Source organism: Pseudarthrobacter sp. MDT1-40-2, from assembly GCF_059383595.1.
In genome coordinates this window covers 913,472-1,028,814 of the sequence record NZ_JBWZCL010000001.1, presented here as the reverse complement: position 1 = coordinate 1,028,814, position 115,343 = coordinate 913,472, and the positions used below count along the sequence as shown (strand labels likewise).

The 115,343-nt window shown below is 62.3% G+C and carries 108 protein-coding genes and 2 pseudogenes (2 of these 110 running past the window's edge); 68 read left to right on the top strand and 42 right to left on the bottom strand.

Annotation, left to right across the window (positions count from 1 at the left end; genetic code table 11):
* Positions 1-1,728, top strand: the 3' portion of a protein-coding gene (locus AC50X5_RS04835; protein WP_494974950.1) for a dynamin family protein. 144 nt of this gene lie to the left of the window's left edge; 1,728 of the gene's 1,872 nt are visible here — the last part of the coding sequence; the start codon falls outside the window, past its left edge; the stop codon is at positions 1,726-1,728.
* Positions 1,725-3,206 carry a dynamin family protein gene (locus tag AC50X5_RS04830; protein WP_494974949.1) on the top strand — a complete coding sequence of 494 codons (1,482 nt, stop codon included), beginning with the start codon at positions 1,725-1,727 and terminating at the stop codon, positions 3,204-3,206. Before AC50X5_RS04835 ends, AC50X5_RS04830 begins: the two co-directional genes overlap by 4 nt.
* Here the strand turns inward: AC50X5_RS04830 and AC50X5_RS04825 are convergent.
* Both AC50X5_RS04825 and AC50X5_RS04820 read right to left on the bottom strand, forming a co-directional pair.
* Entirely contained in the window at positions 3,199-3,729 is a 531-nt protein-coding gene (locus AC50X5_RS04825) for a hypothetical protein (protein WP_494974948.1), read from the bottom strand. The genes AC50X5_RS04830 and AC50X5_RS04825 overlap by 8 nt on opposite strands.
* 5 nt (positions 3,730-3,734) lie before the next feature.
* Positions 3,735-4,136 carry a PLD nuclease N-terminal domain-containing protein gene (locus tag AC50X5_RS04820; RefSeq protein ID WP_494974947.1) on the bottom strand — a complete coding sequence of 134 codons (402 nt, stop codon included), beginning with the start codon at positions 4,134-4,136 and terminating at the stop codon, positions 3,735-3,737.
* Positions 4,137-4,196: 60 nt separating this feature from the next.
* On the opposite strand from AC50X5_RS04820, the gene AC50X5_RS04815 reads away from it, so the two are divergent.
* Positions 4,197-4,484 carry a DUF4229 domain-containing protein gene (locus AC50X5_RS04815; protein WP_494974946.1) on the top strand — a complete coding sequence of 96 codons (288 nt, stop codon included), beginning with the start codon at positions 4,197-4,199 and terminating at the stop codon, positions 4,482-4,484.
* Between the two features lie 3 nt (positions 4,485-4,487).
* On the opposite strand, the gene AC50X5_RS04810 is transcribed toward AC50X5_RS04815, so the two are convergent.
* Genes AC50X5_RS04810 through AC50X5_RS04800 form a run of 3 tightly spaced genes read right to left on the bottom strand, consistent with a single transcriptional unit; the run spans position 4,488 to position 7,525 of the window.
* Positions 4,488-5,369 carry a 1,4-dihydroxy-2-naphthoate polyprenyltransferase gene (locus AC50X5_RS04810; protein ID WP_494974945.1) on the bottom strand — a complete coding sequence of 294 codons (882 nt, stop codon included), beginning with the start codon at positions 5,367-5,369 and terminating at the stop codon, positions 4,488-4,490.
* 55 nt (positions 5,370-5,424) lie between these two features.
* On the bottom strand, positions 5,425-6,561 hold the full coding sequence (locus AC50X5_RS04805; RefSeq protein ID WP_494974944.1) for an AMP-binding protein: 1,137 nt from the start codon (positions 6,559-6,561) through the stop codon (positions 5,425-5,427).
* Positions 6,562-6,571: 10 nt separating this feature from the next.
* On the bottom strand, positions 6,572-7,525 hold the full coding sequence (locus AC50X5_RS04800) for a 1,4-dihydroxy-2-naphthoyl-CoA synthase (RefSeq protein WP_494974943.1): 954 nt from the start codon (positions 7,523-7,525) through the stop codon (positions 6,572-6,574).
* Positions 7,526-7,726: 201 nt separating this feature from the next.
* On the opposite strand from AC50X5_RS04800, the gene AC50X5_RS04795 reads away from it, so the two are divergent.
* Genes AC50X5_RS04795 through AC50X5_RS04780 form a run of 4 tightly spaced genes read left to right on the top strand, consistent with a single transcriptional unit; the run spans position 7,727 to position 12,677 of the window.
* Positions 7,727-8,998 (top strand): ABC transporter substrate-binding protein, encoded by a 1,272-nt coding sequence (locus AC50X5_RS04795; RefSeq protein WP_494974942.1) that lies wholly within the window; start codon positions 7,727-7,729, stop codon positions 8,996-8,998.
* 18 nt (positions 8,999-9,016) lie between these two features.
* Entirely contained in the window at positions 9,017-9,946 is a 930-nt protein-coding gene (locus AC50X5_RS04790; RefSeq protein WP_494974941.1) for a carbohydrate ABC transporter permease, read from the top strand.
* A gap of 3 nt (positions 9,947-9,949) precedes the next feature.
* Complete coding sequence (locus AC50X5_RS04785; protein WP_494974940.1) at positions 9,950-10,876, top strand: carbohydrate ABC transporter permease; 927 nt, start codon at positions 9,950-9,952, stop codon at positions 10,874-10,876.
* A 28-nt stretch (positions 10,877-10,904) separates the two neighbouring features.
* Complete coding sequence (locus AC50X5_RS04780) at positions 10,905-12,677, top strand: hypothetical protein (RefSeq protein WP_494974939.1); 1,773 nt, start codon at positions 10,905-10,907, stop codon at positions 12,675-12,677.
* Between the two features lie 22 nt (positions 12,678-12,699).
* Here the strand turns inward: AC50X5_RS04780 and AC50X5_RS04775 are convergent, their stop codons facing one another.
* On the bottom strand, positions 12,700-13,458 hold the full coding sequence (locus AC50X5_RS04775; RefSeq protein ID WP_494974938.1) for a CPBP family intramembrane glutamic endopeptidase: 759 nt from the start codon (positions 13,456-13,458) through the stop codon (positions 12,700-12,702).
* A gap of 215 nt (positions 13,459-13,673) precedes the next feature.
* On the opposite strand from AC50X5_RS04775, the gene AC50X5_RS04770 reads away from it, so the two are divergent.
* The 14 genes and pseudogenes from AC50X5_RS04770 to AC50X5_RS04705 all read left to right on the top strand — a co-directional run bounded on the left by AC50X5_RS04770 (position 13,674) and on the right by AC50X5_RS04705 (position 28,053).
* Positions 13,674-14,612: a metal ABC transporter substrate-binding protein gene (locus AC50X5_RS04770; protein WP_494974937.1), complete on the top strand. Its 939-nt coding sequence runs from the start codon at positions 13,674-13,676 to the stop codon at positions 14,610-14,612.
* A complete protein-coding gene (locus AC50X5_RS04765) occupies positions 14,609-15,355 on the top strand; it encodes a metal ABC transporter ATP-binding protein (protein WP_494974936.1) in 747 nt (248 codons plus the stop codon). Before AC50X5_RS04770 ends, AC50X5_RS04765 begins: the two co-directional genes overlap by 4 nt.
* A gap of 3 nt (positions 15,356-15,358) precedes the next feature.
* Positions 15,359-16,231 carry a metal ABC transporter permease gene (locus AC50X5_RS04760; RefSeq protein WP_494974935.1) on the top strand — a complete coding sequence of 291 codons (873 nt, stop codon included), beginning with the start codon at positions 15,359-15,361 and terminating at the stop codon, positions 16,229-16,231.
* A gap of 436 nt (positions 16,232-16,667) precedes the next feature.
* Positions 16,668-17,723 carry an ABC transporter substrate-binding protein gene (locus AC50X5_RS04755; protein WP_494974934.1) on the top strand — a complete coding sequence of 352 codons (1,056 nt, stop codon included), beginning with the start codon at positions 16,668-16,670 and terminating at the stop codon, positions 17,721-17,723.
* Positions 17,720-18,628 carry an ABC transporter ATP-binding protein gene (locus tag AC50X5_RS04750; RefSeq protein WP_494974933.1) on the top strand — a complete coding sequence of 303 codons (909 nt, stop codon included), beginning with the start codon at positions 17,720-17,722 and terminating at the stop codon, positions 18,626-18,628. Before AC50X5_RS04755 ends, AC50X5_RS04750 begins: the two co-directional genes overlap by 4 nt.
* Positions 18,628-19,539, top strand: a complete 912-nt coding sequence (locus AC50X5_RS04745) for an ABC transporter permease (protein WP_494974932.1) — start codon at positions 18,628-18,630, stop codon at positions 19,537-19,539. Before AC50X5_RS04750 ends, AC50X5_RS04745 begins: the two co-directional genes overlap by 1 nt.
* Positions 19,540-19,569: 30 nt before the next feature.
* Positions 19,570-20,519: pseudogene (locus tag AC50X5_RS04740) on the top strand (TauD/TfdA dioxygenase family protein).
* The gene (locus AC50X5_RS04735) at positions 20,516-21,904 is read left to right on the top strand and encodes an LLM class flavin-dependent oxidoreductase (RefSeq protein ID WP_494974931.1); all 1,389 of its coding nucleotides are present in this window, start codon (positions 20,516-20,518) and stop codon (positions 21,902-21,904) included. Before AC50X5_RS04740 ends, AC50X5_RS04735 begins: the two are co-directional and overlap by 4 nt.
* Before the next feature lie 16 nt (positions 21,905-21,920).
* A complete protein-coding gene (locus tag AC50X5_RS04730) occupies positions 21,921-22,394 on the top strand; it encodes a flavin reductase family protein (RefSeq protein WP_494974930.1) in 474 nt (157 codons plus the stop codon).
* The gene (locus AC50X5_RS04725) at positions 22,372-23,055 is read left to right on the top strand and encodes an NAD(P)H-dependent flavin oxidoreductase (RefSeq protein ID WP_494974929.1); all 684 of its coding nucleotides are present in this window, start codon (positions 22,372-22,374) and stop codon (positions 23,053-23,055) included. Before AC50X5_RS04730 ends, AC50X5_RS04725 begins: the two co-directional genes overlap by 23 nt.
* Before the next feature lie 113 nt (positions 23,056-23,168).
* Positions 23,169-23,516: a molybdopterin oxidoreductase gene (locus AC50X5_RS04720; RefSeq protein WP_494974928.1), complete on the top strand. Its 348-nt coding sequence runs from the start codon at positions 23,169-23,171 to the stop codon at positions 23,514-23,516.
* Complete coding sequence (gene nirB, locus AC50X5_RS04715) at positions 23,516-26,032, top strand: nitrite reductase large subunit NirB (protein ID WP_494974927.1); 2,517 nt, start codon at positions 23,516-23,518, stop codon at positions 26,030-26,032. The genes AC50X5_RS04720 and nirB overlap by 1 nt, the downstream gene beginning before the upstream one ends.
* Before the next feature lie 2 nt (positions 26,033-26,034).
* Positions 26,035-26,415 (top strand): Rieske (2Fe-2S) protein, encoded by a 381-nt coding sequence (locus AC50X5_RS04710; RefSeq protein WP_494975228.1) that lies wholly within the window; start codon positions 26,035-26,037, stop codon positions 26,413-26,415.
* Positions 26,416-26,589: 174 nt separating this feature from the next.
* Complete coding sequence (locus AC50X5_RS04705; RefSeq protein WP_494974926.1) at positions 26,590-28,053, top strand: amino acid permease; 1,464 nt, start codon at positions 26,590-26,592, stop codon at positions 28,051-28,053.
* Positions 28,054-28,161: 108 nt separating this feature from the next.
* Here the strand turns inward: AC50X5_RS04705 and AC50X5_RS04700 are convergent, their stop codons facing one another.
* The gene (locus AC50X5_RS04700) at positions 28,162-28,341 is read right to left on the bottom strand and encodes a CsbD family protein (protein WP_463934834.1); all 180 of its coding nucleotides are present in this window, start codon (positions 28,339-28,341) and stop codon (positions 28,162-28,164) included.
* Between the two features lie 150 nt (positions 28,342-28,491).
* Between AC50X5_RS04700 and AC50X5_RS04695 the strand changes: the two genes are divergently transcribed.
* The 5 genes from AC50X5_RS04695 (at position 28,492) to AC50X5_RS04675 (ending at position 32,658) form a co-directional block, all read left to right on the top strand.
* A complete protein-coding gene (locus AC50X5_RS04695) occupies positions 28,492-28,950 on the top strand; it encodes an SRPBCC family protein (protein WP_494974925.1) in 459 nt (152 codons plus the stop codon).
* The gene (locus AC50X5_RS04690; RefSeq protein ID WP_494974924.1) at positions 28,950-29,609 is read left to right on the top strand and encodes a pentapeptide repeat-containing protein; all 660 of its coding nucleotides are present in this window, start codon (positions 28,950-28,952) and stop codon (positions 29,607-29,609) included. Before AC50X5_RS04695 ends, AC50X5_RS04690 begins: the two co-directional genes overlap by 1 nt.
* A gap of 132 nt (positions 29,610-29,741) precedes the next feature.
* Positions 29,742-30,971, top strand: a complete 1,230-nt coding sequence (locus AC50X5_RS04685; RefSeq protein ID WP_494974923.1) for a thiolase family protein — start codon at positions 29,742-29,744, stop codon at positions 30,969-30,971.
* Positions 30,972-30,973: 2 nt separating this feature from the next.
* On the top strand, positions 30,974-31,789 hold the full coding sequence (locus AC50X5_RS04680) for an enoyl-CoA hydratase/isomerase family protein (protein WP_494974922.1): 816 nt from the start codon (positions 30,974-30,976) through the stop codon (positions 31,787-31,789).
* The gene (locus tag AC50X5_RS04675; protein ID WP_494974921.1) at positions 31,786-32,658 is read left to right on the top strand and encodes a 3-hydroxyacyl-CoA dehydrogenase family protein; all 873 of its coding nucleotides are present in this window, start codon (positions 31,786-31,788) and stop codon (positions 32,656-32,658) included. Before AC50X5_RS04680 ends, AC50X5_RS04675 begins: the two co-directional genes overlap by 4 nt.
* A 31-nt stretch (positions 32,659-32,689) precedes the next feature.
* Here the strand turns inward: AC50X5_RS04675 and AC50X5_RS04670 are convergent, their stop codons facing one another.
* Positions 32,690-32,923, bottom strand: a complete 234-nt coding sequence (locus AC50X5_RS04670) for a DUF6480 family protein (protein WP_494974920.1) — start codon at positions 32,921-32,923, stop codon at positions 32,690-32,692.
* 75 nt (positions 32,924-32,998) lie between these two features.
* Between AC50X5_RS04670 and AC50X5_RS04665 the strand changes: the two genes are divergently transcribed.
* Both AC50X5_RS04665 and AC50X5_RS04660 read left to right on the top strand, forming a co-directional pair.
* Positions 32,999-33,607, top strand: a complete 609-nt coding sequence (locus AC50X5_RS04665; protein WP_494974919.1) for a GNAT family N-acetyltransferase — start codon at positions 32,999-33,001, stop codon at positions 33,605-33,607.
* A gap of 64 nt (positions 33,608-33,671) precedes the next feature.
* Positions 33,672-33,905, top strand: a complete 234-nt coding sequence (locus AC50X5_RS04660) for a hypothetical protein (RefSeq protein WP_494974918.1) — start codon at positions 33,672-33,674, stop codon at positions 33,903-33,905.
* Positions 33,906-34,097: 192 nt separating this feature from the next.
* Here the strand turns inward: AC50X5_RS04660 and AC50X5_RS04655 are convergent, their stop codons facing one another.
* The 5 genes from AC50X5_RS04655 to AC50X5_RS04635 all read right to left on the bottom strand — a co-directional run bounded on the left by AC50X5_RS04655 (position 34,098) and on the right by AC50X5_RS04635 (position 38,978).
* The gene (locus AC50X5_RS04655; RefSeq protein ID WP_494974917.1) at positions 34,098-34,934 is read right to left on the bottom strand and encodes a hypothetical protein; all 837 of its coding nucleotides are present in this window, start codon (positions 34,932-34,934) and stop codon (positions 34,098-34,100) included.
* Between the two features lie 163 nt (positions 34,935-35,097).
* A complete protein-coding gene (locus AC50X5_RS04650; protein ID WP_494974916.1) occupies positions 35,098-35,721 on the bottom strand; it encodes a DUF305 domain-containing protein in 624 nt (207 codons plus the stop codon).
* A 122-nt stretch (positions 35,722-35,843) separates the two neighbouring features.
* Positions 35,844-36,317 carry a hypothetical protein gene (locus AC50X5_RS04645; protein ID WP_494974915.1) on the bottom strand — a complete coding sequence of 158 codons (474 nt, stop codon included), beginning with the start codon at positions 36,315-36,317 and terminating at the stop codon, positions 35,844-35,846.
* A gap of 73 nt (positions 36,318-36,390) precedes the next feature.
* On the bottom strand, positions 36,391-38,607 hold the full coding sequence (locus AC50X5_RS04640) for a copper-translocating P-type ATPase (RefSeq protein ID WP_494974914.1): 2,217 nt from the start codon (positions 38,605-38,607) through the stop codon (positions 36,391-36,393).
* A 65-nt stretch (positions 38,608-38,672) separates the two neighbouring features.
* Complete coding sequence (locus AC50X5_RS04635) at positions 38,673-38,978, bottom strand: heavy-metal-associated domain-containing protein (protein ID WP_494974913.1); 306 nt, start codon at positions 38,976-38,978, stop codon at positions 38,673-38,675.
* 288 nt (positions 38,979-39,266) lie between these two features.
* Between AC50X5_RS04635 and paaZ the strand changes: the two genes are divergently transcribed.
* Positions 39,267-41,375: a phenylacetic acid degradation bifunctional protein PaaZ gene (gene paaZ, locus AC50X5_RS04630; RefSeq protein ID WP_494974912.1), complete on the top strand. Its 2,109-nt coding sequence runs from the start codon at positions 39,267-39,269 to the stop codon at positions 41,373-41,375.
* An 80-nt stretch (positions 41,376-41,455) separates the two neighbouring features.
* Here the strand turns inward: paaZ and AC50X5_RS04625 are convergent, their stop codons facing one another.
* Entirely contained in the window at positions 41,456-41,806 is a 351-nt protein-coding gene (locus AC50X5_RS04625) for an ArsR/SmtB family transcription factor (RefSeq protein ID WP_494974911.1), read from the bottom strand.
* Between the two features lie 88 nt (positions 41,807-41,894).
* On the opposite strand from AC50X5_RS04625, the gene arsB reads away from it, so the two are divergent.
* The 4 genes from arsB to AC50X5_RS04605 all read left to right on the top strand — a co-directional run bounded on the left by arsB (position 41,895) and on the right by AC50X5_RS04605 (position 46,138).
* On the top strand, positions 41,895-43,019 hold the full coding sequence (gene arsB / locus AC50X5_RS04620; RefSeq protein WP_494974910.1) for an ACR3 family arsenite efflux transporter: 1,125 nt from the start codon (positions 41,895-41,897) through the stop codon (positions 43,017-43,019).
* Between the two features lie 67 nt (positions 43,020-43,086).
* Positions 43,087-43,521: an arsenate reductase ArsC gene (locus AC50X5_RS04615; RefSeq protein ID WP_494974909.1), complete on the top strand. Its 435-nt coding sequence runs from the start codon at positions 43,087-43,089 to the stop codon at positions 43,519-43,521.
* Positions 43,522-43,568: 47 nt separating this feature from the next.
* Positions 43,569-44,561 (top strand): thioredoxin-disulfide reductase, encoded by a 993-nt coding sequence (trxB, locus tag AC50X5_RS04610; protein ID WP_494974908.1) that lies wholly within the window; start codon positions 43,569-43,571, stop codon positions 44,559-44,561.
* Between the two features lie 101 nt (positions 44,562-44,662).
* Positions 44,663-46,138 carry an FAD-dependent oxidoreductase gene (locus AC50X5_RS04605; protein ID WP_494974907.1) on the top strand — a complete coding sequence of 492 codons (1,476 nt, stop codon included), beginning with the start codon at positions 44,663-44,665 and terminating at the stop codon, positions 46,136-46,138.
* A gap of 78 nt (positions 46,139-46,216) precedes the next feature.
* Here the strand turns inward: AC50X5_RS04605 and AC50X5_RS04600 are convergent, their stop codons facing one another.
* The 5 genes from AC50X5_RS04600 to AC50X5_RS04580 all read right to left on the bottom strand — a co-directional run bounded on the left by AC50X5_RS04600 (position 46,217) and on the right by AC50X5_RS04580 (position 50,332).
* Positions 46,217-46,510, bottom strand: a complete 294-nt coding sequence (locus AC50X5_RS04600) for a hypothetical protein (RefSeq protein ID WP_494974906.1) — start codon at positions 46,508-46,510, stop codon at positions 46,217-46,219.
* A gap of 64 nt (positions 46,511-46,574) precedes the next feature.
* Positions 46,575-47,684 carry a S1C family serine protease gene (locus AC50X5_RS04595; RefSeq protein WP_494974905.1) on the bottom strand — a complete coding sequence of 370 codons (1,110 nt, stop codon included), beginning with the start codon at positions 47,682-47,684 and terminating at the stop codon, positions 46,575-46,577.
* 139 nt (positions 47,685-47,823) lie between these two features.
* Positions 47,824-48,420, bottom strand: coding sequence for a TetR/AcrR family transcriptional regulator (locus AC50X5_RS04590; RefSeq protein WP_493984136.1), 597 nt, complete (start codon positions 48,418-48,420; stop codon positions 47,824-47,826).
* A 52-nt stretch (positions 48,421-48,472) separates the two neighbouring features.
* Complete coding sequence (locus tag AC50X5_RS04585; protein WP_494974904.1) at positions 48,473-49,840, bottom strand: phenylacetate--CoA ligase family protein; 1,368 nt, start codon at positions 49,838-49,840, stop codon at positions 48,473-48,475.
* A gap of 6 nt (positions 49,841-49,846) precedes the next feature.
* Positions 49,847-50,332: a hotdog fold thioesterase gene (locus AC50X5_RS04580; RefSeq protein ID WP_494974903.1), complete on the bottom strand. Its 486-nt coding sequence runs from the start codon at positions 50,330-50,332 to the stop codon at positions 49,847-49,849.
* Positions 50,333-50,623: 291 nt separating this feature from the next.
* Here AC50X5_RS04580 and pta point away from each other — a divergent pair, with 291 nt between their 5' ends.
* Positions 50,624-52,699, top strand: coding sequence for a phosphate acetyltransferase (gene pta / locus AC50X5_RS04575; RefSeq protein WP_494974902.1), 2,076 nt, complete (start codon positions 50,624-50,626; stop codon positions 52,697-52,699).
* A gap of 38 nt (positions 52,700-52,737) precedes the next feature.
* Here the strand turns inward: pta and AC50X5_RS04570 are convergent, their stop codons facing one another.
* Positions 52,738-52,971, bottom strand: coding sequence for a hypothetical protein (locus AC50X5_RS04570; RefSeq protein WP_494974901.1), 234 nt, complete (start codon positions 52,969-52,971; stop codon positions 52,738-52,740).
* Between the two features lie 136 nt (positions 52,972-53,107).
* Between AC50X5_RS04570 and AC50X5_RS04565 the strand changes: the two genes are divergently transcribed.
* Complete coding sequence (locus AC50X5_RS04565; protein WP_494974900.1) at positions 53,108-54,265, top strand: acetate kinase; 1,158 nt, start codon at positions 53,108-53,110, stop codon at positions 54,263-54,265.
* A 10-nt stretch (positions 54,266-54,275) separates the two neighbouring features.
* On the opposite strand, the gene AC50X5_RS04560 is transcribed toward AC50X5_RS04565, so the two are convergent.
* The 9 genes from AC50X5_RS04560 to AC50X5_RS04520 all read right to left on the bottom strand — a co-directional run bounded on the left by AC50X5_RS04560 (position 54,276) and on the right by AC50X5_RS04520 (position 62,979).
* Entirely contained in the window at positions 54,276-55,472 is a 1,197-nt protein-coding gene (locus tag AC50X5_RS04560; RefSeq protein ID WP_494975227.1) for an NAD(P)/FAD-dependent oxidoreductase, read from the bottom strand.
* 4 nt (positions 55,473-55,476) lie between these two features.
* Positions 55,477-55,686, bottom strand: a complete 210-nt coding sequence (locus tag AC50X5_RS04555) for a hypervirulence associated TUDOR domain-containing protein (protein WP_494974899.1) — start codon at positions 55,684-55,686, stop codon at positions 55,477-55,479.
* 124 nt (positions 55,687-55,810) lie between these two features.
* Positions 55,811-58,051, bottom strand: coding sequence for a S9 family peptidase (locus tag AC50X5_RS04550; protein ID WP_494974898.1), 2,241 nt, complete (start codon positions 58,049-58,051; stop codon positions 55,811-55,813).
* Positions 58,052-58,537: 486 nt separating this feature from the next.
* Entirely contained in the window at positions 58,538-58,996 is a 459-nt protein-coding gene (locus tag AC50X5_RS04545; RefSeq protein WP_494974897.1) for a DUF4383 domain-containing protein, read from the bottom strand.
* A gap of 29 nt (positions 58,997-59,025) precedes the next feature.
* Positions 59,026-59,373 carry a LuxR family transcriptional regulator gene (locus AC50X5_RS04540; RefSeq protein ID WP_494974896.1) on the bottom strand — a complete coding sequence of 116 codons (348 nt, stop codon included), beginning with the start codon at positions 59,371-59,373 and terminating at the stop codon, positions 59,026-59,028.
* 95 nt (positions 59,374-59,468) lie between these two features.
* Complete coding sequence (locus AC50X5_RS04535; RefSeq protein ID WP_494974895.1) at positions 59,469-60,389, bottom strand: ADP-dependent NAD(P)H-hydrate dehydratase; 921 nt, start codon at positions 60,387-60,389, stop codon at positions 59,469-59,471.
* On the bottom strand, positions 60,373-61,131 hold the full coding sequence (locus tag AC50X5_RS04530; protein ID WP_494974894.1) for a histidine phosphatase family protein: 759 nt from the start codon (positions 61,129-61,131) through the stop codon (positions 60,373-60,375). The genes AC50X5_RS04535 and AC50X5_RS04530 overlap by 17 nt, the downstream gene beginning before the upstream one ends.
* Positions 61,132-61,219: 88 nt before the next feature.
* Complete coding sequence (locus tag AC50X5_RS04525; RefSeq protein ID WP_494974893.1) at positions 61,220-61,840, bottom strand: arsenate reductase/protein-tyrosine-phosphatase family protein; 621 nt, start codon at positions 61,838-61,840, stop codon at positions 61,220-61,222.
* A 68-nt stretch (positions 61,841-61,908) separates the two neighbouring features.
* Complete coding sequence (locus AC50X5_RS04520) at positions 61,909-62,979, bottom strand: LCP family protein (protein ID WP_494974892.1); 1,071 nt, start codon at positions 62,977-62,979, stop codon at positions 61,909-61,911.
* Between the two features lie 14 nt (positions 62,980-62,993).
* Between AC50X5_RS04520 and AC50X5_RS04515 the strand changes: the two genes are divergently transcribed.
* The 3 genes from AC50X5_RS04515 (at position 62,994) to AC50X5_RS04505 (ending at position 66,196) form a co-directional block, all read left to right on the top strand.
* Complete coding sequence (locus AC50X5_RS04515) at positions 62,994-63,383, top strand: PqqD family protein (protein ID WP_494974891.1); 390 nt, start codon at positions 62,994-62,996, stop codon at positions 63,381-63,383.
* On the top strand, positions 63,380-64,531 hold the full coding sequence (locus AC50X5_RS04510; RefSeq protein WP_494974890.1) for a hypothetical protein: 1,152 nt from the start codon (positions 63,380-63,382) through the stop codon (positions 64,529-64,531). The genes AC50X5_RS04515 and AC50X5_RS04510 overlap by 4 nt, the downstream gene beginning before the upstream one ends.
* 99 nt (positions 64,532-64,630) lie before the next feature.
* Positions 64,631-66,196 carry a tyrosine-protein kinase domain-containing protein gene (locus AC50X5_RS04505; protein WP_494974889.1) on the top strand — a complete coding sequence of 522 codons (1,566 nt, stop codon included), beginning with the start codon at positions 64,631-64,633 and terminating at the stop codon, positions 66,194-66,196.
* 967 nt (positions 66,197-67,163) lie between these two features.
* Here AC50X5_RS04505 and lepB read toward each other — a convergent pair.
* Positions 67,164-67,880, bottom strand: coding sequence for a signal peptidase I (lepB, locus tag AC50X5_RS04500; RefSeq protein WP_494974888.1), 717 nt, complete (start codon positions 67,878-67,880; stop codon positions 67,164-67,166).
* A gap of 370 nt (positions 67,881-68,250) precedes the next feature.
* Between lepB and AC50X5_RS04495 the strand changes: the two genes are divergently transcribed.
* From AC50X5_RS04495 to galE, 10 genes are all read left to right on the top strand, one after another.
* Positions 68,251-70,044: a polysaccharide biosynthesis protein gene (locus AC50X5_RS04495; protein WP_494974887.1), complete on the top strand. Its 1,794-nt coding sequence runs from the start codon at positions 68,251-68,253 to the stop codon at positions 70,042-70,044.
* Positions 70,041-71,189 (top strand): DegT/DnrJ/EryC1/StrS family aminotransferase, encoded by a 1,149-nt coding sequence (locus AC50X5_RS04490; RefSeq protein WP_494974886.1) that lies wholly within the window; start codon positions 70,041-70,043, stop codon positions 71,187-71,189. Before AC50X5_RS04495 ends, AC50X5_RS04490 begins: the two co-directional genes overlap by 4 nt.
* Positions 71,186-71,845, top strand: coding sequence for a sugar transferase (locus AC50X5_RS04485; protein ID WP_494974885.1), 660 nt, complete (start codon positions 71,186-71,188; stop codon positions 71,843-71,845). The genes AC50X5_RS04490 and AC50X5_RS04485 overlap by 4 nt, the downstream gene beginning before the upstream one ends.
* Positions 71,842-74,187: a glycosyltransferase gene (locus tag AC50X5_RS04480; RefSeq protein WP_494974884.1), complete on the top strand. Its 2,346-nt coding sequence runs from the start codon at positions 71,842-71,844 to the stop codon at positions 74,185-74,187. Before AC50X5_RS04485 ends, AC50X5_RS04480 begins: the two co-directional genes overlap by 4 nt.
* Before the next feature lie 241 nt (positions 74,188-74,428).
* Entirely contained in the window at positions 74,429-74,782 is a 354-nt protein-coding gene (locus AC50X5_RS04475; RefSeq protein ID WP_494974883.1) for an acyltransferase, read from the top strand.
* Positions 74,779-75,858, top strand: coding sequence for a glycosyltransferase family 4 protein (locus tag AC50X5_RS04470; protein ID WP_494974882.1), 1,080 nt, complete (start codon positions 74,779-74,781; stop codon positions 75,856-75,858). The genes AC50X5_RS04475 and AC50X5_RS04470 overlap by 4 nt, the downstream gene beginning before the upstream one ends.
* A gap of 110 nt (positions 75,859-75,968) precedes the next feature.
* Positions 75,969-77,234 carry an O-antigen polysaccharide polymerase Wzy gene (wzy, locus tag AC50X5_RS04465; protein WP_494974881.1) on the top strand — a complete coding sequence of 422 codons (1,266 nt, stop codon included), beginning with the start codon at positions 75,969-75,971 and terminating at the stop codon, positions 77,232-77,234.
* Positions 77,235-77,691: 457 nt separating this feature from the next.
* Positions 77,692-78,495 carry a polysaccharide biosynthesis protein gene (locus AC50X5_RS04460; RefSeq protein WP_494974880.1) on the top strand — a complete coding sequence of 268 codons (804 nt, stop codon included), beginning with the start codon at positions 77,692-77,694 and terminating at the stop codon, positions 78,493-78,495.
* A 48-nt stretch (positions 78,496-78,543) separates the two neighbouring features.
* Positions 78,544-79,191: a NeuD/PglB/VioB family sugar acetyltransferase gene (locus AC50X5_RS04455; protein WP_494974879.1), complete on the top strand. Its 648-nt coding sequence runs from the start codon at positions 78,544-78,546 to the stop codon at positions 79,189-79,191.
* A gap of 55 nt (positions 79,192-79,246) precedes the next feature.
* The gene (gene galE / locus AC50X5_RS04450; protein ID WP_494974878.1) at positions 79,247-80,275 is read left to right on the top strand and encodes a UDP-glucose 4-epimerase GalE; all 1,029 of its coding nucleotides are present in this window, start codon (positions 79,247-79,249) and stop codon (positions 80,273-80,275) included.
* A 99-nt stretch (positions 80,276-80,374) separates the two neighbouring features.
* Here galE and AC50X5_RS04445 read toward each other — a convergent pair whose 3' ends face one another.
* Entirely contained in the window at positions 80,375-81,433 is a 1,059-nt protein-coding gene (locus tag AC50X5_RS04445) for an LCP family protein (protein WP_494975226.1), read from the bottom strand.
* A gap of 123 nt (positions 81,434-81,556) precedes the next feature.
* Positions 81,557-81,880 (bottom strand): annotated as a pseudogene (locus AC50X5_RS04440) (VanZ family protein); the annotation flags it as partial.
* A gap of 313 nt (positions 81,881-82,193) precedes the next feature.
* Here AC50X5_RS04440 and AC50X5_RS04435 point away from each other — a divergent pair.
* Genes AC50X5_RS04435 through AC50X5_RS04390 form a run of 10 tightly spaced genes read left to right on the top strand, consistent with a single transcriptional unit; the run spans position 82,194 to position 92,613 of the window.
* Positions 82,194-83,174 (top strand): GDP-mannose 4,6-dehydratase, encoded by a 981-nt coding sequence (locus tag AC50X5_RS04435; protein ID WP_494974877.1) that lies wholly within the window; start codon positions 82,194-82,196, stop codon positions 83,172-83,174.
* A gap of 3 nt (positions 83,175-83,177) precedes the next feature.
* The gene (locus AC50X5_RS04430) at positions 83,178-84,188 is read left to right on the top strand and encodes a GDP-mannose 4,6-dehydratase (protein WP_494974876.1); all 1,011 of its coding nucleotides are present in this window, start codon (positions 83,178-83,180) and stop codon (positions 84,186-84,188) included.
* Positions 84,185-85,342: a glycosyltransferase gene (locus tag AC50X5_RS04425; RefSeq protein WP_494974875.1), complete on the top strand. Its 1,158-nt coding sequence runs from the start codon at positions 84,185-84,187 to the stop codon at positions 85,340-85,342. Before AC50X5_RS04430 ends, AC50X5_RS04425 begins: the two co-directional genes overlap by 4 nt.
* The gene (locus tag AC50X5_RS04420) at positions 85,339-85,875 is read left to right on the top strand and encodes an acyltransferase (RefSeq protein WP_494974874.1); all 537 of its coding nucleotides are present in this window, start codon (positions 85,339-85,341) and stop codon (positions 85,873-85,875) included. Before AC50X5_RS04425 ends, AC50X5_RS04420 begins: the two co-directional genes overlap by 4 nt.
* A 45-nt stretch (positions 85,876-85,920) precedes the next feature.
* A complete protein-coding gene (locus AC50X5_RS04415; protein WP_494974873.1) occupies positions 85,921-86,454 on the top strand; it encodes an acyltransferase in 534 nt (177 codons plus the stop codon).
* A 10-nt stretch (positions 86,455-86,464) separates the two neighbouring features.
* Positions 86,465-87,646 carry a glycosyltransferase family protein gene (locus tag AC50X5_RS04410; RefSeq protein ID WP_494974872.1) on the top strand — a complete coding sequence of 394 codons (1,182 nt, stop codon included), beginning with the start codon at positions 86,465-86,467 and terminating at the stop codon, positions 87,644-87,646.
* Positions 87,643-88,836, top strand: coding sequence for a hypothetical protein (locus AC50X5_RS04405; protein ID WP_494974871.1), 1,194 nt, complete (start codon positions 87,643-87,645; stop codon positions 88,834-88,836). Before AC50X5_RS04410 ends, AC50X5_RS04405 begins: the two co-directional genes overlap by 4 nt.
* Complete coding sequence (locus AC50X5_RS04400; RefSeq protein WP_494974870.1) at positions 88,833-89,939, top strand: glycosyltransferase; 1,107 nt, start codon at positions 88,833-88,835, stop codon at positions 89,937-89,939. The genes AC50X5_RS04405 and AC50X5_RS04400 overlap by 4 nt, the downstream gene beginning before the upstream one ends.
* Complete coding sequence (locus AC50X5_RS04395; protein WP_494974869.1) at positions 89,924-91,330, top strand: hypothetical protein; 1,407 nt, start codon at positions 89,924-89,926, stop codon at positions 91,328-91,330. Before AC50X5_RS04400 ends, AC50X5_RS04395 begins: the two co-directional genes overlap by 16 nt.
* Positions 91,327-92,613 (top strand): acyltransferase family protein, encoded by a 1,287-nt coding sequence (locus AC50X5_RS04390; protein WP_494974868.1) that lies wholly within the window; start codon positions 91,327-91,329, stop codon positions 92,611-92,613. The genes AC50X5_RS04395 and AC50X5_RS04390 overlap by 4 nt, the downstream gene beginning before the upstream one ends.
* 380 nt (positions 92,614-92,993) lie before the next feature.
* Here AC50X5_RS04390 and AC50X5_RS04385 read toward each other — a convergent pair whose 3' ends face one another.
* The 5 genes from AC50X5_RS04385 to AC50X5_RS04365 all read right to left on the bottom strand — a co-directional run bounded on the left by AC50X5_RS04385 (position 92,994) and on the right by AC50X5_RS04365 (position 99,809).
* Positions 92,994-94,460: a tyrosine-protein kinase domain-containing protein gene (locus AC50X5_RS04385; RefSeq protein ID WP_494974867.1), complete on the bottom strand. Its 1,467-nt coding sequence runs from the start codon at positions 94,458-94,460 to the stop codon at positions 92,994-92,996.
* A 191-nt stretch (positions 94,461-94,651) separates the two neighbouring features.
* Positions 94,652-96,103: a sugar transferase gene (locus AC50X5_RS04380; protein WP_494974866.1), complete on the bottom strand. Its 1,452-nt coding sequence runs from the start codon at positions 96,101-96,103 to the stop codon at positions 94,652-94,654.
* Positions 96,104-96,430: 327 nt separating this feature from the next.
* Positions 96,431-96,904: an LPXTG cell wall anchor domain-containing protein gene (locus AC50X5_RS04375; protein ID WP_494974865.1), complete on the bottom strand. Its 474-nt coding sequence runs from the start codon at positions 96,902-96,904 to the stop codon at positions 96,431-96,433.
* Between the two features lie 297 nt (positions 96,905-97,201).
* The gene (locus AC50X5_RS04370; RefSeq protein WP_494974864.1) at positions 97,202-98,908 is read right to left on the bottom strand and encodes a DUF4012 domain-containing protein; all 1,707 of its coding nucleotides are present in this window, start codon (positions 98,906-98,908) and stop codon (positions 97,202-97,204) included.
* 436 nt (positions 98,909-99,344) lie between these two features.
* On the bottom strand, positions 99,345-99,809 hold the full coding sequence (locus tag AC50X5_RS04365; protein WP_493984184.1) for an Lrp/AsnC family transcriptional regulator: 465 nt from the start codon (positions 99,807-99,809) through the stop codon (positions 99,345-99,347).
* 159 nt (positions 99,810-99,968) lie between these two features.
* Here AC50X5_RS04365 and pdhA point away from each other — a divergent pair, with 159 nt between their 5' ends.
* The 3 genes from pdhA to AC50X5_RS04350 are packed head-to-tail and all read left to right on the top strand — an operon-like array spanning position 99,969 to position 103,626.
* Positions 99,969-101,135 (top strand): pyruvate dehydrogenase (acetyl-transferring) E1 component subunit alpha, encoded by a 1,167-nt coding sequence (pdhA, locus tag AC50X5_RS04360; protein WP_494974863.1) that lies wholly within the window; start codon positions 99,969-99,971, stop codon positions 101,133-101,135.
* Positions 101,132-102,241 carry an alpha-ketoacid dehydrogenase subunit beta gene (locus AC50X5_RS04355; protein ID WP_494974862.1) on the top strand — a complete coding sequence of 370 codons (1,110 nt, stop codon included), beginning with the start codon at positions 101,132-101,134 and terminating at the stop codon, positions 102,239-102,241. Before pdhA ends, AC50X5_RS04355 begins: the two co-directional genes overlap by 4 nt.
* 2 nt (positions 102,242-102,243) lie before the next feature.
* A complete protein-coding gene (locus tag AC50X5_RS04350) occupies positions 102,244-103,626 on the top strand; it encodes a dihydrolipoamide acetyltransferase family protein (protein WP_494974861.1) in 1,383 nt (460 codons plus the stop codon).
* 98 nt (positions 103,627-103,724) lie between these two features.
* Here the strand turns inward: AC50X5_RS04350 and AC50X5_RS04345 are convergent, their stop codons facing one another.
* Both AC50X5_RS04345 and AC50X5_RS04340 read right to left on the bottom strand, forming a co-directional pair.
* A complete protein-coding gene (locus tag AC50X5_RS04345; protein ID WP_494974860.1) occupies positions 103,725-104,288 on the bottom strand; it encodes a hypothetical protein in 564 nt (187 codons plus the stop codon).
* 142 nt (positions 104,289-104,430) lie between these two features.
* On the bottom strand, positions 104,431-105,420 hold the full coding sequence (locus AC50X5_RS04340) for a helix-turn-helix domain-containing protein (RefSeq protein WP_494974859.1): 990 nt from the start codon (positions 105,418-105,420) through the stop codon (positions 104,431-104,433).
* Between the two features lie 160 nt (positions 105,421-105,580).
* Here AC50X5_RS04340 and AC50X5_RS04335 point away from each other — a divergent pair, with 160 nt between their 5' ends.
* Entirely contained in the window at positions 105,581-106,390 is an 810-nt protein-coding gene (locus AC50X5_RS04335) for an MBL fold metallo-hydrolase (RefSeq protein WP_494974858.1), read from the top strand.
* 19 nt (positions 106,391-106,409) lie between these two features.
* Here AC50X5_RS04335 and AC50X5_RS04330 read toward each other — a convergent pair whose 3' ends face one another.
* Complete coding sequence (locus tag AC50X5_RS04330; RefSeq protein ID WP_494974857.1) at positions 106,410-106,877, bottom strand: YdcF family protein; 468 nt, start codon at positions 106,875-106,877, stop codon at positions 106,410-106,412.
* Positions 106,878-107,122: 245 nt separating this feature from the next.
* Between AC50X5_RS04330 and AC50X5_RS04325 the strand changes: the two genes are divergently transcribed.
* Complete coding sequence (locus AC50X5_RS04325; protein ID WP_494974856.1) at positions 107,123-108,337, top strand: MFS transporter; 1,215 nt, start codon at positions 107,123-107,125, stop codon at positions 108,335-108,337.
* Here the strand turns inward: AC50X5_RS04325 and AC50X5_RS04320 are convergent.
* Together AC50X5_RS04320 and AC50X5_RS04315 are read right to left on the bottom strand one after the other, a co-directional pair.
* Positions 108,276-108,926: a carboxymuconolactone decarboxylase family protein gene (locus tag AC50X5_RS04320; RefSeq protein ID WP_494974855.1), complete on the bottom strand. Its 651-nt coding sequence runs from the start codon at positions 108,924-108,926 to the stop codon at positions 108,276-108,278. The two genes, AC50X5_RS04325 and AC50X5_RS04320, sit on opposite strands and share 62 nt — an antisense overlap.
* Before the next feature lie 148 nt (positions 108,927-109,074).
* Positions 109,075-109,980: a phosphatase PAP2 family protein gene (locus AC50X5_RS04315; protein WP_494974854.1), complete on the bottom strand. Its 906-nt coding sequence runs from the start codon at positions 109,978-109,980 to the stop codon at positions 109,075-109,077.
* A gap of 87 nt (positions 109,981-110,067) precedes the next feature.
* Here AC50X5_RS04315 and AC50X5_RS04310 point away from each other — a divergent pair, with 87 nt between their 5' ends.
* The 5 genes from AC50X5_RS04310 to AC50X5_RS04290 form a co-directional block, all read left to right on the top strand.
* Complete coding sequence (locus tag AC50X5_RS04310) at positions 110,068-111,111, top strand: o-succinylbenzoate synthase (RefSeq protein WP_494974853.1); 1,044 nt, start codon at positions 110,068-110,070, stop codon at positions 111,109-111,111.
* Positions 111,112-111,188: 77 nt separating this feature from the next.
* The gene (locus tag AC50X5_RS04305; RefSeq protein ID WP_494974852.1) at positions 111,189-111,986 is read left to right on the top strand and encodes a carbon-nitrogen hydrolase family protein; all 798 of its coding nucleotides are present in this window, start codon (positions 111,189-111,191) and stop codon (positions 111,984-111,986) included.
* Between the two features lie 85 nt (positions 111,987-112,071).
* Complete coding sequence (locus AC50X5_RS04300; RefSeq protein ID WP_494974851.1) at positions 112,072-112,887, top strand: gamma-glutamyl-gamma-aminobutyrate hydrolase family protein; 816 nt, start codon at positions 112,072-112,074, stop codon at positions 112,885-112,887.
* A gap of 239 nt (positions 112,888-113,126) precedes the next feature.
* Complete coding sequence (locus AC50X5_RS04295) at positions 113,127-114,905, top strand: N-acetylglutaminylglutamine amidotransferase (protein WP_494974850.1); 1,779 nt, start codon at positions 113,127-113,129, stop codon at positions 114,903-114,905.
* Between the two features lie 125 nt (positions 114,906-115,030).
* Positions 115,031-115,343, top strand: partial view of a PhoX family protein gene (locus tag AC50X5_RS04290; protein ID WP_494974849.1) — the beginning only. 1,766 nt of this gene lie beyond the right edge of the window; only the first 313 of its 2,079 coding nucleotides appear in the window; its start codon is at positions 115,031-115,033; its stop codon lies beyond the right edge, outside the window.

The window sequence follows — 115,343 nt, the reverse complement described above, 5'->3', positions numbered from 1 at the left end:
GGCGAATTCAAGCAAGGCAAAAGCAAGCTGGTCAACGCTCTGGTCAACGCCCCTGTTTGCCCGTTCGACGACGACATCGCCACCTCCGTGCCAACTGTAGTCAGGCATGGGGCCAGCCCCAAAGCCGAGCTGTTGGTGCCCCGGGAGTCCGTATCCGGCGAAGACCCGCCCCAGCGCCAAAAAATCGAGATTGCCGAGCTCGCATCCTATGTATCGGAACGCGGCAACCCGGGAAACAGAAAAAAACTCCTGGCTGCCGAGGTGTTCCTGCCACGCAAGATTCTTGCCGACGGGTTGACGCTGGTCGATTCCCCAGGCGTAGGCGGCTTCAATTCGTCGCATACTTTGACTACCCTGACTGCCCTGCCGACGGCAGATGCCATGCTGCTGGTCTCGGATGCGTCCCAGGAATACACGGAACCGGAAGTACGCTTCCTGCGGCAGGCAATGAGAATAACGCCTACGGTGATGGGCGTCCTGTCCAAGATCGATCTCTATCCGGACTGGCGCAAAGTTGCCCAATTGGACCAGGCCCACCTTGCCCGCGTATCTGCAGACATTCCGTTATTCCCGGTTTCAGCTGACCTTAGGCTGGAGGCTGCGCGGCTGAAGGACGGTGAATTAAACAGCGAGTCCGGCTTCCCGGAATTGGTGGGCTACCTGCGGAAGAACGTTGTGGGGAGGGCGGAACGGATCCAACGGCGGGCCGTAAGCCAGACCCTGTTGTCCGTCACGGAAAACCTCCGGCTGGCTCTCCAATCAGAACTCGCTGCCCTGGAGAACCCTGAAGGCACCGCGGAAATGCTTGCCAAACTTGGAGAAGCCAAGGCAGAGGCTGATGATCTGCGCAAACGCTCCGCGCGGTGGCAGGTGACCCTCAATGACGGTATCGGAGATTTGATCGCGGATATGGAATACGACCTCCGGGATCGGGTGCGACGTATTCAGCGCGAAGCTGAGGAAGCCATCGACAAAGGCGACCCGGGCCCCAGTTGGTTGGACTTCGTAGTCTGGCTGGAGGAGTCGACCGCGGCGGCCGTTTCGGACACTTTCGTATGGACCAGTGAGCGGGCCCTCTGGCTTGCCGGACAGGTAGCTGAGCACTTCTCCGAAAACGAGGTGCCCTTGCCCGTCCTCGAGGTTTCCGAAATCGGCGATGCCCTGGACCCTGTAGATGACTTGCCCATACTGGACGACGGCCACATCAGCCCGATGCAAAAGGTACTCATCGGGATGAAGGGCTCCTATGGCGGGGTGCTGATGTTCGGCCTGATTACCGGCATCTTCGGAATGGCACTGATTAATCCGCTGTCAGTCGGAGCCGGCCTGTTGCTGGGACGAAAAGCCTACAAGGAAGACAAAGAAGCAAGGCTGAAGCGCAGGCAAGGAGAAGCAAAGGCGTTGGTCAGGCGTCAATTGGACGACGTGGTTTTTCAGGTGGGCAAGCAGCTGAGGGACCGGTTGCGCCTGGTCCAACGGACCACGCGGGACCATTTCACCGATATTGCGGATGAACATCACAGGTCCTTGACTGACTCTGTGGCCGCCGCGCAGAAGGCTGCTACCACTTTCACCGCGCAAAAAGACCAGCGCATCCGTGACATCAAAGCAGAGCTGGAGCGAGTGAACGCGGTGCACAATGCGGCGGGCAGATTGGTGGTCGCGCGGCCTGTTACCACCCGGACAGGGAAGCACGAGGCCGGCGGGCAGGCGTCGGTGCCCGCATGAGCGAATCGATCATTGCAGAGTTGAAAGACGTCATTCTCGAAGCGTCGGACGTCTACCGGGATGACCCTGCTGCCAGGGCTGAGCTGGAAAGCCTTTCACGCAGGTTGGCTGATCCCCTTCGGATTGCCGTCGCCGGAATGGTGAAGGCAGGGAAATCAACGCTGCTGAACGCCATTATTGGTGAGGAAATCGCCCCCACTGATACCGGCGAGTGTACGCGGATCGTGACGTGGTACCGCTACGGCCGCACCCCGCGCATCACTCTCTATCCGTTGGACAGCGAAGCCAGGAGTCTGCCCGTACAACGCAACGAAGGCAGGCTGGTGTTCCTCTTGGGTGATATACGGGCCGACCAGGTGGAGCGGCTGGAGGTCGAATGGCCAGCGAAGGCGTTGCGTGACGTTACCTTGATCGATACGCCTGGCATGGCTTCACTCAGGCATTCTGTCTCCGTGGCCTCAACAGACTTCCTTACCCCTTTGAACGGGCGTCCCGGGGCCGACGCCATGATCTATCTGATGCGGCATATGCACGCCGCCGATCTTCGTTTCCTCGAATCGTTCAGGGATACTGAGGCCGGCCATACGGGGACTGCCAACACGCTCGCTGTACTGTCCAGGGCCGATGAAGTGGGTGCCGGCAGAATCGATTCGATGCTGTCAGCGGGGACCGTCGCCGAGCGGTACCGGAAGGATGAAAAGTTACGGAAGCTGGCACTGGGGGTTGTCCCTGTGGCCGGGCTATTGGCACAAACTGCCCGTACCATGCGGCAATCGGATTTCGCAGCCCTGATGAAGCTGGCGGAAATGGATCGTCCCGCCCGGGAACGGCTCTTACTCTCCGCTGATCGGTTCCTGCGCGCCGCTGTTCCGGAAGGACTGCCGGAATCGGCCAGGGCCGGGATGTTGAAGAGGCTGGGACTCTTCGGTATCCGGATGGGGGTGGCCTTAATCCGGGGTGGTTACTCCGAACCTACGCCGCTTGCCCACGAATTGGTGCGTCGCAGCGGCCTGGACGATCTGCTAGGGGCCGTGGGACGTTTGTTCCTGGACCGAGCGGAGGCCCTTAAAGTCCGTACAGCCATGCCAGCCCTGGAAAGGGTGCTGCGAGGCTCATCGCGGCAGGGCTCAGAGAAGCTGCTTTCCAAACTGGAGCGGCTGCAGTCCAGTGCCCACGAGATCCGGGAACTGGATTTTCTGGAAAAGCTCCGACTTGGCGACTCTACGCTTAGTGCCCGGCTTGCAGAAGAGGCCGAGCAAATCGTTGGGGGCCGGGGAAATGCCCTTCACCTCCGCTTCGGACTGAACGAAGACACCGCGGCCGGGGAAATTGCCGCAGAGGCCCGAAGACGGTTGAACCGCTGGAGGCTGATAGCTGAGAATCCCCTGACGGACCGCTCGACGGTGGAAACCTGCTGGGTCGTAATGCGCAGTTGTGAAGGTGTAATCGCTCGCTGCAAGGCTGTACAGCCTATTTAAGCCATGTCCGGGCGGGTCGGGTGAAGAGAAGGACCAGTCCGATGAGCGCCAGGAGTAGTTGGAGGCCCCAGAGAGCCAGGACGTAGGTACCGCTGTCGCCATCGGGAACCAGGAATGCGCTAGTTACAGCAACGGCGAGAACATGCCCGGGTGTCAACAGGATCAGCAACCAGCGGGCCCATCCACGCTTCCCTACTACCGCGGCCAAGGCCGCGGCCTCCAGAAGCATCACCAGCACCCAGGCAGCCAGGCTACCCCAAAAGACGATACCGCTTGATGCGGCCAGTGCCTCCGCGTCCCCACCGGGGGAAATTTTTTCAACTACTGCCCGTAGCCGTTCCAGGTGCGAATCGCGCGTAAAGAAACTGCCGATCAGGACAGCGAAGCCTGCTGCGAAACTCAGCGTCCACACCACTTTGGCTGCCCGGATGGCCCGGGGCTCTGGGGCAATGACGCTGATGGGAGCCGGCGTAGACAGTGACGTGTCAGGTCGCGGCGGAGGCGCGGAGGGAGGCAAGGCCATGGTTCCTACTTCAGGTCGTCGGAATCGTGCTTACCTGACTCGCCGCCGCCGCCGCCTCCGCCTTCTTCGTCGTCCTCGTCCTTGCGGGTGTTGAGTTCTTCTTCAAGCTTCTTCAGGCGCGCGGCCTCCGCCTGGTTCCTGCGCTTCATCTCCAGGTTGCGGAGGAAATCGGGATCGTCGTCAGGGGAGCTGGTACGTGGATAAGCCGGGGTGGCTGGCCGCTCCGACGCTGGGCGGCCAAGCAAAAGCCACAGGATGGCTCCGATAACGGGCAGCACGATCATGACCGCAATCCACGCCGGCTTGGAGATTCCCCGCGTACGGCTGCCGTCAGTCCTTATCACGTCCACCAGTCCGTAGACGAAGATGACGAGGACTGCGATGGCCAGAACCACACGGAAGAGCATGAATCTAGTCTATCGTTCACGGGGCAACGGGGGTTCCGGGAAGGCCGCTAAACTTGAATAGTGGCCTTTTTGAGATACTCCCTGATCCGGCTGGCGCTGTTCGCGCCACTCTTCGCTCTTTTTATGTTTCTCGGTCTGGGAGCGCTGTTGTCCGTGGTCTGCGCGGCGCTGATCGCCTTCGCACTGAGCTACCTGTTCTTCCACAAGCAGAGGGACGAGGCCGCGGCCGCCCTGCAGCACCGATTCTCCGGCAATGCCAAGCCGCTCCGCACCGCCGGCGAAGTGGAGGACGCCAGAGCCGAGGATGCACTCCAGGACATCCAGCGGGACAGCCCGAAAGACAAGTAGCCGCTAGAAGCCGCGGGCCAGCACCAAGCCCAGGGCAAAGAGCACGCTGTAGGCCAGGTTGATCAGGCCCGTCTGTCGCAGGACCGGGATGAGGCTCTTGCGTTTCCGGCCGTTGATCATGAGCCAGGCAGGCATAAGGCAGGCCGGGATCACCAGCAGGACCACCAGCATCCACGGCCGGGTGGGAGCCAGGATCAGGACCAGCAAAATGGCTACGGCCAGCATCAACACGTAGCTTTCGCGGGCGTGACGGTCGCCCAGCCGCACTGCCAGGGTCTTTTTACCGGCCTGCGTGTCCGTAGGGATATCCCGGACATTGTTAGCCATCAGCAGGGCGGAAGCGATGAGCCCGGTGCCAACCGCGCCAATCACTGCGGGCAGGCTGATCTGGCCAGCCTGGGTGTAGGTGGTGCCAAGCGTCGCAACCAGGCCGAAGAAGACAAACACAAAGACGTCTCCCAGACCCAGGTAACCGTAGGGATTCTTGCCGCCGGTGTACCCCCAGGCCGCGAACACGCAGCCCAGGCCAACCAGAAGCAGCCACCAGCTCTGGGTGATGACCACCAGCGCCAAACCGCACAGCATGGCCAGCCCGAAGGCCCCGAAGGCGGCAGACTTCACATGCTCCGGATGGGCGGCTCCCGAGCCCACCAGCCGAAGAGGGCCAACCCGGTCATCGTCAGTGCCCCGGATGCCGTCGGAGTAGTCATTGGCGTAGTTGACGCCCACCTGCAGCAGTAGCGCCACCAACGCGGCCAGGACAGCGTTCAGCGGCCTGAAGGAGTCCATCTCATAAGCGGCGGCCGTGCCGATCAGGACGGGCGCGATCGCGGCCGGAAGGGTGCGGAGCCTGGCGCCTTGGATCCACTGGGCGGCTGTTGCCACGTGAGTACCTCGTACTGGTTTGGTGTTGGGCTGGTGTTAGGGGTGCAGGTCTACTTTACTTTCCCCTGTGGGCGTCGTTGAGCCGGGCGGCCATCGCCATGCGGTCCGGCTTGCCGTTGGGCAGCATCAGCAATGAGTCTGCGGCCACCACCGTTTTAGGGGCGGTGAGTCCCATGGCCTGGTGCCAGGTCTCCTTGAGCGCTGCTGCAGTTCCAGGAGAAGCGGTATCGGACACAGCGACGTAAGCCGCAATGGCCTGGCCCCATTCCGCAGACGGTACTCCGGCCACGAAAGCGGCTGTCACGCCGTCGGACTTTTCCAGCTCACCCTGTACCTGCGCGGCGGAAACCTTTACGCCACCGCTAATAATGACGTCGTCGATGCGGCCCAGCACAGTGAGGCGGCCGTCGCTGTCCAGGGTGCCCAGGTCGTTGGTGCGGAACCAGCGCGTGCCGTCCACCTCGAAGAACGCACCGGACTCGCGGTCCGGGGCCTCCAGGTAACCGGCAGCGACGGTGTCCCCACCCAAGAGAATCCGGCCGTCGTCGGCAATCCGGACCCGCACGCCCTCGATCGGAACGCCGTCATACACACAGCCTCCGCACGTTTCCGAGGAGCCGTAGGTGGTGATGACGCGCACCCCTGCCTTCCGGGCGGCTTCCTGCAATGACAACGACGCCGGCGCGCCGCCGAGAAGGATGCCGTTGAAACGCCGTAGTACGGCAAGGGTGTCCGGCGACGAGTCCTCCAGGAGGCGTTGCAGCTGGGTGGGTACCAGTGAGGTGAACCGGACTTTGTCAGTCAGTTCAAGGGCGGCGGCAGTAAACCGTTCGGGTGTGAATCCGTGTGACAGATCCATTGCCCATGGGCGGGTGCCAGCGAACAGCGAACGTACCAGGACCTGTACTCCCGCGACGTACTGAACGGGCACCGCCAGGAGCCACTGGCCCTCGCCGCGCAGGGCAATCGCCGTGGCCATCGAGGACGCCGCCAGCGCTTCCACCGGAAGGACTGTGGACTTGGGCGTGCCTGTGGAACCGGAGGTACGCACCACAACCACCGCGTCGTCATAGCCGGGGGTTTCCACGTGCTCCACTACCAGCGAGCCGTCCGGGGCGGCCGAAAGTTCGACGGCGGGACCCTCGCCATGGAGGGCGGCAGCCAGCGCTGCGAGGGCTGGTTCGATGTTCATCGGGCCTGCCTTAGAAGTAGTAGGGAAAGGCGGACCAGTCCGGGTCGCGTTTTTCCAGGAAAGCTTCTTTGCCCTCCACTGCCTCGTCTGTCATATAGGCCAGCCTGGTGGCCTCGCCGGCGAAAACCTGCTGCCCGGCCAGACCGTCGTCGGCCAGGTTGAACGCAAACTTGAGCATCCGGATGGCCTGCGGGGACTGCCGAGCGATGTCCGCGGCGTACTCAAGCGCCACTTCCTCGAGCCGTTCGTGGTCCACGGCCTCGTTCACGGCGCCCATCCGGACCATGTCCTCCGCAGAGTATTCGCGGGCCAGGAAGAAGATTTCGCGCGCGGCCTTCTGGCCGATCTGGCGGGCCAGCAGCGCGGAGCCGTAACCGGCGTCGAAACTGCCAACGGTGGCGTCTGTCTGCTTGAACTTGCCGTGCTCGCGGGATGCGATGGTCAGGTCGGCAACCACGTGCAGGGAGTGGCCGCCGCCGGCTGCCCAGCCATTAACGACGGCGATCACCACCTTGGGCATGGTACGCATCAGCCGTTGGACTTCCAGGATGTGGAGCCGGCCGGCGCGGGCCGGATCGATGGTTTCCGGGGATTCGCCCTGTGCGTATTTGTAGCCGTCCCGCCCGCGGATCCGCTGGTCTCCGCCGGAGCAGAAGGAATGGCCGCCGTCCTTGGCGGAGGGGCCGTTGCCGGTGAGGAGCACTGTGGCGACATCCGGCGTCATCCGGGCATGGTCCATGGCCCGGTAGAGCTCGTCAACGGTGCCCGGCCGGAAAGCGTTGCGGACCTCACGCCGGTTGAAGGCGATCCGGACAGTGGGCAGGTCCCTGACGATGCCGCCGTCGGAATCCCGTTCCACCTGGCGGTGGTAGGTCATGTCCTGAAAGTCCTCGAATCCGGTCACGGTGCGCCACCGGAAGGGCTCGAAGGTGTCGGATATTTTGGCAGGAAGGTGGTTGCTCACCGTCCAAGTCTAGTAATCAGTGCCCGTGATGAAGAACCGGCCCCATTGACCTATAACGTTGGAAAAGTTCTCTTGACATATTGTCATGACATAGATCACAGTAGTCGGAAAGCCTTTTCCACCCAGATGCGACATGGGGTGGGCAGTTGTCCCGTTCCGGGGCGGCGGTGCGAGACCAACAGTGAGAGACAGGAAAGAGCATTGTCAAAGCAGACAACATCCTTCAACATCACCCGTAGGCAGTTCGGCCTCACAGCCGTCGGACTCTCAGCTCTGGCCACGGGTCTCACGGCTTGCGGAGGCGGTGGTGGATCCTCCGAAGGTGGCTCCAAGACTCTCCAGCTGGTCCTTTCCGGAGACGCCAACCAGGGCGGCGCGTTCGCCGCGGCCGCCAAGAAATACCAGGAGGCCACGGGTATCACCATCGAAGTCGTGGATGTTCCCACGGCGGACATCGCCACCAAGCTGAAGAATGCCGCCACTGCCAATGACCTGCCCGCTTTGGCGCGTGTCACTGGCCTGGACCCGCTGTGGGTCAACCAGCTTCAGGACCTCACGGACATTGCCAAGTCACGGAACATTGACCAGAACTTCCTGCAGCAGGCCCCGGACGGAACCCTTCCGGCCATCCCTTCTGATCTGACGGCAGTGGGCCTCTTCCTCAACAAGTCCCTCTTCGAGAAGGCCGGTGTCACTTTTCCCACCGACATCGAGAAGACGTGGACATGGGATGAGTTCGTGGCGGCCGTCAGCGAGGTCCGCGAGAAGGCCGGTGCCAAGTACGGCGTGGTTATGGACCGCTCGGGACACCGGCTGCGGGCCATGATGTATGAGTTCGGCAGCTCGGCCTTCGCCAAGGACGGCAACAAGTACGTTGGCGATGACGAGGCAGTGCAGGCCCTGGAATACTTCCAGAAGATCAACGACGACGCGGTGATGCCCAAGTCGGTCTGGCTCAGCGGAGAAGACGGAAACGCCATGTTCAAGAGCGGCCAGGTTGCCGCCTACTACTCCGGCAGCTGGCAGGTTGCCGACTTCAACAAGAACATCAAGGACTTTGAGTGGATCTCGGTGCCGCTTCCGAAGCAGCCTGTGAATGCCACCAACCTTGGCGGCGGCTTCATGGTCGCTTTCAAGGACACCGGCCAGGACGAAGAAGCCAGGAAGTTCATCGACTGGTTCTACGAGGATGCCAACTACACCGAGTTTGCCAAGCTTGGCGGCTACCTGCCGGTCAAGGACCTCAAAGTGGAGTACCAGTTCCAGCAGGCGTCCTTCGAGCTGTACCAAAAGCAGATTGCCGGAAACGAGGGCAAGGGCGACAACGCCATCCGGAGGGTGGTCGCCGAGGCCTACGCGGAAACACCGTTCTCCGGCGATCCTCTGCGGGAGGAGACCGTCAAGATGCTGTCCGGCAGCCAGGATGCCAAAACCACTGTGGACAACATCGCGAAGCTCTACAACGGCGCGTAAGCAGTGGCTAATTCAACCGTGACCACTGCCCCGGCGCCGGGCGCTCCACAGGCCGCGGTCGCGCGGAGCAAGTCCCAGCTGAAACGCCGGAACCGCTACGTCATTGCGCCGCTGATACTGATCGGCGTCAACGTGGTGCTGTTCCTGGTGTTCTTCGTCTGGCCTGGGGCTCTGGGGCTGCTGTATTCCTTCACGGACTACCGGGGCGTGGGCAAGCTGAACTTCATAGGCTTGGCCAACTTCCAGAAGCTCTTCGCGGACAGCACGTTCTACGCCGCCCTGAGCCGCACGTTCCTCTATACGGTGCTCTCCGTGCCTCTGGTGTATGTCTGCTCACTGGGCGTTGCGGCGCTGCTGGTCAGCAAGGCCGTGAGGGGCCGGACGGCGGCGAAGATTGTAATTTTCCTGCCCTGGCTGATTTCACCCATCGTGGTGGGCGTCATTTGGAAGTGGATGTTCGGCCAGGACTTCGGCTTCGTGAACTTCGTGATTTCCTCATTGGGCGGGAGCCCTTTGCCATGGTCCAGTGACGGCAATCTGGCTTTGGCAGTGGTTATTTTTGCCACGGCGTGGGGCGGAACGGCGTTCAACATGCTGCTGTTCATCGCGGCGCTGAAGAACATTCCGGAGGCATTGCTTGAGGCGGCGGAACTGGACGGCGCCAATGCCTGGCAGCGCTTCAGCAACGTAACGCTGCCGGGCATTGCGCCCACCTCATTTATGGTGATCCTGCTTTCCACCATCCACGCGATGAAGGAGTTCGCCATGATCCAGGCGCTGACCAATGGTGGCCCGGGGACGGAGAACACCCTCATTGTCCAGTACATCTATAAGACCGGCTTTGAGCAGTCCAAGGTGGGCTACGCCAGCGCCGCTTCCATGGTGCTGATGGTGGTTCTGCTGGCCATCGCGATGATCCAGTTGCGGTTCAACCGGAAGAAGGACTGACACATGGCTACAGCTGCCAATCTCCCTCCCGTCATCGCGGCCGAGGCCGCGCCAGCAACCGGAAAAGCCGAGGGCACCCCACGCCAGCGCAAGAGCAGGAGTAACCGGGAGAGCCGCACCAGACTGTCAGTGCCACTGACAGCACTTATGTGGATTATCGCGGCCGTTTACGCCCTGCCGCTGCTGTGGTTCCTTCTCAGCTCGTTCAAGCCCGGAAGTGAGCTGTTTAGCTATCCGCTGTCCATGATTCCGCGGGAATGGACGTTCCAGGGCTTCGTGGACGCCTGGGAGCGGGTGGACTTTGCCCGCTACTTCCTCAATACCGCAACGGTCGCGATCGTCACCACGGTGCTGACAGTCTTTTTCAGCGCTTGTACCGGCTATGCCCTCGCCAAGTACAACAACTCCGGCACCCGGCTGTTCTTCGTGTGCATCCTGGCTACCACCATGTTGCCAACAGAGGTCATCCTGAACCCGACGTTCTCGGTCATCCGGGACCTTGGCCTGTACAACTCGCTGGCCGGCATCATCGTGCCGTCGGTCATCACGGCCACGGGCGTGTTTATGTTCCGGCAGTTCTTCCTCACTGTTCCCGATGACCTGCTGCATTCGGCGAGGATCGACGGCGCAAGCGAACTGACGATCTTTTTCCGGATCATGCTGCCGCTGTCACGGCCGATCCTGTTCACGCTGGCTATTTTCTCGTTCCAGTGGCGCTGGAACGACTACATCTGGCCGCTGATCGTGCTTAACGATCCCAAGTGGTACACCCTCCAGGTGGCCCTGCGGAGCATCGTTGGCGCGGAGAACATTGACTGGGCTGTGCTGCTGGGTGCCTCGGTGATCTCCATTGTGCCGCTGGTGCTGGTGTTCTCGGTTTTCCAGAAATATGTACTCAATGCCGATGTCAGTGCCGGCCTTAAGGACTAGCCGCGTGTTCAGCTCGAAAGGCACCTCCATGCAAACAACCATGACCGACGCCGCCTTCCTGTCCCGGCTCGTGGACGAATCGGACCAGCACGCGAAGGTACTTCTGGGGGTGGACGACGCCGCCGTGGCGGCTGCCCCGCACCGGGCCGCCATGGCACGGCTGCTGGCCTTGGTCACGGTGTTCTCGGAGCCCGCCTCAGCCCATTACCGACGGGCGGAAACGGCCGCGGCCATGGCGGGCTGCCTTGACCGGCTGGAACTCCTGCAGGGGTCGACAGGACTCTTTGACGGCACCAACCTGTGTTCGCCACCGGACTCTGCATTCACCATCAACGATCTGTGCCTGGCGGTGCGCCTCATCCGGGGTCAGGGCGTTGATGAGCAGTCGGAGCACGGCGCGGCTGGGGCCGCGCTCGCGGAGGTTGAGGCACGGCTCGGTGCCATCGCCTTGCGGGCCGCCGACGCCATGATCAGCGGCGGCGTGCACACCCCCAACCATCGTTGGGAACTGTGCGCCGCCTTGGCCCAGATGAACCAGATCCACCCCCGTGCGGAAATCCCGCCGCGGATCAGCGAGTGGCTGGCCGAGGGGATCGACCAGTTGCCGGACGGCATGTATTCAGAACGCAGTCCGCTTTATGCCACGGCCGTGACCAATCCTTCGCTGATCACCATTGCCGATTGCGGTGACCGTCCCGAACTGTTGGACCACGTGCGGCGGAATCTGACGGCCTTCCTGCCCTGGTTCAGCCCGGATGGCAGCGTGGAATCCGTTTTTTCGCGTCGTCAGGACCAGTGGCAGGTGTTTCATGCCGCTCCCTTCCTCCGGTTGTTCCGGCGTTTCGCCAACCAGGATGACCGTGAGGACTTTGCCGCAGCGGCTCGCTGGCTCGAAACGCTGCCCTTCGATGAACCCGCCAAGTTCCTGGCCCAGACCCGGGTGGACCCCTGGTTGCGCCAGGCACTGCCTGGCCGGCCGCCGTCGTCAACCGCTTTGTTGGACGGCGCGGGATCGCCACAGCTGCCGTCTGCCCTGACTCCGCCCCGGGCTTCCCTGGAAAGCTGTGGGCTGTACCGGTTCCGCAGGGGCGAGTCCGTCACTACCGTGTTCGGTGGGTGCGACGACCTGGCTTCGGGGGTGTCTTCAGGACTGGCGAGCAACCCCACCTTCCTCAGTTTTGGCTACGGGAGCGCCGTGCTGTCAAGCGTCAGGTTGTCACGGAGCTTCTTTGACCTGGGCCCGTTCCGCAGCAGCACGACCGTCCGGAATGAGGACGCCGTCCAGCTGTCCGAGACGGTGAAAGCAAACTTCTACTTGCCGCTTCCTCCCGGAAAGCACCGGACAGACGGGATCTACGCCATGGAGCACGAAGGCAGGTTCAGTGCCGGAATGGACTTCAGCAGCCGGCCCACCGTGGTGCACGGGCTGGAGACCCTGGTGGAGATATTGCCGGGGAAGGACCAAACCGTCATGAACCTGGCCTTCGACGGCGCGGATACCGCCTTCGCCCTGGAACTGACGTTCCGGCCAGGCGGAGCGCTTGCGGGAGTGGAACCATTGGAACCGTCAGGAGCTTTCCAGCTGACGGAAGGGACCGGCCGTTACCGGGTGGGTTCTGACGTCATCGAGTTTGGCCCCGGACAGGCTGCAGATCCCGATGCCCCTCCGCTCTATAACCCCGGCGAAAACTACCGCTACCTTGGCGGGACGAATGCTGCGGATGGAGTAAAGGTCTACATCACGGGCCGGACCCGCGGGACTCACCGGATAACGTTGCGCGGCCTGAGCCTGGAGTCCTGACCGGCTTCCGCGGTGCCAGCCGTCAGGGCTGTACCTGCTGAAGTTGTTCCAGTAGCTCGGGGGAGATCGCGTACAGCATCACGGCGGCCAGCAGGTTCTTGGCGGCGTGGACGAAGTAGGAGAACATCACGTTGCGTCCGGTCCACAGGTAGACCAGGACCAGCGTGGCGCCCATGGCCAGGTAGGGCAGGAGCGCGGGCAACGAGAGGTCCTGCTGGCCTACGATGTGCATCGACGCGAACAGCACCACTGACAGGACGCTGCACAGCCACACGTTGATCCGACGGCTCAGTTTGCCGATCAGCAGGTGCCGGAAAATGTACTCCTCCACAAACGGGCCCACCACCACCAGCAGCGGAATCATCAGCCAGGCGGGGACCTGCTGGACCAGCTCTTGCAGGCCTTCCTGGTTGGCTGAAGTCTGGGCATCGCCGCTGGCTGCGACCACGATTGCCGTCAGGATCATCATGGCGAACACCGCCGCGGGCACCATGATCAGCGTGAACCACGGCCGCGTGGCCAGGACTTTCAGGTCCCTGAGCACCACTTTCCGGGCCGCCAGGAGGGCAGCTGTTCCAACCAGCCCGTAAAAGATGAGGTTGATGGCGTACGTCGCCGCCGCAGGCGTGGGTACCAGCTCGAGGAGCCGGGGGAGGATGAGCGCTCCGGCCACCGCGAAGAACGCTGCCACCGCGATGTACAGGCCGACGGCGGTGTAATCGAGCGCATTGAAGCGGTAGAGCTCCGGCGCAGGGGGTGGCGGGGTTCGGCGGGGAGTCATGGTTTCAGCCTATCGCCCAACCAGACCGCGTCTAACGCAGCCAAAATGGCGGCTGGCGACGTTATATGCGAGCTGCTTGGGTGGACGAGAGGGCGTTGGTGCGTTGCGTGCCGGCTTTTGCCTCGCCTAGAATATTCGGTATGCCTAACTTTTTGTTTCGGCAAGCCAAAGAAGGCAGTGGGACGTCCGGATTTCCGACGCCGACCTGTCGGGTTGTGCTGCCCGCCCGTCCCGGCGCACTGGGCGCAGTCATCGTGGCGCTAGCGATCCTCCTCACCGGCTGTGCTGCCGGTGGCGCCGGTACAGGCCAGGACGACAACAGGAAAACAGTCCTCACCACTTTCACGGTCCTGGCGGACATAGCACGTAATGTTGCCGGTAACCACCTGGCCGTCGAGTCCATCACCAAGCCCGGCGCTGAAATCCACGGCTACGAACCTACCCCTGGAGACATCCGGAAAGCGGCCCAGGCGGATCTCATCCTGGACAACGGGCTCAACCTGGAAGCCGGGTTTGCCCAGTTCGTGGAGGGCGTGGAGGTGCCGCATGCCGTGGTGAGTGACGGCGTCGAAGTCATCAACATCGGCGAGGACTCCTACCAGGGAAAGCCCAACCCGCACGCGTGGATGTCGCCGGCCAACGCCATGATTTATGTGGACAACATGGTGCGGGCCTTCTCGGAGCTGGATCCGGGGCACGCGCCGGATTTCGAGGCCAACGCATCAGCCTATAAGGCAGAGCTGAAGGCTGTGCAGGACGAGTTGGCCACCCGGCTTGCCACTGTTCCTCCACAGCAGCGGGCCCTGGTGACCTGTGAAGGCGCCTTTTCCTACCTGGCCCGCGACGCCGGCCTGGACGAGGTCTACATCTGGGCCGTGAACGCCGAGCAGCAGGCCACCCCGCAGCAGATTACCCGGGCCATCGAGTACGTGAAGGCCAACCAGGTCCCGGCAGTTTTCTGTGAATCCACGGTGTCGGACGCCCCCATGCGGCAAGTGGTGAACGCCAGCGGTGCAGAGTTTGGCGGGGTCCTGTACGTCGACTCGCTGTCCGTGCCGGACGGCCCGGTCCCCACGTACCTGGACCTCATCCGGCACGACGTTGAAATCATCACCACCGCGCTTACCGGTACTCCCACGGCGGCAACATCATGAGCACGCCCGCAATCCAGGTAGAAAACGTCACGGTTCATTACGGCGAGGTCCTGGCCCTGGACGGCGCCTCACTGACCCTCGATCCGGCCCGGATATGTGGCCTGATCGGCATGAACGGATCGGGAAAATCAACGCTCTTCAAGGTCATGATGGGGATGGTGAAGCCCGACGCCGGCACGGTGCTCGTGAGCGGCGCAGCACCTTCCAAGGCACGCAAGCAAAGCGGGATCGGCTATGTTCCGCAGAGCGAGGATGTTGACTGGCAGTTCCCGCTGTCCGTCCGCGACGTGGTGATGATGGGCCGCTATGGCCGTCAGGGCTGGACCCGGCGTGCCTCCAAAATTGATAAGGCCGCCGTCGAAGATGCCTTGGAGCGGGTGGAATTGGGCGACTACGCAGGGCGGCAGATCGGCCAGCTGTCCGGGGGCCAGAAGAAACGTGCCTTCGTAGCCCGCGGCATCGCCCAGGGTGCCAGCATTATGTTGCTGGATGAGCCGTTCGCCGGTGTGGACAAACGGTCCGAGGCCACCATGACCCGGCTGCTCCGGGAACTGGCAGACTCCGGCTGCACCATCCTCATTTCCACGCACGATCTTCATGCCTTGCCGCAGCTGTGCGACGAGGCTGTCCTGCTCAACAAGAAGGTCCTGCTGCACGGCCCGCCCGATCTGGTGCTGCAGCCTGACCACCTGGCCTTGGCGTTTGGCCTTGACGTATTACACCGCGGGAAGGGACAGGGCTGACCCATGGACCTGCTGGAGATTCTTGCTGAACCACTTGGTTACGACTTTTTGGTCCGTGCCATCCTGACCACGGTCCTTGCTGCGGTGGTGTGCGCCCTGCTGAGCTGTTGGCTGGTGCTGATCGGCTGGTCCCTGATGGGCGATGCCGTATCCCACGCGGTGCTGCCCGGCGTTGTCCTCGCGTACATGGTGGGTGCGCCATTCGCCCTGGGAGCCTTGGTGTTTGCCCTGATTGCGGTGACCCTGATCGGCGTCGTTCGAAATACCAGCCGGGTAAAGGAGGACGCCGCGATCGGCATTGTCTTCACGACCCTGTTCGCGCTGGGACTGGTGCTGATTTCCGTGACGCCCAGCCAGACGGACCTGAACCACATCATCTTCGGCAACCTGCTGGGCGTGAGCATCCCGGACCTGATCCAGGTGCTGGTGCTCGGTATGGTGGCGTTTACTGTCCTCATCCTGAAGCGCCGGGACCTCACGCTCTTCGCTTTTGACCCCACGCACGCCCACGCGGTTGGCCTGTCACCGCGGCGGCTCGGCGCGCTCCTGCTGGGCCTTCTGGCCTTGACTTCCGTGGTGGCACTGCAGACCGTTGGCGTGGTGCTGGTGGTGGCCATGCTGATCATTCCCGGTTCCACCGCGTATCTCCTGACGGACAGGTTCTCGCGGATGCTGGTCATAGCTCCCGTGGTTTCCGCTATCTGTTCCATTGCCGGCATCTACCTCAGTTACTACCTGGACACCGCTTCGGGCGCCATGGTGGTGCTGACGCAGGGAGCCGTGTTCGCCGTCGTCTATCTGTTCAGTCCGCGCCAGGGGCTGATCGGCACCCGGCTGGCAAAGGCGCGGCGGAAACGGGCGATCGCCGCCGCGTAGCCGATGAGCCGCGGTCAGGAGACCGGGCCCGACTGGACGCAACCCCCACAACCTGAGTGCCGAAAATCGCTGCTGACCTGAGCCAGACAACGGCGGGTCCTTGGCAGGAATGGCGTAACAATCGGCCCTCTCCCGCGAATTTTTTTCCCTGGGCGCCCCGGTCATTATTGGTCGTCAGACGTCATCCAGACTTCATAATGCACGGCTGGAGGAGGCCGAGCAGCCACCCAGGGTCGGTTTAAGTCGGTCCGGTTACGGCTGGTTACCCGATGTGTCCCTCAACGGCCCAGTTTCAACAAACGACCCAACCAGTGGTGGGTTACGTCCCGTTTCCTCGCATGACCGAGGCCCTTATGGCTTCGATGCCTCTCTGTTCTGATGGTGGACACCAGCCGACCGGCACGGTCAGTCCCATCGAATCGAGAAAAGAAAAGCCATGCAAAACAGACTCACACCCGCAAGACGAACCTCCGCGCTGGGCATTACTGCTGCCCTTGCTGTCTCGCTGATGGTGTCGGGTTGCGGCGGCCCGGCCACGGCAGAACCCGGGGTCGGCGGTGGACCACATGGCTCCGAAGTGAAGGAACTGCGCTACGAGGGTTCGGCCAACAATGTCATTTTGCCTGAACTGGCCGAAGACCTTGGTTTCTTTGGGGACGTGAAGCTGAACTGGGTGGGCAACACCATCAGTGGACCGGCCAGCATTCAGTCCGCAGCCACTGGAGCCACCGACTTTGGGGGCGCTTTTTCGGGTGCGGTGGTGAAGCTCATCGAAGCCGGCGCCCCCGTGACTGCGGTCATCAACTACTACGGCGAGGACGAAAAGACTTTCAACGGCTTCTACGTCAAGGATGACAGCCCCATCAGGGTGCCTAAGGATCTCATTGGCAAGAAGGTGGCCGTTAACACGTTGGGTGCGCACGCTGACGCCGTCATCAACAGCTATCTCAAGAAGAACGGCCTCAGTCAAGAGGAGATCAAGCAGGTTCAGTTAGTCGTCGTTCCGCCCAACGACACCGAGGAGGCGATCCGGCGTGGTCAGGTCGACATCGGTTCCCTGGGCGGGGTGCTACAGGACAACGCGGTGGCACAGGGCGGACTCCGCTCCCTGTTCAACGACTATGAACTTTTCGGCACCTTCGCCGGCGGTCAATACCTGCTTCGTGATGACTTCATTGAAAAGAACCCCAATACCACCAGGGTCTTCACCACCGGGGTAGCCAAAGCGATCGAGTGGGCACGCACCACGCCACGGGAAGAAGTCATAGCCAGGTTCAGGAGCATTATCGACAAGCGTCAGCGCTCGGAAAGCTCCGAGGCATTGCAGTACTGGAAAAGCGTAGGGGTGCCGGCCAAGGGCGCCATCACGGACGAGGACTTCAGCCGCTGGTCCGACTGGCTCACGGACACCGGAATTGTCACGGGGGCCATCACCCCGTCCAAGTACTACACCAACGAATTCAACGACCTGCTGAAGGAAGCAAAACCGTGACTGCCCATACCAGCCCCCTACCGAAAATCAGCCTGCGCAACATCGGCAAGCAATTCACCGTCCGTCCCAGCAAGGACAATCCGGAGGGTTCCATACTGACCGCTTTGGAGGACATCTCCCTTGATGTCGGGGCCGGTGAATTCATCACCCTCGTCGGTCCCAGCGGCTCGGGGAAAACAACCCTGCTGGACTTGCTTGCAGGACTGACCAAACCGGACACCGGCCAGGTTCTCGTCGACGGCCAAGAAGTGGCAGGTCCCGGCCGGGACCGTGCAGTGGTGTTCCAGCAGTACGCCCTCTTTCCTTGGCGAACCGCAGCGTCCAACGTGGCCTTCGGACTGGAAGGCTCCGGAACGGACAGTAAAAGGCTCAGCCGCAGGGAGCGGACCGACAAGGCCCGGGAGTACCTGGACCTGGTCGGCCTGGCCGGCTTTGAAGACCGCTACCCCCACGAACTCTCCGGCGGTATGAAGCAGCGGGTTGCCATAGCCCGCAGCCTCGCCTACGAACCCGACATTCTGCTCATGGACGAGCCCTTCGCCGCCCTGGATGCCCAGACCCGTGAGCAACTGCAGGAGGAACTCCTCAGGATTTGGCGGTCCACAGGTAAAACCATCATCTTCATCACCCACAGCATCGAAGAAGCGGTGTACCTCGGCCAGCGGGTAGCCGTCCTCAGCTCCCGTCCCGGCAGGCTCAAACAGATCGTGAACATTGATCTTGGAGATCGGACGGGAGACGGCGACCTCCGCTCCAATGCGGCATTCGTTGAACACCGGCACACCATCTGGTCGCTGTTGCACGGCGAGGTGCTCAAGGCCCGGCAAGCAGGACACGCCAAAATCCGCCCGGACGGTTCAGCACCGGATGAACTACCCCAGCCAAGCAACGGGAAGGCAGCGTAATGACGGCGCCAACACTCACAAGCACACCAGGCAACGTTGCAGGCTCAACGGCAGCAGTGCCACCCGCCCAAGCCGAGGGAACACGAAACCCGGGGACCACCCACAGCAAGCCGTCCGGGTTCTTCCCGGCGGTGCGCAGTGGAGGCCGCACTATCCGGTCTTCGGGTGCGATTCTGCTGTTCCTGCTCTTGTGGGAGCTTGGCCCAACCTATCTGGCCGCCGAGTCAACCAGGGTGTTCCTGCCCCCGCTTCACGAGGTACTTCAGGCATTGGGAGCCCTCGTTGCCAACGGCCAGTTGCAGAACCACCTGGCCGCCAGTCTGACCCGCTCGGCAAGCGGCTTCGGAATCGCCGTCGTCACCGCCGTCAGCCTGGGGCTTCTGGTCGCCTGGTACCGATCGCTGAACCAGTTCCTTACTCCGCTGCTGGAAGTCTTCCGTAACACCGCTGCGCTGGCGCTTCTGCCGGTATTTACCTTGCTGCTGGGAATCGGTGAGACCTCCAAGATCAGCATTGTGGCCTACGCCGCGTTCTTTCCCGTGCTGCTCAACACCATAGCCGGCGTCCGAACCGTAGACCCGCTGCTGATACGTGCCGCCCGCTCCCTCGGGTTGTCCAACCTGGAACTGTTCCGCAAGGTGATTTTGCCGTCGGCGGTACCCACCATTTTCACGGGCATCAGGATGGCAGGCACATCCTCCATCCTCGTCCTCATTGCAGCCGAAATGGTCGGCGCGAAAGCCGGCCTGGGCTATCTCATCGTGAATGCGCAAATGAGCTTCCTCATCCCTGACATGTACGCCGGGATACTCACCGTCTCCCTGCTCGGCCTGCTGGTCAATTACCTGCTTGTTGCCATCGAACGGCACTTCTCCCGGTGGCGGACCGCCGTCGGATCCCAATCAACCTAGACCCACAGCTATCCACCAAAGGAACACACCATGTCACTTGCTACAGAAACCAAGCTCGACTTCCGCAAATTGAGCGCCCGCATCGGTGCCGAAATCCGCGGCCTGGACCTCAGCGCGGACCTCAGCGACGCAACCATCGCCCAAATCCGGGAAGCTTTGAACGTCCACAAAGCACTTGTCTTCCGCGACGCAAACATTGACGACGACGACGCGCAGGTGGCCTTTGCACGCCGATTCGGACCCCTTACCCAGGCCCATCCCACCGTCGCTTCAGTCGATGGCAAGCCTGCTGTGCTGCCGGTCGACAGCGAGAACGGCAGCGCCAACACCTGGCACACGGACGTGACTTTTGTGGTGAACCCGCCGCAGGCATCCACCCTGCGCAGCGTCACGCTTCCGGCCTACGGCGGTGAGACCCTGATTGCCTCCGCGGCCGCAGCGTACCGGGACCTGCCGGAGGAGCTGCGGAATTTCGCCAACACCTTGTGGGCCGTTCACACCAATGACTACGACTACTCTGTGCCCAAGAACCTGGAACACGCCAACGCCGAAGAACGACGCCAGGAGTTCACCCGCATCCACTTCGAACAGCCCATCCGGTGGTCCGGGTCCACCCGCTCACCGGAGAACGCGGTCTCTTCATCGGCGGATTTGCCCAACGGCTGCGGATCGTGGGCCTGTCCAATACTGAGTCCAGGGATATTCTCCGGCTCCTGCAGGCCTACATCACCCGTCCCGAGAACATCGTCCGTGTCACGTGGGAACCTAACCAGCTGGTGCTTTTCGATAACCGCATCACCCAGCACTATGCCCCCGACAACTACGATGGCCAGCCCCGAAAGCTCAACCGGGTAACCATCGCCGGTGACGTTCCCCAAGGAATCGACGGACGGACCAGTACGGCGATACACGGAGATGCCTCCACCTACTCTGAAATTGTGGTCGTCCCGGAAGCATCCGGCGCAGGGGGCCGGCAATGAGCACGAAACGGCAACTGCACCTCAACGCGTTCCTCATGAGCACGGGGCACCACGAGGCCTCATGGCGCCTGCCGGAAAGCAACAGTTTCGCCGGAACTGACATAGCCCACTATCAGCAACTGGCAAAGACGGCGGAACGCGGAACCTTTGATTCCATCTTCTTCGCTGACTCGCCGGTATTGAATGGCGACGTCGGGCACCGCCCCTACGCCACCTTGGAACCTACCGTGCTGCTCAGTGCGATCGCCGCCGTCACGGGGCGGATCGGGCTGATAGCCACAGCATCAACCACCTACAACGACCCCTACAACCTCGCAAGACGGTTCGCCTCACTCGATCACATCAGCGGCGGACGCGCCGGCTGGAACGTCGTTACCACTGCCGGTGATGCTGCCGCCAGGAACTTCTCGCTCCAGGAACAGCCCAACCACCTGCGGCGCTACGAGCGTGCCGCGGAATTCCTCGAGGTCGCCCGCAAACTGTGGGACAGCTGGGAAGATTATGCCGAGGTGGGGGACAAGGGCAACGGGATCTGGGCGGACAGTTCCCGCGTCCATCAGGTCAATCATGCCAGCCGTTACTTCCGGGTGCAGGGGCCCCTGGATGTTCCCCGCTCCGCACAGGGCCATCCCCTGATCGTGCAAGCCGGCTCCTCCGAAGACGGCAAAGACTTTGCTGCCCGCTACGCAGAGGCTGTGTTCACCGCCCAGCAGACACTGCCTCACGCCCAACAGTTCTATGCCGACCTGAAGCGAAGGACAGCGGCGACGGGTAGGGACCCGGACACTATTAAGGTGCTTCCAGGTATCGTTCCTGTCATCGGATCCACGGAAGCCGAAGCCAGGCAACTGGAACAGGAACTGGACGATCTTATCCACCCTGAACACGCCAGACGGCAACTGGCGGCGATCCTCAAAGTCGCGCCCGAGTTCCTGCCACTGGATGCCCAACTGCCTGAGGATCTCCCGCCAGAAACCGAAATAGAAGGGGCCAAGAGCAGATATACACTCGTCGTCGACCTCGCGCGCCGGGAACGGTTGACAGTACGCCAGCTCATCGGCAGGCTCGGGGGCGGCCGCGGACACCGCACCTTCTCCGGGACACCCGAACAGGTAGCTGACGCCATACAGGAATGGTTTGAATCCGGGGCGGCCGACGGCTTCAACATTATGCCCCCGGTGCTCCCCTCCGGCCTCGACACGTTCGTGGACCATGTCATCCCCATCCTCAGGAACCGGGGACTGTTCCGGTACGAGTACACCGGACGGACGCTGCGCGAACACTACGGGCTGCCCCGACCGGTCAATCATTTCGAGGCAACACCTGCCCTCAGCGATATCGCCAGCTACCAGGTACCGCCAGGGGGACACCTTGTTGCACCATGACCTTAGCCCTGTTGCATTGCGGGAACTCTTTGGACACGTCCCGTCAGGGGTGGCCGCGCTTTGCTCCCTAGTGGACGGGAACCCCGAAGGAATTGTTGCCTCCACCTTCACCGTTGGCGTGTCCATGGACCCACCGCTGGTGATGTTTGCCGCGCAGAAGTCTTCCCGCACCTGGCCGCTCATCCGGCGCCAGGAACGGATCGGCGTTTCCGTCCTGGCCGCCGACCAGGCCGGCACCTGCCGTCAGATTGCGGCCAAAACCGGTGACCGGTTCACCGGAGTCGACGTCACCATCACGCCCAAGGGTGCCGCTTTCCTGGACGAAGCCGGGATCTGGCTGGACTGCTCGGTGGAGACCGAAACGCCCGCAGGGGACCACACTCTGGTCCTTCTGAGAGTTCACGGACACCGCACCCGAAGCAAAAGCCGGGACCCGCTGATCTTCCACAACTCCGACTTCCGTACCCTTGCCGTTCCCACTTACGCCTGACCACCACTGCGGTTTTACCTTCGGGCTTCCTTCCGCGGACGCTGTTCGCCGCTTCCGGAAGGCCGGATCCTTGGCGGTCCAGACGCTGACGAATGCCAGCGAGGCCCAGCAGGCGGAGGCCATTGGCGTCGACGCGCTGGTGGTCCAGTCGCATACCGCGGGCGGGCATTCGGACACGTGGACGCCGGGCGTCCCGGCCGAGCAGATTCCGCTGGCTGAACTTCTGGACCAGGTGCGGTCACAGGTGGGACTGCCGCTGTGGGCCGCTGGCGGCGTGTCTACGCCGGACGGTGCCGGGGAGGCTCTGGACCACGGAGCCGAGGCAGTGGCCGTGGGAACGGTCCTCCTCCGGAACCAGAAATGCGGAGCCTCCAGCACGTACAAGGCGGCGCTGGGAGAGGAGGGCCGGAGCGAAACCGTGGTGACGACGTCGTTCTCAGGGCGCCCTGCCCGCGCCTTGCGGAACGGATTCGTGGACCGTTTCCAGCCGCTGGCCCCCGCCGATTACCCGGCCATCCATCACCTCACCGGTCCCCTTGGCAAGGCCGCGGCCGCGGCTGGAGATCCGGAGAACATCAACATCTGGACGGGCACAGGCTTCCGGAACGTGGTTGCGGACCCGGCGGCGGACATCCTCCGCCGCCTGGCTGGCGTCCGCTGACTGAAAAATTGGTGAGATTTGCGTTAAAGGATCGTTACCGAGGGACCGGCGGGCGGAAACATAAGCGGCGCATCATGGGGCCATAGAGTTCCGCCGGCCGAAAGGATCTGTCCGTGATTGCCAAGAACCTTTTCCTGCAGGGCATTTTCCCGTTCCATGGCGTGGGCATGGAAAAACCCGTCCCCCTCCACAGCGGGCTGATGCATTTCGTTCCGGATGGCGCCGTCAACCAGACGCTCTACTTTCGCGGCGGCAATACCAGCAGCGAACTGGTGGCTGTTGTGCTGATGCGGGACGGCCAGCCCATGCGCTACTTCCCGATTGGAGCCAAAGGCGATGTCCATGTGCCCCTTCGGGTGGTGGAGGACAGTGAAGGCGGCTCGGTGATTGAGTTGTTCCTTGCTGCGCCGGAAGGTACGTCCGGCTCCGTGGTGATTGATCTCGGGATGGTGGAACACTGATGACCGCCGTCCTCAGCAGGCCCCAACCGTCCCGGAAGCAGCAGGACACCAGGCGGAAACTCGTGGTGATCGGAAACGGAATGGCGGGCGCCCGGGTGGTGGAGGAAATTTTGGCCCGTGGCGGAGCGGAGCAGTTCGCCATCACCATGTTCGGCGGCGAGCCGTACGGAAACTACAACCGGATCATGCTCAGCCACGTCCTTTCCGGCGAGGAAAGCGACTCGGACATTTTTCTCAATGCCTTGAGCTGGTACCAGGACAACGGGATCGACCTGCACGCCGGCGTCACGGTGGACAGGATCGACAAATTCACCAGGCACCTTTTTTCCAGTGACGGCCGGGTAACCCCTTATGACATCCTCATCATCGCCACCGGCAGCCGCTCCCACATGCCGCCCATGGACGGCCTCTATATGCTGAGTGGCGCCCTCAAACCCGGAATTTTCGGCTTCCGGACCATCGATGACACCCGCAAAATGGTGGCCCATGCCCAGCATGAGCACCACCGGAAAGCTGTGGTGATCGGCGGAGGGCTGCTGGGACTGGAGGCAGCTTACGGACTCCGCAGCCACGGCATCGAGGTGGAGGTGGTCCATTCCGGCGGACATCTTATGAGTGCGCAAATGGGGCCCGACGGCGGTGCGGTGCTCCGCAGGAGCGTCGAGGCACTGGGAATCGGGGTACGTACGGGCAGCCGCACCACGGCTGTGCTGGGAGCGGACCGGGTTACTGGCGTCAGCCTGCGGGGCAAACCGGACATTGGCTGCGACATGGTGGTGATGGCGGCCGGCATCCGCCCGAATGTGGACCTGGCCGTGGTGAGCTGCCTGCCGGTGGAACGGGCCATTGTGGTGGACGACCAGTTGCGCGTCCAGGACGAGGACGCCATCTACGCTGTTGGCGAGTGCGTCCAGCACCGTGGCGAGGTGTACGGCCTGGTGGCCCCGCTGTGGGAACAGGCCGTGGTGCTGGCCAAGCATGTGACCGGGACGGACACCAGCGCTGCTTACCTGGGCTCACGGACGGCCACCAAACTGAAAGTGGCCGGCGTCGAGGTTGCCTCCATGGGGCTGCACGGGCCGGAACGGGACACTGATGAACACATTGTTTTTTCCGAGCCCAGCCGGGGTGTGTTTAAGTCGATCGTGGTCCGTGACAACAAAATGGTGGGCGCCACGCTGCTGGGCGACAGCCGCAAGGTGGCTTTCCTGACCCAGGCCTACGACCGCGGGCTGCCGCTGCCTGAGGAACGGATCAACCTGCTGTTCGATCTGGGCACCCCGGGGGCGGATGTAGGCGTGGCTGAGTTATCCGACGATGCGCAGGTCTGCAACTGCAACGGGGTCAGCAAAGGAGATCTGGTAGGGGCCGTGAAGGGCGGCTGCAACTCGCTGGCAAGCGCCATGGATGCCACCCGGGCCGGAAAAGGGTGCGGGTCCTGCAAGCTTCTGGTGCGCCAGGTCGTTGAGTGGGCCGCTGATGGAGCGGTGGATGAGGACCCCGCAGCCAGTTACTACGTGCCCGGCATCCCGCTGGAGAAACCGGCGCTGATGGCGGAGATCCGAAAGCGTGGGCTTCGCTCCGTTTCGGCAGTGTTCCAGGCGCTGGCCCCAGGCAGTACAGAGGACGCTAAGTCCAAGATGGGGCTGGCGTCGCTACTGAAGATGATGCTGGCGGACCAGTACATCGATGAGCGTGACGCCCGGTTCATCAACGATCGGGTGCACGCCAACATCCAGCGCGACGGCACCTTTTCCGTGGTGCCGCAAATGAAGGGCGGCGTCACGTCCGTGCAGCAACTGCGGCGCATCGCGGACGTGGCGGAAAAGCACCAGGTGCCGCTGATCAAACTGACCGGCGGGCAGCGCATTGACCTGCTGGGCATCCGCAAGGAAGACCTGCCGCAGGTCTGGGCGGACCTGGACATGCCCTCCGGCTACGCCTACGGAAAAAGTTTCCGCACGGTGAAGACCTGCGTCGGCAAGGATTTTTGCCGTTACGGCACGGGGGACTCCACCCGGCTTGGCATTGAAATCGAGTCACGGTTCCAGGGGATTGAGGCGCCGGCCAAGCTGAAGCTGGCGGTGTCCGGCTGCCCGCGGAACTGCGCTGAATCGCTGGTGAAGGACGTAGGCGTGGTGGCGGTGGAGGGCGGCCGCTGGGAAATCTACGTCGGAGGAGCGGCCGGGGCCCACATCCGCAAGGGAGACCTGCTGGCCACGGTGGATGATCCCGAGGAAGTCAAGGTGCTGACCGGCCGTTTCATGCAGTACTACCGTGAGCAGGCCAACTGGCTGGAACGGACCTACGCTTTTGTGCCGCGGGTGGGGATCGAGCACCTGCGCGCCGTGATCGTGGGGGATTCGGAGGGGATAGCGGCACGGCTGGACGCGGCCATGCAGGCATCGGTGGACAACTACGTGGACCCCTGGAGCGAACGCGACGATCCGCTGACGCCGGGCCAGTTCCGCACTTCCCTGCCGCTGACTGTTCTACCGCAGGTGCCGGTCCAATGAACATGCCATCACAGAGTCCGGGCATCCCGGATGCCGAAGGCGTCAAGCCCGACGGCGGACCGGGAACGGCTGCGGTCCACGTCCTGGGGCCCGTGGACCAGATCCCCGTGGGTGAGGGCCGCGCCTTCGCCGTGGGCGGCGAGCAGGTGGCAGTGTTTCGCCTCAGGGACGGCTCACTGCGGGCGTTGTCCGCTGTTTGCCCGCACCGGGGCGGCCCTATTGCAGACGGCACCATAGACCAGGACGTGGTGATCTGCCCGCTGCACCAGCACGCTTTTGACCTGGCCACCGGCTGCTCCACCACCGGGGGAGGCGAGCTGCGGCGCTATGGGGTGGGCGTGGACGGCGATCGGAATCTGGTACTTCAGACGGGGGCAGTGTAGCGAACGTCACGTGGCACCCTGGCGCGTCTTGTAGGATGGACAAGCCGCGCCAAGCTTCGGTAGCGCGAGTAATTACTGCAACAAACGGCTGCCCCTGGGGTAAACGGCCGAATTTGTGGCTGGGATCACTCGTGTGCCGGACGTGCGCACTCCCAACCCCCACAAGGAATTGTTGTGCCACAAAGTACCCCCACAGAACTCCCGTCCAGTACGGCACTATCCGCCGCCGTCGTAGATCCCACCCTCAGTGCCGAGGGCTACAAGAAGTCCCTGAGCGGCCGCCAGGTCACCATGATCGCCATGGGCGGCGCCATTGGCGTTGGCCTCTTCATGGGAGCCGGCGGCCGTCTGGCCTCCACCGGCCCGGCGCTGATCTTTTCCTACGCCATTGCCGGCGTCATCGCCTACCTGCTGATGCGGGCCCTGGGCGAACTGATCATGTACCGCCAGACGTCTGGCTCGTTTGTCAGCTACGCAGGTGAGATGTTCGGCAAGAAGGGCGCGTACCTGTCCGGCTGGATGTATTTCATCAACTGGGCCATGACCGGCATCGCCGAGCTCATCGCGATCGGACTGTACTTCCAGTTCTTCTTCCCCAATGTGCCTGTTGAATTCTCTGCCATTGCAGCACTGCTGCTGCTGGTGGGCGTCAACCTCCTGAGCGTCAAGGCCTTTGGCGAATTCGAATTCTGGGCCTCGTGCCTCAAGGTGGGTGCCATTGTGATCTTCCTGGTGGTAGGCACCTTCATGGTGGTTACCAATGCCCAGGTGGGCGATGGCCACGCAGCAGTCAGCAACCTCTTCGCAGCCGAAGGCGGTATGTTCCCCAAGGGCGCCCTGGTGATGATCCTGGTCCTGAACGCCGTGATCTTCGCCTATAACGGGATTGAACTCGTCGGCATCACCGCCGGCGAGATGCAGGACCCGGCCAAGGAAGTGCCCAAGGCCATCCGCGCCGTCGTCTTCCGCATTGTGGTGTTCTACGTCGGCTCCGTGACCCTGTTGGCCATGCTCCTGCCTTCGGACCAGTATGTGGCCGGCACCTCGCCGTTCGTTACGGTGTTCGGCCAGATGGGCCTCGGCTGGATGGGCGATGTCATGAACATGATCGTCATCACCGCCGCATTGTCCTCCTGCAATTCGGGCCTGTACTCGATCGGCCGGATTTTCCGCACCATGGCCAACAACAGCCATGCTCCGACCTGGCTGACCAGGATGTCCAAGAACCACGTTCCCTACGCCGCTATCCTGGCCATCGGCGCGGTCTACCTCGTGGGCATCCTGCTCAACATCCTGCTGGGCGGTTCACACGCGTTCGACCTCGCGCTTAACTCCGCATCCATCGGTGTGATCTTCACGTGGGGTGCCATCTTCGCCAGCCAGATCGCGCTGCGCAAGAAGAAGGGCAAAGTCTCGTCCCTGCCCGCCCCGGGAGGAACATGGAGCAGCTGGGCCGGTCTGGTTGCCCTGCTCGCCATCACGGTTTTGATCGGCTTTGACACCATGACCAGCAAGTCCGGTGAGGTCTTCCACCTGGGCCTCTGGACCCTCGCGACCATCCCGTTCTTTGCGCTGCTGCTGTGGCTGGGCTGGCAGAAGGTCAAGACGAACGAGCCGCAGAACGCGCTCTTCAGCTAGTTCATTTCGCTCCAGGTGCCGATTGTCCCGTGACCTCCGCCTGGAAACAATAATGACGCCGGCGGCCACCTTCATGAAGAAGGTGGCCGCCGGCGTCGTTTTATGGCATTAGTCGTTGTGCTTGAACTGGTCCTTGACGTCCTCGCCAACCTTTTTGGCATCTGCCTTCAGCTGGTCGGTCTGGCCTTCGCGTTCGAGGCGCTCGTTATCCGTGACCTTGCCGGCGGCTTCCTTTGCCTTGCCTCCAGCATGTTCCGCGGCATTTCCGATCTTGTCTCCGATACCCATGGCTGGTGCCACCTTTCGTCTACCGACTGATCAAGCACTTGCATTTTCACCCTAACACGAAGCATGCTTAGCATTTTGGCGGCAATAAAGCCTGCCGTCAGGGCGGCCGGAGCTGTAGTGGTTGTCGCGGCCCCCGGCTAGGCTCGAGCCATGGATCACAGCGCCAGCCTCACCCAGCACATCCAGGTTCCACCGGAAAAGGTGTGGTCAGTGATCACAGATATTCCAGGGTCTGTGCAAACACTTTCGGGTATCAAGGCGGTGCAGATGCTTAGTGACAGTCCCTATGGTGAGGGCACTCGCTGGAAGGAAACCCGCACCATCATGGGGCGCTCCGAGACCGTCGAAATGTGGGTGGCGCACGCCGATCCGCCGCGCAGTACTACCGTTAAGGCTGTCCAGGGCGGGGCGGATTACACCACCCGTTTCAGCCTCAATGAGCGCAAGGGCGGCACGGACCTTACGCTCACCTTCGGGGCCGAAGTTATTAATCCCAGCACGCTCAACCGCATCACCATGGCCTTGTTCGGCAAGCTGGGCATGGCCATGACCCGGAAGGCCCTGGCCAAGGACCTGGCGGAGATCGCGGCCAAGGCGGAATCCCTCTAGTGGCCGGTTCTGCGAAAGTCACCGCACCTCGTCTTTCGGCGCTTCGGCTTGAAGGCCTCACCGAGGACCCGGACCCGGACTTCCAGCGTGGGGAAAGGTACGACGGCGGCAGGTACAGCCGTGCGGCCGCTGATGGCCTGGAGCTGAACGGCGCAGTCTTTGCCGAGTGTGAATTCCAGGGCGCCTCCTTCAATGAAACGCAGCTGCGCAGTGCGGCGTTCAGCGATTGCCTGCTCGCGGAACTTTACGCGCCGGTGTTCATGGCCGCACGGACCAGCTGGCGGGACGTGCAGCTCACCAATCCGCGGCTTGGCTCCGCCGAGGTATATGACAGCACGTGGCAGTCGGTCCGGATCGACGGTGGCAAGGTGGACTTCCTGAATCTCCGCGGCGCCAAGCTGAACGACGTCCTGATCAGCGACTGCATCATCAATGAACTGGACCTCGGCTCTGCCACTGCGGCCCGGGTTGCCTTTAAGAACTGCACCATCGGGACACTGGACCTCAACGGTGCAAAACTCAAGGATTTTGATCTGCGCAGGACGGATTTCCGTACTATCAGCGGGCTGGGCAGCTTGTCCGGCGTGGTGGTGGATGACTATCAGCTGAGCCTGCTGGCGCCGCTGCTGGCCAGCCATCTGGGCCTGGTTGTCGCGTAATCCCAGCCGCCTTGTTGACCATGCGGGTGGGGAGTGTAATCTTTAGTGAACGAACGGTCGGTAAATGCCCCGGGATACCTTTGGAACCGATCGGACCCCTGACAGTGCCGTTACTCGCGAAGGATGTTACTCATGGCCTCAGCCGCTTCAGGACCACAGGCTTTCCTGGTGGGTGGGGTACGTACCCCGGTAGGCCGCTATGGCGGAGCCCTTTCCGCCGTTCGGCCGGACGACCTTGCCGCACTGGCGGTCCGGGAAGCTGTGCAACGGGCAGGCCTGGATCCGGATGCCATCGATGAAGTAATCCTGGGCAATGCCAACGGAGCCGGCGAAGAAAACCGGAACGTCGCGCGGATGGCCACCATCCTGGCCGGGCTTCCGCTCCATATTCCCGGCATCACCGTCAACCGGCTGTGCGCTTCCGGACTGAGTGCCATCATCCAGGCGAGCCAGATGATCAAGTCCGGCGCTGCGGACGTCGTTATTGCCGGCGGCGTGGAATCCATGAGCCGGGCTCCGTGGGTCCAGGAAAAGCCAGCCACCGCGTTCGCCAAGCCGGGCGCCATTTTTGACACATCGATCGGCTGGCGCTTCACCAATCCGCTGTTTCAGAAGGGCGGGCTCTCCCGCGACGGCAAGATGACGTATTCCATGCCGGAGACAGCTGAGGAAGTTGCCAGGGTAGATGGCATCACTCGCGAGCAAGCCGATGCCTTCGCCGTCCGCTCCCATGAGAAGTCGCTGGCCGCGATTGCCGCCGGGCGTTTTGCCGCCGAGATCGTCCCCGTCACGGTCAAGGGCCGGAAGTCGGACACCGTAGTCGACACGGATGAAGGCCCGCGCGCCGGTACCACCATGGACGTCCTGGCTGGACTGCGGCCGGTGGTGGCCGGCGGCTCGGTAGTAACAGCCGGCAACTCCTCCACCCTCAACGACGGCGCCTCCGCCATCATCGTCGCGTCGGAAGCAGCCATCGGCAGGCTGGGCCTCACGCCGCGGGCCAGGATCATAGATGGTGCCTCAGCCGGTTGTGAGCCGGAAATCATGGGCATCGGGCCGGTTCCGGCTTCGCAGAAGGTGTTTGCCCGGACCGGAATCACTGCGGGTGAGCTGGGCGCCGTCGAACTCAACGAGGCATTTGCCACACAGTCACTCGCCACCATGCGGCGTCTGGGCCTTGACCCGGACATCGTCAACAACGACGGCGGGGCCATCAGCCTGGGGCACCCGCTGGGTTCCAGCGGCTCCCGGTTGACCATCACCCTCCTGGGCAGGATGGAACGCGAGGACGCCAGGCTGGGGCTGGCCACCATGTGCATCGGCGTGGGTCAGGGAACCGCGATGCTGCTGGAAAGGGTCTGAGCATGGTGGGGGAACAGAGCTTCAGTACGCTGCTGGTGGAGGAGCGCGCTGACCGGGTGGTGGTGCTCCTCAACCGGCCCGAGGTCCGCAACGCCATCGACCAAACCATGGTGGACGAGCTGCACGCTGTCTGCGCCGAGCTGGAACAGCGCCCTAAAGTCCTGATCATTGCCGGGGCCGGCGGGATTTTCGCATCCGGCGCGGATATTGGCCAGCTGCGCGGCCGTCGCCGGGACGATGCCCTGCAGGGGATCAACTCCAGCCTGTTTGTCCGCATTGCCAGGCTGCCCATGCCCGTGATCGCCGCGCTGGATGGGTACTGCCTGGGCGGGGGAGCCGAATTGGCGTACGCCGCGGACTTCCGGATCGGCACGCCTTCGGTACGGATCGGCAACCCGGAGACCGGCCTCGGGATCCTGGCCGCCGCCGGCGCAAGCTGGCGGCTGCGCGAGCTCGTGGGGGAGCCGCTGGCCAAGGAGATCCTGCTGGCCGGGCTGGTGCTGCGCGCCGAGCAGGCACTCGCCGCGAACCTGATCACCGAAATCCATGAGGCCCCGGATTTGATGGACGCCGCCCACAACCTGGCGGACCGGATTGGCCGGCAGGACCCGCTGGCCATTCGGATTACCAAATCCGTCTTTCACGCTCCGGCCGAAGCCCATCCGCTGATCGACCAACTGGCCCAGGGGATCCTGTTTGAGTCGCAGGCGAAGTTTGACCGGATGGAGGACTTTTTGAAGAAGAGAACACCTGCCGCCGGGCCGGCGGAGTCAGCCGGGCCTGGCAAGGCAGCCAGGTCCACCGAGGAGGACGCATGAGCAACTCTGAATCCGGCAACATCCTGCCGGCGGCGGTCGGCGTCCTGGGCGGCGGGCGGATGGGCGCCGGCATCGCCCACGCCTTCCTGCTCAACGGCTGCAACGTCATGGTGGTGGAACGTGACCCGGAAGCAGCGGAGGCTGCCCGCGAAAGGGTGGAGTCCGCCGTCGCCAAGAGCATTGAACGAGGGGTGACCACCCGCAGCGCCGCCGAATTTTCCGGCAGGCTGACCGTCTCCGCCGATTACGACGACTTTGCCGGCCGCGAGCTGGTGATCGAGGCGGTCCCGGAGGACTGGGACCTCAAGATGACATCGCTGCGCGGCATCGAAAGCCGGCTGGGCTCGGACGCGTTCCTCGCCACCAACACGTCCTCGCTTTCCGTGGACGGCCTGGCCGCCGGGCTGGAACGCCCGGAGAACTTCCTGGGCCTGCACTTCTTCAACCCGGTGCCCGCCTCCAGCCTGATCGAGGTGGTGGTGGGAAAGAGAACCACGTCGGAACTCGCCGCTGCCGCGAAGGGCTGGGTCGAGGCGCTCGGCAAGACCCCCGTCGTCGTCAATGATGCGCCGGGCTTCGCGTCTTCGCGGCTGGGCGTGGCGATCGCGCTGGAGGCCATGCGCATGGTGGAGGAAGGAGTGGCAACGGCAGCGGATATCGACACTGCCATGGTGCTTGGCTACAAACACCCCACTGGCCCGCTGCGGACCACGGACATTGTGGGGCTGGACGTCCGTTTGGGCATTGCTGAGTACCTGCACTCCACGCTGGGAGAGAGGTTTGCGCCGCCGCAGATCCTCCGGGACAAGGTGGCGCGCGGCGAGCTGGGCCGCAAGAGCGGGAAGGGCTTCTTCGACTGGCCCAGCTAACGCCTGCCTTGGGGAACGAACCCCGGGGGAGCTAGTCGAAGAAGCCCACAATGTAGCCGATGAAGTACAAGAGCGACAGCGCCACTACGATTCCAATGATGGCGATCCATAGGAACTGGGTGCTCTTGCGGGTCCCGTGCTCATCGTGGCCCTGCGGGCCGCTGGTGGAGGCTTCGCCAGGCGGTGTTTCCCCAGGGGGTACTCCGCCTCCCGGCTCCAGGCCTGTCACCTTGTCATCTTCCGGATCCGGGTTGGTGCCTGACACATTCGCTCCTCTGCTAGCCGCATTGGTCCTCCTCACAGCGTAACGGGATGAGCTGGCTGGGCCTAGGCTGGTCTGGTGACTTTCCTTGAGCCCTTGACCCTTACCGGCAAAAACGTAATCCTCGAGCCGCTCCACCCGGACCACCATGACGGCCTGGTGGAGGCCGCCAAGGACGGCGAGCTGTGGAAGCTCTGGTACACCTCGGTTCCCGCTCCCGAGGGCATGGCGGCAGCGATCAGCAAGCGGCTGGACCTGCAGGCTGCGGGCAGCATGGTGCCGTTCACCACCCGGTTGACCGACCCCGCCACGGGCGGCCCGGGCCGGATCATCGGCATGACCACCTATTGCAACATCGACGCCGCCACGCCACGGGTAGAGATCGGCTACACCTGGAACGCCGCCTCTGCCCACGGCACCGGCACCAACCCTGAATCCAAGCTCTTGCTCCTGCGCCACGCGTTTGAGGTGCTGCACTGCCCGGCGGTGGAATTCCGCACCCACTGGCTCAACCACCAGTCGCGGGAAGCCATTGCCAGGCTCGGAGCAAAACAGGATGGTGTACTGCGCAGTCATCAGCGGAGCATCAACGGCGAACTCCGGGACACGGTGGTGTTCTCCATCCTCCAGCACGAGTGGCCTGCGGTCAGGAACGGGCTGGAGCACCGGCTGAACAGGCGCGGCTGACCCGGGGGAGTAGTCCCGCCGTACACGATGGTGATAATTCCATTGGCGGGTGATGATTACTTAGATGAAGGTGCAGCCAACCGTGGTGGTGGCCGCGGCGGTGTTCGCCTGGCCGCCTGTACCGGGCCTGTTTCACCGCGTCACACCCGGCCCGGAACTTCTTGATGTGGCTACGGGAACGCTGCGGATGCTTGCCGAAGGGCACAGGACTGTCACGGAACTGACCGCAGCTGTTGGTGTTCCCCGTACGGGTGGCGGGTCAACACCTGGCCAAGCTTCGGCTGAGCGGCCTGGTTGATACGCGGAAGGACGGCCGGCACGTGGTCTATTCCCTGCACGACGGTCACCTGGTGCGGCTGATCCGCGAGACCCTGAACCACGCGGACCACCAGATAACGGGCGAACCGTTCCACGAATAGGCATTGATCCATTGGTGTGGCAGTGCCAGCGGCAGGGCATGAGGTACGAGCGAACCCGGCCTTTGCAGGCACTAACTCTCCAGCGCTGCGGGTTGGCTGAGCCCGGCGAACGGCTCCAGGCGTGATTCGAATTCGCCGCGGAGATCCGCAGGCAAAAGACCGTTTGCCCCGTAACTGATTCCAATGGTGTTGCACTGCCATCGCGACGTTTCGTGTTGCTCGAACCGCTTTGCGAACTCGCCAGTGGTGTCCTTCGAAAGATCCTGGAACCTGAAGGACAACCATTGGCCCGCGGGACCCGTAGCCCAACCGGTTACTGCCACTTGTTCCTCAGGCGTCAGCCCGCCCAGATCACGGATGCGGTCCTCATCTGTCCACCGCTCAGGGATGTGGATTTCGTGCGTCCCGAAGCCATACCGGGCTGCCGTCTCGCCAATGATGCTGATGGCCCTCTGCTTGTCTGCCCACGCCTGCGGCACCGACGTGCTCTGGGACTCCGGACCGTTCACCACAGTCAAGAGCGACTGGCCGCCGAAGCCGTTTTGGACCCGTGGATGGAAGGGACGAGGCCCCTCTTGATCGTCAATCGGAGCCCACTCGAGGTTGAACTCCGCAGACAAGGCTTCCCGCATCTCGGCGATCATGGCCTTGCCCGCAGCATAGCCATCCTGAGGTGTGGGGCCGTCAAGCGTTTCCATCCCGTCAACTCCGGCAATGCCTGGATAGTCACGCCAGTGGATTGTTCGCTCAGTGCCGTCGGCGTTGACCGCAACTGTTGTGCGTCCAATAGCATTAGTGGTCATGTAGTGGGCTACTCCGGTCATCGGAATGGCAGCGACGCCCAAAACGGCAACCACAATCCCAAGAATCCCCCACTTGCGGCTGGACCGCGTTCCCGTCCGGTACATGTCAGCCCCCCAAACTGTTGTTCTGAGAACACTACAGCGGGCATCGAAGTGGGCGCATCGGCTACCCGCCGGCAGCTAAAGCGGAAAATCCCCGCCATATGGAGAAATCCCTGGCCCGTACGCCAAGGAAAACTCCACAAGACAGGGATTTTTGCTCAGGTCCTTAGAGCGTTCCCAGGAGGTCGCGCATTTCCTTGACCTCGGATTCCTGGACAGCGACGATCTCCTTGCTGAGCTGCACGGCGCTGGCGTCCTTTCCGTCGGCGGACTCGGTCCGGGCCATGGTCAGGGCGCCTTCGTGGTGGACGATCATCTGTTCCAGGAACAGCCGGGCGGCGTCCGTTCCCTGGGCGGCCTCGAGTTCCTTCATCGTGGCGCCGTCCATCATCCCTTCCATCGAATGCCCGGCGTGCCCCGAAGCCATTTCTACAGGCTCATTCCAGTCCTTGAGCCATCCGGTCATGGTTTGGATTTCGGGATCCTGGGCATCCTTGATCCTGGTGGCCAGGGCGGTCACAGGCGCCGGGATGTCTTGTTTGGCAAGGATCATTCCGGACATCTCCACCGCCTGGGCATGGTGCGGAATCATCATCTGGGCAAACGTCACGTCCGCAGCGTTGTGTTCAGTTGCATTGGGGGCCGTTGAGGACCCGGAAGCGGGCCCGGTGCTGTGGTGGCCGGCGGGCATCGAGGCCGTCCCGGACGTACCAGGCGTGCTGGCGCATCCGGCGAGCGCGAAGGTAGCGGCGATGGCAGCCGTCGAGAGGGTCAGAAGTTTCTTGTTCATCAGATCAGGTCCTTAAGGTAAATGTGGCGCGGAAGCCAAGGGGTGGGGGAGCATCCGGGAAGGATGCTGCAGGCCGCATCGGGTGCGTGACGGAATGGGCCGGCCGCGCACCGGGCCCCCGTTTATGTCCGGCTGATCGACAGCTCGCCCGGCGAAGGGCTGCCGGGGACATGGTTCCAGGCGGCGAATGCGGCGAAGTGAATGGTCCCGGCTGGCTGGACGGACAGTCCCGAACCGCCTGGTTGGGTGGCGGCCAGCGTCCCGGCCTTGGGCAGCGGGGTGCAGTCTGTCCCGTGACCGGCGTCGTGCCCCGCGCAGTCGCCGGAGCAGACACAGGATGCGCCGGTCCAGCCGTCGGCGTCACCCGTGGCATCCGTATGGTGCCGGACCCCGGAGGAATGTGCCCCGTGGTGCGTTTCGGCGGGCAGAACTTGGGCATTGATGCCCGACGGCGGCGCAGCGACGGCCGTGTGGGTGGAGTGGCCGCCGGTCAGCATGTGCATGCCAAGGATTCCCCCCACCATGGCGAGAAGTACGGCAACCAGTCCGCCGCGCAGCAGGAATGCCGTGCGGCGCGGGTACACGATGGCGCTCACGGCGTTCCTCCTTTCTCTCCGGGACTGACCCCGCTCACAATCGGCCACGAAACGGGATCCGGGGCCGCTTTGTTCAACGTACCTCGGACGGGTTCAGTTTCATCCGCCGCAGGAGTTGCGCGTTGAGGGCCACTACGATCGTGGACACGGACATCAGCACCGCACCCGCGGCCGGGGAAAGCACCACACCGGCGAAGGCCAGGACGCCCGCCGCCAGGGGAACTGCCAGCACGTTGTAGCCGGTCGCCCAGACCAGGTTCTGCCACATTTTGGTGTAGCTGGCCCGCGAGAGATCAATTATGGACAGTACGGCCCGGGGATCGTTCCCGGCTAGCACCACGCCGGCGGATTCCATGGCGACGTCGGTGCCGGCGCCGATGGCGATACCCACTTCTGCCCTGGCCAGGGCAGGGGAATCGTTGACGCCGTCGCCCACCATGGCCACTTTCATCCCACGGGCCTGGAGCTCGGCCACCTTCTTGTCCTTGTCTGCGGGGAGCACCTCGGCAAAAACCTCGTCGATCTTCAGGTCCTCTGCCACTGCCTGCGCCACCTGCCGGGCATCACCGGTGACCATGGCCACCTTCACGCCGCGGTTTTGAAGGGCCGCCACCGCCTGGCGGGACTCGGGACGGACGCTGTCCTCAAGGCTGACTGCGCCCAGCACCTGCTTTCCGTCGATGACGTAGAGCACGGCGGCACCCCTGCCCATCCATTGCCGGATTGGTGCAGCGAGCCCCTCAGGTTCAACAGCGTCCAGTTCACGCATGAGTGCAGGTCCGCCCACGTGCACGGTCCGGCCGTCAACGGAGGCGCGGACGCCGCGTCCGGTCAGGGAGCTGAAGCCTGTCGCCCGCGGAATGGCCACCTGGCGCTCCCGGGCGGCACGGACAATGGCCCGGGCCACCGGGTGCTCGCTGTCGGATTCGACGGCGGCAGCCAAGGCAAGCAGGGCGCCCGGCTCGGTGCCGGGTGCCGTGGCAACGTCTTTCAGCTCCGGTTCGCCCACGGTGAGGGTGCCGGTTTTGTCGAACAGGACGACGTCGACGGTACGCATCCGCTCCAACGCCATCCGGTTCTTGATCAGGACGCCGGCGCGCGCCGCCTGTTCGGTTGAGATGGCGATCACCAGCGGAATGGCCAGGCCCAGGGCGTGCGGGCAGGCGATGACCAGGACAGTGACGGTGCGGGTAACGGCGTCCGGGACGCTGCCCAGCAGGGTCCACACAATGAAGGTGATGGCGCCGGCACCCGTGGCGAAGTAGAAGAGGAACGCTGCGGCGCGGTCGGCCAGGGCCTGTGCCTTGGAAGATGAGGCCTGGGCTTCGGCCACGAGCCGCTGGATTCCTGCCAGCGCGGTGGCATTTCCGACGGCGGTGATGCGCACCCGGACGCTGTTGTCCGTTGCGACGGTGCCGGCCACCACGGCGTCCCCGGGTGAGCGGAGCACAGTCCTGGACTCTCCGGTGATCATGGATTCGTCAAACTCTGCTTCGCCGTCGACAATTTCTCCATCAGCCGGCATCCTCGCTCCGGACCGGACCAATACTGTGTCGCCTTCGCGCAGCTCGGAGACCGGGATGGTCTCCGTGCCGGAAGCGGTAATGCGTTCCGCTTCGTCCGGCAGGAGGGCCGCGAGGGCGTCCAAGGCACCCTGCGCGGAGCCGAGCGCACGCATTTCAATCCAATGGCCCAGGAGCATGATGGCCACCAGCAGCGCCAGTTCCCACCAGAAGTCGAGGTCGAACCCGCTGAGGCCCAGGCTGGTGACCCAGGAGGCGGCGAACGCCACGGTGATGGCCATGGCGATCAGCAGCATCATTCCCGGCCGGCGGGTTTTCAGTTCCTGCCATCCGCCCTTGAGGAAAGGCTGGCCTCCGTAAAGGAAGATCACCGTGCCCAGCACCGGCGGAATCCAGGCCGAACCGGGGAACACCGGTGCCATGTAGCCCAGGAGGTGGCCCATCATCGGGCTGAAGTACACCACCGGAACAGTGAGGGCCAGGGTCAGCCAGAAGCGGTTCTTGAACATGGCAGTGCTGTGGCCGGCGTGCTGCCCGTGCGTGTGCACGGCATGCTCATCCTGCTGGCCGTGGCTGACGCGGCTGACGTGGCTGCCGTGGTCCGCTTGAGTGCCGTGCCCCGCGTGCTGATCATGCTGGCCGTGATGGACCTCAGGCGTGGCATGCCCGTGAACTTGCCCGGCTGCAGGCGCGGAACCACTCAGTTCGGCTGGCTGCCCGGCCGGCTGTTCAGCCGGCTGGCCGGCGTGCTTGGTGTGATGTTGCATTGTTTCCTCCTTATGAGGACACCTGGCCTGGGCGGTGGAACCCGCCCGGGCCGGAAAGGTAAGGGTCAGTGGCCGGTTACTGCGTAACCTGCCGAGGCGATGGCCTCGCGGACAGCTGTGGGATCGACGTTTCCGGTGACAATCAGGCGTGAGCGGCCACCGGGCACCAGGTCGACGGAAGCGGCGTCTACGCCATCAAGGGTAATGACGGCATTTTCAACGGTCCGGGCGCAATGACCGCAGGTCAGGCCTTCAAGGTCAAAGCCGGTCCCGGCGGATGTGCCGGCCGGGGAAGGGCCAGGGCTTGTCGAGCAGCAGCCTGCAGTGGAGGCGGCCAAAGGAAGTTGGGTCCGGTTCTCAGTTCCACACATGTCAGTTTCCATTTCTTGACGAAGAAGCGATGGGTGCTGGGGTTGAACGGCTGTGATGGCAGCGCTCCGCGCGGCCGGGACATACCACTTCACTGACAACACTTGAAAGAATACCCCCAGGGGGTATAAGAGTCAAGGGGTGGAAGGGTGGCCCCTGCCCTGCCGCAGCCCGGGGTCTTGGCTCCCTGGGGGCTTCCATGTAGTGTTGGGATATATTACCGAACGGACGGTCAGTAATGCGGATGTACGCAGCTGGCCCGTTTGACCGCCTGGAAGGACCTGTCAAAGATGACCACCACTGCCACGATGCCGGAAACAGCCGGCAGCACCATCGAGACCGTCCCCAGCTTTGTCCAGGATGGCTGGTGGACGCCTGCGCCCGATGCGGCGGACGGCGTTCCGGTACGGGACGCCAGCACCGGCCGGCTTCTTGCGAAGGTGAGCAGCGAAGGGCTGGACCTCTCCGCCGTCGTGGATCACGGCCGCACGGTGGGACAGGCAGGGCTGGGCGGATTCACTTTTCACCAGCGCGCCTTGATGCTGAAGGAGTTGGCCCAGTACCTCAACGCCCGCCGGGAGTATTTCTACGAGCTCTCCGCGCAGACAGGTGCCACCAGGATCGATTCCATGATCGACATCGACGGCGGTATCGGAGTGCTTTTCACCTTCGGGTCCAAGGGCCGGCGTGAGCTGCCCAACGCGCAGGTGGTGGTGGATGGACCCATGGAGGTGCTGGCCAAGGACGGATCGTTTGCCGGCGAACACATTTATACCCGGATTCCGGGCGTCGCCGTCCAGATCAACGCGTTCAACTTCCCGGTCTGGGGCATGCTTGAAAAACTGGCACCGGCGTTCCTTGCGGGTGTGCCCACCATCGTGAAGCCGGCCACGCCCACAGGCTACGTTGCCGCCGCGGTGGTCAAGGCGATCATCGAATCCAACATCGTGCCGGAGGGCTCGCTGCAGCTGGTGTCGGGCTCGGTCCGCGGCCTGCTGGATGTGCTTGATTACCGCGACCTGGTTGCCTTCACCGGCTCTGCGTCCACCGCGCGCTCGCTGAAGTCGCACCCGAATGTGGTGGAGGGCGGCGTGCGCTTCACGTCCGAGACCGATTCACTCAATGCCGCCATCCTCGGCCCGGATGCGGTTCCAGGCACCCCGGAGTTCGACGCCTTCATCAAATCGGTGGTTACCGAAATGACCGTCAAGGCTGGTCAGAAGTGCACATCCATCCGCCGTGCCATCGTGCCGCAGGAGCTGGTGTCCGACGTCGTTGCCGCCGTCGGACGGCGCGTGGACGAGCGCGTGGTGGTGGGCGATCCCCGGGCTGAGGGTGTGACCATGGGCGCCCTCGCGTCGCTGGAGCAGCTCGCCGACGTGCGCGCCGCCGTCCAGGCCATGCTCGACGCCGGAGGTGAGCTCGCGTACGGAACTCTGGATTCGCCGTCGGTCAGGTCTGCGGACGGAACCCAGGCGGTTGTGGAGGACGGCGCCTTCATGGCCCCGGTCCTCCTGAGCTGGGCCGATTCCGATGCCGACAGCGTCCACTCGCTGGAGGCGTTCGGCCCGGTGTCTTCGGTGGTGGGGTATGCAAGCCTCAACGATGCCGTCCGCCTCGCCGCCCGGGGCGGCGGCTCGCTGGTGGCCACTGTTTGCACCAATGATCCGTCGGTGGCCCGTGAACTGGTTACCGGAATTGCCGCGCACCACGGACGTGTCCTGATGCTCAACCGGGAGGACGCGCGGACGTCCACCGGCCATGGTTCACCGGTTCCGCACCTGGTCCACGGCGGTCCTGGCCGCGCCGGTGGCGGTGAGGAACTGGGTGGCATCCGCTCGGTGCTGCACCACATGCAGCGCACGGCTATCCAGGGCTCGCCGAACATGCTGACGGCCGTTACCGGCATTTGGCACACCGGCGCTGACCGGAACTTCACTGTTGAAACCGAGCAGGTCCACCCGTTCCGGAAGGACCTGTCCCGGCTGCGGATCGGCGACGCCGTGCGGTCGGACCTGCGGCAGGTGACGCTGGAGGACATCTCGGCGTTCGCCAACAGCACCGGCGATACCTTCTACGCCCACACCGATAATGCCGCGGCCGAGGCCAACCCGTTCTTCCCGGGAATCGTGGCCCACGGGTACCTGCTGCTCAGCTGGGCGGCCGGACTGTTCGTTGATCCTGCGCCGGGCCCCGTCCTGGCCAACTATGGCCTGGAAAACCTGCGCTTCGTCACGCCGGTAGCTGCCGGGGACTCAATCAGGGCCACGCTGACGGCCAAGAAGATCACGCCGCGCGAAACTGACGAATACGGCGAGGTGGCCTGGGATGCCGTGCTCACCAATCAGGACGACGAAATCGTGGCAACCTACGACGTGCTGACCTTGGTGGCAAAGTAACCCTGCGCGCCTTGCCCAACTAAGTAGCAGTAGTTGCCCATTACAAGGCTGTAAACGGCACCTAATGCTACTTACTTGGGTCAGAGGCCGGTCAGCAACTCCGCCGTGCGCTCGAGGGCGCCGGGTACCACCGAGTAGTAGGCCCAGGTGCCGCGCTTTTCGCGGTGGAGCAGGCCGGCGTCCACCAGGATCTTCAGGTGATGCGACACTGTGGGCTGGCCCAGGTCCAGCGGCTCGGTGAGATCACAAACGCAGGACTCCCCGGACTCGCCGGCTTTGACCATGGAGAGCAGGCGCAATCTGTTGGGATCTGCCAGCGCCTTGAAAACCAGCGCCCTCTGCCGGGCTTCATCGGCGTCCAGCGTGGGGGCTGAAGCAGGTGCGCAGCATGCTTCATCCGTGGCCGGTTCGAGAATTTGCAGGGAGTTCATGTAGTCCATTATGCACTTACATTGACATTCATCAATGTCTTTGAGGATACTTGCATCGACCAGCATCAATCTTTCCGCCAGGAGCCCCGTGAGTATCCAGACATCCCCGCCGCCAGTACGCCCAGGAGAGGCGGCCGTCGTCGGAAAGCTCTCCACCCTGGACCGGTTCCTCCCTGTCTGGATCATCGCCGCCATGATCGGCGGCATCCTGCTGGGCCGTTTTGTCCCCGGGCTGAACACGGCCCTGGACGCCGTGAAGGTGGGGGAGGTTTCGCTGCCCATCGCCATTGGCCTCCTGGTGACGATGTACCCGGTGTTGGCAAAGGTCCGCTACGACCAGGCGCACCGGGTAGTGGCGGACCGAAAACTCCTGGTCACCTCCCTGGTGATTAACTGGCTGGCCGCTCCGGCGCTGATGTTTGCCCTGGCCTGGATCTTCCTGCCGGACCTCCCGGAATACCGCACCGGCCTGATCATCGTGGGCCTGGCCCGCTGTATCGCCATGGTGATGATCTGGAACGACCTCGCCTGCGGGGACCGCGAAGCCGCCGCCGTGCTGGTCTTCATCAACTCCGTCTTCCAGGTGATTGCCTTTGGCGCCCTGGGCTGGTTCTACCTGCAGGTCCTGCCCGCGTGGCTGGGACTGCCCACCACCAGCGCTGATTTCTCGTTCTGGGCCATCACCCTTTCCGTCCTGGTCTTCCTGGGCATCCCGCTGGTGGCCGGCTTCGTCACCAGGACTTTGGGGGAGAAGGCCAAGGGCCGCGACTGGTACGAGGACCACTTCCTGCCCAGGCTCGGCCCGTGGGCGCTGTACGGCCTGCTGTTTACCATCGTGCTGCTCTTCGCGTTGCAGGGCGGCACCATCACGTCCCGGCCCCTGGATGTCGCCCGGATCGCGCTGCCCCTGCTGGTCTACTTTGTGGTGGTGTTCGGCGCCGGCATGGCGATCGGCAAATGGCTGGACCTGGGCTACGCCAAAACCACCACCCTCGCCTTCACTGCCGCGGGCAATAATTTCGAACTTGCCATCGCCGTGGCGATCGGCACTTTCGGCGTGACATCCGGGCAGGCGCTTGCCGGCGTCGTTGGCCCCTTGATTGAAGTGCCGGCTCTTGTTGCACTGGTGTATGCGGCACTGTGGGCGCGGAACCGCTACTTCGCACCCGGCACCACCGCCGTGGAACCGTTACGTGCTGAAGCCCTGCCCTAGTCCCCGAACCGCCACAGCCCCTAACCGTGGCCACAGCCCCACAACCGCTGCCAAGGAGAACCCCCAAATGAGCACCGAAACCGCCAAAAAGCCATCCGTCCTGTTCGTCTGCGTCCACAACGCGGGCCGTTCCCAGATGGCCGCTGCCTTCCTCACCGCCCTGGCCGGAGACGCCATCGAGGTCCGTTCGGCCGGCTCGCAGCCCGCCGACAAGGTGAACCCTGCCGCGGTCGAGGCCATGGCCGAGCTGGGCATCGATATGTCCGCCGAGGTCCCCAAGGTCCTCACCACCGAAGCCGTCAAGGAATCGGATGTCGTGATCACCATGGGTTGCGGCGATGAATGCCCCTACTTCCCCGGCAAGCGCTACGAGGACTGGGTCCTGGAGGACCCCGCGGGCCAGGGCGTCGACGCCGTGCGGCTCATCCGCGACGACATCAAGGGCCGCATCGAAGCCCTCATCGCGGGGCTGCTGCCCGCAGCACACAAGGACGCGCAGTAACCAGCCACCCCTACCCAGCCAGCAGCAAGAACATTAGGAGCCCCGCCATGAGCACCGATAACGCCACCACGGAACAGCTGATCATCATCGGGTCCGGTCCCGCAGGCTACACCGCAGCCATTTACGCCGCCCGCGCAGGCCTTGAACCCCTGGTTCTGGCCGGCTCTGTCACAGCAGGTGGCGCCCTGATGAACACCACCGAGGTGGAGAATTTCCCGGGCTTCCCTGCCGGCATCCAGGGCCCGGAGCTCATGGACAACCTCCAGGGGCAGGCTGAGCGTTTTGGTGCCAAGGTAGTGTTCGACGACGTCACGTCGGTGGATCTCAAAGGCCACCTCAAGACCGTGGTCACCGGAGCCGGAACTGTCCACAGCGCACCTGCGGTCATCCTCGCCACCGGCTCGGCTTATAAGGAACTGGGCCTGCCTGAGGAAAAGCAGTTCAGCGGTCATGGCGTTTCCTGGTGCGCCACCTGCGACGGCTTCTTCTTCCGTGACCAGGACATTATCGTTGTGGGCGGCGGGGACTCCGCGATGGAGGAAGCCACCTTCCTGACCCGCTTCGGCAAGACGGTGACCGTCGTGGTCCGCAAAGGTGAACTACGTGCTTCCCGGATCATGGCCCAGCGGGCCAAGGACAACCCCAAGATCAAGTTCGCCTGGCATTCGGCGGTGTCCAGGATCCACGGCAACGGCAAGGTCACCGGCGTCACGCTCACGGACACCCGCACCGGCGAAACCCGCGAGCAGGCTGCCACCGGCGTCTTCGTCGCCATCGGCCACGTGCCGCGCACCGAGCTGGTGGCCGGCCAGGTGGAGTTGGATGACGAGGGCTACATCAAGGTTGATTCGCCCACCACGGTAACCAACCTAACGGGCGTGTTTGCGTGCGGGGACGCCGTGGACCACCGGTATCGCCAGGCCATCACCGCTGCCGGTACCGGTTGTGCTGCGGCCCTCGACGCCGAACGCTACCTGGCTGCCCTGGAGGACGCGGACAGCATCGCCACGGCGCTGGTGGAGGAACCGTCCCACAGCTGACCCCCTCCCAACCGGGTCGCAGTTGTTGCCCTTTACAGCCCCGTAAACGGCACCTACTGCTACCTGGTTGGGGGACCGCCCACCGAACCTGAGGAACCCCTATGGATCCCAACAAGACCCTCCCCGTTGTTGTGATCGGTGCCGGCCCGATTGGCCTGGCCGCCGCTGCCCACCTGCTGGAGCGCGGATTGGAGCCTCTCGTCCTGGAAGCCGGGCCGTCAGCCGGCGCGGCGATCGAGCAGTGGCGGCACATCCGCCTCTTCTCGCCATGGCGGTTCAACCTCGACGCCGCGGCGGTTCGGCTTCTCGAGGCTGAGGCTCAGCGGGCCTCGACAAGCCCGGTCTCGCTCCCCATCCCTTCCCTAACCTCGCAAGCTCGGCCAGGGAACCCCGGGGCCGTGGCCCCAGGCTCGACCACCGGGGTCTGGGATCAGCCACGGCCAACCGCGCTGCCTTACGGCGGAGAACTGATCGAGCAGTACCTCGCACCGCTGGCCGCGCTACCGGCTATCAGCAGCCGCCTGCACACCAATACCCGGGTCATCGCCGTTACGCGCCAGGGCATGGACAAGACCCACAAGCGCAACCGCGATGCCACACCCTTCACAGTTCGGGTCCAGCACACCGACGGCACGGTCCGGGACATCACCGCTGGAGCAGTCGTGGACGCATCGGGCACCTGGTCCAGGCGTAATTCGCTGGGCACTTCAGGGCTGCCGGCGGTGGGGGAGAGAGAAGCCGAAAGCAGGATCTCCTCGCCGCTGCCGGACGTCCTGGGCAGGGACCGGCACATGTTCGCCGGGCGCCGGGTCCTGGTAGTGGGCGCCGGCCATTCGGCAGCCAACACCCTGATCAACCTGTCCGAACTCGCAAAGGCTGAGCCGGACACCAAAATTATGTGGGCTGTGCGCGGCGCCTCCGCCGGGAAGGTCTATGGCGGCGGTGACGCGGACGGACTGCCGTCCCGCGGCCAGCTCGGCTCGCGCGTCCGCCGGCTTGTGGAGGCCGGGACCATCCAGTTGCACACCCGCTTCGGCATCGGATCCCTGAAGGCACTGGATACCCAGGTGGCAGTCGAGGCGCTGGACGGGCGCACCCTGAGTGCCGACGTCGTGGTGCCCTGCACAGGGTTCCGCCCTGACCTGGGAATCCTCAGCGAGCTCCGGTTGGAGCTGGATCCGGCAGTGGAGGCGCCGCGGGATCTGGGGCCGCTGATCGACCCCGAGTTCCACTCCTGCGGCACGGTTGCCCCGCATGGCGCCAAGGTTCTGGCCCATCCGGAGAAGGACTTCTACATCGTGGGCATGAAGTCCTACGGCCGCGCGCCCACGTTCCTGCTGGCTACAGGGTACGAACAGGTCCGGTCCGTTGCGGCAGCGCTCGCGGGGGATCGGGACGGCGCGGATGCTGTTCAGCTCCAACTCCCGGAAACGGGAGTCTGCTCGTCAGACGCCGGCACCTCCTGCGACGCTCCGGCGCCGGCCCCGGAACAGCAGGGTTCGTGCTGCTCCAGCCCGGAACCTGTCCTGATTGGCTTCCCCACCGGGTTGTCCCACGGCCGCGCCGGAACCCCCTGAACCGTCCGCCCCAATTGAGTAGCGCGAGCACTGATCGCGCTACTCAATTGGCACGGAGGGCTTTACGACGGCGGTACCTTACGCTTCTGCGCCACCGTGCAGGCCGTCGTCGCTGCTGTCGTCCGACGGAGCGGTGCCGGTCTGGTCGGAGATATCCAGGTTGCCGCGGGCCTCGTCCATGGTGGGGCCGCCGCTGGGGACATCGTACTTGTCAGGGCGGATGCCTTTGGCTTGTTCCTGGATCAGTGCCTGTTCTTCACTGAAGCGGATCTCGTTCGCTTCATCGCCGGCGTCGCCCGGGACATCCTCCCTGACGGTGGACGGGTCCGGGACGATGTAGCCCTGGTCGGCTTCTTCCTTCGGGTTGCCCATAATTTACTTCCTCTCTGGTGCCTTTAGGCACTTTCCGGTGGTGCTGGTTTTACCTGTATTGGCCTTATCGGGTGGTGCTGCCGGCTGGACGTTCGGCCAGTTCGGCCTTGATGTCCAGTCCCTCGCCCCCGCGCAGTGCGCGGAGTTCCACGGTATCGCCCGGGTTGCGGTTCCGCAGCTCTGCCAGGAGCTGCTCCGGGGTGCGCAATGCCACACCCTCGATCGATTCCAGGACGTCTCCGGGCCGCAGTCCAGCCTCGTCCGCCGGGCCCCCTTCTTCAACAGCCAGCACCACCGCCCCGGCTTCGGCATCGATGCCCAGCCGGTCAGCGATCTGAGGGGTCAGCGCGCCAGGGGTCAGCCCAAGGTAGGCGTGCTCGGCAGTACCATCTGCCAGGAGCTCCTCGGCCACTTCGACGGCGGTCGCGGCCGGGATCGCGAAGCCAAGGGCCACTGCCCCGGCCTGCGGCGGGATGTAGGCCTCGCTGATGCCCACCACCTCGCCACGCATATTGACAACGGCGCCACCTGAGTTGCCCGGGCTGATGGGCGCGTCAGTCTGGATCAGGTCCACCAGGGACAGGCTTTGCTGGGCGGAATCGGGGATTGCGCGGTGCAGGCCGGAGATGATGCCGGCCGTGACGGTGTTCTCGAAGCCCAGCGGCGAGCCCAGCACAATGACGTCCTCGCCCACTCGCGGGAGCGTGGTCTGGAAAGTGGCTGCCGGGAGCCCGGTGCGGTCTACCTGGATCAGCGCCAGGTCTGTCACGGGGTCAGTGGCGCGGACCTCGCCCTCCACCCGTTGGCCGTCGGCGAATCCGACTTCCACCTGTGAGGATCCGCGGATCACGTGCTCGTTCGTCAGAATCAGGCCGTCAGCTGAGTACACCACCCCGCTGCCCAGTCCGCCCCCGGTAAAGATGGTAACCATGGACGGCGCGAGTTCTTCCACGAGACGGGGAAGATCGCGGGTGGAGGTTCCGCCGTCATTCGTTTCATTTTCCCGGCCGGGGGAGGACGCTGCTTCCGCAGGTGCCGTGACACTGGGAGGGGTGCCCCCAGGATCTCCTCCGGTGCAGCCACCCAGTACCAACGCTGCCATGAGGAGCCCGGCGAGTAGGCCGAATGGACGACGGCGGTGCGGCCGGCTGACTGTCCTTGCTGACGATTCCATGGCAACCCCCTTGATGATGGCTGTCTGTCTTTCCACCGTAACGCGCCGACGGAGCCCAATCCACCCCAAGAGCCCGGTGGTTGAGCTTGTCGAAACCCGGGTGTCGGAACCAGGATCTCGACAGGGTCGATCACCGGGACTACCGGTGGAGACCGTCGAAGGCCATGGTGATGACGTCGTCAGCCAGCTTGGCCGGGGTCAGGGGGCCGCCTGGTTTATACCACTCGACGATCGAGTTGATCATGCCGAACAGGAGCCGGGTCACGGTACCGGGATCGATGTCCTGGCGCAGCGTGCCGTCCTTGCTGGCGGCGGAAATGAGCGCGGCGACTTTGTGGTCGAAGGAGCGGCGGCGTTCCAGCGCGTCGCGTTCAATACCGGTGTTTCCCCGCAATCGAAGCAGCAGGGTGACGAACGGCAGACGATCCACCAGTACGGACACGGTTTGCCGCAGGACGAACTCCAGCCGGGCATCCGCCGGGCCGCTCTGGTATTCCGGCTGCTCCAGGATGTCTTCGAGCCCACCCAGGGCGTGGTCCAGTGCCAGTTTGAGGAGATCGCCCTTGGACGGGACGTGGTGGTAGATCGCGGACTTGGAGATGCCCAGGTTCTCCGCCAGGATCCCCATCGAGGTGGCGTCGTAGCCGTGCCGGTTGAAAACGTCGACGGCGATCCGCAGCACAGACTGCTGGTCGTAACCGGGCCGGCCTCGTTTGGTCGCTTCAGATGTGGACATGGAGCCTAGTTTCTCACGAACGGTCGGTCAGTCAGCGCCACCCAAGAGCGGCCTACCCCTTCGGACGAAGATCGTAAATCCGCTTGAGCTTGCCGTTGGAGCGGGCCAGTGAGCCAGGCTCCACCACTTCCACCGAGCAGGAAGAACCCACGTGGATCTTGATCTGTTCGCGCAAGGTGAGGCCCGCCGTCGTGCTTTGTTCAACGGGAACGGATTCACGGCGCTCGACGCGGACGGTCAGCTGATCCATCCGCTGGCCCTCCGGGCGGGTGATTTCCAGCTGGAAGTGCGGGCTCAGTTCCGGGATGCGAAGGGCAATCTCCTCGATCTGGGAGGGAAAGAGGTTCACCCCGCGAAGGATGATCATGTCATCGCTGCGGCCCGTGATCCGGCCCATCCGGCGGTGTGCGGGGAATGCGGTGCCCGGCATGAGGCGGGTGAGGTCCTTGGTGCGGTACCGGATAATAGGCAGCGCTTCCTTGGTGAGCGAGGTAAATACCAGCTCGCCGTGTTCGCCGTCGCCCAGCACGTTCTCCTTGCCGGCCACAGGGTTAAAGGCGTCGATGATTTCCGGGCGGAAGTGGTCTTCCCAGATGTGGCTGCCGTCCTGCGTCTCGACGGATTCCCCTGCCACGCCGGGGCCCATCACCTCGGAGAGGCCGTAGATGTCGCAGGCCTTGATGTTCAGGGTCATTTCCAGCTCGTGGCGCATTTCCTCGGTCCACGGCTCTGCCCCCAGCACACCAAACTTGAGCGACGTCGACCCCGGATCGATCCCCATGTGCGTCATGGCGTCGGCAATGGTGAGCAGGTAAGTGGGTGTGGCCAGGATGGCGTCCGGCTGGAAGTCCTGGATCAGCTGGATCTGGCGTTCGGTTTGGCCGCCGGACATTGGTATCACGGTGCAGCCCAGCGCTTCGGCACCGGCGTGCGCGCCCAGGCCGCCGGTGAAAAGCCCGTACCCGTAGGCGTTGTGCACCTTCATTCCGGGCCGGATGCCGGAGGCTCGGAAGCAGCGGGCAACGAGCTTGGCCCAGTCGGCCAGGTCCTTTTTGGTGTAGCCGACGACGGTGGGCCGGCCGGTGGTGCCGGAGCTGGCGTGTACGCGGGCTACTTCTTTCTGCGGCACGGCGAACATACCGAACGGGTATTCCGAGCGCAGGTCTTCCTTGGTGGTGAAGGGGAAGTTGCCCAGGTCGCTGAGCTCCCGCAGGTCAGTGGGGTGGATCCCCGCGTCATCGAACTTCCGCTTGTACAGGGCTACGCGGTCATACGCGTAGGCAACGGTGTGCTGGAGGCGGGCCAGTTGCAGTGCTTCCAGGTGGTCCCGGGACATTGTTTCCTCAGGGTCCAGGGCGCCCGGGCCGGTTGCGGGAGTGCTGGTGGCGAGGCTGGCGGCTTCGGCGGCGCTGGTGGTCATGGTGTCCTACTTCTTGGGAATGGTGCGGCTGCGGCCACGGAACTCGGCGATGAGTTCGCCGGGTGCCGGCGGAAGGGTGGGGGAGTCGGCGTCGGCGGCCGGCGAGGGATGGGCGCCAGCGGCAAAAATCTGGATGTCGTACAGCCCGCTGCGGCCCGATTGTGAGCGGCGGTCAGCCACTGCGGTAAGCACCTGGCCTTCATAGGCGGGCTTCAGGAAGTTGATGTCGACGCCGGCAGCTACGGTGATGTTCTCCGGCTCGCCGTGTTGCGGGGATGCCGGGTTGCAGGCCAGTGCGAAGGCCGTATCCGCCACGGCGAAGATCATTCCGCCATGGGCAATCCCGAAACCGTTAAGCATTTCCTGCCGGAGGGTCATCCGGACGGTGGCGTGCCCGTCGCCCAGCCGCAGGACTTCGATGCCAAGCCATTCGGAGGCATAGTCCTTCTCCAGGATGGGGTGCGCTTCCCCGGACAGCGTTGTCTCGGCCATGCGTCATTGCCTCCAGCTTTAGTTACCGAATGTTCATTAGGTAATCCCATGGAAGGTGAGGATGTCAAGGGTGGGGCACAAATGCGCCGACCCGCTGCAGGCACTTTTGCACCACTCTGCCCGGGGTTCGGGAGGCCATTTCACGGATTTGCGGCACTGTGTTCAGACCCGGCCAGCCAAAGTGGTGCAAAAGTGCGGGCGAGTCGGCTGAAGGACCCCCAGGCAGCAGCCAGCCAACTGCATGAGGTGACAGGATGGGAGGACCTGCAACAGCACAGCAAAGGGCGGACCATGGCCAAAGGGATATATGTCAGCGCAACCACTCCGGGCTCGGGCAAGTCGCTTGTGGCGCTCGGACTGGCGGATACGCTGTACAGGCACGCAGACCGCATCGGCTTCTTCAAGCCGGTGGTCCATGGCCCCAGCGCGGCGCAGGATCCCATGGTTGCCCTCATGAAGGTGCGTTTTGAGCTGGATGACGAGCGCTGCCGCGGCGGTCTCACCCAGGAGGAAGTACGGTCGCTGCTGGCCGAAGGGAAACGCGCGGACATTGATGCCCGCTGCGTGGAGATCTTTGCCGAGATAGCGCACCACTGCGACGTGGTGATCGTGGAGGGCACGGACCTCACCGGGCAGGATGCCGCCGTCGAATTCGACCTCAACGCCCGCCTTGCCAACAATCTGGCCGCACCTGTGGTGGCTGTGGTTGGCGCGAAGGGGCGCACCGTTGCGGAGGCTGCTGCCGCCGTCGAGGTCGCCCGAAAGGAACTGGCAGCGGAAAAGTGCGCCCTCCTGGCCATCATGGTGAACCGTGCGGACCCTGACGACGTCGATGCTATCGCCGCCGCTGTGAAGCCCGGCGCCTCCGGACGTCCTGTGTACGTCCTGCCTGAGTTGGAGGAGATCGCGCGCCCCACGACCGGGGAAGTTGCCGCGGCCTTGGGTGTGCGGCAGATCGCGGGCCGGCCGGACATGGAACGCGATGTGCGGGATATCAAGGTGGCGGCCATGAACGTGGGCAACTTCCTGAATGTGCTGGACGAGGGCGCGCTGGTGATTGTGCCGGGGGACCGGGCGGATGTGATGGTAGCCTGCCTGGCGTCGTCCTTCTCGCCGGAATTCCCGGTGCCGTCCACCCTGATCCTTACCGGAGGCCTTGCCCCGGACGCCAACATCTATCCGCTCCTGGCTCAGGCGCCGTTCCCCGTGTTCGCCTCCGAGGAGGACACCTACACCACGGCGCGCCGCGTCTCAGAGGTCCGCAGCGAGATCTGGTCCGGCCACCGACGCAAGGTGGCCTCTGCGCTGGGCCTGTGGTCCCGGCGCGTGGATGAGGCTGAGCTGGTGGAACGGCTGCACCTGCCGCGCGTCGAACGGATGACCCCGCTGCGCTTCCTGCACGATCTCATCGAACGAGCCCGCATACAGCGCAAGCACGTGGTGCTGCCCGAAGGCACGGACGTGCGCATCCTCAGGGCGGCGGAAATCCTGCACCGCCGGGACGTCTGCGACCTCACGGTGCTGGGACCGGAGAGCACTGTCCGCGAGCTGGCAGCGGCGAACGGGATCGACCTTACCGGGATTAACATCGTGGACCCCGCCAGTTCCGAGCTCCGGCAGAAGTTTGCCGGAAAGTACGCCGAACTGCGCGCGCATAAGGGCGTGGACCTGGCCACGGCCCTGGAAATCATGCAGGACGTCAGTTACTTCGGCACCATGATGGTTCAGCTGGGCGTGGTGGACGGGATGGTGTCCGGGGCTGCCCACACCACGGCGCACACCATCCGGCCGGCGCTGGAGTTCGTGAAGACCCGCGAGGGCGTGAAGATTGTGTCCTCGGTGTTCCTGATGCTGATGCCGGACCGCGTGCTGGTGTACGGCGACTGTGCGGTGAATCCGGACCCCAATGTGGAGCAGCTTGCAGACATTGCTCTGGCTTCGGCCGAGACAGCCGTCCAGTTTGGCGTGGAACCCCGTGTGGCCATGCTGTCTTACTCCACGGGTGGTTCCGGCTCGGGGGAAGCCGTGGACGAAGTGCGGCAGGCCACCGAACTGGTGCGCGAGCGCCGCCCGGATCTGGCCGTTGATGGTCCCCTCCAGTACGATGCCGCCGTTGACGCCTCCATCGGGGAGTCCAAAATGCCCGGTTCCACCGTGGCCGGACAGGCCACAGTGTTCATCTTCCCGGACCTCAACACCGGCAACAACACCTACAAGGCCGTGCAGCAGAGTTCAGGCGCCGTAGCCGTTGGGCCCGTTCTTCAGGGACTGCGGAAGCCGGTCAATGATCTTTCGCGCGGCTGCACGGTGGAGGACATCGTGAATACTGTGGCCATCACCGCGATCCAGGCACAGGCCGGTGGTTAAGCCTGGCGGAACCCGGCAGGCTTAACCACCGGTTCCCGTCAGCTGTTGTCCGGTTTGGCCAGGCTGTCCGGGTCCTCCTGCTTGGCGGGCTCATCGGACAAGCCCTGCGGCGTGAGGTTAAGGTCCTCGACGTCCTTGGAGCCATCGCTGTTCTTCGGCTCGGACGCCGCTGCCTCCGTCTCATCGCCGGCCCCTGGTTCAAGGGGAGCCGTGCTGCTGGACCCCGTGTTGGTGGGATCGTCGTCTTCGCTCCGGGTGGGTTCGTCGGTCATGGAGGTGTCCTCTCGGGCTGTGGCAGCTGGTCCGCTGACTCTAGGCACAGCGTGTGCCTGTCCGCAAGGACCGCGCCGGGAGGCCGCGACAATTTATAGTGGGAGCTAACCGCAACAGCAAGGCTGAGGAGGCCCCATGCTCGTTCTCGTCATCAACTCCGGTTCGTCGTCACTGAAGTACCAGGTGCGTGACGTTGCCGCCGGGAGCGTTCTTACCGAGGGGCTGATTGAGAAAATCGGCATGGGCAACGGCGGTGGCGGCGACGGCGAGATTGAGGGCCCACGGGATCACGCCGAGGCGTTGGAGTTGGTGGACGCCGCCATCCATGCGGAACTGGGTGACCAGGAGCTGGGAGCGGTGGGGCACCGCGTGGTCCATGGCGGCGAGCGGTTCGCAGAGCCGGTGCTGATCGATAACGAAATTACCCGCGCCATTGAGCGCCTCAACCCGCTGGCGCCGCTGCACAATCCGGCCAACGTGCTGGGCATCCGCGCCATCAGCAGGAAGTGGCCTGACATGCCACAGGTTGCAGTCTTCGACACTGCCTTCCACCGCACACTTCCAGAGCACGCCTGGCGTTACGCCGTGCCGGAGGAGCTCTACACCAACCACGGCATCCGCCGTTACGGATTCCATGGCACCTCGCACGAATACGTCACGCACCGTGCCGCCGCGCTGCTGGATCTGTCCGTGGAAGAGTTCGACGGCGTCATCGCCCACCTCGGGAACGGTGCCTCCGTGACCGCTGTCCAGGGCGGACGCTCGGTGGATACTTCGATGGGATTCACGCCGCTTGAGGGCCTGGTCATGGGCACCCGGGCAGGCGACCTGGATCCGTCCATCCTGGTGTTTCTGGCCCGTGCCGGCTGGAATCCCGAGGACATCGACGCCATGCTTAACCGGGAATCCGGGCTCAAGGGCCTGGCCGGCACCAACGACATGCGCTCGGTAGTGGAAGCCGCGGAGAGCGGCGACGGCAAAGCAGCAATTGCGCTCGCGGTGGCGTCCTATCGGCTGGCAAAGTACATTGGCGGCTACCATGTGGCCGTGGGCGGCGCCAAGGCCTTGGTCTTCACCGCAGGCATCGGCGAGAACTCGCACCAGTTCCGCGCCCTTGTGGCACAGAAGCTGGGTGCCCTGGGCATTGAGCTCGACGCCTGGCTGAACGAGCAGGGGTCCAAGGAACCTCGCGTGATTTCCACGCCGGAGTCCGCCATCCCTGTCCTGGTGGTTCCCACCGATGAGGAGCGCGCCATAGCGGAGGCGACTGCCGCCGTCGTGAGCTCCACGTGACGGCCGGACTTTAGGCGCGCCCTTTGAGGATCAATTGCCAGTAGACCTGCGGAAAGATATCCCGGTCCACTACCCATGAGGCCTTGCTCTCCTTCCACATCGGTACCTTGGGAATGGTAGGCATCACCCGGTACTGATCGTCGAATTCGGCAAACACCACGGTGGAGCCGGACACGGTGAAGGGGCAGACTGAATAGTTGTCATACTTTTGGGCAGGCATCTTGCCCGACCTCACGGCCAATAGGTTCTTCGCCAGAACTTTCGTCTGCTTGCGCAAGGCGCCCCCGGATTTAGAGTTGCTGGTCCCGGCGGCATCACCCAGGGACCAGACGTTGGGGATTCTGGAATGCCGGAGAGTTTGTTTGTCGACTTCTACGAACCCTCCGGCATCTCCGGCGGCAGGGAGGTTCGTGGCTTTCAGCCAGTCCGGCGCGGACATGGGCGGCACAGCATTGAGGACGTCGTAACGCAGGTCCTCCGTTCCGCCGGTCCTGGTGTTGCGGAGGGTGGCAGTTTGCCTGGCCGCGTCCACGGAAACCAGTTCGGTGTCTGTTCGCAGTTCGATGCCGTACTCGGCGATCTTGCGGTCCAGTTCAAGGTCCACTTCCGGTACCCCGAATACGGTGGGGTAGGGCTGCACCATCACCACCTTGATCTGGTCCAGCACACCCTGTTGCCGCCAGTAGTCGCACGCCAGATACATCGGCTTCTGGGCCGCGCCCGCACAGGAGGCGGCTCCCGACGGCATGGTGAACACCGCCGTGCCTGAAGTGAGCCCGGCAAGCAGCGCCCACGTCTTGTCAACGAGCTCGAACTCGTAGTGCGACGATCCGTGCGGCGCATGCACGGCTTCGAGGAGCCCCGGAACGGCGTCCCAGTCGTACTGCATCCCGGGGCAGACCACCAGGTGGCTGTAGGCGAGGGAGTCGCCCGAGGCCAGGTTCACAGTGTTGGATACGGTGTCTATTCCGGTGGCGGCGTCCTGGATCCACGTCACCCCTTTGGGAATGACCGATTCCTGAGGCCGTGAGGCCTCGTGGATCGAGGCGCGGCCTCCGGCTATGTGTGAGAATAACGGCCGGAAGAAGTGCCGTTCCCCGGGTTCCACAAGGCCGATGTCCTTGACGCCGTAGCGCCGGAGGCGTGCCGCGAGGGACACCCCGGCATTGCCTCCGCCGATAACGAGGACCTCATACTGGCCGGCCACCACGTTATTTCTTCTTCTCAGTGAGAGCCGGGGCTTTGTGGGCAGCGCGGGCGCCGGTCTTGGCCGATTCCACTACGTATTGGGGGTCTTCCTTGCTGGCACGGTGGGTGTGACCATCGAGTTCGAAGTCGCTGGTTCTAACCTCCACGATCTCACCATGCGTCTTGCCCTGCGGCGTGTTCCATTCCACGGCCGTTCCCTTGCTCAATGACATGAACTCTCCTTAGCTGGACGAAACGCTGGCTGGCAAGACGGGAGGCCGCGGTTTGGAGCCGGGGCTGTGCACCCAGTATCCGCTGTTCATGGCTATGGCTCAATGGGTAAGGATGCGGCTTGCTTTACTTCAGGCCAGCTCCCGGCAGCAAGTCAGCAGCACCCAGGGAGTCAGCAATAAACGCGTAGTCCCAGGCCCGTTCGCGCCACTGCACGTACCGGCCTGATGCGCCGCCGTGGCCGCCGTCCATCTCGATCTTCATCACTACGGGTTCAGACCCCGTGGACACGGCACGCAACTGCTGCACCCATTTGGCAGGTTCGACGTACAGCACGCGCGTGTCGTTGAAGGACGTGACGGCCGCGATCTTAGGGTAGGCCACCTCGCGAACATTTTCATAGGGTGTGTACGACTTCATGTACGCGTACACCTCGGGGTCCTCGATCGGGTTGCCCCATTCTTCCCACTCCAGCGCGGACAGCGGCAGTTCGGGATCAAGGATGGTGGTCAGAGCGTCCACAAAAGGCACCTGCGCCAGAATGGCAGCGTACTTTTCCGGTGACAGGTTGGCCACCGCGCCCATTAGGAGCCCGCCCGCAGACCCGCCCATCGCAGCAATCCGCGACGGCGAAACCCAGCCGGAGGCCGCCAGCCAGTCGGTCGCGGCCACAAAGTCAGTGAAGGTGTTCTTCTTCTTGAGTTTCTTACCGTCCTCGTACCAGTGCCGGCCCAGCTCGCCACCGCCACGGATGTGCGCAATGACGAACACAACCCCACGGTCCAGCAGGGACAGCCTGGCGATTCCGAATCCGGGGTCCATGCTCATCTCGTATGAGCCATAGCCGTAGACGAGCCCGGCAGCGGAAGAGTCGCGCTGCACAGCCGCGTGGCGCAAAACAGACAGCGGAATGCGGGTACCGTCGGCCGCCGTCGCCCATTCCCTGGTGGCCACGTAGTCGCTGGCGCGGTAGCCGCCCAGAACCGGACTTTCCTTGCGGAGCAGGAGTTCACCGTCGGGCATTCCAGCGGTGGGCAGCACGAAATCGTACACGCGCGACGGCGTGAAGTAGGACGTGTAGCCCAGGCGGATTACGGGCGCGTTGTAATCGGCACCGCCCACGCCGGCGGTGTAGAGCTCCTCGTCGAAAGCGGGCTCCACCGGCGGCTGCTGAGCATCGGTCCCCAAGCCGTCCAGCGCGATCACCTGGACCCGCTCTATGGTGTCCTTGCGGACTGAGACGAGCAGGTGGGTGGCTGTAACGCCGGCACCGTTGACGCGGACGTCATCGGAATGCTCGACGACGGTTGTCCAGGCCTGCTCCGCCAGCGGTTTTGCGAGTTCGGCGGGATCAACAATGGACACCATGGAGTTCACGGCGTTGCGGTTGTGGGTGAGCAGGATGCGCTCAGTGGTGCCGCCGCTGGGGGTGGGGAGCAGGAAGGGCTCTGCCTCGTAGAGCACGCGTTCGTCGCGGGACAGCACTGTGGTGAGTCCGGCGGAGGGATCGTCGAAGCGCAACAGCCGGGTCTCGCTGTATTCGGAGCAGCCGATGCTGAGCACCAGGTAGCGTCGGTCCGAGGAAAGCTCGAAGCCGAGCCACATGGCGACGTCGTCCTCCTGGTAAATCACCTGGTCCTCGCTGACAGGTGTGCCCAGGACGTGGGCCTTCACCTGGTACGGGCGCCAGGAATCATCCACCACGGTGTAGAAAATACGGCTGCCGTCAGGGTCGAAGGAGACGCCGTAGAAGACGTTCTCGATCACGTCCGGCAGGAGTTCGCCGGTCCGGAGGTCCTTGATACGCAGCGTGAAGCGTTCGTCACCGGCGTTGTCCACCGCGTAGGCGTACAGGTTGCCGTCTTTGGTCACCGCAGAGCCGCCCACTGAGAAGAACGGCTTGCCCTCAGCCTCGATGTTGCCATCCAGCAGGATCTCTTCACCGGGAATCCCGACGCCGGCAACAACCGTGGGCGGGGTCCAGTCGGCGATGGGATTCCCGGTGTTCTGCGCGCGGACGCGCGAGGAGATGCCGTACTCCTTGCCCTCCACGGACCGGCTGAAGTACCACCATTCGTCCTTGCGGTGCGGGACGGAGAGGTCAGTTTCCTGGGTGCGGCCCTTGATTTCCTGGAAGATGGCATTCCGGAGCGGTTCCTGGTGGGCCGTAAGGGCTTCCTGGTAGGTGTTTTCCGCCTTGAGCAGATCGACGACGTCGGCAGACTCTTTATCCCGCAGCCATTCGTAGGGATCAACAAAAGTATCTCCGTGGTGCGTCCGTTCCTTCGGCACCTTTCGTGCCACCGGAGGAACGGCGTTTGCGGCGGAGGTGGTTGCCGGGGAGGGCTGCAGCGGAGTCTGGGTCATGCTTCCCAATATATGGGGATGGGCGGACAACCGGGGCCCACGTTCGCTACCGGGGTAGCGGGTACGAGGGCAACGTTCAGCGAGGCATGAACTCTGTTGCCTTCCCACCCGTCCGGCGTATCGTGGGAATGCGTCCAGAAGCCCGATCAGCTCGGAAGGATTACTATGACAATCCCACCGGTACATGAGCCCGAGCCGTTTCCACCGGACCCGGGGCCGGAACCTGGTTCCCCGGATCCCTCAACGCCGCCTAACCCAAATCCTCCGCCAGGTCCTTTTCCTAATCCCGGCCCGCTGCCGGTGCCTGACCCTGGCCCGGCCCCGCTGCGGCCATCCCCGCCGGAACGGTTCGATGGTGCCCGCGTGGAAACAGACAGAGGTCTATAAGGCAAACAACAACTGACGCCGGCAGCCAGGCGTCCCTGTGGTGGGAACGTCGGCTGCCGGCGTCAGTTGGAAGTTACCAATCGACGGGCAGGGCACGAACTACCGTGCTGCTGCTCCCCGTCCGGCGTGGTCGCGCTTGCCGGACAGCAGGATGGCGAGGGCAATCATACCGATGCCCAGGACCAGGTGCAGCCAGTTGTCGGCGCTGTTGAAGGGCACAAAGTTGACCGGTGAATCGAGGTTCACAATGAGGCCATACAGCCACAGAACCAGGTAGATCAGGCCGCCGTACAGTAGGTAGGCCCGGGCCTGGCCTGCCGACCTTGCCATCATGATCCCCGCTACGCCGAAGAGCAGGTGGACGATGTTATGCAGGATGGAAACCTGGAACAGACCGAGCAGAAGCGCTTCGGAATCGGGTCCGGCAAATCCCATTGTCCCGTAGTTGCTGGTGACGCCCGGAATGAACCCGAGGACGCCTACCAGCAGGAAGACTGCTCCAACCACCTTTGCGGCAGTCTGTAGGCGAGAGTTTGTGGTGTGGGCTGTGGTTGCCATGGAAAACTCCTAATCTTTATAGACGTTTTTTATAGACGTTCTTTGTGCCTGCGCCGCCGCCAGAGGATTGCGGCGGATATCAGCACGATGACAAGGATTGCGGTAATTACCAGTGGTGCCCAATTCAGCCGGTTTGATTCCTGCTCTTCCGTTTCCCCGGTCCCCGGATTCACCGGGTTGGTGGGCGTGTTATCAGCCGTAGGCGCCACGCTGGTGGCTGTGGGAGCTGGTGTTGACGCCGTCAACCCCACTTCCCCTGGCAAGTTTCGGGCCACTTGGTGCCCGGCGGCGGTAGCCGTCGGAGCGCCGCCTGAACCTACCGCTAAAACCATTGCGGCGGTGAGGGCTGCGAACATTGCCAGCCAGACTTTCAGCATGCGTACTCCTACCTTTTGATTGGTCCTTCGAAATAATACTAAGCATGCTTATTCTAAAAAAGTAAGCATGCTTTATAAATATTCGATTAATAAAGCTAGGGCTTCATCTCCAGAAGCAGCGCCGGCAGCTCGTCGGCCAATTCGCGGGCGAGGAAACCGAGGGGGCCCATCCGGCTTGCGAGCCGGTCTGCCGCTGCGGCGTGGAGATGGCTGGCCCAGCACGTCGCCTGTTCATTGGTGGCGCCGCGCGCCCGCAGGCCAGCTGCAGCTCCGGCCAGGACATCCCCGCTTCCGGAGGTGCCCAGCCCGCCGCCGCCGGTGCCCAGGCGCCAGCGGCGGACGCCGGAGCCGGGTTCCGCGGGAGCTGCGATGATTCCCTGGCAGGTGACTACCGCTTTGAAGCGGTCGGCTATGGCTTCAATGCCGGCGTCGAGGTCCTCTGGTTCTTCACCCAGCAGAATGCCTGCCTCGCGGGGATTGGGGGTGAGGACAAGGCGGCCGGCCCACTGTTCAAACTCGCGGCGCAAATCAGGCAGGCAGGCCAGCGCGAACGCGTCCAGCACCCAGGCGGGCCCGGAGTCCTCGCGCTCCGAATCAGAGCGGTCCCACTCCAGTAAGCCGAGCAGCAGCTTCCTGGCCTCGTCCACGTCATCAAGGCCAGGCCCGACCAGCACCACATCCGCATGCTTCAGTTTGCTGCCCAGCCGCTCCAGGGCCTCCGGGGAACCCAGAACCGACCCGCCGCTGTTCTCGGGAAGGCCGACGACGCCACACTCGGGGAGTGCGACCGCCGTGTGGGGTGCCACGGATTCGGCCATCGCTAACGTCAGGTGCCCGGCGCCGGCCCGGAGCGCGGACGTCCCGGCGAGGAGCACGGCGCCCGGCGTGGGCCGGGCCCCGCCGATTACCAGTACGGACCCGCGGGAATATTTGTCCTCGCCGGCGTCCGGCAGAGGCCAATCCCGCAGCAGCAAAGGCGTGACAGTTTGGAAATCGGGGTTACTGGGGTTGGACACTTGAATCGCCTCCATGTTCGGTGACTGTCACGCCTTCGCTGCTGAGGTGGCCCGTCTGGTTAAAGTTCTGGAGCTTCCAGGGGCCAGCTCCCGAGGGGCGGACGAAGACCGTCGTCGAGGCATTGGCGACTGTACTGGTGGACGCGAGGTCAAGAATTTCCTGTTCGGACATGCCCTCGAGGATGTAACGGACGAGCAGGATGACGGCGTCGTGGCATACCAGCATGACCCGGTGACCATCACCCAGCGTGTTCAGCTCGCCCATGATCGACCGGAGTCGCAGGGCCACGTCCGCCCAGGATTCGCCACCGGGCGGGCGGTGATAGAACTTGCCAAGCCAACGCCGCCGCTCGGCCTCCTCGGGAAAGCGGCGCTGTACCCCCAGTTGAGTCAACGTGTCCAAGATGCCAAGCTCCCGGTCCCGGAGTCGCTCGTCCGAGAGCACCGGAACTTCCAGGGCCGCGGTTTTTGCGGCAATCTCCGCTGTTTCCCGTGCCCGGGCGTAGGGAGAGGAGAAGATCATGGTGGGCAACCGATCCGGAGCCATACTGGCCAGGGCCCGGCCGAGGGCAGCCGCTTGTTCCCTTCCGGTGGGGGAGAGCTGCACATCCGGATCGCGGGCCGGCACGGCAATAATTTCTGCTCCGGCTACCCGCGCAGCACTTGCCGCTACGTTCGCTTCGCTTTCCCCGTGCCGGACCAGCAACAGCTCGACGGCACCGGCAGACCGGCCTGAAGGCAATGTTTGATCTGTATCCAACGTGACCTCCCAAAATAGGCAGCTTACTTACTAGTCACCTACTGTACTGCCCGGGGAGCCGTCCCGACGGTCACTTGGACCGGTGCTTGCCTTTCTTGGGCGGCCGGCTCAGCTCGGCCACCGAGAAGATGCTGGTGAGTGCCGGAACAAGCTGGTTTTCCATTTCGAGGTACGTGGCACCGCTGCGGCGGTATGGATCGACGACGTCGTTATCGATCGGGTTTTCTGCCAGGGCCCGGTGGCGCACCGCTGCCGCGGCCCCCGGCAACTCCCGCCACCGGGTGATGACGTCAGTGCTCGGATGCATGGCCCCTTCCGCTGTCAGCTGCTCAAGCATTCGCGCAAACTCACGAAGTGTGAACGTGCGACGCAGAGCCGCGGGCTCCAGTTGCAGGATCCTGGAGCGGTGCTCCGCTGCCATGGCCAGGATCAGATCTGCGTCGCGCACCATGGCTGTGGTCAGCTGCCGTGAGACGAAATGGTCTGCTGCGCCACCGTACCGTTGGACGATCTCAGCAGACAAAGGCTGCATAGCCTGCCCCACAAGCGCATGTGTCCCGGCGCTGCTGACGGCAAATTTTCCGGGGTGCAGTTCGTCGAGGCCGGTTTGCAGGAGAAGCTCAGAAACCGGGGAGCGGCAGACATTGCCTGTGCAGACGGTGAGGATGCGGAAGCGATCTGTTGTTTCCATTTGGCACCTACTTTAGTTCATGGTTTTCCGCATCCTGATTGCCTTACCGCCGCGCCATGAGCCTGGACTTAGTTGCCGTTCTGGAAGTTGTTGGATGCGACATACGCGCTCATGGAGTCAGCTGCCAGGGCCTCGGAGATATTGCTGATCGCTTCAGGGTTGGGAAGAACAATCGACTGTCCATCCGGCGACGTGCCTGTTCCATTGGTGGGCAGTGTGAACATAGCGATGTCTTGTTCGCGAACATTCCTTAGCTCGAATCCCAGGCCGGCCAGGGTAGCGGCGTCAAGAGTTTTATCAACGCTCACAAAGGGGGAGAAGGACGCAACCATGTTGTGTACCGTGACTGGGTTGGCGAGCGTCTCGGTGCTGACTGCCTTGTCAATCAGCGCCTTGAGGAATGCCTGCTGGTTACGAACGCGCTGGTAGTCGCCGTTGGGAAAGGAATACCGTTCGCGGACGAAGCCCAGCGCCTGCTCGCCATCAAGGGTATTGGGCCCCGCTTTGAAGGCAAATTTTTCCTCATCGCCAAATCTGAAGGCTACATCTGAAGTGACTGTCACTCCACCAAGCGCATCGGTGAGGCCCTTGAAGCCTTCGAAATTAACCATTGCCACGTGATCGATCCGCTGACCGAAAAGAGACTCTACGGTCTGCACTATCAGCGGAACGCCGCCATAGGCGACGGCGGCGTTGAGTTTGGACTCTCCGTGACCAGGAATGTCCACCCAGAGGTCCCGCATGAGCGAGATGGAGTAGACGTTTTTTCGGTCAGCAGGAACGTGGATCAGCATCATTGTGTCCGCGCGCTGATTTGTTGCTTTTCCGTCCATTGCTTCTGACTCCAAAGCCGACCCGGTGTCGGTGCCCAAAAGCAGGATGTTTTTGGCTGCCAGTTGGCCCACGGGTTCTGCTGCCTCGGGCCTTGAGGATGCTTCGGGAAAAGCCTGCTCGATCTTCGAAGCGTTGGAGTTGAAAATGTTGACCAGGTTGACGACGTACCCGCCGGCCACCAACGCTGCCACCAAGACCATGGCGCCGATAACGACCAGGACTGCGCGGCCCTTTCTGCGCTGAGGAGGCGAGGCCGGAGATGCTGGCTCTTTATAGAGATTTTCAAGATCGGACGGGAGTGACATGTGGTCCTTGAACGTTGACAACTGGTTTCTGGATACTATCAATAGGCGTCGTCTCAGCTCGTTGTCATCGGTCGTCGCATAACAACCATGGGGGAATCATCCAACATTTACCGGTATGGAAAAAGGCGCCGTTGGTCGCAGAGGTAGCGCACGGAAATATAGACCGGGTAGCTCTTCTGCAATTGGATACGGACCAGCCCGTTATTTTGGAAGGTCCCGCAGCGAGGATCTGGTCACTCTTTGTGCACGAGGTAAGCGAAGAGGACATCGTTGAGCAGTTGGCCGCTCAGTACGGGGAGTCCCCGCGGGAGATAGCACCTCACGTGAGTGCCTTTCTGGCCAAGATGGCACGACAAAAATTCATTGAGCCAGGGATCGAAGAGACCGGAAAGGGCTCCCAATGACGGTAGCGACAGGATGTGGCCGCCTGCGCGTCAACATCATCGGTACTGAATTCGTTGTTGCTTGGGGTCCTGCTGTCACCAGTTCCCAAGCATCAATGCTGGAAGAGGCCTGGAGCCGCTGTATAAGTTCGGCCGCCGGTTTTACGGCTGTTCCTGCTCCAGCAGGAACGCCGCAAAAACCCTTCACCGCAAGCCTGACGCGTGGCCCGCAGTCGCTGCCGGCAACGCACACCCCCTTAACGGCGTCGTCCTTCGCTGAACTCGCTGAACTCGTGACGTCGTACTTGACTTTGGGCGCTATCGAAGCCCAGGCCGGGGAGCTCATCATGCTTCACGCCTCCGGAATAGCGGACCCCGGGACGGGCAGGGTGTTGGCGCTGGTGGCAAAGTCCGGTACCGGGAAAACCACCTCCTGCAGGGTGCTCGGGCAGACGTACGGTTACGTCACCGATGAAACAGTGGCCATCCAAGCGGACGGCATCATCCGCCCCTACCCCAAACCACTTTCCGTTAAAAACGGTGGACCCTTCAAAGAGCAGATCGGCCCCCACTCCCTGGGCCTGCTGGAGGCTCCGGGCAAGGTGTTCATTCACGGGATAGCTCTCCTGGACCGGCAGAGCGACTGGGTCGGGTCGCCGAAGGTGGAGAAAGTTTCTCTGGCTGACGCAATATTGGCGTTGATTCCGGACACCTCTTCCCAGGGGCGAATCGACCGGCCCCTGCAGTCCTTGTGTGAACTACTTGTGAAAGCCGGCGGCGTGAGTCGTATTACCTACGCCGAGGCTGCCGACCTGCCGGACATTGTTCATCACCTGCTCATGGGGGAGCCGAAACCGCAGCAACATGAGTGGGCACCGTGTTCCTCCGGCGTGGACGAGTCGCAAACTCTCGCTCCCGGCTATTACCGCCGCACAGCAGTGGCGGATGCGGTAGAGGTGGCGGGGGATTTGCTGCTGCTTGCTGGCAGCCAGATTACGCGGATATCAGGTATTGGCCCAACGATTTGGCGCACTTCTGCTTCACCAATCCGGCGCCACGATCTAGTGGAGGCAGTGATTCGTGAGCACGGAGCGCCGGAAAACTACGAGTCATTGATCGATGACGCTCTCACGTATTTGCTAGAGCACGGCATTTTGAGTCATGGTTGACCCTAGCCATGCCTTTAGCACGTCCGGTCTTCCGGCGCTGAAACAGCATAACTTTGAGTGCACCGCCCCAAGCGGTTGCAAATGGGGAGGAACCTTCTAGTGATTAGTCCTGAAAGCACACCAAGCGAGTCGACCCCTACTGGCTTAACGCTGGTTGACTACCTTGGAATTGCAAGGGCGCACTGGAAGGGGATAGTTGCCTTCACGCTCGCATTCACACTTTTGGCCCTGGGGTGGGCCTCGCTGCAGCCCAAGATTTACGCGGCGGACTCAACCGGAATGGTCGTAACCGGCGGTTCCGACAACCTTAGTTTGTCGTTGGCTGGTGACAGTCTTGCCAAATCAAAGGCGAAAAATTATCAGTCTCTTGCGGGTTCCCGGCTTGTCGCCGACCGCGTCATCGACAAGCTGGACCTCGATGTCTCTGCAGACAACCTGTTGGGCGCCATCGTCGTTAGCGCGCCAGTGGATACAGCCGAATTGAAGGTGACAGCGAGGTCGACCGTACCCGAAGACGCTCAAAGAATCGCTGACGTCTGGGTTCAGGCCTTGGCCGAGCAGGTGGCTGAATTAGAGACGACCACCGCTACAGAAAATGCCTTGCCAGCCGTTTCGGCAGTGCGCGTGGTACCGCTGGGTAAGGCCGTAGTTCCCACCGCACCAATATCGCCAAACCTGAAGTTTGCGCTGATGGTAGGAGCCATACTTGGCCTTCTGGTCGGTCTTGGGTATGCCCTGCTGCGGAACCACCTTGATAAGCGTATCCGGACAGTCGCCGACATCGAGCGCACCGCGGGGGTAGCCGTTATCGGTACGCTGCCGATCGACGATCGGCTCGATGGCAAAAGCTCGATCCTTGAGGGCGGAGCAATCCGGGTACATACCGGAGAAACAGGAAGCAACGCCATCACCGAAGCTCTGCGGGAACTTCGCACCAACCTGCAGTTTATCGACGTCGACAATCCCCCGAGAATTATTGTCGTTACCAGTTCTGTGCCGTCCGAGGGAAAGTCCACGGTCACCGCCAACCTGGCTGCCACTATGGCGGCCGCGGGCGAACGCGTAGTCGTCGTCGACGGCGATCTGCGGCGACCCACGGTGGTTAACATCTTTCAACTTGTTCCGGGTGTTGGTGTGACGGACGTCCTCAGCGGGCAGGCAGAAATTGCTGACGTCATTCAGCGCTGGGGTGCGTCGCCAAATCTTAGTGTCATGGGTTCCGGACGCATTCCTCCCAACCCCAGCGAACTCCTCGGCTCGAAGGCTATGAGGAACATGCTCAAGAGCCTCGCCCTTGATGCGATTGTGCTGATCGACGCTCCTCCGCTGCTGCCGGTAACGGATGCCGCAGTGCTCACCCGAATCGCCGATGGCGCCATCGTGGTGGTGCGGGCCGGGAAAACCACCCAGGAAGAACTCACCCGGGCCGTGGGGAACCTCCGCAGGGTGAAAGGCCACGTCTTTGGTGCCATATTGAACGCAGCGCCCACCACCGGGCCCGGCTCATACGCCTACTACGGCTCGTACTCATCTGCGCAGGATAATGCTCCGGATCTGCCGCTGGACAGCCCGTCCCGCAGTGAGTTTGACGACATCCTGAACGCTGGCGAGCAAGCCGCGCCCAAGTCGTTCGTTCCCACAAGAAGACGCAGAACGTCTCAGTGAGAACACCGTCTGCTACGCAGGACGGTGCCAGCACTCTTCTGCTTCATGAAGCTGTCGCGCTCTGTCATGCTTTGGTGAACCGGGTCGCTGAATCCTCGGGAATCCGGGTCTTCTTCATCAAAGGCCCCATAAGTGGGCTCCAGGGCCTGAGGCGTCCCAAAACTTCAGCTGATGTGGACGTTATGGTTGCTCCCTCTGACCTGCATCATTTGCTTGACGGCCTGGGAGCCAAAGGTTGGCGGCAACGTCCGACGGATTTTGATGAGCTCACGTTCCCGGTCCATTCTGTGACGCTCTTTCATCCAACATGGCCCAACGACATAGACGTTCACTTTCGGTTTCCCGGCATGGAACGTGAAGCCAGTGCTGCATTCGAAATGCTTTGGCTCCGGACCACTGACTTCCTACTCGCTGGACGTTTGGTCAAGGGCCCCACCAGAGAGCTGGGAATCTGCATCCTGGCTCTTCATGCGCTGCGGTCTCCATGGCGGGAAGACAGCCAAGCCGAGTTGGCCTTTCTGAGCTCTATCACCGAACGGGAGATGCTTCCGGTCCTCCTTGCAATATCTGATGATCTGGATTGCCTGAGTGCCTTGCATCCATTCCTGCAAAGCGCCTTCGGCCCTGCCTATGGCGCGGAACCCCCTCCACCTTCTGAAGAGTGGAGACGACGGATTGCCGCTCGTTCCCTGGGTTCCGCGCGGCTCATAGCTCTTCTCAAGGGACCATGGCGAGCCAGGCCAGCCATGCTATATCAAGCCCTCAACCCATCCAGGGAAGCGCTTCTGGCGTACGACCTATACGCTGACGTGTCATTAAAAGGGCGCCTGAAAATAGCCGTAGAGCGATGGAAGCATCTGGCCAAGGGTCTCCCGAACACCATCTCTGAAGTGGTCCAGTACATTTTCCCGGCCAGGCGCTGAACCAAGGGCCACGTTGCAGATCGCGGCCGAGGCTGATTCCAGGGTCAGCTGACGGGACCGATGCGGTTTAGCGGCCACACCTTGACAACCACTTTTCCCACCACTGTGGCTTTCGGCACGCTTCGGACACAGCTGGAGCCCACCGTGACATTCTGCGAACGGCACTGGATGACGGAATCGGAAGATTGGGACCGATGGTCGCCCAGAACCAGCAGTTCACCCCTTGGGACTTTGTACGGGGAAAAGCATCTTAGGGAGCGAACTGAGGACGCGCAGTCCTGTCGACCTGCAGCGAAGAAAAAGTCCTCGAATATGTAAGGTTCTTCAACAGGAACACCGTTGACCGCCAGCTTTCCGTCGGCGCTGCAGCAGGAGACGGTATCTCCGCCCAGAGCAACAACCCGTTTCACCAGAAATTGCTCGTTTGAGGGGCCGATCCCGGTGATGTCGCCAAACTGGCGAATCACAGTCCCGAGTCCGCTGGATGCTTCAGCGGGTGTTTCGGTTATCCAGGAAGCCGGCCGTTCAAACACCACGACGTCGCCGCGCGCGGGTGGAGCCCAAAGGTAGGCCGTCCGGTTGACCAGGATGCGGTCACCGCCGCCGCTCTCGGCCTGGAGCGTCTGCTCCATCGACGCAGACGGGACGCGGTAAACCTTGACCAGGAAGCCCTGGACCAGCGCGATCACTACCAAGGCGGCAAGCATGTTGACCAGCAGGGTGACCCACAAAGGGCGCGACGTTACTGCTTCATGAGGCACTGCTCCAAAGTATCACCGATGAACGTTGGGCTGGCGGTTCTGGGTAAGGCGCGGTCGGTTGCCGCACCACCGGAGAGATGTTACCTACTCGTAACGACTCTTAGTGCAGGGATGTCAAGTCAACGCTTCCCTCAAAGCGTGTTTTAATGAATTGGCCCGCTTTCACCCGCGGGATAGGGCCCCGCAACCAAACTCGATCGGCGGCGGCCGCAGTAAACAAGCGTCACGGGGCGTTGGCACCATCCAACCAAGGCCTGTTTTGTTGCGTGTGACTGGCTGTTCCTGACGGTACGGGGAGGTTAGTCCTTCGCGTCAAAACTAGTGGTGCGCATAATTTGGGGGATACAGAATGATTGGTAAGGATGCAAGCGTGAAGTCTAGGTTAATCTTCCGATGGAGTGAATACCTTAGGGACTTTGCAGTTTGGTTGATCGTTATTCCAGCTGCCACGCTTATCCGCTTGGACTTCGATCCAACCGGGATCGACCCCCTCGCCGTTGGGGTTTCAGTGCTGGCAGCAGTCGTCCTTCAGGCCGTGTTTGGCTGGTTCACCGGATTGTACAGGTTCAGGCACCTCAACGGATCCCGTCATGAAGCTCAAAGTCTGTTCTTTGTGGTGGCTGCCGTCGGTGGAACGCTGACTCTGGTTCGTCTCTTCGTTGAGGCGTCGGATAGCTTTCCACGTAGTGTTCCCTTCATTGCTGCACTGATGGCCCTGGTGGCGATGGCTGGCGTCCGGTTGCTGCTTCGCGTGCTGCACGAACGTGAGTTTCGCCCTAGCGAAGAGGCCTCACCTACTCTTGTCTACGGCGCAGGACACCTTGGCCAGCACGTCATGCAGCTGATGTACAGGGACAAGCATTCGCCATTCAGGCCTGTGGGCCTCGTGGATGATGATCCAATGAAGGGCAACCTTCGACTTCATGGCGTCCCCGTGTTGGGGACGGGGAAAGACCTCCCCGAGCTTGCTGCCCAGACCGGTGCTGAGGTTCTCATCTTCGCCATCGCGCGGGCGGAAGCAGACCTGATGCGGACTGTTTCAGACTACGCAGACTCCGCTGGATTGCGGCTGCTGGTGCTCCCCATGCTTTCGGACTTTTTACATAAGAACAAGCCACGACTGGGGGACCTTAGGGATGTCTCGATCGAGGACATCATAGGCCGCCGTCCCGTAGACACCGATGTGCAATCCATTGCCGGATACATCGAAGGCAAAAGGATCCTGGTGACAGGGGCCGGTGGTTCGATTGGATCCGAGCTTTGCCGTCAGCTGGTGTCTTTCAAACCTCTCGAGGTCATGATGCTGGATCGCGATGAAAGCGGCTTGCATGGCGTCCAGATGAGCATTTCGGGACACGGGCTCCTGGACAGCGACGAGGTAGTGCTGGCGGATATCCGCGACGAAGCTGCCCTGCGGGAGATCTTCCAGAGCCGGCAACCGCAGGTGGTTTTTCATGCCGCCGCCCTCAAACACCTTCCCATGCTTGAGCAGTACCCGGAAGAAGCGTGGAAGACCAACGTGTTGGGCACCCACAATGTTCTGCAAGCAGCACTCGAAGCCGGGGTGGAGACGTTCATCAACATCTCCACCGACAAAGCAGCTGATCCCACCAGCGTCCTCGGCTACTCGAAACGGACCGCCGAGCAACTGACGGCTTGGGCCGCAGAATCCTCGAAGCACAAATACCTTTCTGTTCGTTTCGGTAACGTCCTGGGAAGCAGGGGATCCATGCTTCCCACATTCATGGCGCAGATTGAAGCAGGCGGACCAGTGACGGTCACGGATCCGGACGTGACCAGATATTTTATGACTATCCCGGAAGCTTGCCAGTTGGTCATTCAAGCCGGCGCTATCGGAGCAGGCGGTGAGGTGCTGGTCCTCGATATGGGCGAACCGGTACGAATCCTTGATGTTGCCCAGCGGATGATCGACAAGTCCGGCAAGGACATCAACATCGTCTTTACCGGCCTCCGTGACGGGGAAAAGCTCCACGAGGACCTGATCGCCCACAACGAAGTCGATGCCCGTCCGCTGCACCCTAAAATCTCCCACACCCGCGTGCCGGAGTTCCCGCCCCAGGAGCTGGATGCGGAACGATGGCTCAGCCGCTTCGGCAGGGGTGCACAATCTGCTTCCACCATCAAAGTCGGGAGTTCCGAATGACGGATCGCATCTTCCTCTCCTCGCCTGACGTAGGCGATCTCGAGGAACAGTTCCTCGTCAACGCGTTCCGGTCAGGCTGGATCGCTCCGCTGGGTCCCGATGTGAATGCGTTTGAGCAGGAGCTCGCCGATCGGATCGGGGTCAGCAATGCTGTAGCTCTGAGTTCTGGAACGGCCGCACTGCACCTGGCCTTGATTGCCCGCGGTATTGGGGCCGGCGACGTGGTCATCACCTCGTCCATGACTTTCGCTGCAACGGTGAATGCGATCGTTTATACGGGTGCCACGCCTTACCTTATAGACAGTGACTACTCCGGCAACCTGAATCCGGACCTGATCGAACGGGCGATCAAAGACCTCGCGGCAAAGGGACAGGCACCGGCCGCGATCCTGCCAGTGGACTTGTTGGGCAAGGCCTGCGACTATGCGCGCATCCTCGAGATCGCCGCGCAGCACTCGATTCCCGTCATCGCTGACGCGGCTGAATCCCTTGGCGCCAGTTTCCAGGGGAAACCGACCGGAGCGTGGGGGGATGCTGCGGCTTTTTCCTTCAATGGCAATAAAATCATGACTACTTCCGGTGGCGGAGCGCTGCTGACAGCTGATGACGACCTGGCCGCACGCGTCCGCTACCTGGCTACCCAGGCCCGGCAGCCAGTGCCCCACTACGAACACACGGATGTCGGTTACAACTACCGCCTGAGCAACCTCCTGGCGGCTCTGGGCCGTGCCCAATTGACCCGATTGGACAGTATGATCGCCCGGAGGCGTGAAATTCGTCAGTACTATCGCGAACTTTTCGCCGGGACCCCGGAGGTTTCCTTCCTCGGCGGCGACGATGATGCCTCGGACAACTGCTGGCTGACATCCATCATCGTAGGACCGGGCGGCGGCCTGTCTGCTCAGTCGTTGCAGGCTGCCTTTACGGAAGCCGACATTGAAAGCCGGCCTCTGTGGAAGCCCATGCACTTGCAGCCGGTATTTGCGCACTATCCCAGCGAAGTTGATGGCGTCTCCGAGGGTCTTTTCCAGCGCGGGTTAACGCTGCCCAGCGGATCCGTCCTCACCGATGGTGACCTCACCCGCATAGGTGACGTGGTACATGATGTCTTGGGGCGTTCAGCCCGCAACCGGGAAACGTCGTGATCCGCTACGACAGGCTGAAGAGGGCTGTAGACGTCGCGGGGGCGGCACTGCTTCTCTTCATCTCTTTGCCGCTCCAACTGGTGGTTGCCCTGGCCGTCCTCAAGTCCTTAGGGCGTCCGGTATTCTTCCGCCAGGAGCGGCCAGGCCTGGCGGGTGAGCCCTTCCAGTTGCTGAAGTACCGCACCATGCGCACAACAGCTGTAAACAATGAGCTGGGATCAGAGGAAGACCGGCTGGTACCGCTTGGCCGAAAGCTGAGGGCAGCCAGCCTGGACGAACTACCCACGCTGTGGAATGTTCTTCGCGGTGATATGAGTTTTGTGGGGCCCCGCCCGCTTCTGATGTCCTACCTTCCTCTTTACAGTGCCGAGCAAGCCAGGCGCCATGAAGTACGCCCGGGCGTTACGGGGCTCGCCCAGGTCAGCGGTCGGAATCACCTCACCTGGGACCAGAAGTTCGCCCTGGACGTCGAGTATGTAGAGAAACGTAGTTTTGGCTTGGACCTGCGAATCCTTTTGAAGACCGTTCCCACCGTTTTGTTGCGCAAGGGGATCAACGCCTCCGGTGGTCAGGTTGTGGCCCCCTTCGATCCTTCTTCCGCCGGCACTGGAACTGATGTTGCTGCTTCTCCCGCCGAAACGGGGCGGCAGATTTGACGACAAGAGCAGTCATCGTCCTCAAGACGAACCAGGGCGGAGCCTGGATCCTTCCGCACATCGAGGCGTTGCAACGTCGCAATGTGTCCGTGTCGGTCATCATCCCTCCTGGGGAGGGAAAACTGCGCCTGGCCCTCGACAGCCGCGGCATCCATGTCCTTGACTCTGTGTTCGATTTCTCATTCCGCCCGGGGCCCCGCCTCGTAGCGGGCCTGCTTGCTCTTCGTCGTCAAATAAAGTCGCTGCAACCCGACGTGTTGATGTACCACCTTTATGCATCGGCGCTGGCTGTTCGGTTTTCGACTTTGTGTTTGGGCATACCCCGCGTCCATATGGTCGCCGGCCCCCTGTATCTCGAATCTCCGCTGATCCGCAAGGTGGAAAAGTTCCTCTTGCATCTGGACTCGATCGTTATTGGTGGGAGCGAGTACACCAGCAGGCTCTACCGCACACTGGGAACTCCAGCCAAAGCGCTGAAGACAATCGGCTACGGAGTAGACACTGACCGTTTCTCCCCAGGTGATATCGCTACACGATCATCCGGCCGGGCCTCGCTCGGGATCCCCGAGAGTCACTTTGTGGCCGTAATGGTCGCTTACGTCTACGCGCCAAAGCAGATGGTTCATGCGGGACGGGGTATCAAGGGTCACGACATCCTTCTCGAAGCCTGGGAATCATATCGCCGCAGCAACCCCGACTCGACGCTGGTGATAGTAGGGGCCGGGTTCGATTCCGCAGGTGAGGACCACCGACGCCTGCTGAAAAAGACTCACGACGATGAGGCCATGAACGTTACCTGGCTGGACACCGTTGATGACGTGCGGCCGCTCTACTGGGCGGCTGATGTCAGCGTCAGTCCCTCTCTGTCAGAGAACCATGGCGCTGCGCTGGAGGCGTCTGCGTGCGGAGTCCCCAGCATAGTGAGTGACGCCGGCGGGCTGCCGGAAACCGTATCTCCTGAAAGCGGTTGGGTAGTACCCAAGGGTGACGTCCCTGCTCTGGTGGCCGCTTTAGCGGCTGCCAAAGTCGAATTCAATCGTGGAGTGCTCGACCGTCGTGGACGTGCTGCCAGGCTCCTGGCAGAGCAGAAGTTTGCAACGGCTTTGTTGGCCGAGGAAGTGGCAGACGTCGTCGCCGCCGCCAGCAAAACTACGGCGTCAACGGCGGGACCGCGGCCGGTCACCTTCTTCTCTGAAGCGCGTCTCGGGCATGACGCCGAAGGTCAGATTGCTTCCAGGGACGAAGCCAACTCCAACGCAACGTGGTCCAAATATGCAGCTAACATTCCGGCCTTTCGCCTTGCCGCGCGTTTGGAGTCCGTCCGGGGAACGGCGAATCGATCGCTAAAGGGTATCGACGTCGTCGGGTTGCCCTACTACGTCGGTCTGGCTAGCCTGTTCAGCAACCTGCCGCGGACCTTGAAGGCGATTCTGAAAGCCGTCGACGAATCGTCAGCCGTCATCGCCCGACTACCTGGAGCTACGGGTTTTGCAGCAGTGTTATTTGCGGGCCTTCTCCAGCGCCCTGTCGCGATTGAAGTCGTGGGGGACCCTTACGAAGTCTTGCGGATGAGCAACTCCAAGCTACTGCGGTCGTTTGCCAGGCCCGTCGCGGCCCTCATGCGTTTCTGTGTGGCACGCGGTAGGGCAGTGCGCTACGTGACATCTGAATATCTGCAACAAAGATATCCGAGTGCCGCCGGGGCAGCGTCGTTCAGCATCAGCGATGTCGAGTTGGCGCCGGGTGACTTTTCCCATAGCGTGCTCCGCGGCCAGCCTTCACGGTGGGAACTGGGATGCGTGGGCAGCCAGGAACGTGACTACAAGGGCCACGACCTAGCCATTCGGGCGTTGGCAAAGCTTAAGAGCCTGGGCATCGATGCGCATCTATCGCTGGTAGGCCAGGGACTTCATCAAGGTGGTTTGCGGAAGTTGGCAGCTGCCCATGGTGTCGAAGGTCAGGTGAGCTTTACTGATTCCATAAACGATCGGGGTCTGCTCAACGCGTTCTACGACGGCCTGGACATCCTGCTCCACCCTTCACGAACGGAAGGATTGCCCCGGGTGATTATCGAGGCAATGGCGAGGGCGAGACCGGTGATAGCCACCGACGTGGGTGGTATCGCGGAGCTCGTCGACCAAGCATGGCTGGTTCCCAAGGAAGACGTTGATTCTCTGGTACGCAAGATCATTGCCATGATTAAGTTGTCGGAAACGGAACTAGCGCAGGTCTCCCTGAAGAATTACGGACGGGCGTCGGAGTTTTCCAACGCCGTATCTCTTGAGAGGTTCCACAATTTTTGTTCCCAAATTCCAGGTGCGGCGGCAAATGAGAACTCCTGACAGGCAGTCCAGCTTGATCGAAGTAGCCGCGCGTTGTCTGCGTGGCGGTGCTCACTACAAGAGGCTGGGAGTATCAAAACTCCGAACTGTATGGCTTCGCCTGAAGTTTCCCGGGCTGTGCATAGAAGGTTCTGTCATTGGATCCGGCTGCGATATTTACGTCGCCCCCGGATCCAGCCTGGTGATTCGAGGCTGTTACGTGTCCCGAGGAGTGGGCATCACGGTTGGGGCTGATGCAACCATGACTATTGATGCAGATTTCATCGGCCCGTACTCACAAATTGTCGCTAGGGAGAGCGTGACCATAGGCCAAGGATCAAAGGTTGCGGAAAGAGTGACAGTGCGCGACGGCAACCACGACCATTCGGTTGAGTTGTCCGCCATGAAGTTCACGTCTTCGCCGGTGCGGATTGATGAAGACGTTTGGCTGGGAGCTAATTCCACTGTTCTGGCGGGCGTCTCGATCGGCCGGGGCGCAACAGTGGCTGCAGGAGCAGTAGTGACGCGCTCGGTTCCGGAAGGCGAAACGGTGGGGGGCGTGCCAGCACGACGAATTTCGTCGCATGTGGCGGGTCGCGAGGGCGACAAACGATGACACGGGTCGTTCATGTGCTTGGCAGCCTTGATAGAGGCGGCGCCGAGATGGTGGCCCTCGAGCTCTGCCGACACATGCCTGCCGAGGAGTTCCAGCAACTTTTCTACTGTACTTCCGGGCGCGAAGGAACCCTTGCACAGGAATTCCGCGACGCCGGCGCCACCGTTTTTCCCCTGGGGCTCCGTCCGGTTTCAAGCATCTTCTCCAGAATGCGGAAACGGCTTCGGCAGGATTCAACAGACGTCCTGGTTTCGCATGTCTCGCTGGCAAGTGCATGGCTGCTGGGGATCGGTTTAGCGGCTGGCGTGCAGACCAGGATTGCACGGATCCACAGCGATGGCGACGACCGCGATGACCGCTTTGCTAGGCGAGCCTATCGATCTTTGAGCCGGTTCGTGCTCGTTCTGACAGCAACACACGTTGTGGCGGTCACTGAATCAAGCCTCGCTTTCGCGCTGGGCCCCTTCGCGGGGCTTTATCGCCTTTTGGGCGGCAAAGCACTCGTGGTCCCTAACGGTATAGACGCATCCAAGTTCCAGCCTTTGGAATACGACGGGACCGGCTCAGGGAATCTCCTGTATGTGGGGCGGGCGTCCCCGGAGAAAAACCGTAAACTACTACTTCCCATCTGGAAATCATTGAAAGCAGGAGGACATGAAGGCAGTTTCTCCATCGTCGGTTCGCGCCGTACGGACGACCTCATGTCCGACGTGCCTCAGTCCGTGGAACTTCTGGGTGACCGCTCGGACGTCGATGCCCTCATGCGACGATCATCAGCGCTGATTTTGACATCCACCAGGGAAGGGCTGCCTACCGTGGTCTTGGAAGCTTTGGCTTCGGGTCTCCCTGTTATCGCCAGTGACCTCCCGGGCCTGCGGGAAATCCAACGAGCAGTAGACGCGGACAGCGTCAGCCTCGTGCCCCTCGATGCCGAAGTGGACGTGTGGGCCCGTAGGGTTTCCGAGATGAGCGCAAGTGATGAGGCTCGGAGAGCCGAGATCAGAGCGAAGTTCATGACGTCGCCGTTCAGTTTGGAGCACAACGTGGAGACTTGGCGGCAACTGTGGAAAGCCTAGTCGGTCGCAGTAGTCGGGTGGCAGCCTCACACCTGGTTCCCTGGCGGCTCGGCGCTGGTCTACTTGCCTGTAGCATGGCTGCGCTAAGTCTGAGGGAGCAGGGCTTATCGATGCAGTCCGTGGCGGCCTGGGCCGCATTTGCGTGGTTTGGTGCTCTGGTAGGTACGTGGCGACAAAGCCGAGGAGTTGCCGGTGCCTTCACCGTTTACGTAGTCGTCTTCGGGTTGTTTCATTTTGGACTCGTTATCTCGCTGGCTGCACTCGGCCCAGAGGTCCTGGTGGGGCAGGGGGACAACTCGTGGATTCTCAGCCCCACCGTTCCCAGTGCCGTCAGCATCGTTTGCTGGGCACTGGCAGCGCTTGTTGCCGGAGCGGGCATAAGTGAGTTGCTGCCGGGTAAAAAGCTATCGTCGTTTGTGCGATCTGCTGTGTCGCCCAATATTGGACTGTCAGGGACCGTCGCCATGATCTCGGGGGCGGGCATCTTTGCCTATGTCTTTGCGACGAACGGAGGATTTGGACTGATTGGCTCCGGTTACGGCGAAGTACTGGAGTCAGTCGGCAGCAACGGCCTTTTTGGCTACGGAGTCTTTCTCCTCGGTCTGGGATGCTCCTTCATGGTTTGCGCGGGCGGCCGTTATCGGAAGGCGGGGTGGGGCGCCATGGCACTATTTGCACTTATCGCTCTTCCGAGCGGAATGCGCGGCGTCGTCCTTTTCCCCATCTTGGTTATGGTGGTCTGTGAGGCCCGTCGGAAGCGCATCAGGCTTGTTCCATTCTCGATCGTCTTTCTTCTGGGTCTTACTGCCATCAGTATTTTGCGGCAAACGCGGCTTGCCGGACTCTCGGGTCTTCTGGCGGGAAACTGGACCAGGACGTCTCCTATCGACGGAATGGCTGAGATGGGCTACACGCTCTACCCCGTTGTGGTGGTTGAGAAGCTGATGACACGAAACCTGGAGTTCATGCAGGGACAGACCCTTATTGCTCCCCTTCTCCGTCAGTTCGAGGCTCTGGTCCAAGGCCAGACAATCGCTGCAAACGATGATTCCCGTCTTTTCAACGTTGAGATTCTGCGGATCGCCGGCCCGATCGGCGGGTCTCCTGTTGCCGAGGGTTTTAGAAACGGAGGCATCCCCTTTGTCGTACTGATGATGCTCATTATCGGGTTGTTGATAGCAAGGTTGGACAGTGTGGCCTCGAGCCCCCTTAAGGATGCGCTGCTGGTTGTCGTTTTCCTTCCACTGATCATTCAAGTGAGGAACTCTTTCGCGCCAGTCCCTGTGCAGATGCTGATTGGTCTCGCCTTCGTTGTGGCGGCAGTCATTCTGAGCAAATACTCCCGCGTGGAACAGGCGGAAGTTCGTGCCCAATAGTGCCTTCAAGTCAGTCCTGACACTGATGTCTGGAGCTGCGCTCCAGCTCGCGGCCAATGCTGGAGCCGCCCTGTTGGCGACGAAGTTGCTGCCAGTTGACGAGCGGGGCGTCATGGTCCTGTCCCTGACCATCGCGGCGCTTACAAGTGCCCTATGTGCCGGCGGAACGGGGAACGTTTTGCGCTCCGAGTGGCCGCAACTTGAACCCGTCGACCAAAGGAATCTGGCAAGAGTTTACGGAAGCGTCTCCCTCTGGACTGCGGCATGTGCCGCTTTTTTATCCATCATGGCATGCCTGCTTTTTGCTCGATTCACCGGCATCGATCTGGCTTCCCCTGGCCTTGTCGTGGCAACTGCTGCGGCAGCTGTGTCACAGGTACTGCTGCTGCAGGTCACAGAGGCATATTTCGCTGCCGGGCTATTTCAAGCCGGATCCACGTGGGCGGGATTATCTGCAGTGACCGGACTTGCAGGTGTTTTGGTAGTCGGTCTGTTGCTGCCCACCGCCGGGTCCATGGTTGCCGTACAGGCCGTCGGGACACTTGTTGTCATAGGAATAGCGGTGGTCGGCCGGAGGAAGGCCGCGTTCCTCGCGCTGAATCTAGGCGTGCCACTGCGGGAGGGCGTGCAGCTGCTGGCGCAAGGCTTCCGCAGCATGGGGCTGCCGATTGGGTACGCTCTTATCACCCGGATGGACCGCCTGATTCTGGGCTTTTTCATCCCGCCGTCCCTGATCGCCGTCTATGCACTGGCGGTCACTTTGGCCGAAGGTATACGGCTGGCTCCCACGGCAATTTCGCAACTGGCAACGCATCGCGCAGCAGAGGGCGCCGGATGGCGGTCCTCGGTGCGGTTGCAGTGGACCTCTGTGGCTGCCAGCGCAGCTGTAGCTGTGGTGTTGGTAGTAGCCGTGGCACTGCTGGCTGTGCCTGTATTCGGAGAGGAGTTTGCTCTGGCGCCCACGTTCGTCCTGATAGTGGCCGCGTCAGAGCTCGGATACGCCATGCTCGTGGTGAGTACCAGGGGCATGATTGGGGCAGGGTGGCTGGGGGAAGCTGGATGTGTTGCAGGAATCACTGGTGTTTTCGCGACCATCGCCTACGTGGGCGGATCCTTCCTGTTAGGGGCAGTGGGTTGCTGCTTGGCCCGGGTAGTGGTCATGGTGGTTGGCGGGTTGTGGGCCTCTTATGTTTTGAAAGCTCGGTTCAGTGCTCGGGATGATGCCCCGTTGCTGGCCCCCCGTCACGCCAGGCAGCGGTAAGGCCGCACGTGGAGCAGCAAAGATGAGAAAAGCTGAAGGGAAGGCAACATGACTAAACCGGTGGTGGTAATAGGCGGCGGTGGGTTCGGCCGTGAGGTGCTCGATGTTCTGGACGCGATCAACCGAAGCGCTGAGTCGCCGGCGTACAACGTGCTGGGAGTACTCGATGACGACCCGAACTCTGAAGCCCTCACCAGGCTAGCCGACGCCGGTCAAAGCTATCTCGGAACGTTGTCGGACTGGATTTCAGGACGTCGGCCCGCGGCGTACATCGTGGCGGTGGGGAATCCCGCCACGCGGCAGAAAATCTGTGCACTTCTTGAAACAGTGGCGTGGTTGCAGCCGGAGACAGTCGTTCATCCATCCGCGGTGTTGGGCTCCAGGGTACGGCTTGGGGAGGGAAGCGTCGTTTGTTCCGGCGTGCAGATCTCAACAAACGTCGGCGTTGGTCGTCATGTGCATCTGAACCCGGGCGCCATTATTGGCCATGACGCTACACTCGCAGACTACGTATCCATCAATCCTGGCGCGGTGATATCCGGTAATACTGCAGTCGACCATGCCTGCCTCATAGGGGCTGGAGCAGTTGTCCTCCAAGGGCTGACGGTAGGTCGTGAGACCACCGTAGGGGCGGGTGCGGTGGTGACCCACGACATCGGTGCGAACTTAGTCGTGAAGGGTGTTCCGGCGAGATGACACCCGAGTCCTCCCAATTCCACTTCATCAGCCCGAATCCTCTAGGCTCAAAAACATGAAGGTTCTAGTCACCGGCGGCGCCGGCTATATCGGTTCCCACACCACCCTCTGCCTTCTGGAACAGGGCCACGACGTTGTGGTGCTGGACAACCTTCTAAACTCCAAGCGTGAGTCGCTGGAACGGGTGCAGAAGCTCACTGGACGCACCGTCGACTTCAGGTGCGTGGACCTGCTCGATCCTGCCGCGCTGGAGGGAGTGTTCGCCACAGAGCAGCTTGATGCCGTGATTCACTTTGCGGGCTTGAAGGCTGTAGGAGAGTCGGTGGAGAAGCCACTGATGTACTACCGGAACAACGTGGTGGGAACTCTCAACCTGCTCGACGCCATGGAGGCCGCCGGCGTCCGTACACTGGTGTTCAGCTCCTCAGCAACGGTCTACGGAGCCTCCGAGGAGGTTCCCCTGCACGAGGAGGTATCCCTCGACGCCACGAACCCGTATGGACGCACCAAGGAACAGATCGAGGACATCCTGTCCGATCTTGGAGCCGCCGAGACCGGGTGGAGCATTGCGCTGCTCCGGTACTTCAACCCCGTAGGTGCTCATGAATCCGGTCTCATCGGCGAAGATCCCCGTGGGATTCCCAATAATCTGGTTCCGTTCGTGGCTCAGGTGGCGGTCGGACGCCGCGACAAGGTCAGTGTGTTCGGAAAGGACTACCCGACGCCGGACGGCACCGGAGTACGCGACTACGTCCACGTCGTTGACCTCGCAGCCGGGCACCTCGCTGCCCTGCAGTACCTGAAGAATGTTACTGGAGTCTTCCGGTGGAACCTCGGCACCGGCAGGGGTTCCTCCGTCCTGGAAGTCATCCAGGCGTTCAGTGACGTGGTGGGCCGGCAGATCCCATTCGAGTTCGCTGACAGGCGTCCAGGCGACGCAGCAACCAGCTACGCAGACCCGTCAGCCGCTTTGAAAGACCTCGGCTGGTCCGCTCAGAAGAGCCTCGTTGAGATGTGTCAGGACCACTGGCGCTGGCAAAGCACAAACCCCTTGGGATATGCCTCTCCCGCATCGGCTGGCTAGCACTTTTCCGCTAGTCACGATTCCTCTGCTCGGCGCGAAGGGTTACAGACGTACGCGGTTGGCATTACCGCTGAACGGGTCTGGCTTTCCAAGTCCTGGCTAATGAAGAAGTTGGGGGTGTGCGGCCAGGTAGCCATCAAGGGTTCCGGCTGAGAGCGCGGTCCGGACGTCCAATGTGGCCTGATCATCCCGCAGGACGATGGATTGCCCGTCAGGCGAGACTCCCGTGCCCATGGTGGGTAGCGTAAACATAATCGAGTCGTTGGGCCGGACATCCTTGAGTTCGAACGCCAACCGCGCAAGGGTAGTGGAGTCCAGCTCCTCGTCGACCACCATATAAGGAGCCACTGCGCCGAGCATGTTGCTGACCCTGATCGGATTCAGCGCAGTTGCGGGGGTGGCGGCCTTGCTGAGAACACCCTTCAGGTAGGCCTGCTGGTTGCGGACCCGCTGATAGTCCCCGTCCGGGAAGGCATAGCGCTCCCGGACAAAGGCCAGAGCTTCGGCCCCGTTCAGAGAATTGGTTCCGGTTTTGAAGGCGTGGGCGCCAGGAGCAGAACTTACGAAAGGCACCTCCACTTGAACTTCTACGCCTCCAAGGGCGTCTGTCAGGCCCTTGAAGCTCTCGAAGTCCACCAAGGCGACGTGATCAATCCGCTGTTCAAGGACGGATTCGACGGTCTGGACCATCAGCGGAACTCCGCCCAGGGCCAGTGCGGCGTTGATTTTCGCATCTCCATGTCCCGGAATATCTACCCAGAGATCCCGCATCAGCGAGACGCTGTAGACGTGCTGCCGGTCCGCCGGAATGTGCACAAGAATCAAGGAATCTGCACGCTGATCGCTGGCAGTATCCAGGTTGAAGTCCAACTTTGGGTCTTCCCTGCTGTCACTGCCCATGATGAGAATATTCATGGCCGCGGTGTCGGGGTGAGGACGAAGTTCTTCGGCGGGAAATGCAGCCTTGATTTTTCCGGTCCCGGAATCGAACGTCTGGGCCAGATGGTAGAGGTAGGAGCCTGCCACCAGCGCGGCGGCAAGAACCAGAACACCTGCGCCGATCAGTACTTTCCTGCCCTTGTTCCGGGGTGAACGACGCCGACGCCTCCGACGAGTACGGCGGACGGGTTGTTCCTGGATATCTGGCGTAAGCGTCATTTCATCCTTAGAGCGGTTATCGACGTGAACATTATCACTTCGACTGATCTTTTCCCCTGCGACCATCAGGGCGATACCTGCTACCGCACCAAGGCCATTCATCAAGATATCCAGGAGGCTCGGAAATCTCTCTGCCAAAAAAAACAGTTGCCCCAGTTCGATGCAGGCGGAGGTAAGGAAGCCCAGCGCTGCACCGACCGGCCACCGCTGGCGGCCCGGAAACAAATGCGCCAGCAGGAACCCCAGCGGAATGTAGAGATAGAAGTTGGCCGATGCTTCGAGCAATCCATAGTCGAACCAAGCAGGAAAGCCTGCGCGGTGCAGGAAAGAAAGAACGTCAGCAAGCAGCCCGGCCGCAGGCTTGTCAACAGGAGAAGGCCAAAACCCAATGAGAGCAAGAATCAACAGAAAGGGAAACAGCAGCTGTTTTCCGGGTCCCGGGGACATGGCATTCCCCCTGGACCACAGGTACATGCGCACCCTTCCTGAGGTGACGTAAACGAGAAAGACTAACACGGCCGCCAAGGAAAGAAGTGACGTTGTGACACTTCGTTCGCGCATGTGTCAAGACTTCATACTGAACCAGCAAAGAATTTACTTCACCGCAATTTACACAGGTCATACTATAGACAAGATTCTTTAGTCACTTAGCGGTGGCCCTACTATTTGGATTGATGTTTCGCCGAGTTCCGCTATCGGAGCGCACGGGAACCTAACACCTATCACCGATCTCGCAAATTGCCCTGTCAGAAGGAGAACTATGCCTCGCGCGCTCATCACCGGCATCACAGGCCAGGACGGCCTCTACCTCGCCGAATTGCTGCTTTCCAAGGGCTATGAGGTCTTTGGCCTGGTACGTGGTCAGAACAACCCCAAGATTGAGCTGGTCAACCAGATCGTTCCGCAGGTAAAAATCCTGACCGGAGACCTCCAAGATATGGCGAGCCTGACCCGCGTGCTGGAGATCGCCCAGCCTGATGAGATCTATAACCTCGGTGCTATCTCCTTCGTCGCTTACTCATGGGAAAACGCCTCCATGACCAGCGATGTCACCGGCAAGGGCGTGTTGAACATCCTGGAAGCAACAAGGCTCTACGCCGGCTCGGACATCGACAAGGTCCGTTTTTACCAGGCCTCCTCCTCCGAGATGTACGGCAAGGTTCAGGACGTCCCGCAGCGGGAGTCCACGCTCCTGTGGCCGCGGTCTCCCTATGGAGTTGCCAAGGTCTTCGGCCACTACATGACCATCAACTACCGAGAGTCCTACGGCATGCACGCCTCCAGCGGCATCCTCTTCAACCACGAGTCCCCCCGCCGTGGACCCGAGTTCGTAACCCGCAAGGTCACCCGCGCCGTAGCCCGGATCAAGCTGGGCTTGCAGGATGAACTGGTTCTGGGCAACCTCGATGCCCAGCGTGACTGGGGCTTCGCCGGCGACTACGTGGATGCCATGTGGCGCATGCTGCAGCAGCCCACTGCCGATGACTACGTCATCGCCACCGGCGAGACACACTCCATCAAGGAACTGCTGGACGTCGCCTTCGCAGCCGTCGACATCGATGACTGGAGCAAGTACGTCCGCCAGGATCCGCGCTTCATGCGCCCCGCAGAGGTTGACCTGCTGATCGGTGACCCGTCCAAGGCACGCGAAAAGCTCGGCTGGAATCCCACGGTCTCCTTCCCCGAACTTGTCTCGATGATGGTCGAGCACGACCTCGCCGGGCAGAAGGTTCTTGTCTGAGCCATGCCGCCGATCAACTCCGGCCGCCGGGCCTTCGTTACGGGAATCACAGGACAGGACGGCAGCTACCTGGCTGATCAGTTGTTGAAAGACGGCTGGGAGGTTCATGCCCTGGTCCGCCCGGGGTCGGAGGGATCAGAGGCCGCTGACGGGCGCATCCATGTCCGTCAGGGCGACCTCGCCCAGCCCGCAACACTCGGTGCAGTTATCGCAGACGTTGAACCCGACGTCGTGTTCAACCTCGGCGGTATCAGCTCCGTGGCGCGGTCCTGGAGCGAGCCGGCCATGACTGCGCAGGTTTGTGGAACGGCGGTAGCGGCAATGCTGGACGGAGCGCTCGCTCTTCAGGAGAGCTCCGGCCGGCCCGTCACGTTCATCCAGGCGTCAAGCGCCGAAATCTTCGGTGATCCCGTGGACTCACCCCAGAATGAGCAGACGGCGGTGCGCCCTGTCAATCCCTACGGTGCCGCCAAGGCCTATGCCCATACAATGACCGGGATTTATCGTGCCCGTGGTTTAGCCGCTTCGTCCGCCATTCTGTATAACCATGAATCGCCGCGTCGGCCGTTGAATTTTGTGACCCGGAAAATTACGGCGCAGGTGGCCGCTATCGCCGCCGGTTCAACCGAACGTCTTGGTCTGGGCAACCTGGAAGCGCGTCGTGACTGGGGTTGGGCACCGGATTTTGTAGATGCGATGATCCGCATGGCCAACCAGGACGCGGCAGGCGACTACGTGATAGCGACCGGTCAATCCCATTCGGTTCGTGACTTTGTGGCAGCAGCTTTTGCAGCGGTGGACATCGGGGATTGGGAAAAGCACGTCTTCGTGGATCAACGCTTTGTCCGGCCGGCTGATGCCACCCAGATGTGTGGGGACTACACCAAGGCCCACGATGTCCTCGGGTGGAAACCGACAGTGAAATTCGATGAGATTGTGGCCCGAATGACACGGCACGATGCAGATCTCCTGTCTGCCGACGCGGACAGCGCCACAGAGGAGACCAACCGATGACCGGATACATCGTCCACGAATGGCTTGAACCGCACGGAGGTGCGGAAAAAGTCATGGAGGAGATCGCCCTGGCGTTCCCGGATGCACCAATAAAGTGCCTCTGGGATAACGCTCCCGGGCGCTTCCCGGCAGATCGGATATCCGAGACTTGGCTGGCCCGGACTCCGTTGCGCAAGTCCAAGGCTGCTGCGCTGCCGTTTATGCCGGCCACCTGGCGGTCCCTGGGCTACAGCGACGCCGAGTGGGTGCTGTGCAGCTCGCATCTTTTCGCCCACCACGCGCGTTTTTCAGGGCCTGCCCGGTCTGCACCGAAGTTTGTGTACGCCTACACACCGGCCCGGTACATCTGGACACCGCAAATGGATGCCCGGGGGACGTCCTTTCCCGTCCGGGTGGCATCTGTTCCCCTCAAATCTTTGGACCGCAAACGCGCCGGGGAAGCTACGGCAATTGCCGGGATCAGCAGCTTCGTCAGCCAGCGGATCGCTGAGACCTGGGATCGTGAAAGCACTGTGATCTATCCGCCTGTCAACGTCGGCGATTTCGACACAGAAGAAAGCGGCGGTTTTACTCCGGAAGAAGAAGTCATCCTTGCCGGACTTCCCGAGACTTTCATTCTGGGGGCCTCGCGCTTTATCCCCTACAAACGCCTTGACCTGGTGATCGCAGCTGGCGCAGCAGCCAAGGTCCAGGTGGTCCTGGCGGGGAATGGACCCGAGATGGGCGCGCTCCAGGCACGGGCAGCCCAAAACCCCGGACTGGTAACCTTCGTTGACCGGCCGTCGCACAAGCTCCTTCGTGAGCTTTACCGTCGCGCCCTTGTCTACGTTTTTCCTCCCGTCGAGGACTTCGGGATTATGCCGGTCGAAGCCATGGCAACAGGCACCCCCGTGATCGCAGCGCGGGTGGGCGGCGCCTCAGAGACAGTGGTCGACGGCGTCACGGGTCACCTGCTGGAAGACTTCAGCGGAGCGGAATTCAAGGCGGCCATTGAAGCCGCGGCCGGAATCGATGCCAAAGCATGCCGCGACCGGGCCTGGGACTTCGACAGGCAGGTATTCAGGGAAAATATCACCTCCTGGATCGCTTCAGGTGGCCAGGCCGACGGTGCATCCAGGGGCCGGCAGGAAGAAACTATGAGAGGCAGATCATGAAGCTGGGCAATGTACTGGACCACGCCGGCGTCGTGCTCTACAACTTCGTGGTGACCCATGTGCCTTCACATGCAGCCAGAACCGGATTCCTGCGTCTCTTCGGTGCCGAGATCGGCAAGGATTCGGCAGTGTTTCGGGGAACCACCGTGCTGGGAATCCGCAGCCTGAAGATCGGTGAGGCTTGCGTCATCAGTTTCCGGTGCCTCCTGGATGCCAGAGGGGGCCTGAGCATCGGGAACAACGTTGTGATCGCCAGCGATACCCAATTCATCACAGCGCACCACGAACCCAACTCGGATGATTTCGCTGCGGTGACAACGCCCACCTCGGTGGGGGATCATGTCTGGATTGCCAGCCGCTCCACCATCCTGGGCGGGGTGACATTGGGCAGGGGAGCGATCGTCGGGGCGTGCTCTCTGGTACGGAAGGACGTTGCCCCTATGGATATCGTGGCCGGCGTACCTGCCCAGGTACGTGGCCAACGAAACTCTTCCCTGGACTACCGGCCCAAGTACAAGCCGCTGTTCTTCTAACAGGGCACCCACAACCAACCACAAGCACCATCAAGGAGCACCCTCGTGTTGACCAAGGCCTGGGACCGCATTGGCGTCATTTTCTACAATTTTTTTGCCACCCATGTGCCCTCGCATGCGTTCCGCCTGGCCGCCCTGCGACTGTGGGGCGCGAAGATCGGGGCAGGCAGCAGCGTCTTCCGGGGAACCACTGTGCTGAGTATCCGCAATCTTGTCATCGGCAACAGCGTAGGCATTGGCTTCCGCTGCATGCTGGATGCCCGAGGAGGCCTGACAATCGGCGACAACACCGTGGTGGCCAGTGATGTGCACTTCATTACGGGAACCCACCTGCCGGACTCGGACACCTTCGACTACGTCCTGCTGCCCATCACCGTAGGGGCGTTCTCCTGGATCGCCAGCCGCGCCACCGTGCTGCCGGACGTTACCCTGGGTAAAGGCGTAGTGGTGGGAGCAGGCTCCCTGGTCCGCAAAGATGTACCCGATATGGCCATCGTGGCCGGGATCCCGGCGCAAGTCCGCGGACAGCGTGAATCCGCGCTGACATACGATCCCTCCTACCGGCCCCTGTTCTTCTAAGCGGGACGCCGTGACCGACATCCTTTCGGGCTACCGCCTTATCCATCTTGCTCCGCATTCGGGAACCAGCGGCGTAGGCGACTACGCAGATGATTTCGTCGCTGCCGTCTCGCCGCACTTTGCCCAGGTGCGCGAGTACCGGCATGGAGGTCCTGGTGATGACACCCTGCGTGACATCATCCGCCACCGCCGGAACCTCCGAAGGCTTATCGACGAAGAGCCTGACGTGCCTACCATCGTGCACTCCGAACAAAGTGGAGGCGCAGTTACTCCGTTCTGGGCCACACTGGGGCTGCGCGGGGTCGTAGTGACTGCTACTGTCCATGATCCGCCGTACGCCGTCTGGTGGCCGTTCAGGACCCGCCTTGCTGCACGCTCGCGCGTCCTGAACCACGGCATCCACCTGCCGCTCAGCCGCCTGACGCCCCGGCTGGAGGCCTGGGCGAACACTTCCAGGACACTGTTCACCTTGAGTTCGCTCGGTGCCCGGAAGTTGCGTGAGGTCATGCGGCGGTCGACAGTTGTGCCCGCCGCCCTGATCGTGCCGTCGCGCCCGGCTTTGGATCCAGTGGCCCGGCGGCCGCTCGCCGTAGGACTTTTCGGCTACGTGTATCGCGGCAAGGGTTTTGACGGTCTCCAGGCCCTGCGCGAAGCGCTCGACGACGAAATCATCATCAGGGTGGCAGGCAGGGGCACCGAGAAGCTCGAGGCGATGCCCGGCGTCGAGATTCTGGGTGAGGTCAATGGCCCTGAAGAAGACGCCTTCTTCAACTCGATCCGTATGCTGATGGTCCCCTACGGCGGGCGGCTGTCCTACGGCCGCGAGGCCTTCCCGGCGGCAAGCACGGTGACCCGGTCCATCGCGTACGGCACGCCTGTCCTCGCACGGGCCTATGGCTCGTTGCGGGAGTTGGATGCCGACGGCGGAGCGGTCGTGGTGGACGGGGGCACATATGAACTGTGCCAGGTGGCCAACACTGTACTGCGGGACGCGGACCGGCTGACTGTTTTGGAGGCCGGAACCGGGGTGCTGAAGGACAAGTGGTCAGCGGAAAGCGTGACCCGGATGTTCCTGGCCGGTTGGGTCGGCGCCATCGGCTCCGCGGATCAGCATGGCGGCAGGATCCACGGATCCGGAAGTATGGCATCCAGCCGTCCGGTTGCAGGACTCAGCCGGGGGGCGAAGGAATGATCCGAAGGGTGCTGGGTGCCAACCTGCTGAAAGCCGGTTCGGCTTCCGCCTGGATCGTTATGGGCAGGTCCCTGGGTCTTGCCTGGACCACGGCGCTCATCGTGCATGTGGGAATTGCGGATTATGGACTGTACGCCATGGCCTTTTCCTTCGCCGCGATCATCGCGGCACCGCTGGATAATCCCTTTCTGGTCCGTTCCCTCCGGGGCAGCGATGCCGAGCATAATACCGAGCGGACTGCGCGGGCCCTCCTTGGCACTTTCCTGGTTGTTGCCGGCTGCCTCCTCTACACCCACGTCTTTGCCCTCGGCTTCGGTTTGATTGTTGCCGGTGGCGAGATTGCCTTCAACGCCGTTAAGAGCCAGTCTCTTCGTAGCGGGCATCCGAACATCGTGATGCGTTGGGACGTTTACCGGCAGGGGGCTGCCGTTGCCGCGGGAGCTTTGGCCATGTGGCTGATACCGGGGCAATCAATTGAGGCCGTTTGCCTTGCCTACCTGGTTCCGTATGCTCCCGTCGTGGTGGTATCCCTTCTGACCGTTCGGGGATACCGGCCGGCGTGGCCCGGGAAACTCAAGGAGTGGTCCTTACTGTGGACCGACGCCCTGATCGTTGCGCTTCACATCCAGGGCGATATCCTCCTGCTTGGCCTGCTGACCAACAACACCGTGGTGGGGTACTACTCGGTTGCGTCCATCGTGGTTCTCGCCGTTGCGTCGTTTGCGCAGATGCACGCCCACACTTACCACGGGGCCCTCAGAACGGCCGGAGGACACCCGTCAGCCGGTCCCGGCGGACGCACCATCGGCATCATTGCGGGTCTTTTCGGTTCTTCGGTGCTGGCCGCGGGCCTGGTTCTTTCGGCCACCGGCCTGGCCCCTGAGGTCGCCACCACGCTGATGATCCTGGGGGCGTTCACAGCGCTCCGGTGCGTCGTAATGGTGATGACAACCATCATGTACGTCCAGGGCCGGGATCGGGCACGCGTACTGGGCGGCGGCGTGGCGGTCATCATTAAGCTGGTTCTCATTGCCGTCCTGGCTCCACTCGGTGCGGCCGGTGCGGCAATTGCAGCAGGCGTTGCTGAAGCGGTCCTCGCCGTTTGGTATGTCCGTGCTGTCCATAAAAACCCCGAACTCTTGAGTCCCATGACAACAACTCCTGAATCAGTGAAGGAACACGTCCCGTGAAGAAGGCAACATTTCTCCTCTCCAAGGATCCGACCACAACACACGGCGGCGACCTCACCCTGTCCCGCCTGCTGATGGACCTTGCGCGCGAGTCCGCCTCCGTGGACGTACTTTGCCTGTCCTACGATGAGTCATCCACTGCCCCCGGGATACAGCGTGTTCAGAAGCCCGAGGTGAGCCTGGCTAAAATTGCGGCGCGGAGCATCCGGGACAGGAAGAGCCTGGTACATACCCGGTTCAACGTGGATGCCTATGTTGACGCCCTGAACGGCATCAACTCCGACATTTTCATTGCCGACCATTCGTACATGGCCGAACCCTACCTGCGGTCAAGGCACCATCGATCGGACGCCAAGCTGCTGGTCAATACGGTCATATCGGAGTCGCTGGTGTGGACGGCCACCCGAGGACTGATCGGTAAGCTGGATGCCCGCCGTATCTGGCGCGATGAACTCCGGGTAGGGATGGCAGCACATGCCATAGGTACCTACGATGAGGATGAAGCCCGGACCTACCTGAAACACGGAGCGCAGCGCGTGCATTGGCTGGACGTCACCCTGCCGCCGGCTGAAAAAATCAACGTCGCTGCCACCGGGCCTCGCCTCGTCTTCCTCGGTGACCGTACCTGGCCGCCGAACCAGGAAGCATTCAAGCTTCTGCTTCAGTGGTGGCCGGACATCGCCCGCGGCATCCCCGGCGCCGAACTGTTGGTCGTTGGCAAGCGGTCCGAGGAAAAACTACAGGTGGAACTGCCGGCGGGGATGACGGATGTCGGGTTCGCCGACGACCTTGTGGCCACGCTGGGCTCCTGCAGGGCACTCGTGGCTCCCATCCTGACCGGTGGGGGAGTACGCGTGAAGATTCTGGACTCGGTGAGCCGCGGGTTGCCGTTGGTTGGAACGGGCCCGGCGGTCGGTTCCCTCGCCCCCGTCTTCCAGCTCCCCACCTTCGACACGAAGGAAGGATTTGTGGAGCGCTGCCGCGAGTTCCTCCTGGACGCTTCGGCAGCTGCCGCCGAAGGTGACCGGATGTACGAACTCAATGCAGCCCGGTGGAATTCAGGAGCCCCCCAATCAACTGTGCAAAGGTGGCTGAACGCTTGAACAAAGCCATGCTTGCGGCCGCTGGACTCCTGACGCTTCTGGCGGGGTTCCTGGTGTCCGACCCCTTCACCGGTGCGAGGATGATGGCCCTGGCATTGGTGGTTCTGCCCTGGGGCATCTATGTCGCCGCAACCAGGCCCATGGTTGTCTTCGGGACCACGGCCCTGGTTCTGGCCTTTCTGCCCTTCGGTGTGCTCCCTGGTACGTCGATCCCCCTGGTGCTGATGCTTGGAGCCGGAACCTGTGTTGCGGCGCTCTTGCGCCCGGGCAAAACGGGTCAGGGAGGCGTGCTGGGCTGGGCGATACTGGTGCTCATCATCCTCAGCACCATCTCTGTGATAGTCACTTACACCAGCAGCTACGACATGATCGAGTATGCCAAGTGGCTGGTTGCCAGTACCGCCGGGCTGTCTCTGCTGCGACTCAGCGGGCGGGAGCGCCGGCAGTTCGGCCGGCTCTTCGTATACGGATCCATAGCATCGGCAGTATTGGGCATTTTCGGGGTCATCTTTGACCAAAGCGGGCGGTACCTGGCGTTCCTGGCACCCTTCGGATATCTTTCAGGCGCAGAGTCACTCCGCTTTGTTTTCGGTGCCACTGAGCAGTCAGTCAGGCTCACGGGTACTTACATCGATCCGAACGCGGCCGGCCTGTTCCTCTTCGTTGCGCTGTTCCTGTCTGTTGCTTTGCTCCGTGGCCCGTTGCTGGTCCTGGCGTTCCTGACCCTGCTGCCTGCCCTGGCGCTTACCTTGAGCCGGGCGGCAATCTTCTCGGCGGTGGTGGCCCTCTTGCTGTTCCTGGCGATGCAGAACATGCGTCTGGGAGGCCGTATGAAGACGGTGGGCCTGGGCGCCGCAGCCGGTGCCGCCCTTTTTGCCGTCCCCGAAGTCCAAAGCAGGATCTTTGAATCCTTTGGCAGCTCCGATGCCGGCTCCACAGCCCGTGCGGCGGCCCTACGAGACTTTCCCCGCCACCTGGAGGGTCATTGGTTTTTTGGCTTGGGGTGGGGGCGTATTGAGTTCAGGGACGGTGAAGCGGCATTCCTGACCAACTACGTAGCGAATGCGCCCCTACTGACCGTGTACAGGGGTGGAATTCTCACCGGCCTTGCGTTCTGCGCGGTCCTGTTGATCGGTGTGGTCTTGGCTTTCAGGACCATGCGGTCCAAGGACCTGGGACCGGGGCTGGTGGGCGCCGGTTTCTGCGGGTTGGTGTTTGTAGCGCTGCAACTGGATTTCCCTGTTGTCACTATTCCTCCTGTCGCCATGGTCTTTTCAATGTTCATGGCTTTTCTTGTTCCCTTCCATGAGCCTGCAGCACCACCCGTTGAGGCGCCGGACCATAAGAAAACCTCAAGCACACGGCAGGCCCCGAAGGTGATGACCGTATGAGCGCCCGTCACAGGAAGAGTTCCGCCCCCGGAGGGTCCCGCCTGGCCGGCCTGGAAGGCACCAGGGGCCTGCTGGCCCTAGGGGTGCTGCTCGCCCATTCCGGAGCGTTGTTGACTCCACAGACTCTGGCGGCTACGAGGCTGGGACTCCTGGCGCAGGCTATCGTGTTTTTCTTCGTGCTTTCCGGGTTCTTCATTTACATGCCCTTCGTCAGCCGACTCCTCACCGGCGTCGGTATGCCGCGGCTTACCGATTACTTCAGCAACCGGGCACTGCGTATATTTCCCGCCTACCTCACTGCCTTCCTGGTGGCCAACTTTGTTTTCAAAGCATTGTTCGTGGAGAACGCGTCAGCGGCTTCCGTACCGCGTACCGATGATGGCACCGGATCCCTGACGGATCCCGCCACCGTATTGCTGCACCTTTCTTTGCTCCAAAACTACTTTCCCGGGTATCTGCAGACCGGCTTGAATCCTGCCTGGACGCTCACCGTGGAACTTGCCTTCTACGTGGCGCTTCCAACAGTGATGCTGGTGGCCTTTATCCTCCGCGACCGGACCAGGATTTCCGCCCGGGTGCTGGCGTTCGCAGTGCCGCTGTCCTTCGCTGCCCTGGGCATGTTGTCGAGGCTTGCAGCCGGACGCTGGTCGGAGAGCAGGGGTCTGGATCCGCTGGCAGCTGAGTGGGGAGCAAACTGGACAGCGGTGCTGTCGCGGAGCTTCCTGGTTTGGGCGGACAACTTTGGCCTCGGCATGCTCGCTGCTACCATCTTCGTCCTCGCTAAACACCAGGGACGTCAGGGTGGTGCGACGCCTAAATACAGTATCGCGGCGCTGAGACGGTGGTCCCTGCTCGTCTTCGTTGTGTCTGCAGCGGCTTCAGCAGCGGCCTTCGTCCTGCAGTCCAGATACCTCGCCACGGCTCTGGCACTGGCCTCAGCTGCAGTCATCCTGGTTCTGGTTCTCCCGGCGCTGGAAAACCGCACTTCCCGCCTTGCGCGGATGATCGACGCGAGGCCGCTGCATTACCTCGGCACCATCTCACTGGGTATCTATTTGTGGCATTACCCTGTTTTGCTTCTGTTCGTTCGCACAGGGTTCTTCGCAGCTGATGACCCGGGGGGAATGGCCTTCAACCTCCTCTGCGTGGCTGTACCAACCATTGCTCTGGCCGCAGCCACTTACCATTTTGTGGAGAAGCCGGCACTGCGGCTGCGCCGACAAAAAGGGCAGGCAGTCCAGCCCACTGAGAATCCGCCAGAAAAAGTTGGTGCCGTCCACTGAACAGCTGGCTATGTGGAACAGTAATACCCCTCCGCTGGCTACCGCGTGCGTGCCCGTAACGATTAAGGCCTCGGCCGGCGGTGCCCATCAAGCGCAAGTGATGGCCCAGCGCGGCTTGATTGCAGCAGCAGGTCCGCCATGGCGGGGCCTTTTCTACTGGAAAAGGTGGCGGCGGTGACAGTTAGCCGGCGGACGGTATCTTCCAGGGGCGACAGAGTCGAGTTCTTAAAACCAGTAATCAGACATTAAATTCTCGTGAAGTTAACTTGTGTTAATGAAACGACGGTTCATTCACGTGAAGTTTTGAAGGGTTTGTTGACAAGACCACTCCCGCGGTGTCATCAGTCATGTATCCGTTATTGCTGCCAGCAGCGGGGGAGTCAAGCTCTAAAAGACGGAAGTGCCTTTTCATGCCTTGCTGCACGGAGCTCTCCGGCGCTGTTGGCCGCATCTGATTGCCGGGCAACTTGCCGGGTGTCGCTGTTGGGCGCATCAGCGCTTTCGTAGGTGTAGTACGAGTACGAGTACGCATCAGCGCCCTTAGTGGGAAGCTTGTTGAGAACCGCACCCAAGACATTCGCCCCGACCAATTCCAGGGATTCAAGAGATTTAGCCAAGTCCGCCTGCCGGGTTGATTGGCAACTGACCACCAAGATGACTCCGCCTACGTGCTGTGACAGCACGGCGGCATCCGTCACGGGCAGCAACGGGGGCGCATCGATGATGACGGCGTCGAACGCGTCCTCAAGCCGGCGAATCAACCGCAACATGGCATCAGAGCCGAGGAGTTCGCTGGGGTTGGGCGGTACCTGCCCGGAAGTCAGGACGTACAACTGGTCCTCACCCCAAGGCTGCAGCAGGTCGTGAACGTCCACATCGCCCAAGAGAGCAGTGGTCAGACCCGCATTGCGGTCCAGTCCGAGGTACTCGCTGACGGTGGGACGCCGGAGATCGGCATCAATCAGAGCTACGCGCTGGCCAGCCTGGGAGAGGGCGATCGCGATATTGGTGGCTGTGGTACTTTTCCCCTCGCTCGGCAGGGAGGAAGTGACGATGACCGCGCCGGACTTTTTGCTGATGTTGGCGAACTGCATGTTGGTACGAAGCTGGCGGAATGATTCAGCCCTATGGCTCTGAGGAGCAACCTGAGTGATAAGCGGCTTCCTGCCAGCGTCTTTGTCGAAGGTTATGCCGCCAAGAATCGGGGTGTCAGTAACTTTGCGGAGATCCGCCTCGCCACGGACTTTGTTGTCCAGTGCTGTTCTAAGAATCGCTGCACCCAGGCCCAGGGCAAGCCCGATCAGGAAACCGACCAGAATATTCAAACGCGCATTTGGGGAGGAAGGCGACTGAGGGACGGCTGCCGGGGTGACAATCGACAATTTCACCGGAGAGGCGGCCTCGTCCTCAGACTTTTCGAGATTTTCGACGGTCGTTGCCAAGCTGCTGGCGACAGCCTGAGCGATGGCTGCTGCCTGGGAGGCTGAGGGATCGCTTACCGCGATGGCGATCAGTACGGTGCTGCTCTCGGCACTTGCACTGACTTTGCCTGCTAACTCCTGCGGGGTGAGGTCCAAGCCAAGTTCTTCGATGACCGGGCTCAGGACGGCAGGAGTAATTGCGGTTTTGACGTAGGACTGCACCCGAGCCTGGCTGAAGGTGTTGCCTTGCTGGAGCTCGGTGATGGATCCGGAATTCTGGATGGCTACGAACAGCTGGGTCTCAGCGGTGTAGATAGGCCGTGTGAGCACGGAGGATGTCGCCGCACCCAATACGCCCAGGAGTGTGAAGCACACGATGACAATCCAGTTTCGCCGGAGAATCCGGATATAGTCACGCAGTTCCAAAGATTGGCCTTCCTAATTTCCCCTGGGATACCGCATAAAACGGCCTTTTGCCATAGTCTACGGCGTTGTTCTCCCACCAACTAAATGTTGCTGAGCGCGTTGGGGCCGGTCGCGGAAGGAGGTGGTTTCGGTCATTGCAGAGGGTGTTCGGGAGCCGAGTTACGAAGCGTCGCCCGGCTCGTATCTGGGTATCAGTAGGCACCGGAACCACCGAGGACGGCACGGACCGTCCGAAGGATGATGACAAAATCACCGGCGAGTGACCAATTTTCCACGTAATACAGGTCAAGCCGGACGGAATCCTGCCAGGAAAGGTCGGACCTGCCGCTGACCTGCCATAGGCCGGTCAGCCCGGGCTTAACCAACAGGCGCCGGCGGACACTTTGTTCGTAAGCCGCCACTTCCCGGGGGAGCGGGGGCCTTGGCCCCACTACGCTCATGGAACCGGCCAGGATGTTAAACAGTTGGGGGAGCTCGTCCATGCTGTACTTTCTCAGCACTCTTCCTACACGGGTCACCCGCGGGTCGTCCTTTATCTTGAACAGGACGCCGCTGCCTTCGTTTTTCTCCGCAAGGCCGGCCTTGACCGCTTCGGCGTCGGCGACCATGGAGCGGAACTTCAGCATGTGAAAGGCCTCTCCTTCCTTGCCGATGCGTTCCTGCCGGAACAGCACGGGTCCCCGGCTGTCTAACTTGACCATGAGAGCTATCACAAGCATTAGCGGGGTGGTAGCCATGATCAGAAGCAGTGAGAAGGTGATGTCGAACAACCTCTTGGCAATGCGTTGTCCGCCTTCAAGGGAAGGAGTGGTGACGTGAATCAGGGGCAGCCCTGCTACCGGCTGCATGTGGATGCGGGGACCGGCGATGTCTGTGAGAGCCGGTGCCATGATGAGACCGATGTTCCGGGCTGCCAGTTCCCAACCGAGCTGGCGCAGGGTTCGTGGATTCAAGTGAACGCCCGCCGAGACAGCCACAGTGTCCGCCCGGGAATCCTTAATTGCTTCCAGGATGGCCGGCATCGACGGATCCGTACCAAGCACGGGAAGTTTGAGGCCGTAGGCAGCGCCGGCATCCTCTTTAGCGCCAGGCATGTATGCAGCAACAGGCAGATATCCGGCCTCTTTTGCCCCCTCGAGGCCTTCCGCCAGGTGGGAAACGGCGCCTGGGCCACCTACCAGGAGCAACCGGGACATGCTGTGCCCGTTCTGACGATGCAGGGTCAACAACTTGCGGCAGATCCACCGGGCGGTGATGAGTCCGATGAGTCCCGTGGGAAAGGCGATGCCGACAAAACCCCGGGCAGTATCCACCCGGAAGACGTAGGAAAGAACGGCGATGAGGCCGAACAGCCACAAGGTGGCGGCGGCAACCCTTTTATACTCGTCAGGGCCGGAGCCGAGGAGCCTGCTCTGCCTGCTGTTCCAGGCACCAAGCAGGAGCCACCAGGCTACGGCGAGCGCCGCTGACAGCCAAAGGTACAACTGGTCCTGACGACTGTTCAGTGCGCCCTGTTCGTCCAGACCAAAACGAAGTATGTAGGCGCCTGATAAGGCCCAAGCGATGACAAATGCGTCAGTAATACTAAGGGTACGCAAAGTACGCGTGCGCCAGTCCAGCGATTTCCCCAAGGGTTCCCTCATCAAGGTTTTCTCTGTTAAAGCTGCCAATGTGTGTTCCCCCTCGGAAATGCTACAGCCACTTCTGTGGCTGATCGGCCCCACGTCGCTCCGTCTGCTTCAGATGTCGAACTTGCTGTTGACAGGCCACTGCCCTGGAGCAGATCAGCGGGAAATTCCCCCAGCGCAACGCGTACCGACGCTGTTCCTGTTCGCTTGGGAGACCACTGTTCAAAAGGGGGTCTTCAGGCCGCGGTCGGGGTTACGTCCCGGTAAAACTTAAAGTCCGAGGGTGGGTGGTTCTCCATGTACGGAGCGCCACCCACCCTCTTGGCAGTTTAGTGAAAGCGGTTAGGCATCCGTCGCGGTTTTGGAGCCACGACGGGCAACCAGGACAGACGTGGCACCGACAGCAAGTGCGCCTGCACCAACGAGTGACCAGAGGATGATGCCCGAATCGGCGCCCGTTTCTGCGAGCTCGGTGGTAGCCGTCCCGGGGTTGGCCACTCCGGGTACGGTCGGAGCCACAGCCTTGACCACGGTTGAGTAAGATCCGCCAGTGCCGGAGACAGACAGGGTGTACTCGCCCGGTTCGTCAATGGTTACCGGAACGGAATAGTTACCGTTTCCGTCGGCCTGGGCGCTCAGCGTCTGATTGGACAAAGGAGCTGCGATCCTGACAGGAACGGCCGCTGCGCGGCCGCCGGCCATTCCACTGCCGCTGGCTTGCGGAGCGCTGTTCAGGGTCACTGTGACCGTAAGCGCCACCCCGGGAGCGAAGCAGCCGCCGGACGTTTCGCCGGAAAGATTGAAGGGAACGCCCACCGTAACCGTGCCCGAAAGGACTACCGCGCATACATCGGGGGTGCCTGGGTACTGAGGTAGTGACGCAACTGCCGGAACTGTACCGGCAAGGCCAATACATCCTGCTAGAGCAACTGCTGCTAGAGATTTTTTCAAGAGTCCCCCTGAGACCGTGTTTTTGGGTGATGTAGTTTTGTGGAGAATTCGCCGCCCCAAATCCCAAGGCGGAATCTGTGCTGAGTGCTCAGTCAGAGATTAGCAGGGTTGACAGTCTTGTCAAAAGTCAACTTGGCCTCTGTGACGTTAATTTCATGTTAACTATTCAGCCTTACTACATTCCGCGCTTTGCGGAGCAATGATTACGTCAGCCGCAGGTTGAACAGTAGGTGTCGAATTGAGAGTTGACACTGAGTGCCGGGGAATATTTACAAAAGTGAATTCAACAGTGCTGCTTTGCCCCGGGGCCAATCTGGTGGTCACAGTCCCTACTGGGCGGTCCTTGTGCCGATGCGCTGAGAACGCCTTAGGAGCACCATCCGCGAATGCCGACCCGACGTCGGACAGGGCAGGACCATAGACGGTTACGTTGGTCTGGACATGACCGGCAGGAGTTCCGAATACACCGTCGCCGGTTACGTACGGAGGCAATGACACGGACGCATCAGCGGGAGCGTGGTTAGTACTGGTGACCCGCACCACTATCTCTTTATTACCTTCGGTTCCACACTGCTCAATAAGTTGAGCGCTTCGCTTGACGTAGTAATCCATTTTTGCGCCCGTACCGTCATTAAAGTAGACGCCGAACTGTGCAGTGTCGCTGCTCGGTCCGGAGATAGTCCCGCTTAACGGATATCGTTCGATGATTGACTGTTCGTCTGAGTGGCCAGACCACAAAAGTAGCCGGCGTTCAGCTGCGCCCAGGCGCAGCGCAGCAACCAACTTATCAGCGTCGACGTTTCCTGACGTGACACCGTGGAAAACGGCTTGGGCGGCTGAAGCGAAGTACTCATCCTGCAGGGCAGGATCCTGGACGTGCGCGTAAACGCTTGACAAGAGGGTGTCCACGACATTGCTGGCAGACAATTCCCGGGGCAAAGCTCCCGTGCTGAAAGCGACGGACTCTGTCTCCGGGACGGCTATAGGCCCTGTGGCGTCCAACAAATACGACAGGGCAACGGGATCCACCGACAGGACGCCGTCGAGTCTTTTGCCAAACTTTTGTTCCCACATGCCCAGTGCAGTTTGGGCTGCAGACGGAAAATCAGGGGTCATGTTGACGTCCTGCATGAGGCTGCCCATGCTTGATGAGTAAATCAGCTCCTGCGCCGGTTCAAGCGGAATCTGAGGGGACATCTTGCCGATTGCAACTGCGCTGGTTTGTTCCTGCAGGGTCATCCTGCCTCCGTCAACGGCAAGAACAGCCAGAGCTCCGGGAATTCCTCCCGTAGCGCGCGTCTCTGCGTTGTTTTGAATCATGAGCAGGTAGTTGCGGGGAGCCCCATCCCCCAACATGGCCGGAATAACCTGGGCGGCATTGGCCGCGACGTCCAGATTTTCACGTGCTGCGGACAACTGGCCTTGTACCTCCACGAGCGGTTTGGAGATCTGAGGCAGCAGAGGGGCAGTATCTATGGCGGCCAGCCGGTCGGAGGATTGGCGGACGGCGTCGGCGGCAGTAGATACTGCCGGGCCTGCCGCAGCAAGCCGTGCGACGTCTATGCCGCCGTCGTCCAGCAAGAGTGTGGACCAGTTGATTGATTGCGAAACACCTACAAGAGGTTCTATCCCCGATCGGGCTACATCATCGGCTACTAGCGCGACCTCGCTGGCCGCCGCGAAATTGGCGCCCGCCCAGGGTATGGCACCTGCAAGTCTCCACAAGGGATCAGTACCTGCAGCACGTCCCTCCTCGGTCTGGGACTTCAGGTTGTCAACCAAGAGGTTCGCCGCGGCTGCATCATTGTCAAGCAACGCCACTTTCAGCTGCGGCACCAGCTGAGACGCTGCCTGCAAACTGCTGTTCAATTTGTGGGCCTGGAACACCAGCCAGCCAGCACATCCGATCAGGGTGACTGCAGTTAGAAGGAGAACCAAGAACCAGCGCAGACGCCTTCTCTTATTGGTGCGTCTGGTGTGCCGGCTGCGGGAAGCTGCTGCGTGGATACTTTGAGCTTCATTTTTCATGTGGCGAGGCATCCCAGTCCGTGATGGGACCGAACCTCTGCGTCCCGACTTCCGGGGCCCGACAATCTGGAATGGACAAAGACGGCTGAGATTCGCATTCTTGATTCCTTCTCCGGAATGCCCGGTTGTGGTAACGCTGCATGATGAATCAAGTCACTCGTACTGCTCGTTACAGCACGGACTGTTTGGGGTCGAAACGAACTAATCTTGCCACGACGCAGCTGCTGCTACTCACCTGGCATCACGGAGCGGCCGTAATAAAGCTAAAGCCAAGGATTTACCGCACTTCAACATCTTCAAACACCAGGAACGTCTGCGTATCCACAACCCCCGGCATGGACTGGAGCTGGTCAAAAATGACTCGCCTTAGGTCGATGTTGTCTATGGCGCGTACTAAGAGGATGACGTCGAAGTCACCGCCTACCAGCGCGACGTGATGCACCTCGGGCACCTGCCGCAGCTGCTCCCGGAGTTCCCGCCAGGAGTGCTGCTGCACCTTCAACGTCACATAGGCAGATGACCGCAGGCCCGCCTTGATCGGGTCCACTACCGCCGTGAAGCGGGTGATCACTCCGTCGCCTGTCAGCCGGGCAATGCGTGAATAGGCATGTGCGCGGGAAATGTGGACGTTCTCGGCCAGCTGCGTAACCGACATCCTGCCGTCCTTCTTCAGCTCGGAAATAATTGCGCGGTCCACAGTGTCAAGGGGTGCCGAAGAAGTCTCCAGCGCGGTGTCGTTCATTCGTCCACATCTCCTGCCAGTAACCTGCGTCACTTTTGCGATTTGTCTTTCAGATTAGGCTCTTTTCTGCAGCTCTTCCACGATTTCCGCAAAGGCTGGATACGAAAATGCTCCCAGGGCCATACTGAAAGCAACTAGTGGCTTAAGGAAGGTGGACCAATGACGGTCTCCGCACACGAGGTAGTCCAGAAGTTCGGGATCTCCGTTGAGGACTATATGCTCCCGGCCCGCCATCCCATTCAAATGGTGGACCAGGACGGCCGGCTCAATCCGAAGGAACGGCAGGGCACAGAGCCCGGCCATGAATATGCCCTCCCGGATGACGCCGAATTGCTGGCGGCCTACGAGCGGCTTGTCATCGGCCGTCGGGTCAATGACCAGAACTCCTCCCTGGTGCGCCAGGGCCGAATGGCCGTCTATCCCTCCAGCCACGGCCAGGAGGCGTGCCAGGTTGCCGCAGCACTCTGCCTCAACGAGCGGGATTGGATGTTCCCCACGTACCGCGACTCGGTAGCCGTCATGACCAAGGGCGTTGACCCTGTCCAGGTCATGACCATTTTTCGTGGCGACTGGCATGGCGGTTACGACCCCACCCAACACAAGGTGGCACCACAGTGCACTCCGCTGACCACCCAACTCCTTCACGCAGTCGGCGTGGCCCACGCAGCCAAGCTCAAAGGCGAGGACACGGTGGTGTTGGCAATGTGCGGTGACGGCGCTACCAGTGAGGGCGACTTTCATGAGGCCCTGAACTTCGCCGCGGTCTTCCACCTGCCCGTCGTCTTTTTTGTCCAGAACAACCAGTACGCCATCTCGGTGCCGCTGGCCCATCAGTCCGTGGCGCCGTCGTTGGCCCACAAAGCCGTTGGTTACGGCATGGCCGGAGAACGTGTCGATGGGAACGACGTGGTGGCCCTGCTTGCCGTCCTGGACCGCGCAGTAACTCTGGCGCGGGAAGGATCCGGACCGCTCCTGGTGGAAGCCCACACCTACCGGATGCAGGCTCACACCAACGCCGACGACGCCACTCGCTACCGGCGGGACAGTGAGGTCGCGCAGTGGCTGGCCAAGGACCCCGTTGCCCGCATGCAAACGTACCTGCGCGAACGCGGCCTTCTCGATGACGAGGCGGAAGAGGCAATCGCCGCGAAGGCCGAAGACGTTGCCCGCGAGCTCAGGGACGGGTTGAGCGAGGAAGTATCGGTCGATCCGCAGAACCTGTTCCGGTACGTGTTTGAGAACCCCACACAGCAGCTTCGGGAGCAGTCGGACCTGCTCGCTGATGAACTGGTGCGGGACGCCGCAGCCAAGGAGGACGCACGATGAGCACCACTATCACCACCTCTTCCGAGGCCAACGGCAACGTCAGCGCCGCCACTGCGCGCGCCGCAGCCAAGGCAGCTGCCACCACAGAGGCAAAGCAGCCGCAGGCAACTATGGCAAAGGCGCTCAACACCGCCCTCATGGATGCCATGGCGGCCGATCCCACGGTGCTGGTATTCGGCGAAGACGTTGGCAAACTGGGTGGCGTCTTCCGCATCACCGATGGCCTCAACGCAGCGTATGGGGAGCAGCGCTGCTTTGATACGCCGCTGGCGGAGTCCGGGATTGTCGGCATGGCTGTGGGCATGGCAATGAACGGAATGCGCCCTGTTGTCGAGATGCAGTTTGATGCCTTCGCCTACCCTGCCTTTGAGCAGATCTTCAGCCACGTCGCCAAGATGCACAACCGTACCCGCGGCGCCGTCAAGCTGCCCATGGTCATCAGGGTCCCCTACGGTGGCGGCATTGGCGGCGTGGAGCACCACTGCGATTCCTCCGAGGCATACTATGCCCACACCGCCGGCCTGAAGGTGTTCACTCCCGCCACGGTTGCTGACGCTTACCGGATGCTGCGCGAAGCCATTGATTCCCCTGACCCTGTTGTGTTCATGGAGCCTAAGAAACTGTACTGGTCCAAGGAACCCGTGGACCTGGACCTGCTGCGTTCGCAGTATGAGGCAGACAAGGCGGCAGGGCGCTCCAGCGAAGGGACGGCGGTTGTGGTTCGGGCTGGAACCGATGCCACGCTGATCGCCTACGGACCCTCGGTGCCTACGGCACTGGCCGCGGCGGCAGCGGCCGCCGCCGAAGGCAGGTCGCTTGAGGTGGTGGACGTCCGGACCATCGTCCCCTTCGACGACGAGACCGTGGCCGCCTCCGTCCGCAAGACCGGCCGGGCCGTAGTCATTGCCGAGGCGAACGGCTTCGCGTCCGTGGCATCCGAAATTGTGGCCCGGGTACAGGAACGCAGCTTCCACTACCTGGCGGCCCCCATCCGGCGGGTCACAGGCTTTGACGTGCCCTACCCTGCACCCAAACTCGAGCACTATTACCTGCCCGGCGTCGATCGCATTCTCGACGCCGTTGACGATCTCCAGTGGGAAGACTGACCATGAGCACCGAAACAGGCACTGCAAACACCAAAATCTTCTTCCTCCCGGACCTTGGCGAGGGGCTCACCGAAGCCGAGCTGGTCAACTGGCTGGTGGCAGTCGGGGACGAGATCAGAGTGGACCAGCCCATCGCCGAAGTGGAGACTGCCAAGTCCATGGTTGAGGTGCCGTCACCGTATGCCGGGACCGTGGAGGTGCTGCACGGAGAACCGGGGGAGATGCTCGACGTCGGCAAACCACTGATTACCGTCCGTGCCCCCGGAGCCGCACCGGCTGCCGAAAGCCCTACTGAACACGTAGCGGAACAGGCGGCTGAAGCCTACCGGGAAGAGGAGAAGGCGGGCTCAGGCAACGTCTTGATCGGTTACGGAACGTCCGGGGAAAGTGCCTCCGGCCGGACCCGTGTGCGGAAAACAGCACTGCAGGAAAGCTCAATCCAAGAGGACCTCACACTGCTGCGCACCAGCGTCCCAGGCAAGATCGGCGCGGTGATTTCGCCGCTGGTTCGACGGATGGCGCGCGAGAACGGAGTCGATCTTGGCGCTCTTCACGGCTCCGGAGAGAGCGGGCTCATCAGGCGCCGCGACGTTGAGGCCGCCATCGGCGGAACAGGCACCGATGAGAAGCAGCTATTGCAGGAAGGCAACGTTGCCAGTGCTGCCGATGCCCGTACAGGCTTGGGCGTTGTGTCCCGGACGCCGTTCAGCGGGGTGCGGAAGGCTGTGGCCGCCAACATGTCCCGCAGCCGTTCCGAAATTCCCGAAGCCACAGTCTGGGTGGACGTGGACGCTACGGCCCTGGTAGAGCTGCGCCACTCCCTGAAAAAGTCCACCGGCGAGGCGCCTGGTCTATTGGCGTTCATTGCCCGTTTTGTCACCGCAGGCCTGAAGAAGTATCCGGAGCTGAACACCCGGGTTGAAACTACTGCTGACGGCGGGCAGGAGATCGTGGCCTTCGACGGCGTAAACCTCGGCTTCGCGGCGCAGACCGACCGCGGGCTGATGGTGCCTTCGATCCGCTCCGCGGAGAAGTTGACCGCCAAGGAACTGGACGCGGAGATCCGGCGGCTGACCGGCGTCGTGCGCGATGGGAAAGCAACGCCCGCGGAGCTGGGCAGGGGCACCTTCACGCTCAACAACTACGGCGTGTTCGGCGTCGACGGTTCAGCGGCCATTATCAATCACCCGGAAGTGGCGATCCTGGGAGTTGGCCGGATTATTGACCGTCCCTGGGTGGTGGAAGGAGAATTGGCCGTTCGCAAAGTGACTGAGCTGACGCTCGCCTTTGACCACCGGGTGTGTGACGGTGCTACGGCCGGAGGGTTCCTGCGGTTCATTGCGGACGCCATCGAGACTCCGGGATCAGTTCTAGTGGACGTTTAGAGCGCGGTCGTCCGAGGGGGGGGCTCGCTGTCGTCACGCAAAAAAACGGGCACCTCACGATATCCGCGAGGTGCCCGTTCTTTTGGCTTACGAGCTGACTAAAGCAGCGGGAGGATAACCACGCCCACGGTGGTTGAAGCCTGATCGTTGGCGGGGTTCTCATCCCCGGAAGCCAGCGATGCCACGATAGTCTGGGAGCCTTCCAAGAGACCAACCGGCGAAGCGACAAGTCCAAGGTTGAAGACGATGGACTCACCCGGAGTCAGATTCGGGAGAGTGATCGTAGCCGAAGACGGTCCCAAATCGATGTCTACCAGTGCGTTATCCGAAGCCACCGTCAAAGTCGACCCCAGGAACGTCGGGTAGGTAAGGGTCAGAACTTCTCCACCAGTGGAAGGCAATGCACCTACATTGGTTACGGTAAGGGTGTTAGCCAGCGTTACGTTGGCGTTGAGAAGGCCGAGAAGACGGACTTCGATGACCCTGGTGCCGCCGAATGCAACAGCCAAGTCCCTGGTCTTGTGGCCGGGGTTGTGGGATGCGCTGGCTGCCGGTGCTGCGATGGCTGCTGCGATAACCGGAACGGACCAAGCGGCACCCTTGACGACGCTGCGGCGGTTGAAGCCGGTCGAGGCCGGGCTCTGGATTTCGTTTTCTGACATGTAATGCCCCCATCAATTCTGAAGTTGGTTTGCTAGGCGGCCACGTTTGTGGAGCCTGCTAGATCTATCAAAGAGTACAAAAACCGGTTGTGACGCCAATCTGGAGCAAACTGTCGTTCGAATTGCAGCAACTTGTCGCGAATCAGACAATCGGTGGTGTTAGCCTGCCTTGCGCATTCCCGGGCTCACGCGGCATTGCCGGCCAGGACTGCTGCTGGTACCCGAAGGCTCGGATGTCGCGTGGAGTGCCTGCCCCTACGCTGTGCAGGGTCCGCCGGAGATGGCCGAGTGAAGCAAAGCCTGAATGGGCGGCGATTTCTTCAAGTGAGAGAACAGCCATGGCGGGATCGGTCAGGAGGCGAACCGCCAGGTCCACGCGAACTTGCCGGATGCGCTCCGCCACTGACTCCTTCCGCTTCTGGAAATCACGCTGCAAATGCCGAAGGGAAACGTTGAGGTCCCTGGCCAGCGATTCGGGCGTCAGTGCTTGATCGCCCGCCGAGGCGGTGATGAGGGCCATGGCCTGGTGATAGAGCGTGGGGCGTTTGGTACCACCCGCCAGCACAGCGGATTGTTCGAGGAACAGTCCGCCGATCATCTCATGAACCAGCTTCTCCATGAAGTAGGCCGCGACCGAGGAGATTTGGCCTGTGCCGGCAACGACGGAATCGAGGAAAGCGCTGGTTGGCTCCAGCAAGGTGCTGCTAACCGGCAGAAGCGTGAATCCGGGGGACGGCACCAGACCGAAGTCGCGGACCACCTGGTGAGGGACGATCGCAATAACCGCCATGGAGTCCTGGCCCCACGCGATCCTTACCCGACCGGAACCTCCATAGGTCCAGCACGTCCCTGCGCTTGCCACAACAGGGCTCCCGGAACCGTCGTCAAAGGTGCCGTCACCGTATCTGGTGAAGATGCATATCAGACCGTTACGGTCCTGCTGGAGAAGCGGGCCGGCAGTGGGGCCAGGTGCGGCCAGTACAGCCATGACGCTGGTGGCGCCGAAGTCTATTCCTGTAACGTCAAGGTGACTTCCGCCGTCGGGCAGCATGACCAGGAAAGGGTGCAGGTTACCTCCCGCGGTTCCGGACTGCGGTGAAGACGTACTGCCCACCGCGCCGCTAAACCTCACTGCCCCCAACTTGCACCCCCATTACTTTGTGTTCCGAGTCATTCTAGCCTGACTCCGCACCACGTCCGGAGGGGGTGGGGGGCGCCCCCGAACCGTCGGCTTCAACACCACGCAGGTAGAATCGGCTGCAAGCAATCGCCTCACCATGATGGAGAACCGGATGTCACGTTGGACAGAAGCAGGCCCGAACAATTACGTGTTGGCCACGGATGGGGCACTTCTGAACACCGGACTGGTGGTGGGCAAGGACCGTGCCATGGTGATCGATACCGGCTGTGGGCCTCGCCAGGCGAAGGAGATCCTCGCCGCCGTTCGGGAGATCACGCCACTGCCGCTGGTGGTTGTGAACACACATGCACACTACGACCACTTTTTCGGCAACGCAGTTTTCGCTGACGACGGCGTGACCGAGTTCTGGGCGCACGCCAACTGTGCAGCCGCCATCGAAGTGGAAGGAGATGCCCAGCGCTTTGAGGTCGCGAGGACGGAACCGGAGATGGCCGCCGGGGAGGGTGACGCCGTCGAGCTGGTGGTTCCCAACGCGTTGGTCAGGGATCAGCCGGTGCTGGTGGACCTGGGGGAGCTGACCGTTACCTTGTTCCATCTGGGCCGCGGCCACACGGATGGCGACCTTCTGGTGGGGACCAACTGTGCATTGTTCGTAGGTGACCTGGTGGAACACGGCGCCTACCCATCCTTTGAGGACTCCTACCCCCTGGAATGGGTCGACGTCCTGCGGCACATCTCCGCCCTCCGCCATCGCTACCAATTCCTCATTCCCGGGCACGGGCAGCCGTGTGATGACCGCTTTGTGCAAACCATGGCAAACACCATGACCACTGCAACCCGACAGGCACGCCAGTCCCTCCGCGACGCCCCGAGTGATGCCACCAAAGCGATTCCCATCCTGCCCTACGGCCCCGAGCAGTCCCGCTGGTTCATTAAGCGGCTCAAGGAAACGCAGTCCTAAGGCACGCAGGCGAGCAGCATCAGCAGCTTCGGTTGAGCAGCACCTTCACGAAGGCTGCCGTTTCATAGGTGTACTCGAATGCCCACGAGTGGAAAGGGTGGGCCACGGAAATGAGGGGCAGGTCTTTCTGGTAGGACAGCATCTTTATCTCCCCGGGAAAGCAGCGTGCCATGAGAATGCTGGCCCTTGGCGCATGGGACTTATCAGTGACAACGTTGACGCTCGTCCAACCGTTCGCGGAAGCCAGTTGCTGGAGTCCGCGGGCTTCGCCCTGAGTGGTCACCGGGTCGGGCTGAAAGCAGATGATTCGGTAAGCCCGACTTTCGTCGCACGGGACATTGTCATCGCCGCCATATTCGGGCGGCGGCACGGAGATGACAAGAGTGTCCGCATAGCCCAGGCTCATCAGCTGCTCCGCGTAATCCAGACGTCCGCCCGTAGGCGCAAGCACGAGCAGTGCATCAGCTTGCGTCCGGGTTTCGTCCACAGGTACCAGGTACAACAACAGCCCAGCGCAAGCCCACACAACTACTATCGCGGTGCTTATGGCAACAAATGCATTTGCAACTTTGCGGCGCTGGTCCCGCAACCCGGTCCTGAACCTCATGCCGTCCTCAAAAATAATGGGCCCACTCGCACACAGCCTGCACCGCTTGATGTTACCGGCCCCAATGAAGAGGGCGCGAGCGTTCTCGTCCTCGTGCCCAGGGGTGAAGCCATAAGATGACTCTGATGACTCCGCCCGGCCAGCCCTTCACCCTGTGGAGCATCTCGGTACCCGCCTTTGGGCCGGCCCTGCTTTTCTGCATCGGGGAAGGCGCTGTCCTTCCCGTCATAGCCTTGACGGCACGTGACCTTGGCGCGTCGGTATCGCTGGCGGCCCTGATCGTCACGCTGATCGGCTTGGGTTCCTGGTTCTTCAACCTGCCGGCCTCGCTGATCACTCTCAGATTCGGTGAACGCTGGTCCATCGTCGGCGCTGCAGGGCTGTCCGCCCTGGCGCTCGCGGCGGCGGCCGTCTCCGGAGCAGTCCCGAACGGCTTGTGGCTGCTGGCAGGGGCCATGGTGGTCGTCGGGATGTCCGCAAGCGTTTTCAGCCTGGCGCGGCAGAAATACCTCACTGAGGCGGTGCCCGTAGAGTTCCGCGCACGGGCGTTATCCACGTTGGGCGGTGTGAGCCGGATCGGCATTTTCATTGGCCCGTTCATCGGCGCCGGCGTGATGCAGTTCGGCGGACTGCACAGCGCCTACTGGGTGGGTGTTGCCGGCATGCTGGCAGCGGCCGTCCTGGGCGCTTCGGTTCGAGACCTCGAGCTTCGGTCCGGGCGGGGCGCCGGCTACGACTCCACGCCGGAGCCCACTTTGTGGGGAGTCGCCGTATCCCACGCCCCGGTGTTCCTGAGCGCCGGCTTCGGCATCCTGCTGCTCAGTGCCCTCCGCGCCTCGCGGCAGGTGGTGATCCCGCTGTGGGCGGACCACGTTGGCCTCGACGCCACCCAGGCATCGCTGATCTACGGGCTGTCCGGCGCCGTGGACATGCTGGTGTTCTATCCCGCCGGCAAGCTCATGGACCGCAAGGGCCGGCAGTTTGTGGCAATCCCGTCCACGCTGCTGATGGGAATCGCCCTGCTCCTCATTCCGCTGTCTGCCGGCTTCACCGGCCTACTCCTGGTGGCGCTGCTGATCGGTTTTGGCAACGGCATCAGTTCCGGCCTGGTGATGACGTTGGGCGCTGACTTCTCACCGGACCGCGGGCGCGGTCAGTTCCTGGGCGTCTGGCGGTTTATGGCCGACGCCGGCGCAACCGGCGGGCCCGTCCTGCTCTCCGGTGTAACGGCCGTTTCAACCCTGGCCGCAGGGGTCTCAGCCACCGGCATCCTCGGCTTCACCGCGGCAGCCGTGTTCGCCGTCGTACTTCCACGGCTGAAGCATCGCCGGAATTACTGAGGCTTCTTGTAACTCGAGTCCCGTGCAGCGGTTCCAACAGTGCCTCCTGGAGGCCGGGATCCAGGTCCGGTGGCACGTCGAGCTCCACGTTCAGCGCCAACAAAGTCCGGCTCAGAAAGTTGCGGGCCGTTGCCACGAGCGTAACGTCCATGATTTCGCGGTCACTCAAGCCGTGCTTGCGCAGGGCCAGGGTGTCCTGGTCCGTCATGGCGGCGGCGTCCCCGCTGAGCTTTTCCGCGTACTCCATCATGGCCACTTCGGCCGGGTCCAACCCTGCGGAACGGTAGTCCCGTGCAATGGCGGCCAGCTGCTCTCCGGAAAACACCTTCAGTGCCTTCCGGCCGTGTGCCAGCCTGCAATGCGTGGAACCCAGCTGCTGCGCCGCCGCCAGCGTCACCAGCTCATAGCGGCGGAGGGTCATGTTCGCCATGGTGGCCCGGATCAAGGCCCGGAAGGCCATGTAGGCCTCCGGGTTGATGGCCATGGTTTCGGTGTGGGAGGGAATATATCCCAGTGACTGGCGGTCGTCGTCGTAAATTTCCTTGACCAGCCCGGTAGCATCCTCTTGGTTGGGGGTCTTTAGGATCATGCCGAATCCTCTCGCAGTGCTAAGGCTCCAAGGCCGCCCGTGCCCTCATTCTGGACCCCCGACGCAGGGGTGTAAAGGTGCCTTAGTCCCGGTGTTCCACACGGAATGGCGTGGGTTCATGGCCCGCTCGGTCCTTGCGGCTTCCCGTCTAGCGGCGGCGGACGGCGTAAGCGAACAGGGATGTAGTGGCAACCGTAGCCAGGTATCCCGTGATGACAATCAGCGCTATCCCTGCCCAGAAATAGTTGGTGGTGCTCACAGTCTGCCCGGCCCCCGGCGCGATCAGGGCCAGCGAATACACCGCCACGATCGCCGAAGCCACGCCCAGTACCACGGGAAGCGCCAGCCAGATCCGTGCCGAGCCCCAGTGCCGGTCCTGCCCGTCCGACACATTCCAGGCGCGGCCGGTGCCCACAATCAGCCACCCTGCCGGAATCATGAAGATGCCAACCAGGAGGAAGGCTGCCACCACGTCTGCCGGCCGGTGCCACTGGTTCAGCACGGTTGAGGCGCCCGAGACGATCGCGAAGGTGCCACCCAGGAACCCGGCCAACGGACGCCACCGCGGTGATGACATCAGGAACACCGCCGACGCCGCCGACGCCGCCAGAGTGGTATGCCCGGACGGCAGCGAGTTCAGGTCAATGGTGACCACGCCCGTGTCCGGCCGTTCCGGCAGCATGTTCTTCAACACCTGGGCGGACACGTTCGCGCAGATGCAGGCACCCACGGCGATCCCCGCAGCTTTCCAGCGCCGCCGCGCAAGGGACACAAACAGTACGACGGCGGCGGCCACCACCAGCGAAATGGTGGGCATCCAGTCCAGGAACCTGGTGGAGACCTTGCCGGCCGGGCCGTGGATGTCGACAGCTTCCACCAGGGCGGACTCGTCGATGTACTGACCCGTGGTGGTGTGAACGAAGAAAAAGTACGTGGCCAAGAATCCGGCGGCGCACGCCAAAGTTGCCGTAAGGAACAGCAAGCCGGAAACGGCCCGCTGTACGGCGGGAGGTCGCACCGCAGCAGTCGGCTGCGCTCCACGTGAAACAGTCATTGCTTTAAGGGTGTCACAAAAACGTGGGAGGCCGCTGCACGGATCCTCAACATCAGCTGCAGGAGCAGCGGCTTGTACAGTGATCGCATGCCCGTGGAAGCCCAGCCGCCGCTGACCCTGCCGCCCGCCGTCACGTTCCCCGTGCCGCAACTGGACGAGCTCCTGGATTCGGCACACGTGGTGGCCCTGCCCATGCGGGTGAAGTTCCGAGGCATCATGGAGCGCGAGGCCCTGCTGTTCCGGGGGCCGGCCGGCTGGGGTGAGTTTTGCCCGTTCCCCGAGTACAACGACGCCGAGGCTTCCCGTTGGCTCGCCGCCGGGGTCGAAGCCGCCTACCAGGGTTTCCCCACGCCGCTGAGGACCACCATTCCCATCAACGCCACCGTCCCCGCCGTCCCCGCCGGCCGGGTGCCTGAAATCCTGGCCCGGTTTGGCCGGGTGGACACCGTGAAGGTCAAGGTCGCTGAGCGGGGCCAGGACCGTGCGGACGATCTGGCCCGCGTAGAAGCTGTCCGCGCCGCGCTTCCAGACGCGGGCATCCGCGTGGACGCCAATGCCGGCTGGTCCGTCCCGGAGGCGGTGGAGGCACTCAGCCGGCTTGCCGCCGTCGGACTCCAGTACGCGGAGCAGCCCGTGCAGGACATAGCCGGACTGGCAGAGGTGCGCCGCCGCCTCCGGGACGCCGGCGTGCCTGTGCTCATCGCCGCGGACGAAAGCGTCCGCAAAGAGGACGATCCCCTCCGCGTCGCGCGGGCAGGCGCCGCGGACCTGATCGTGGTCAAGGTGGCGCCCCTGGGCGGGGTCCGCCGCGCCCTGCAGATCGTGGCAGCTGCCGGTCTTCCCGCCGTCGTGAGTTCTGCCCTGGACACCTCGGTGGGCATCCGTGCCGGGCTGGCCCTCGCCGCCGTCCTGCCGGAGTTGCCGTACTCGTGCGGGCTGGGGACGGTCTCGCTGTTCACCTCTGACATCACCCGGGATCCGCTCATCCCCGACGACGGCGCCATCACCCTCCGTGATGTCTCCGTTGACGCCGGACTGCTTGAGCAGTGTGCAGCTTCGGGGGAGCGCCGGGATTGGTGGCTGGAGCGCCTCAGCCGGGTCCACGCCCGGCTCAGCGCAAACGCTCCCTGAGTCCAAAGGGCTGTTCGGGAAATCCACGCCATGCGAAGCTGGGATCACGGGCATGTTCACGGTGGCAGGAGGGCCAAGTGAGAATCGCCGCAGGACAGTTCAGCGCCGGCAAGGATCCGCAAGCCAACCTGGCGCACATCGAGCAGTTAATGGATAGCGCAGCCCAGGGCGGAGCCGAGTTGCTGGTGCTCCCGGAATCCAGCCTCTACGCGGGCAACGAACCACCCAGTGAACTGGCTAAAGTGGCTGAGCCGTTGGATGGGCCCTTTGTCAGCACCGTAGCCGCGCTCGCCAGCCGCCTCGGGCTGCCAGTGGTGGTAGGAATCACTGAAGCCAATCCCCAAGGCCTGCCCTTCAACACCCTGGTGGCGCTCAGCGTCGAAGGAATCGTCCAGGGTACCTACCGCAAGGTCCACCTGTACGACGCCTTCGGCTACCTGGAGAGCGACGGGACCGGAGCGGGTCCCATCAGCCAGCCGTACCTGCTGTCCTCCGACGAGCTGCAACTGGGCATGATGACCTGCTACGACCTGCGCTTCCCGGAGAGTGCCCGCTACCTGGTGGACGCCGGAGCGAACGTGCTGCTGTTGCCGGCCATGTGGATAGCCGGCCCGGGCAAGGAGGACCACTGGAGCACCCTGGTGCGGGCCCGCGCCATCGAGAACACCTCCTACGTAGTGGCGGCTAACCAGTGTGGTCCGCTGGCCACGGGCTACTCCATGATTGTGGACCCGTTCGGCGTGGTGGTCGCCAGTGCCGGGGAGGCACCGGGCGTGATCTTTGCGGATCTGGCACCGGAGAGGATAGACGCCGTCCGGACCCGCGTCCCTTCGCTGCAGCACCGCCGTTTCAAAGTGGTACCGGCTGTGCCGTAAAACACGATCTTGACAGGGAAGAAACATGCCGTTCACACAGTTTCCATAAGCTTGGAGCAGCGTAATTTTCCCTGGAAGGACCCCATTGCAGACAAGCGATGCCGCAATCACACCCATCATCGGCCTGGCCACGTATCTTGAGCAGGCGGCGACGGATGGTTGCGGTACTGTGCCCACTGCCTTTCTTCCGGAAACCTACCTGACCCCGATCATCGAGGCGGGCGGCGTGCCAATCCTGCTGCCGCCCCAGCCTGTGGTCAGCGGCATCATTGAGCACTTGGTGAACCGGCTGGATGGCCTGGTGATCCCCGGAGGATGGGATGTAAACCCTGCCCTCTATGGCCAGGAACCCCACCCCGCGACAGACGTGCCGCGGCCTGCCCGGGATGCTTGGGAACAGGCCCTTATTCTTGAGGCGATCCGCCAGGACGTTCCCCTGCTCTGCATCTGCCGGGGCGAGCAGTTGCTGAACGTGACACTTGGCGGCAGCCTGCACCAGCATCTTCCCGACGTCGTCGGTACCGGGCAGTATCAACCCGGCGGTTACCAGTTCAACCGGGTGCAGGTGGAGGTCAAGCCTGGCACGCACGTTGAGCAGCTGATCGGCAGCAACCCGGCTCCTGTTCCGGTCTCACATCACCAGGCGGTGGACAGGCTCGGCGAGGGCCTGATCGCTGCCGCCTGGAGCGAAGACCAGGTGGTGGAAGCTATCGAGTACCCGGCCGGTACCTTCACAGTGGGTATTCAGTGGCACCCCGAGCAGTTGCCCGAGGATATGGGCCTCTTCCGGGGGTTTGTGGAAGCAGCCCGCGGAAAGTTCCTGTCCCGCCTCCTGCCGGGGATCCCGCCGTCGTTCACTGCAGATGTCGATCCAGGCCTGGCGGTACCGCCTGCCGGATAGATCCGGATGCGCAGAAGCCCGGCTTCAGGTGTCCGAACCTTGCGCACGCATAATAAGCCTGCTTATCATGTCTAAACATTAGAGGTTATGCAGACGCCCCGAGGGTTCTACGCCAAGGAGCGTCATGCATTGCCACAGCCGTAACGACGCGGCCCGGGCCATCTTGCCTGGACTTTCGGGCGCCGGTCCGGGAGGTCACCTCCCGCCGCGATGTAAACGGCGGGAATGAGGGCGCCAGAATGTGCGGTATAGCCGGCGAGATAGCCTTCAACGGCCGACGGGCTTCCCAGGATGCTGTGTTGAAAATGATGGCAGCCATGACCAGCAGGGGACCGGATGGGCGGGGAACCTGGGACGCCGGGTGGGTGGCTCTGGGCCACCAGCGGCTGAGCATCATCGACCTCTCCAGCGCAGGTGCCCAGCCCATGGTGGATGAGACCGGCCTGGCCATCACGTTCAATGGCTGCATCTACAACTACCAGCAGCTCCAGAAGGAACTCGAGACCGAGTACTCCTTCAGCTCAGACAGCGACACAGAAGTCATCCTCAAGGCATACCGGAAGTGGGGCGAAGACTTCGTCCACCATCTGGTGGGGATGTTCGCCGCGGCTATCTATGACCCGCAGCGGCAGGTGGTCCTCCTGGTCCGAGACCGTTTGGGAATCAAGCCGCTGTACGTTGCCGGCGTGCCGGGTGCTGTGCGCTTCGCCTCCACCCTGCCCGCCCTGGTGACATCCGGCGGACTGGATACCGGCATCGATGAGGCTGCTCTGCACCACTACCTCAGCTGGCACTCCATAGTTCCGGCGCCAAGGACCATCCTCAAAGGCGTCCAAAAGCTGCCTGCCGCCACGATCCGCACCGTTAAGGCCGACGGTACCTGGCAGGACCGCGAGTACTGGAAGCCGGATTACACAAGGAAAGCCGGATACGCCGACTGGTCCGGGCAGGACTGGCGGGACGGAATCCGTGAAGCCCTGAGAACAGCTGTACGACGCCGCATGGTTGCCGACGTGCCAGTGGGTGTCCTGTTGTCCGGGGGACTGGACTCCAGCCTCCTGGTTGCCCTCCTTGCCGAAGAAGGCCAACACGATCTGTCCACGTTCAGCATCGGCTTCGATGGCGCCGGAGGAGACAGCGGAGACGAGTTCCGGTACTCGGAGCTGATCGCCCGTACCTTCGGGACCCGGCACCACCGGCTCCACATCAGCACCTCTGAATTCGCGCCGGCAATCGGCAGCGCCATCGGCGGAATGTCAGAGCCCATGGCGAGCCACGACGTGACAGCGTTCTACTTGCTTGCCAGGACGGTGAGCGAGCACCTCAAGGTGGTGCAGTGCGGGCAGGGGGCCGACGAGGTCTTTGCCGGGTACCGTTACCACCAGCCGCTGGCGAAGACGTCCCGCAAGGAAGCTCTGCAGGCCTTCTCACAGGCCTTTGTTGATTACAGACACTCCCAACTTGCAGACATTCTTGAACCGGAATGGTGGTGCAGTACAGACGTGAGCAGCCAGCTCCTGGCGTCCCACCTGGCCATGAACGGAGCCGACACCGCCCTGGACGCAGTCCTGAGGCTGGATACCCACCTGCTGATGGTGGACGATCCGGTCAAGCGGCTGGACAACATGTCCATGGCGTGGGGGATCGAGGCCCGGGTGCCGTTCCTGGATCACGAGCTGGTAGAACTGGCTGCTGCCTGCCCGCCCGGACTCAAGACCGGCCAGGGTGGCAAGGGCGTGCTGAAAGACCTGGGCAGGATGATGCTGCCCGTTGAGGTGGTGGACAGGCCCAAGGGCTACTTTCCCGTTCCCGCATTGACCCACCTTGAGGAACCGTTCCTCAGTATGGTCCGGGACGCTTTGCATGCCCCCGCTGCAAAACAACGCGGACTCTTCCGCCCCGAGTACGTTGACGCCCTCCTGGCAGATCCCAATACCGGGCGAACTGCTGTGAACAGCAACGCGCTCTGGCAACTGGCCCTGCTGGAGATGTGGCTTCAGCAGCACAACGTGGGCTGACCCGGCGCTCTCCCAGGGCTTTGCGCGCCTGGAGTTCACTGTTAGTTAACCCGGTTGTCGGATGAATGTCGGGCCGTGCTGCAAGGCTCGCCTGCGACAGTGTTTTAACCCTGGAAGGCACCCCCATGACTGAAACTCCCAGCCGCATCCGTAACCTCCTGCCTATGCTCGGCCACACCAAGGGAAAGCGCAGTGCAGTAACCTGCGCACTCAAGTGTGACAACGCGTGCTCCGGCGACGTCTGCAACACCAGCAAGAACAGCTACTTCCGCGACATCGCCTCCGCCACCATGTCCCGCCGCGCCGCCCTCGGCTTCGGCGCCGCCGGCGCGCTCGCCGTCGCACTCGGTGGAAACCTGGCTACCGCAGAAACCGCCACCGCCGGACCAGGGCTGGCACCTGCCGCGAAGGCAGGCTTCAACAAGTCGAAGCTGAAGT

Coding starts and splice junctions, on each gene's coding strand:
- AC50X5_RS04830 (WP_494974949.1), top strand. CDS start 1,725: ATGAGCGAATCGATCATTGCAGAGTTGAAAGACGTCATTCTCGAAGCG.
- AC50X5_RS04825 (WP_494974948.1), bottom strand. CDS start 3,729: ATGGCCTTGCCTCCCTCCGCGCCTCCGCCGCGACCTGACACGTCACTG.
- AC50X5_RS04820 (WP_494974947.1), bottom strand. CDS start 4,136: ATGCTCTTCCGTGTGGTTCTGGCCATCGCAGTCCTCGTCATCTTCGTC.
- AC50X5_RS04805 (WP_494974944.1), bottom strand. CDS start 6,561: ATGAACATCGAACCAGCCCTCGCAGCGCTGGCTGCCGCCCTCCATGGC.
- AC50X5_RS04785 (WP_494974940.1), top strand. CDS start 9,950: ATGGCTACAGCTGCCAATCTCCCTCCCGTCATCGCGGCCGAGGCCGCG.
- AC50X5_RS04780 (WP_494974939.1), top strand. CDS start 10,905: ATGCAAACAACCATGACCGACGCCGCCTTCCTGTCCCGGCTCGTGGAC.
- AC50X5_RS04775 (WP_494974938.1), bottom strand. CDS start 13,458: ATGACTCCCCGCCGAACCCCGCCACCCCCTGCGCCGGAGCTCTACCGC.
- AC50X5_RS04765 (WP_494974936.1), top strand. CDS start 14,609: ATGAGCACGCCCGCAATCCAGGTAGAAAACGTCACGGTTCATTACGGC.
- AC50X5_RS04760 (WP_494974935.1), top strand. CDS start 15,359: ATGGACCTGCTGGAGATTCTTGCTGAACCACTTGGTTACGACTTTTTG.
- AC50X5_RS04755 (WP_494974934.1), top strand. CDS start 16,668: ATGCAAAACAGACTCACACCCGCAAGACGAACCTCCGCGCTGGGCATT.
- AC50X5_RS04745 (WP_494974932.1), top strand. CDS start 18,628: ATGACGGCGCCAACACTCACAAGCACACCAGGCAACGTTGCAGGCTCA.
- AC50X5_RS04735 (WP_494974931.1), top strand. CDS start 20,516: ATGAGCACGAAACGGCAACTGCACCTCAACGCGTTCCTCATGAGCACG.
- nirB (WP_494974927.1), top strand. CDS start 23,516: ATGACCGCCGTCCTCAGCAGGCCCCAACCGTCCCGGAAGCAGCAGGAC.
- AC50X5_RS04710 (WP_494975228.1), top strand. CDS start 26,035: ATGCCATCACAGAGTCCGGGCATCCCGGATGCCGAAGGCGTCAAGCCC.
- AC50X5_RS04700 (WP_463934834.1), bottom strand. CDS start 28,341: ATGGGTATCGGAGACAAGATCGGAAATGCCGCGGAACATGCTGGAGGC.
- AC50X5_RS04695 (WP_494974925.1), top strand. CDS start 28,492: ATGGATCACAGCGCCAGCCTCACCCAGCACATCCAGGTTCCACCGGAA.
- AC50X5_RS04685 (WP_494974923.1), top strand. CDS start 29,742: ATGGCCTCAGCCGCTTCAGGACCACAGGCTTTCCTGGTGGGTGGGGTA.
- AC50X5_RS04680 (WP_494974922.1), top strand. CDS start 30,974: ATGGTGGGGGAACAGAGCTTCAGTACGCTGCTGGTGGAGGAGCGCGCT.
- AC50X5_RS04675 (WP_494974921.1), top strand. CDS start 31,786: ATGAGCAACTCTGAATCCGGCAACATCCTGCCGGCGGCGGTCGGCGTC.
- AC50X5_RS04660 (WP_494974918.1), top strand. CDS start 33,672: ATGAAGGTGCAGCCAACCGTGGTGGTGGCCGCGGCGGTGTTCGCCTGG.
- AC50X5_RS04655 (WP_494974917.1), bottom strand. CDS start 34,934: ATGTACCGGACGGGAACGCGGTCCAGCCGCAAGTGGGGGATTCTTGGG.
- AC50X5_RS04650 (WP_494974916.1), bottom strand. CDS start 35,721: ATGAACAAGAAACTTCTGACCCTCTCGACGGCTGCCATCGCCGCTACC.
- AC50X5_RS04640 (WP_494974914.1), bottom strand. CDS start 38,607: ATGCAACATCACACCAAGCACGCCGGCCAGCCGGCTGAACAGCCGGCC.
- AC50X5_RS04635 (WP_494974913.1), bottom strand. CDS start 38,978: ATGTGTGGAACTGAGAACCGGACCCAACTTCCTTTGGCCGCCTCCACT.
- paaZ (WP_494974912.1), top strand. CDS start 39,267: ATGACCACCACTGCCACGATGCCGGAAACAGCCGGCAGCACCATCGAG.
- AC50X5_RS04625 (WP_494974911.1), bottom strand. CDS start 41,806: ATGAACTCCCTGCAAATTCTCGAACCGGCCACGGATGAAGCATGCTGC.
- AC50X5_RS04615 (WP_494974909.1), top strand. CDS start 43,087: ATGAGCACCGAAACCGCCAAAAAGCCATCCGTCCTGTTCGTCTGCGTC.
- trxB (WP_494974908.1), top strand. CDS start 43,569: ATGAGCACCGATAACGCCACCACGGAACAGCTGATCATCATCGGGTCC.
- AC50X5_RS04605 (WP_494974907.1), top strand. CDS start 44,663: ATGGATCCCAACAAGACCCTCCCCGTTGTTGTGATCGGTGCCGGCCCG.
- AC50X5_RS04600 (WP_494974906.1), bottom strand. CDS start 46,510: ATGGGCAACCCGAAGGAAGAAGCCGACCAGGGCTACATCGTCCCGGAC.
- AC50X5_RS04595 (WP_494974905.1), bottom strand. CDS start 47,684: ATGGAATCGTCAGCAAGGACAGTCAGCCGGCCGCACCGCCGTCGTCCA.
- AC50X5_RS04590 (WP_493984136.1), bottom strand. CDS start 48,420: ATGTCCACATCTGAAGCGACCAAACGAGGCCGGCCCGGTTACGACCAG.
- AC50X5_RS04585 (WP_494974904.1), bottom strand. CDS start 49,840: ATGACCACCAGCGCCGCCGAAGCCGCCAGCCTCGCCACCAGCACTCCC.
- AC50X5_RS04580 (WP_494974903.1), bottom strand. CDS start 50,332: ATGGCCGAGACAACGCTGTCCGGGGAAGCGCACCCCATCCTGGAGAAG.
- pta (WP_494974902.1), top strand. CDS start 50,624: ATGGCCAAAGGGATATATGTCAGCGCAACCACTCCGGGCTCGGGCAAG.
- AC50X5_RS04570 (WP_494974901.1), bottom strand. CDS start 52,971: ATGACCGACGAACCCACCCGGAGCGAAGACGACGATCCCACCAACACG.
- AC50X5_RS04565 (WP_494974900.1), top strand. CDS start 53,108: ATGCTCGTTCTCGTCATCAACTCCGGTTCGTCGTCACTGAAGTACCAG.
- AC50X5_RS04555 (WP_494974899.1), bottom strand. CDS start 55,686: ATGTCATTGAGCAAGGGAACGGCCGTGGAATGGAACACGCCGCAGGGC.
- AC50X5_RS04550 (WP_494974898.1), bottom strand. CDS start 58,051: ATGACCCAGACTCCGCTGCAGCCCTCCCCGGCAACCACCTCCGCCGCA.
- AC50X5_RS04545 (WP_494974897.1), bottom strand. CDS start 58,996: ATGGCAACCACAGCCCACACCACAAACTCTCGCCTACAGACTGCCGCA.
- AC50X5_RS04540 (WP_494974896.1), bottom strand. CDS start 59,373: ATGCTGAAAGTCTGGCTGGCAATGTTCGCAGCCCTCACCGCCGCAATG.
- AC50X5_RS04525 (WP_494974893.1), bottom strand. CDS start 61,840: ATGGAAACAACAGATCGCTTCCGCATCCTCACCGTCTGCACAGGCAAT.
- AC50X5_RS04520 (WP_494974892.1), bottom strand. CDS start 62,979: ATGTCACTCCCGTCCGATCTTGAAAATCTCTATAAAGAGCCAGCATCT.
- AC50X5_RS04510 (WP_494974890.1), top strand. CDS start 63,380: ATGACGGTAGCGACAGGATGTGGCCGCCTGCGCGTCAACATCATCGGT.
- AC50X5_RS04490 (WP_494974886.1), top strand. CDS start 70,041: ATGACGGATCGCATCTTCCTCTCCTCGCCTGACGTAGGCGATCTCGAG.
- AC50X5_RS04475 (WP_494974883.1), top strand. CDS start 74,429: ATGACTATTGATGCAGATTTCATCGGCCCGTACTCACAAATTGTCGCT.
- AC50X5_RS04470 (WP_494974882.1), top strand. CDS start 74,779: ATGACACGGGTCGTTCATGTGCTTGGCAGCCTTGATAGAGGCGGCGCC.
- wzy (WP_494974881.1), top strand. CDS start 75,969: ATGCAGTCCGTGGCGGCCTGGGCCGCATTTGCGTGGTTTGGTGCTCTG.
- AC50X5_RS04455 (WP_494974879.1), top strand. CDS start 78,544: ATGACTAAACCGGTGGTGGTAATAGGCGGCGGTGGGTTCGGCCGTGAG.
- galE (WP_494974878.1), top strand. CDS start 79,247: ATGAAGGTTCTAGTCACCGGCGGCGCCGGCTATATCGGTTCCCACACC.
- AC50X5_RS04445 (WP_494975226.1), bottom strand. CDS start 81,433: ATGACGCTTACGCCAGATATCCAGGAACAACCCGTCCGCCGTACTCGT.
- AC50X5_RS04435 (WP_494974877.1), top strand. CDS start 82,194: ATGCCTCGCGCGCTCATCACCGGCATCACAGGCCAGGACGGCCTCTAC.
- AC50X5_RS04430 (WP_494974876.1), top strand. CDS start 83,178: ATGCCGCCGATCAACTCCGGCCGCCGGGCCTTCGTTACGGGAATCACA.
- AC50X5_RS04425 (WP_494974875.1), top strand. CDS start 84,185: ATGACCGGATACATCGTCCACGAATGGCTTGAACCGCACGGAGGTGCG.
- AC50X5_RS04420 (WP_494974874.1), top strand. CDS start 85,339: ATGAAGCTGGGCAATGTACTGGACCACGCCGGCGTCGTGCTCTACAAC.
- AC50X5_RS04405 (WP_494974871.1), top strand. CDS start 87,643: ATGATCCGAAGGGTGCTGGGTGCCAACCTGCTGAAAGCCGGTTCGGCT.
- AC50X5_RS04390 (WP_494974868.1), top strand. CDS start 91,327: ATGAGCGCCCGTCACAGGAAGAGTTCCGCCCCCGGAGGGTCCCGCCTG.
- AC50X5_RS04380 (WP_494974866.1), bottom strand. CDS start 96,103: ATGAGGGAACCCTTGGGGAAATCGCTGGACTGGCGCACGCGTACTTTG.
- AC50X5_RS04365 (WP_493984184.1), bottom strand. CDS start 99,809: ATGAACGACACCGCGCTGGAGACTTCTTCGGCACCCCTTGACACTGTG.
- pdhA (WP_494974863.1), top strand. CDS start 99,969: ATGACGGTCTCCGCACACGAGGTAGTCCAGAAGTTCGGGATCTCCGTT.
- AC50X5_RS04355 (WP_494974862.1), top strand. CDS start 101,132: ATGAGCACCACTATCACCACCTCTTCCGAGGCCAACGGCAACGTCAGC.
- AC50X5_RS04350 (WP_494974861.1), top strand. CDS start 102,244: ATGAGCACCGAAACAGGCACTGCAAACACCAAAATCTTCTTCCTCCCG.
- AC50X5_RS04345 (WP_494974860.1), bottom strand. CDS start 104,288: ATGTCAGAAAACGAAATCCAGAGCCCGGCCTCGACCGGCTTCAACCGC.
- AC50X5_RS04335 (WP_494974858.1), top strand. CDS start 105,581: ATGTCACGTTGGACAGAAGCAGGCCCGAACAATTACGTGTTGGCCACG.
- AC50X5_RS04325 (WP_494974856.1), top strand. CDS start 107,123: ATGACTCCGCCCGGCCAGCCCTTCACCCTGTGGAGCATCTCGGTACCC.
- AC50X5_RS04320 (WP_494974855.1), bottom strand. CDS start 108,926: ATGATCCTAAAGACCCCCAACCAAGAGGATGCTACCGGGCTGGTCAAG.
- AC50X5_RS04315 (WP_494974854.1), bottom strand. CDS start 109,980: ATGACTGTTTCACGTGGAGCGCAGCCGACTGCTGCGGTGCGACCTCCC.
- AC50X5_RS04310 (WP_494974853.1), top strand. CDS start 110,068: ATGCCCGTGGAAGCCCAGCCGCCGCTGACCCTGCCGCCCGCCGTCACG.
- AC50X5_RS04295 (WP_494974850.1), top strand. CDS start 113,127: ATGTGCGGTATAGCCGGCGAGATAGCCTTCAACGGCCGACGGGCTTCC.